Raw genomic sequence first — 115,343 nt, 5'->3', positions numbered from 1 at the left:
GCCAAGATGACCACCAGTTGGAATGGTATCACCCAGTGCGAAATAACGCTGCCAACGCATATCCCACCGCAAGGGACACAGAATTTACTGCTGCCTTGCCGGCCAATCGCCGCAGGGGAAAATCCGGAAACGGAAAACAGAAGCTGAACGGAAAAAGACTGATGAAATTAACGACCACACATTTATTAACCGCTGGTGCCTTGCTGCTGGCCATCCTTACCTCACAGGCCAATGCGGCGATTGCCCTGGATCGTACCCGGGTGATTTATAACGCTTCCAGCAAGTCTGTCAGCATGAACGTCAGCAATGAAAACAAACACCTGCCTTATCTGGCTCAGGGGTGGATTGAGGATGAGCAGGGCAACAAGATCACCAGCCCGCTGATCGTTTTGCCTCCGGTGCAGCGTATTGAGTCTGGTGCCAAAAGCCAGGTGAAAGTGCAGGGGCTGCCTGCTTTGCAGCAATTGCCGCAGGATCGTGAATCGCTGTTCTATTTCAACCTGCGTGAAATTCCACCGCGCAGCGACAAGCCGAATACGCTGCAAATTGCGCTGCAAACACGCATTAAACTGTTCTACCGCCCGCAGTCGATTGAACCGACCAAGGAACAGATGAGTACGCCGTGGCAGGAAAAAATGACGCTGACGCGCCAAGGCGATCGCTATGTGATCAACAACCCAACGCCGTATTACATCACTATCGTTGAGGCGAGCACCACTAAAGGTGGCCAGAGCGCCAAAGGGTTTGTTCCGTTAATGGTGCCTCCTAAATCCAATGCAACGCTAAGTGCCAGCGTCAGCGCTTTAGGTAGCGCGCCAGTGTTGACCTATGTGAATGACTTCGGTGGCCGCCCAGAACTTATTTTCCGCTGTGCGGGTGATACCTGCCAGGCAGCACCTGGCAAACGTAACTCATAGCCTAAGCGCAACAGAGGTGAACTATGCCGTGGAAAACGTCGACGGGATTTGCAGGTTTGATACTGGTATTGGGCATGTCAGCGGCCGTTGCCGAGACGTCCCAGCTGACTATCTCGGGCAATATTATACTGCCGCCGCCCTGCGTGATTAACGGGGATCAAACCATCATAGTGGATTTTACCAACGAGGTGTTGACGACCCGGGTTGATGGTATCAACTACCGCCAGCCGGTGCCTTACACGTTGCAGTGCTCGGCAGGCAATACCAACGCGTTAAAAATGCAGATCAAGGGCACGGACGCCAATTTTGCTGGCGCTCTGCAAACTTCGAAGGGCGATCTGGGGATCGCTTTATCAAGTGACGGCCAGGCAATGCCGGTCAATAGCTGGCTGAATTTCACGTTGCCGGATCAGCCAAAGCTGTTTGCCACCTTAGTGAAGCGCCCAGGGGGGACTCTCACCGCTGGCTACTTTACCTCGGTAGCCACGATGGTGGTCGACTACCAGTGAAACGGGAGAAAGGAATGAGATCGGTTGCAGGGATGTCGCTATTGCTATCGTTTGCTCTGCTGGCCACCAGCCCATTGCAAGCGGCAGAAAATATGGGCTTTAGCGGAACGTTGATTGAGCCACCTCCTTGCCAGGTGAACAACGGCAAAGACCTCGACGTGCCTTTTGACCGCATCGGCGTCAATAGCGTGGATGGGGTGAAGCACCGCAGGCAGGTTGATTATGTGTTGGACTGTTCGGCGGGCTCTGCCTGGAGCATGGTGCTGACGTTGATCGGCCCAAGTGCCGCTTTTGAGCCGGCAACGCTACAGACCAATATTGCCAATCTGGGCATCAAAATTTACCAGAACGGCGAGCCGTTTGAGCTCGGTACGCCTATCTCTATTGACCCGAAAAATCCACCGATGTTGGAAGCCGTGCCGGTTAAAAAACCGGGCACCGAGCTGACAGAAGGGGCATTTGAAGTCACGGCGACGCTGCTTGCGGATTACCAATAAGGAGCTGATATGCGGCAAATACTGAGACCTCTCTGCGCCACCGTAGCTCTGCTAGCGCTGAGCCAGGGCGTGCAGGCGGCAAACATGCGCTTGCACGGCACGCTGGTGGCGGAACCTTGCATCATCCCCCCGGGTGAAGAAACCATTCCGCTGGGTTTTGGTACGGTGATCGACAAACAGTTGTATCACAATCAAAGAACCCGTAGTTGGGAGTTCAAACTGCACTTGAGCAACTGCGATCAGACGTTGAGCAAATCGGTGCAGATCACCTTCACCGGGGTGGAAAACCCCGCCTTGCCGGGATTACTGGCGCTTGATGCCTCCAGCCAGGCATCGGGCATTGGTATTGGCGTTGAGACAGAAAATGGCAATCCTGTGCCATTAAACCAGTTAGGCACTCATCGCTACCCGTTAGCGGCGGGGGACAACTATCTGCGCATGATGGCCTATGTGCAGGGCGAGCCAGACGCGATTACCAACCGAACCATTAACCGCGGCCCTTTCAGTGCCAGCATGACCTTTGCATTGACCTATGACTAGGGGCTGACGCCGCTTGGCCTAAGGCCTGATCCATAAAAGTGCAGAGCAATAAGGAACACAGATGAAGTTAATAGGGACAGTATGGCTGAAAAAAGCCGCCATAATCGTTGGCCTGTTGATGCCCGTATACGGTTATACCGCCGGGATCGATGTGAGCTGGACGGGACCAAAGCAATTGACCATTAGCGCCCAGCCTGATGGTATCGGTGGCTACACCACGCTGTGTAAAACCGGCAAGACGGTCAACTTTTACGCGATATTGAGTACCACCACGGGGATGTACCAACGCTTTGTGGTGTCAGCTCCGGGGGTAGCCAGCGGCAACTGTAGTGAGGTTTTGGCGAAAGTACTCCCTATCAGGTATACCTTGCAAGGCAATGAAACGAATTTCTTCGGGCTGGGTCAAGAAATTGGCAAACGTCCTGCTGATGGTCCGACCATGAACGTTTCTCTCGAACATAGCAGCGGAACCGGCGATGGTTGGAAACCCCAGCCACCGCCGGGCCCCGCCTGCTCACTGGTGGGCACTTCGGTAGACATCAGCTATGGGGATATTAAGGCCGCTAGCGTGCCAGGATTGAAAAAAAGTTCGGACTTGTACGTTAAATGCACTGCCAGCGCCACGGTTAAAGTCACGCTGATCGGCTACACCTCTAGCGGTATCAAGCTGCGTGCGGATGGTTCACTGACGGCGGATGTACTGGTGCGTGACCAGCCAGCCAATCTCGGCAGCCTTGAGAAGATCGCGGCGAACCAAACGATGAACATACCCATCTCTTCGGTGTTGAAAGTGAACGGTAATCTGGCGGGGGGCGTTTTTAGCGGTTCGGCAGTGATCAATGTGGAGATTCAGTAACGTTCTTTCCTGACAACCTCAGCCTGCGTTTGGCGGGCTGATGCCCTCAGCCGTTTCCGAGCTGTTCCACCCTCGCCAACCGGGCGGGTTATTATTCCCGATTCTCTGGCTTCCTTTTATCTGAGCTTGCCAATCAATAAGCAGGGTAAATGTAATTAGCTAATGTATTAGCGCTAAGGCTATGTGACATTCTGACCGGTTAAAAATAACATGATGAACAAATGATTAGCAAAATAGCGTGGCGGTATTTTCATCTTATTACAAAATTTAAAATTCAATTTAGCTAATTTTTGTCTAGCAGGGTGATTAGGAGAAACCTTGTTTAGGCTAGAAGTGGCAGGCCAGCTCTGGCCTTGTTCACAAAACGCACTTTTAATGAGATAAATCTTATGCTTGTAGGTGGCGGAAAATAACCCGTTAAATTTTTATGGTCTTGTTACTTTTTTAGTTTTAGCCAGCGGGTGGGTAAATCTATTTTTATTTGGTAATCCTTCATCACAATAGGCTATGCTTTAAACAATCTGTCAGCGGCAGATTTTATTAATTCTTGAGCGAGTAATATCCAGCCTAATTGCAATAGGAGTTTTTTGTGGCACAACGTAAATTTCTCACTCTCACCGAGGTTAACAACCTGATGAGTGCTGCCCGGAATAAACAGACCGGGGCACGGGATAGTTGCCTGATCCTGCTCGCTTTCCGCCACGGGTTTCGTATTAGCGAGTTGTTAAACTTGCGCTACCACGATCTTGAAATGGTGGAAGGACGGATAAATATTCGTCGGCTTAAGAATGGATTCTCCACCGTTCATCCCTTGATGAGCGATGAATGCAAGGCGATTATGGAGTGGAATCAGGTCAGGGCGCAGTGGAAGCCTGCGGTGGATCCGGACATTGTATTTATCTCCCAGCGGGGAACCCAACTCTCGCGCTGCCAGGCTTGGCGGATCATCCGGGAAGCGGGTCAGCTGGCAGGAACCTCCACCCATACGCATCCCCATATGTTACGCCATGCCTGCGGCTACGAACTGGCGGAAAGGGGCACTGATACCCGCTTGATTCAGGATTATCTGGGGCATCGCAACATCCGTCATACTGTACGTTATACCGCCAGTAATGCCGCACGCTTTGCAGGGATTTGGGAATGGAACAACTTGATTAGAAAGGATTTTATGATAAATAAACGACAAGAAGATGAAACATTTGGGGCTAAACTGTTGCTAATTCTTAAACGAACAGTAGGAATTTGCAATACCTCATATTAGAATAATCCTTATTTTTATATTATCGCCATGATAAATAAAGTTATTTTTTAGCCTCCTCGATTAGCTATCCCCCATCTCTGTTTGTTGCCCCTGGCACAGCCCTTGAACTGATAAATGTTAAATAACCAAAAATCACAATTAATTATTAATTGCAAGGTTTTTTGCTTTTTGTTTTGATTTTTATCCGTAAAATTCAGCTTATTTGTCCGTAATTATTTGATTAATCATTTTTTTATAGGGTGCAACAAAATAGCCCCAAATGTCTCATGTTGCTGGCGAAAACTGAACGGAATAGGGAGGTCCGGCCGTGAGTAGAAATGAAGTCTGTGCGGTTGCCCGCCAGGGGAATCGACCTCCACACTTTTTCATGGTTATGAAACATTATGTGTTCAAAGGAAAATAGTATGAAAATCAAATCACTGGTTGCTGGTATTGCCGCGGTTCTTTCTCTGGCTGGCGTCGCTAATGCGGCAACGGTTACTACCGTCAACGGTGGCCCTATCCATTTTAAAGGGGAAGTTGTTAATGCGGCTTGTGCCGTAGATGCCGGTTCTATTGGCCAAACAGTGCAATTAGGGCAGGTTAAAACGACTTCACTGGCTGCCGCTGGTGATGTCAGCTCCACTATCGGGTTCAACATCCAACTGAATGATTGTGATTCAACCGTTGCTACCCAGGCAGCTGTTGCTTTCACCGGCACAGCGGTTAACGCTACCTATCCTACCGCGCTGGCCCTGCAAGGTTCTGCGGCGGGTAACGCAACCAACGTCGGCGTTCAGATCCTTGATCGCACCGGTACTGCGTTAGCGGTTGATGGCGCTACCTTCAGTGCGGCTACTACGCTCTCTGATGGCACCGTTACTGTTCCATTCCAGGCTCGTTATATCGCTACCGGCGTAGCCACTGCTGGTATTGCCAACGCTGATGCGACCTTCAAGGTGCAGTATCAGTAAGCTGAATTAGCTTATCAAGGATGATGATGACAGGCCAGGGAGGCCTGATTTTCAGCTACCGGAGGCAAGGAGCGTGCGATGTGGAGAATGGGAGCGGGACTCCTGCTAACCCTGCTGTTGGTGGGGAAGGGCGTTGCTGACGATCGTTGGGAGGAACAACCTCTCGGTGGCCTGATGCGCTTTCAGGGTGAAGTGATCGCTGAAACCTGTTCGGTGGAAACCGGAGATCGCAACTTGACGGTATCGATGGGGAATATCACCACCGACCGGTTTCGTATGCCTGGCGATGAGGCCGATCCAGTCCCCTTTGATTTACATCTGCAGAACTGCACTACCGCGGTCAGCCGTAACGTGGGAGTGATGTTCCATGGCATGGCAGACAGCAATAATCCGCAGGTGCTTTCTGTTGGTGACGGGCCTGGTGTCGCCTCTGGCGTAGCCGTGGCGTTGTTCGACGACAGAGGCCGATTTATTCCACTCAATACCGCGCCGCGGTACTGGGTGCCGTTGCAAGAGGGGCCGGTGATCCTGCATTTCGTAGCGAAATACCGCGCCACCGGACAGCCGGTGAACAATGGTTTGGCTAACGCTCAGGCCTGGTTCGCACTGACTTATCAGTAGGCCTTGGCCGCAAGATGCAAAGTAATAGCGCTGTGAATGCTTGGCCCCTGGCCACGCAGTGTTATGGAAGTCAGATCCTGATGGACGAGGTAAATGTGAGAACAATTACGATGGTTGGAAAGGTGATGTCCGTGCTGCTGCTGTTGGCGGCGGGGCATGTGGGTATGGTAAACGCCGGAGTTGGCCTGGGTGCGACCCGGGTGATCTATCCTGCCGATCAGAAGCAGGTGACTTTGGGAGTCAGCAATAACGATGAGAAAAGTACCTATCTGATCCAATCCTGGGTAGAAAACGCCGATGGCCAAAAAGACGGTCGGCTGATTATTACGCCACCGTTATATTTGATGCAGGGAAAAAAAGAGAACACGCTGCGCATTATTGATGCGACTAATCAAAGCTTGCCGAAGGATCGGGAAAGCCTGTTCTGGGTTAACGTCAAAGCGATCCCCTCACTGGACAAATCACGCCAGGATGAGAACACCCTGCAATTGGCTATTACCAGCCGTATCAAACTGTTTTATCGCCCCAATGGGCTCAGTATTGCGCCAGACAAGGCACCGGAGCAGCTGCGCTTTAAACGTAGCGGCAAAGAGCTGACGATCGTCAATCCTACCCCCTATTTCATCACGCTGAGCGAGTTGAACGCCGGCACGCGGCAGTTGGCAAACACCATGGTGTCGCCTATGGGATCGACCAATGTAGCGCTCCCCGCCGATGCAGGCAGCACGATTTCCTATCGGACGATCAACGATTACGGTGCCCAAACGCCGGTATTCAAGGGTGTGATGCAGTAAGGCCTGGAGCCGCCATCCACTTCATCAAGCTATAACCAGATAAATCAGGCAGCCGGGCGACCTGTATCGAACCGGAGGGATCATGCTATACCTGAAAAACGGCACGGAAAGTCGCAGAGTGACAAACGATAACCACCAGGGTGCCCCCATCTTAAAGCTGACTTTAACGCCTTTGGCCTTGATGCTGTGGGCGCTATGTGGCGATGCATCGGCTCGAGCGGAAAATTACTTCAACCCTCGTTTTCTGGCTGACGATCCGGCGAAGGTAGCCGATCTGTCTGGGTTCGAAAAGGGGCTTGAGGCGCCTCCGGGTATCTACCGTGTCGACATTTATATGAATGACGGGTTTATGTCGACCCGGGATGTCTCTTTCCGGCCGGATGCCGACAACAAGGCCTTGGTGCCTTGCCTGACTCGCAGCCAACTGGCCACCATGGGCGTCAATACACGGGCGGTCCCTGGAATGGCCATCCTGGCATCGGAAGCCTGCGTACCATTAACCTCGCTGATCAAGGAAGCCTCCACTGATTTTGACGTCGGGCGGCAGCGCCTGTCTATCAGTGTTCCCCAGGCTTACATGGGCAACTCTGCCCGTGGTTATATCCCGCCTGACCAGTGGCAAAACGGCATCACTGCCGGGCTGCTCAATTACAGCTTCACCGGCAGTAATGTCCGTAACAGCCAGTCGAGCAACAGCAATTACGCCTTCCTTAACTTACAAAGCGGCGTGAATCTGGGAGCCTGGCGGCTGCGGGATAATACGACCTGGAGCTACACCAGCGGCGGCGGATCGAGCTCTAATCAAAACCGCTGGCAGCACGTTAATACCTATTTGCAGCGGGACATTGCGCTGTTGCGCAGTCGCCTGACGCTGGGTGACGGCTATACCTCAGGGGACGTTTTCGATGGCGCGAACTTCCGCGGCGTACAGGTGGCGACGGATGACAATATGTTGCCAGACAGCCAGCGAGGGTATGCTCCCGTGATCCGCGGAATTGCTCGCGGCACCGCCAGGGTTACGGTCAAGCAGAATGGGTTCGAGGTGTACCAAACCACGGTGCCGCCAGGCCCATTTACCATCGACGATCTGTCTGGATCTGGCAGCGGTGGTGATTTGCAGGTCAGCATTCAGGAAGCCGACGGCACGGCCCAGGTCTTTACCGTGCCCTATACGTCGGTTCCTGGGCTGCTGCGCCAAGGGCAGGTGAGATATACGGTGATGGTGGGCCAGTATCGCAGCGGCAACGATCAGCAAGAAAAACCCACCTTTGGCCAAGGCACCCTGATGTGGGGACTGGCCGACGGCTGGACGCTGTCTGGCGGTACTCAGCTTGCCGATCGCTATCGTGCGTTCAACCTTGGGGTGGCTAAAAACCTGGGCATTTTCGGCGCGGTGTCGTTTGACATCACCCAGGCTCGCGCCACTTTGCCGGATGACAGCACCCATCAGGGGCAGTCGCTGCGTTTCCTTTATAACAAGGCATTAAACGAGTGGGGCACCAATCTGCAACTGCTCGGTTACCGCTATTCCACCAGCGGCTATTACGCGCTGGGTGACACGACCTGGCGCCAGATGAGCGGTTATAAGGCGGCAACCGATGAAGGTATTGTCGAACTCATTCCGAAACTTACCGATTACTACAATTTGGCCTACAACAAGCGTGGGCGGTTGCAGATGACGGTGACGCAGCAGGTTGGGGACAATGGGACCTTTTATCTGACCGGTAGCCACCAGACTTATTGGGGGATCGGTAAGGCGGATGAACAACTGCAGGCCGGTTTCAGCGGTACGTTGGAGGATATCACTTATACCCTCAGCTACAGCCTGACCAAGAATGCCTGGCAGGACGGACGCGACAATATGCTGGCCTTCAACATCAGCATCCCGTTCAGCCATTGGCTGCGTTCCGACAGCCAGTCCGCTTTCAGCCGCTCCAGCGTCAGCTACAGCATGTCTGACGATCTGAGCGGCAGAATGACCAATCAGGCGGGGGTGTACGGCACGTTACTGGAGGATAATAACCTGAGTTACAACGTGCAGGCCGGTTACGCCGGAGGCGGAACGGGCACTTCAGGCGGGACGGGTAACACCTCGCTGAACTATCGAGGGGCTTCTGGCAACGCCAACGTGGGTTACAGCCGCAGCAGCGGTACCAGCCAACTGTATTACGGGCTGAGCGGCGGCGTGCTGGCGCATGAGAATGGCATCACCCTGAGTCAACCGTTGAACGACACCCTGATCCTGGTCAAAGCGCCGGGGGCGGGTAACGTGTCGGTGGAAAACCAGAGCGGAATACGTACCGACTGGCGGGGGTATGCCGTACTGCCGTTTGCCATGGATTACCGGGAAAACCGCGTGGCGCTGAACCCTAATACGCTGGCAAACAACGTCGAGCTGGATGAGGCGGTGGTCAGCGTAGTGCCGAATCATGGCGCGGTGGTGTTGGCCGATTTTAAAACCCACGTCGGGCTGAAGGTACTGATGACGCTGAGCTATAACGGACAACCGTTGCCATTCGGGTCGGTAGTGTCCTTCGATAATGGCCGCTCTGGCAGCATTGTTGCCGACGGCGGGCAGGTGTATCTGACCGGGCTGCCGCCAAGTGGCGAGGTGAAAGCCAAATGGGGCGAGGGTGCAGGCGAGCAATGCGTGGCGAGTTACCAACTGCCGCCGGAAAGTCAGCAGCGGGCACTCAGCTATCTAACGGCAGTATGCCGATGACGCCGGGCGGGAGAGGCGAGCAATGAGAATACAACTTTATAGCCTGTGTCTGCTGGCGCTGTTTAGCGCCAGGGTAACGCAGGCCGCGGACAGCACCATCTCCATTAACGGCTACGTTAAGGACAATGCCTGCTCCATAGCACCGGGTTCGCAAAGTTTTGTGGTGGACCTGATGAGTAATGCGGCCAAGCAGCTGCATCGGGTTGGGGCGACGACGCCGATGGTGCCGTTCAGCATCGTGCTCGATAGATGCGGTGGTTCAGCCATCGCGGTGAAAACGGGTTTCACCGGTGGGGCAGACAGCGACAATCTGACGTTGCTGAAAATCGACGGTGGGGCCGGTGCGGCAGCCGGCATGGGCATACAGATCCTCGATAACAGCGGCAATGCCATTGCTCTCAATGAGATCTCGAGCGGGTTGAACTGGTCAAACATCACCGCTGGGCAATCCAATACGCTGTATTTCTATGCGCGCCTGATGGCGACCCGCGCCCCGGTGACTGCCGGGCAGGTCAGAGCGACGGCAAACTTCACCCTGGAATTTCAGTAACCGGAGAAAAGGGCTATGAACATGAGCAAGCTGGTTCCGATCGCAGGGTGGTTACTGATGATGGTACTCCCCCTGGCGCATGCGGCAGATGTCAACATCACCATCAATGGCAAGGTGGTGGCAAAACCCTGCACGGTATCCACCGTGTCTACCACGGTAGAGCTGGGTGATTTGTATACCTTCAACCTGCTGGCGGCAGGTGCCACTTCGCCATGGCATGCGGTGACGTTGAACCTCACCAACTGCCCGGTAGGGACCTCAAAGGTGACCGCGACCTTTTCCGGCACGGCCGATAGCACCCGGAACTATTACGCCAATCAGGGCGCGGCCCGCAATATTGCGTTGCAACTGGCCGATAGCGGCGGGGTAAATCTGCCCAACGGCAGTACCAAAGTCGTGGCGGTGAATGACGCATCGCTGGCCGCCAGCCTGGTTTTGCAAGTGAGGGCCATCACGCCCAGCGGCAATGTGACGCAGGGTTCGATTCAATCCCTGATCAACGTGACTTACACCTACTCCTGATGATGAAGAACATATGAAAGACTTAATCCGCGTATTGCTGAAATATCTGGGTGCAGCTGCGCTCTTGATTGGCTATTCATCCAGTGCCCATGCCTTTGCTTGCCGAACGGCGGCCGGTGTGACCATTCCAATAGGCGGCGGCAGCGCCAACGTTTTTGTTACTTTGTCTCCGCAGATTGGGGTGGGCCAAAACCTGATTGTCGATTTGTCTACCCAGATATCTTGCCGAAATGATTATCCAGATACCCGAACAGACTATGTTTCTCTGCAAAGAGGTTCGGCCTATGGCGGCGTACTGGAACATTTCACCGGCAGCTTTGTTTATGACAGCTCGTCTTACCCATTCCCAACCACGTCTGAAACCAAGAGCGTGATTTATAAATCGACCACCATGGCACCATGGCCCGCCATACTTTATCTCACGCCTATCAGTACCGCTGGTGGCGTGGCAATAACCAATGGGTCGTTGATTGCAGTGTTAAACATGCATCAAACCAATAACGTGGGGGACTCCTACTCATTTATATGGAACATCTACGCCAATAATAGCGTGGTGATCCCCACCGGTGGCTGTGATGTCTCTTCCCGCGACGTTACCGTGAATCTGCCAGAATATCCGGGAACGGTGTCGATACCGCTGACGGTACGCTGCGCCCAGAACCAGAACCTGGCCTATTATCTGACCGGGCCAACCACGGATGCCGCATCCACGATTTTTGCCAACACCGCTTCTGCGCCGGTGGCTCAGGGAATTGGTATTCAGGTTGCTAACCGCAATGGCGCTATTCCGACCAACAGGAATGTCGCGCTGGGGACCGTCGGTAGTTCTGCAGTCAGTTTAGGCTTGACCGCCAACTATGCACGCACTACCGGTCAGGTCGTGGCGGGTAATGTCAAAGCCGTGGTGGGTGTGACCTTTTTGTATCCTTGAATGTGCGTTTGAACGAGGCCTCAAGCCTGGGGGAATGGCGCTAGACACGGTTATTTAGGAGGAAAAATGCAGCAGGCAAATCATCAGCAAGCCGAGCATGCGACAGCGGAAAGCCGCAAAAGAATTCTGGTTGTCGAGCCATCCAGGATCAATTGGATCGGGCTGCAACGGTTACTGGGTGACGTGGGCAGCACGGAGTTAAGTTTTTGCCGGGTCAGCAAACTGGCCGATGCCAAAAAGAAAGTTTATGAATTTAAACCTGATGTGATCTTGTTTAGCTCATTATCTCGTGGCACTGACTATCTGTCGTTATTATCCTTTTTGTCAGATATTGCCAGTTATCATCTTAAAACCAACTCGGTGATCTGGTTGCAGCATGATATGGCCTGGATGGTGCAACTTCTCCATGCTTTCGGCGTAGATACGGTATTGATCGATCCGGTTAACCTTTATCAAATCACCCAATGTTTAGGCAGCGATCAGACTGATAAAACGCCCAAAAATGCGGCTTTATTAGGCAAGCAGGAAAGATTGATTGCGCTGGCCTTACTGCGCGGACGTAGTGCCACGGCTATTGCCAATGTGACCGGTAAAGATGTACGCACCATCAGCACGCAAAAGAAATCGATCATTAGAAAGTTACAGATGACAACCAATGAGGAGCTCTACCTGCTGGCGGGTAAGCTGGTTTATTTAACCAAGATAAACGGACTGAGTGGTGAGACTCGATGAAAAAAATAATGATTATGCATCCCTGCATTGTTACCTGGCATGGTTTGCACCAGTTATTCAGGCGCAAACTGCCCGACGCTGAGATCGTCCCAGCGCACTCTATCTATGATTTGGTATTTGCTGATGATTTATCTGATGTTGATCTGATCGTCAGTGAGCTCTATGGCCTGAATGAAAATATCTCTATGGGGGCGAAGCTGTTGTCATTTGTTCAATCAGTCAGGCAGGACAAACCGCTACTGATTATGACCGATGTGCCGGGAAAACAGGTGTTGGATTGCCCAGGTTACCTGCCCGGGGTGTCTTATATTGCTCTATCTGAAGATATTCGTCAGCTAGTTAATCAGGTCGATCAGGTTCTGGCTGGCAAGATTGTTATCAGTCCATCTCTGCGAAGTGAACAGGGAGCCAGTCTGTCCAACGCCGATGCCAAACCTTTTTCCCGCTCGGAAATAAAGGTTTATAGCTTATTGCAGGAGGGCTTCAGTATCTCGCAGATAGCGAAGAAAATTTCCCGCAGCGTCAAGACCGTGAGTGCACATAAACGCAACATGATGGGCAAGCTTGGTATTGAGAGTGAAGTCGAGCTCTATGCCTGTTTTAATCAATAGCCCTATATGGGTTATTGCCAGATTTGGAGATCGCTGATGACAGCGATCTCCGGCGGTGGTAAGGCATAGTTTGCTGGATATTGCACTTAAAGTAAGGTTGTTCCGGCGGGTTCAGCCGTTTTTTCGTTTACCCGCTTCCCATATGCCTGCGAATCGTGCCGCATTACTGGCGGTATAGCGGACGGTATGGCGGATATTTCGGTGCCCCAGATAATCCTGGATCAAGCGGGTATCGGCACCTCTTTCCGCCAGCTCATAACCGCAGGCATGGCGTAGCATATGGGGATGCGTATTGATGACCGTGCCTGCCAGTTCGCCAGCCTGGCGGATGATGCGCCAGGCTTGAGCACGCGATAGCTGAGTTCCTCGCTGAGAAATAAAGATAATGTCCGGGTCTGCACCGGGTTTCCATTGGGCCCTGAGCTGCTTCCATTCCCTAATTGCCTCGCATTCGTCATTCATCAGAGGATGAACGGTAGAGAATCCATTTTTAAGCCGGCGTATATTTATCCGTCCTTCGGCCATTTCAAGATCGCGAAAGCGCAGGCGCAGCAGTTCGCTGATACGGAATCCATGGCGGAAAGCCAGTAAGATCAGGCAGCTATCTCGTACTCCAGTTTGTGTATTTCTGGCAGCACTCATCAGTTTGCGGACTTCTGTTAGAGTGAGAAATTTACGCTGTACCAAAGAAAACTCCTATTTTTTTCGCTTAAAAAACGCCAGAGTTAGGATTAAATAGAATAAAATTCTTACCTACCGTTATTAAATCCAGAGAGTGCAATGTAATTCAGTTAGAGGTAATTACGTAGGATAATTCCTACTCAGTGTTTATTGAGATGTTACAGGTGACGACCGACAATATCCAGTATTTACGGGGGAGGGTATCTGCACTGTTTAAATAGCATTGACAATACAGTCTATAAGTTGACTGTTTCCCGCTTATATAACGAATATTGGGTTTCTTAATAGAGTAAAATGTAATAAATTTCACGTTTGTCGGAATAAAAATTTGATGTATGGCGTGGTGAGTCGGTACTAGCCAAAAATTGTACATTGAGCCTATCATGTTAAGGATAATCCCACGCCCATAGCTAGAGGCTACCAAATGAATATTCAAATAAAAGTTGATAACAATCTGTTCGACAACCTGTCTGAGAAAGCCCGTGAGGCGTTGCTGGACGAACTGCAAACTCGCGTCCATGAGGTCTACCCGGCTAGTCATCTCACGGTGATTGCCGGGCTGAATGATAAGACTGAGATCGTGACCAGCGATTTTTTTAACGACGTTGAGGCAAAATTGACCGTGCAGGAAATTGTCGACGATGTCATCCTGCATGGCCATTGGCGTAACACATAGCCCTCACCCCAACCCTCTCCCACAGGGAGAGGGAGCTGTTAGCCCCTGCTCGTTTGGTAGTAAAGCGATAAACTCAGCAAACTCTTCCACAGGGAGAGGAGGCTTGTTAGTCCCTACTCTTTGGAAGTAAAGAAGTCATCTCAGTAAACTTGAACGCCCCCTATCCAAGATATATCACCGCATTTTCAGCCCACTCGATCGGTTCCCTGGAGAGGGGAGCTGTCAGTTGGAAGTAAAGAAGTCATCTCAGTAAACTTGAACGACCCCTATCCAAGATATATCACCGCATTTTCAGCCCACTCGATCGGTTCCCTGGAGAGGGGAGCTGTCAGTTGGAAGTAAAGAAGTCATCTCAGTAAACTTGAACGCCCCCTACCCAAGATGTATTACCGCATTTTCAGCCCACTCGATCGGTTCCCTGGAGAGGGGAGCTGTCAGTTGGAAGTAAAGAAGTCATCTCAGTAAACTTGAACGCCCCCTACCCAAGATGTATCACCACATTTTCAGCCCACTCGATCGGTTCCCTCTCCCTGTGGGAGAGGGTTAGGGTGAGGGCCCGTACTTTACCCATCCAGCAGCCCTCCCTGCGCCGTCTTTTTCCCGCCCAACATGGAAAAAATGAAAGTTCGACATATACTTATGGTGCTAAACATCAATCTGTTATTGCAGGCCGTTTTATCCTGGTTTTGCTAAACCATAAGGAGCGCTAATGACCTATCACCTACTTACCCTGTGGGATATTCTGGTTACCACGTTTTCATTTTTCTTTTTCATCGCCTACCTGTTTATCCTGTTCCAGGTCGTCTCCGACCTGTTCCGCGATCACCAACTGAGCGGCTTTTATAAGGCAGTATGGATTGTGTTCCTGCTGTTCATCCCGCTGTTAACGTCCCTGGTCTATCTGATTGCCCGTGGCAAAGGCATGGCCGAGCGGCATCGTGCGCAGGTGCAGAAATCCGTCTCTGCCACCAACGAGTATATCCGCGGCGTCGCGGGTAAATCGCCAGCCGAGCAGATTGCAGACGCCAAAAAACTGTTGGATGACGGCGTGATCACCGAAAGTGAATACCAGCAGCTTAAGGCTAAAGCACTGGCCTGAGGCTGAAGTTGGCAGGAAACATGACATGGGAGAGAAGGGGGGCCGCAAGCTCCCCTAATAACCAATATTCGGCAGTGGACCCACCTTGAGATCTCTTGCAACCTATTGCTCAACCAAGCGCTACCGTTGGTCGTTATATGGCTGAACCGCTATTGGCTCCCCGCTGGTCGTAGGCCGGCAAGAGGGTCGTGTTGATTATCGATTTGAAATCGTGAGGAGCATCTCAGATCGCCTTGCGCAGTAGTATCGCAAAATAATACCAGCGTGCTGTGGTTTGCAGGGGTTCGGGTAATGTAGACAAACTCATCCGGATTACAGACTACATTGTTAACGGTTAAATACTCCTTGTAGCCAGCCACATTGGTTTGCAGATCGTCCCTATCTATATAGACAGAACATTGATTGATCGTGGCCGCTTTATTGTGGCTGTTAAAAAAACGTGCGCTCTGCGACTGATTGCTGGCCAGCAGGATCAGTATAGACAGGATGAATGCTGTAAATAAGCCATAGCGCAATAGCTTGTTGCGCTTTAACTCTGTGCGTTTTGGCGGTGGTACTTCGGCCTGTGGAGTTTCGACGGGGAGTGGCTCTGGTTTATTGCTTTGCTGCGCAACGACGTTGGCGCTCTCTTCTTGCTGTATTTCAACGGTACCGGAAAAAACCACCCCGACTTTAGGAACCGTTCTGATGATATTTTTACTCAACCCGGCTTCCCGCATCCCTTTTCTTACCAACGAGATGTTCTGGTAGAGGGTATTGGCAGTGACATACTGGCCATGTTTTTGCCATACCTCGTTAAAAAAGTCGCTTTGGCTGATCACCTCGCCGGGGTGTTGCAACATTAATTGCAGGCAACGGCTGGCAGGAACGTTCAAAATGGTTTCTTTGCCCCGAGCGCGCAGTGGGCACAGGCGGTGCTCTTCGGGAAGGTACAGTACGGTATCGTTAATAATTATTTTTTTGTTCATTTTCAATCTATTAAGTTTTGGTTGTCTGAATACCCAGCTTGATTAAAGTATAGTTTAGCAGTTTTTGCCAGGGTAAAAAATCAGTAACATTTCATATTCATTTAAAAAACAAATTGTTAATAATAAATCTTAAATGAGAAATCATGTCATTTAAGAACGATTGAGAATCTGCTGTTCTGATTTAATATTATCTTTTAACTCATTGAATTTAATGTTTATTTTTTATTTTCATTAAGAATAAAACTACTTCACTCAGAAAAATCCCATTCACGCATTAGTATTTATCTCATCAGCAAGGGGGGAGCGAAGTAAAGCGGCCTCATCTTACTGAGGTAAAGGATAGCTTCACCGGTAAAGGCTTTAATATACCGGTGTAACAGATAAATCCTAATCGTGAGTTTGTAGGTAATGGATTGAATATCAATGAGTAAAAATTAATGGCCAGCTATAAATGTTGTAAGGTAAAAATCTTTGACATATATGACTACTAAAAAGAGGTGAAGTAATGAGATGTGAAAAACACCAGGATGATTCGCGTCAACTAGCGGTAAGTTCTGATTGGTTTGTATTGTTCAGCATTTAACGCTGTTATGAGACTTTTAGAGATGGCAATGTGATCATCTTGGCGCGGTTGCCATAGTGTAAATTGCTCTTATAATGTCTCACCTAAGGGAGGTTTGTTATTTTAGTTATAAAACCAAAATAATAATCCGAGATATATATGGAAAATAGACTTTATGGATTCCTAATTGATGATGACATTCAATTCGATATTGCCAATCGTAGGCTCCTTTATTACTCTGATGGAGCTTCGGAGCGCACCCTGTTTTTCAAGGTTATCTCTCTAAACGAGATCCAGACCAGATTACTGATTTATTTGCTGGCGAATGGCCGGGATGCCGTCATCTATAAAAATGACATAATGAAAAACGTTTGGGAGGAGATTAATTTATCTTCGTCTAGCCAACGTTTATGGCATGCAATAAATGAATTACGTAAGAAGTTGGCGTCACTTGGGCTCCCTGAAGATTTTATAGCGAACGTTCATGGTATTGGCTACTCCGTCGATAACCACCGAGTCTCTTCGCTATTTATTAAGTAAGTTGTTGTTAATGTAAATGCTGGAGTCATCTAGCTATATCCACCCCCATGGGGATTAACCAGGCCATTTTAATGGATATTAAAATGGTATTCATAATACAAGGTAAGTAGGAATATATATGAAAAAGTTAGCAATCGCTGCATCCCTGATCGCCGTTTTCGGTACTGTTGGCCTGGCTCAGGCAGCTTCTACCGGTACTATCACTTTTAACGGCGAACTGACTGCAAATACCTGTGACGTCGTGGTTGATGGCCAGGATGCGGACGCGACCGTTATTCTGCCAACCGTAAGCACCAACCAACTGGAAGCCGCCACTCGCACAGCAGGTGATACCGGCTTCGTGATGGCTCTGAGCAACTGTTCTGGCACACTGGAGACTGCCTCAGCTTTCTTCCAGGCGGGTGCCTCGGTTGATGCAGTGACTGGCCGCTTGCTTAACACGACCGGTACTGCTACCAACGTCAGCCTGCAATTGCTTGACGCTTCGAGCCCGTCTCAGGCCGTGATCAAAGCCGGTAGCCAAGATCAGACCACCGCGATGACTTATCAAAACGTTACCAGTGGTAGCACCACGCTGCCGTACATCGTTCGCTACTACGCAGAGGATGAAACCACTGCGGGTACCGTAGTCAGCAACGTTGTTTATTCTATTCAGTACCAGTAATGGACTGTGGGAGGGGTACGCCCCTCCCAATCTGTCAGTTCCCGGAGTTTATGATGAAATTACTCTCTACTAATGTGCTAAAAGTTGGCACTTTTGCCGCCGCAGCCCTGTTCAGCGTCAGTAGCCTGGCCAGCGTAGTGATTAGCGGTACGCGGGTGATTTACCCCTCTGATGCCAAAGAAGTCAGCGTCAAAATCAGTAACGGCGGCCCATCACCGGTGTTGTTGCAAAGCTGGATCGATAACGGTGACGCCGATGCCAAACCGGCGGCGATCAAGGTGCCGTTTGTCCTCACGCCCCCGATGAACCGTGTGGAACCAAGCAAGGGCCAGACGTTACGTATCAGCTACGCCGGTGGTTCGCTGCCGATGGATAAAGAATCGGTGTTCTGGCTGAACGTGCTGGAAGTCCCGGCCAAAACCCAGGCTAAAGTGACTGAAAACCGCTTGCAGATGGCTTTCCGTTCGCGCATCAAGCTTTTCTATCGCCCTGCGGGCCTGGAAGGTAACGCCAATGAAGCGGCTAAAGCGCTAACCTGGAACAGCCAGGGTAACCGGGTGCAGGCCAGCAACCCAACGCCTTATTATGTCTCGTTGGTCAACCTGTCGGTTAATGGTAAAAAACTTGACCATGCGATGGTGGCTCCTCGTAGCACCATGACATTGGATTTGGCGGGCAGTGCAGGTAGTAAGGTTACAGGGAGTTTCGTAAATGATTACGGTGCGGTTAATACTTTTGATGCAGTGATAAAATAACGCCCTCGCTATATAACACACTCTCGCATTAATCGGTTGATCGCTATTCAGGAATCAGTTCTTGAAGGGATATCTATGTCAAAATATTTTCAATATGGCCTTCGTGCTCAGTTATCGCCACTGGCCATAGCTATTTTATCAACTTTTTTTGCGGCTAACGTTAATGCTGAGAACGCGGTTTCTACACCACAAGACATTGCCAAAAATCTTGAGTTCGATGCGTCATTCCTGAATGTGGATGATGAGAAGTCGGTTGATCTTAGCCGTTTTGCCAATGGCTCATCGGGCTTGCCTGGGGTCTATAAAACGGCTTTATATATTAATAATCAACCGGTCAGCAATACCAACATTGAATTCAAAGCGCGGGCAGATAAAAGCGTTTATCCCTGCCTGACCCGCGAACTGATTAAAAACATTGCGTTTGATTACGCCAAGCTGCCGGCGGACTTTTTAACTTCGCTGGACAAAGGGGATGTCTGCTTCGATCTCCAGAGCAAGTTGCCGGAAGCTCAGGTGAATTACGACAGTAATGAGCAACGCCTGGATATTATGGTTCCGCAGGTTTACATGCTCACCACCGCCCGTGGCACCGTTAGCCCGGAACTGTGGGACAGCGGCGTACCGGCACTCTTGATGGGCTACAACGTCAACGGTTACACCAGCGAATCGCACGGCAATAGCTTTAATTCGCTGTTTGCCGGGGTGAACGCCGGGCTGAACGTCGGTGCCTGGTATCTACGTCACAACGGGTCTTATACCCGGATGGACAATGGGCCAAACCAGTACAACAGCCTCAACACTTATTTGCAGCGCGATATTCCAGTGCTCAAGGCGCGCGTGTTGATGGGCCAATCGAATACCACCGGGCAACTGTTCGATACGCTGCCGTTTACCGGTATTCAACTGGCCAGTGACGAGCGGATGTTGCCGGAGTCCCTGCGCGGTTATGCGCCGGATATCCGTGGCATTGCCCGCACCAACGCCCGCGTTACCGTACGCCAGGGCGGTCAGGTGTTGTATGAAACTACGGTCACGCCGGGCGAGTTTCTGATTAACGATCTGTACCCGACCGGCTACGGTGGGGATCTACAGGTGACGGTACGTGAGTCAGACGGCACCGAGCAGAACTTCAGCGTGCCTTATGCCTCGGTGGCCCAACTGCTGAGGCCTGGGTCATCACGTTATTCGATCACCGCGGGTGAAGTACGCAGCGATAACCTGCGTGAGAAACCGGCGCTGTACCAGGGCACCTATCAGCTGGGGCTGACTAACGCCATTACCGGCTATGGCGGCCTGCAGGCCAGCCAGGATTACTACGCACTGCAGTTGGGTGCGGCGCTAGGTACACCGATTGGTGCCTGGGCATTTGATGTTACGCAGGCGCGTACCCATTTGGGGAACGGCACCGATGCCAATGGCCGACATGAGGCCGCTAATAGCCTGAGTGGGCAAAGTTATAAGGTGAGCTACAGCAAGCTGATCAGCGAAACCAACAGCAACCTGTCGCTGGCGGCGTACCGTTTCTCAACCGATGGCTTTATGGACTTTATGACCGCGATGCAGACTCGTGACGCGGTAGCACAAGGGTTCTCGCCGGATTCGATCTCGCGAGCCAAAAATCGCCTGACGGTGACCGCGGGACAAGGTCTGCCGGAGAACTGGGGCCAGTTGTATATCAGCGGCTCCTTGCAGAATTACTGGAACCAAGACGGCAGCGAGAAGCAGTACCAGATGGGTTACAACAACCGTTACAAGAACCTGTCTTACGGCCTGAGTGTGAACCGCAGTTTCTCCAACCTGGGTACGGCGCAAACCAACTATCTGTTGAGTTTCAGTCTGCCGCTGGGAAGCAACGACAACACGCATACGCCTCAGCTACGTATGGATCTGTCGCATGACAGCAGCGGCCGTTATGGTCAACAGGCTACGGTATCCGGTACGGCTGGGATGGATAATCAGTTCGGCTACGGCGTGACGGCGATGAATGCCAATCAGGGCCAGGGCAGCAGCGGATCGCTGAATGGTAACTATCGTACCCCGGCCACGGCGTTGAGCGGTACTTACAGCACCGGTAAAGGCTATCAAAGCGCCTCTGCGGGGATGAACGGCACGGTGATCGCCCATTCTGGCGGGGTGACCTTTACGCCGTACACGTCGGACACCTTCGCGTTGGTGGAGGCCAAGGGTGCAGAGGGAGCGAAAGTTTCTTCCTATCCGGGCGTGAGCATCGATTCACGGGGTTACGCGATAGTGCCTTACCTGAACCCGTATCAGATGAACGAGATCAGTCTCGATCCGAAAGGGACGGCGGCTGGCGTGGAATTGGATAACACCAGCCAGAAAGTGGCGCCATATTCCGGTGCGGTGGTGAAGGTGAAATATACTACTAAGCAGGGGACGCCAATTCTGGTGAACGCGACCTATCAAGGGGAGCCGGTACCGTTCGGGGCCGATATCTTTGATAGCAAAGGCAACAGCGTAGGCTCAGTGGGCCAGGGCGGGCAACTGTATGCACGTGTGGCGCAAGACAAGGGCCAGTTGCAAGTGAAATGGGGCGAGGGCGGTGAGATGCAATGCACCGTCAGCTATATGCTGATGCCTATGGCCAAGGGCCAGGCGCAGATACAACAGTTCAATTCGCCTTGTACGACGACGGCACCCGCCAGTTCCCCGCGCTCGAAACTGGCGAAAAATAACACGACATCGGCTGTTAACCCCGGTTAACAGCCAGGCATGACAATTGTTTTCCTTTCTGGCATCACCTGCCAGAAAGAGGGTTAATGATAGATGAAATTATCGATAAATAAAGTATCGTGTTTGTTCGGCGGTATTTTGTTAAGTGTTATCAGCGCCAATAGTTGGGCGGTGGCGAACTGTTCGTTTGATGCTGGTGCAACCCAAACGGAAACGGTGCCGCTGAGCCCGCCGGTGATTTCTGCCGGGGCCGATATTCCCGTGGGGACCGTGCTTTATCAAGGCAGTTGGTTGATGAAAAACACCAAGATGGGGTGCCAATGGGCACAGGCCGACGTAGGTAAATCATTTTGGTTCAGCAGCTCAACGCTGATTAGCAATGCTCCGCTGCCTCTGAGCGGCTTGATGACCGGCCCGTTTGCTGGTGCAGTCTATCAGACGAATATTCCTGGGATTGGCGTGGTGATTTCACGTGCCCCTGATGGCAATCCGGTAATAACCAATAGGCCAGCAGTGATCACCGATACTGAGAACCCGATGAGGCAGGTTGGCAATGAATTAGGCGGAGCCTTGGATTTTGCTGGTTCAACACGTTATGTCTCACTAATTAAAACAGGGCCGATCACCCCCGGCAGCTTTACATTGAGCGGAGCAAATCTCCCGAGTATCAAGACAACGCTTGAACAGCCGGTGAATAGCCATCCTGGCTCCGTCGCCGTCACCGGGCTGCCGTTTACTTTTTATAATATCAATTTCCAGGGAACCCTGCAGATCTCTTCACAAACCTGCACGACGCCGGATGTGTCTGTGACATTGGGTTCTTTCGATATAAGAGAATACTTTACCCGGATTGGTGCAACCAGCCCCTGGGTTGATGCGTCTGTCAATCTGACCAGCTGCCCGACATTTTACGGTTTTTATAATGCGACCAATACCACGACACTGATGAATTACAACACGGGAACAGCGACGGTTTCTACCCCAGTGAGTAACAGTGTTGGCGTGAGATTGGCTCCGACAACGTCGGTGATCGACGCTGCCAATGGGGTGATGGCTATCGACTCGACGATATCTGGCGCGGCCACAGGCGTAGGCATCCAGATCGGCTGGGGCGACAGCAGCCAAGCGCCGACGCTGTTTAACTTGGCATCAGAACAAACGTTAGTGTTGCCAAAGGACGGTAGTCCGACCATTCGTGTCCCGCTGGCCGCCCGCTATATTCAAACGGCTGCGAGCCCTACGCCGGGTCTGGCGAATGGCAAAGTGACATTTACCATTAATTATTATTGAGTTGCGACTCTTGGATTGCGTAACTCATGATTATAAAAACGTTCCACTCGGTCATCTTTGAACCTCGTTTGACTGGGACATTGATGGGATGGAGATTCAATTTTGATAAAGGAGCGCCATGGATATGCCTGGAAACATTAATATTATCACCGATAACAATTATTTTTTTGTCGGGCTAAAGGCATATTTACATGCTGAGGGGCGAGTGATAAACCAAATGTCACTCTGTGAATTGAAAAACACCAACACCACTAGTTTTGGCAAGGAAGATGTGTTGGTTTTTCATATGTTGAATTCAATCAGTGAAATGTCGTTCTTGATCGCCGTTGCCAAGTTTCCGGGGAAAATAATTTTTTTCCCAAGTGAAATGAAAATAAAATTGAACCTGGATTTTGGGCGGCATATTGCCTTTGCTGAGGATGCTGATGTAGACACGGTATTTAATGAGTTAGTCAAAATAGTCGGTGGGGAGCTTCCTGTTGCTACTTCTCTCCAGGATAGCTTAACCCGCAGAGAGAAGGCCGTGCTGCTGTCTATGATCGATGGCATGAATATGCAGGCCATCGGCCACAGTTTACGTATCTCAACCAAAACCGTGTATACCCACCGGCGTAATGCCTTGCAAAAGCTGGGGGTGCGTAACCTGTTTCAGGCATGCCCAATTAAACCCAACGTGCTCAATTCGGCTATTTTTTCCGGTTGAAACCACGGCCAGTACCGATTGGGCACTGGCCGTGGTTAACCTACCTTATTTCGCTGGTGCCGGGCCGATGTTGTCATGCGAGAAGCAGGATCAACTGGACTACAATAACTAGTACAACAGCCTGTCTTATGGCCCGAGTCAAGCCGCAGTTTCTCCAGCCTGGGCACGGCGCTGACCAACTATCTGCTGAGTTTCAGCCTGCCGCTGGGAAGCAACGACAACACGCATACGCCACAGCTACGTATGGATCTGTCGTACGACAGCAGCGGCGGTTATGGTCAACAGGCTACGGTATCCGGCACGGCTGGGATGGAGAATCAGTTCAGCTACGGCGTGACGGCGATGAATGCCAATCAGGATCAGGATAGCAGCGGCTCGCTGAGCGGTAACCTCACCCTCGAGACTGGCGAGTAACGATGCCATATCGTCCGTGAACAATAGCTAGATATAACAACGCGCCCTGTAGCTCAGGCCTGCAAGGCATTACGGAAATAGAGGGAAATAACCGATGCGTCATTCGCGAAATAAGATTTTTGGCTTGTTTGCTGGTTTGGTGTTTACCATGATCAGCCACCCTGGACTGGCGGCGGTGAACTTGACGTTAGGGGCGGGCTTGACTCCGCAAAACGTCAACGTACCGATAAATGCCCCCACGATTTCCGCCGGTGCAGACATTCCGGTGGGTTCTGTGATCTACCAGGCAAGCCTGATTATGACGGATTCATTTATTGAAGGTAAATGGCCCGCCGCTGACGTGGGGAAAACGAATTATTATACCATGACCACTGTGCTGATAAATGCGCCATATCCTCTCGCGGATCTGGCGTCCGGTCCCTTTGCTGGCGGGGTTTATCAGACGGGTATTCCAGGTATCGGTGTCGCCATTATTTATACCAATGGCCGGTTGATCACCACAGCCAAGCGTTACGTGGAGAACCAGAACGTTCTGGGATCCGAATTAGGTATTCGGTATACCATGAGTGGGGAAGCCAGTGCGCGTTATGTCGTGTTGATAAAAACCGGCCCTATTACGCCAGGGAGTTACAACATCAGCGCAGCCAATTTCCCCACGGTCCAGTCGGCGATGGATTTTACCCAAACCAACAATGCAAATGCTGCGGCCGTCACCGGATTGCCAATCAAATATTGGACTTTCGGTTTTCAGGGGAGTTTGACGGTAACGTCGCAGACCTGTACTACGCCCGATGTGAATGTGCCCATGGGCTCTTACGAGATACATGAGTATTTCACCGCGCTCAATTCGGTTACCCCTTGGGTTGACGCCTCGATTGATCTGAAAAACTGCCCGACGTTCCACGGCTTTTATAATCAGACTAATGCCCCATTATTAATGAATTACAATACCGGAGCAACGACGACCACCACCTCAATCAATAACAGTATTGGCCTACGATTGACGCCGACCAGCAGCGTGATTGATGCCGCCAATGGTGTGATGGATATTGACACTTCGGCCTCCGGTGCGGCATCGGGGGTAGGGATCCAGATCGGCTGGGGGAGCAGTAGCGCAATGCCAACGCCGTTTGATTTTGCGGCAGAAAAATTGGTGACATTGCCGAAAGACGGTAGCCAGACGCTACGTATTCCGCTGGCAGCGAGGTATATCCAAACCGCTGAGCGCCCTAAGCCGGGCAAGGCGAATGGCAAGGTGACATTTACCATTAACTATTATTGAGTTGCGGCCCTTGGAAAGCGTAACTCATGATTGTAAAACGTTCCACTCGGCCATCTTTGAACCTTGCTTTACTGGGGCATTGATGGGATGGAGATTCAATTTTGATAAAGGAGCGCCATGGATATTCCTGGAAATATTAATATTACTACCGATAACAGTTATTTTTTTGTCGGGCTAAAGGCGTATTTACATGCCGAGGGCGAGTGATTAACAAAATGTCACTCAATGAACTGAAAAACTCCATGCATTACATAAGTTGGGGGTGCGAAACCTGTTTCAGGCGTGCCCAATCAAACCCAACGTGCTCAACTCGGCTATTTTTTCCGGTTGAAACCACGGCCAGTACCGATTGGGCACTGGCCGTGGTTGATCTACCTTATTTTGCTGGGGCCGGGCCGATGTTGTCATCGATACGCTTGAGCATATAAGGGAAGAACGGGTTAGAGGACAGACGCATCAGTGAGTCCAGCCCGACCACCAGCACCGCCCGCTCGCCACGTGCGGCAAAGGTCCCCAGGCTGATGCCGTACTGATTGCGTGGTTCCGGGTAACGCCCGTACAGGGAATCACTCAGTGGGAACGGCAAGGCCACGTGCGACAGCGAGAAGATATCCGGCAAGTAGGTGATACCGAGCAGATCCGTGGTCTCTGCCGTTTGCCCTGCGACGATGGTGCGCGCTTCGGTATCGGTAGTTTCCGGTGTCACGTTGGTGACGATGGTGGCCGTATAGTTACGCGGTGCCGGTGGCAGCAGCCGCGGCAGCGCGGTATAGGATGAACTTCTGAGTAACGGCCCAAACGCCACCGCCTGGTTTAAATCAAATAACACCACCTCACTGCCGTTGGCTGGCAGGTGGTTATACAGGGCGGTGATCACCGCGCGGGTACTGACCGTAGAATCCATCACCGATTGGAACGTCAGGATCGGCGGCAATTCGCCCATTTTTCCGTTGCGTGAATCGGCGGCAATCTGCTTTTGCAATGCCTGGGTTAGCTGGAAGGACTGGCGTGCCGCATTCACCGGGAACGAATTGTATTTGAACGGGTTAAACTCCGGCACAATCCCCAACCAGGCCGCCTTGGCAAACGCCGGGAAGATGGCTGGCCAACCGGCAATACCGGCAAAACGAGCAAAGCTGGTGACGCCGATCATCGGCGAAATCAGCACCACACGCTGGGGTTTCGTCAGCCGGGGGTCATCCAACGCATCTAACGTGTATTTCATCGCCAACGCGCCGCCGTTTGAGAAGCCAACGATATGCAGCGGTACATCGTCCCCCGCCAGGCGTTTGGCTTCACGGATCGCCAAACGGGTGGCTGCCATCCAGTCCTGCCAGTCTACGTCGGTCAACGCACCCGGTACGGTGCCGTGCGCCGGTAAACGAATACCGACCGCCACATAACCATATTCACGATAATTATCCGCAATATGCCGCAGGCTGTAAGGGGTGTCGGTCAAACCATGCAACAGCACCACGGCGCCTTTCGGTTTGCCTTCCGGCATCATGATGTAGGAGCGGTTCCAGTCGGTGGGAAACTTTTCGGGATAGATTGGGCTCTCGGCATAGTAGCGGTTCAACGAGGTCTGCTGGCTACTGTCCAGCTTGTCGGTCACATTCTGGCGGACCTCTTTGAAAATGGCGTCCTCGGCGGTCAGATAATCCGCCCAACTGGCCTTGTCAATCTCATCGGCGTGCATTTCATCAGGGACAAAGGTATGCCAAAGCTGCAGCGATGGCCCACGCTGGGTGTCATAAATCCGCGCTCCCAGCGCACCGATGATCAACACCACCAGCAGCAGGACAATGCGTTTAATCCATTTGATAAACATCAGGTTTAACTCCGTTTTTTATTGTAATGGCCGAGCCGGAAAACTCGCTATCATCCCGCAAGGGGAGTTCGTCCCTGAATTCTGTATCCTGTCAGCAAGGGGGCCATGTTGCGGCCTGACACCTAAACCGTGAAGCAACTTGTTCCCTTTAGCGTGGTGATACGGTGGTGGTGCTGCCATTGGTCACCAGTGCGACGCGCTGCCCGTTATGGAACTGGGTTGAGCCCTGTGCCTGAACGACCACGATATTCACGCCATCATCCCGGCGTACTTCCAGTTCCACCCCGGCGCTGCGGTTCATGGCGCTTTGGATACCTGAGCCAGCAGCTGCGCCACCCACGGCACCCGCCGCCGTTGCCAGGCTGCGTCCTGAGCCGCCACCCACGGTATTACCCAGGAAGCCACCGACTACCGCCCCGCCAATAGCTCCAGCGGCGTTGGTGCCATCACCACCCTGGATGGTTACCGGGCGCACGGAGACCAGCGTGCCATAAGTGACGAAGTTGGCCTGCCTGGCCTGCGCTGCAGTAAAGGTATCGCCGGAAGCGGTGCGATTAGCGTTACATCCGCTGAGAACGGCAGCAGCAAGAGCGACAACAATGATGGTTTTATTCATAAGAAAACTCCGAACAGGTTAAGTACGCAAAGAGACAGTCGCTGTCTCATGCAAATAAGTATGGCAGGAACTTGATTTTATTCAGGTGGTACGACAAAAAATTATATTCGGGCGTAAGAATAAGGATTAAGAATTTTAGTTTGTTGTTTTATGTCAATTAACCAAGAATATTCTCATTCATCAGCATGATTAATTATTCTGAAGGGGGTAAATGAATAGCGGGTGGCAGCCTGAACGATCCTGGAATGTGAAGAATTGGCGGGAGAAACCAGAACAGGTCTGGTGTTCTCCCGATTTTATCTGGGGGTAATGTTAGGACTTAACGGCAGCCACGTCCGCTGTGCATCCCCGCTCCGCCCATCCTGTGGCCCATCATCGGTACGCCAGCCTTGGCCAGATCGGTATCCAGCGCCACACGTTGTTGGTAAAGGTTGTCACGCAATGCGGTAATTTCTTTGCTCACGGCCAAGACCTTCTGCTCATCTAAAGGTTTGCCGGTTAGCAGTGCCTGATATTCGTATTGCTTGGACATCAACTGTTGGCGTAGATCGGCAGTTTTAAGCTGGAACTCATCAAAGGCTTTCTGGCTGACGGCTTGCTGTTCAGGCGTCAAGTTCGCGCGGTTACCGTGCTGATAACCCATCCCCTGATGAGTTCCCTGTGTATTGGCCATGTTTGCGTGGTAACCATTTTGCGCCAGCGTGCTAGTGCTAACACCGGCCAGCATGGCAACGGAGATAATGGCGGCAAGGGTGGTTTTAGTTAGCGTCATGATTGATTTCCTTTGGTTTAGGGTTCATGGATTCCATTTCTTTAATTGCAACCGCCGTGCCAGCTTCAGGCTGGCATGGGAATTGTATGGATCCAGGATCGCCGTTAGAGCTTGGCTATCTCAGCCAACGGGCGCCAGCCAAGGAACTCCAGCATGCAGCGCGTTAAGTTTATGACAGTAATAAAAATAACTGAGGGTGGAGGATGGCCGTTTGCTGGTCGCAATCCAGGGATAAAGTGGGTTATTTTTACTCGCCATACTGTTAGTGTGGGTAATAATTACCCGCATGCTGGCGTGCCGGTTGCAGAGGAAGCCAATGGAATTTAAAACCAAATCGACGCTCTTACCTGCCTGGATAGCGATCGCCGCGGTCGCGTTACTGCTTGGCATTATCATCACGCTGGCCATTAAAGACCTGCAGCGTGGGCGTGAGGTGGAGATCCAAACGCTACGAGAAAAAAGCGCGGTGTTGATGAGCTCGTTTGAATCCGGTGCTCGTACCGGTATGGGCATGCGCTGGCGTCACGATCAGCGTCAAACGTTGCTGGAGGAGATGGCCTATCAGCCGAACGTGCTGTACATCGCCATTACCGATCGCTCTGGCCGTATCCTGGCGCACAGCGATCCGCAACGCGTTGGTCAGCAGTTGTATAGCCCGCAACAGATGGCTGAGCTGAAGGTCTCCAGCGATGCACAGTGGCATATGACGGCCTTTGATGAGCCGCAGGCTCAGCAGCAGAATGCTTTCGAAGCCTACCGCTGGTTTAAGCCGCTCAAGCGCGACAGTGGCCATTCCGGCCATATGATGAACCGATCGCGTATGCAGGAGGCTGCCGAGCCTCAGGATGATGAGCAGGCCGTTATTTTTGCGGCGTTAGACACCGTCGCGCTGGATGCCGCCCAGGCAAAGGATATGCGCAACACCTCCATTTTGCTCTCCATCCTGCTGTTGCTGGCGTTAGCCAGTTTGTTTATCTTTCGCGATATGCGGAAAATTCGCCAACTGCAAGCGGAGGTCCGCCGCAAAGAAAAGCTGGCGGCTATCGGCGATTTAGCGGCTGGCGTGGCCCATGAGATCCGCAACCCGCTTTCCTCCATCAAAGGCTTCGCCAAGTATTTTGCCGACCGCTCGCCTGCGGGTAGCGAACAGCATGAACTGGCCAAGGTGATGGCGAAAGAGGTCGATCGCCTCAATCGAGTGATCACCGAGTTGCTGGCGCTGGTACGCCCTGCCGATCTTCGTTTTCAGCGGGTGGCGATTAACGAGGTGATCAAACATTCGCTGCACCTGATCCGTCAGGATGCTGAGAGTAACAATATCGCCCTCCGTTCCCGTTGTGATGAAGCTTTGCCGCTGGTGGAGATCGACCCCGATCGCCTCACTCAGGTGTTGTTGAATCTGTATCTCAATGCCATCCAGGCGATTGGCTCGGATGGCGTACTCGAGGTTGACGTTGAAGCGACCAAGGATGGGGCGATGCGCATTACCGTCAGCGACTCGGGGGCTGGTATCCCACCTGACGACCTGGGAAAAATCTTTAACCCTTACTTCACCACCAAGGCGGCGGGCACCGGCCTGGGGCTGACCATGGTGCAGAAAGTGATCGAGGAGCACCAGGGGACGATCGCCGTTACCCGTGGCCAACCTACGGGCACCCGCTTTGCAATGGTGATCCCGCTCAGGCACAACAATCAACAAGGGGAGGTTCATGCAGACATCTAACGCACATATTTTGCTGGTTGAGGACGATCTCAGCCACTGCACCATCCTCCAGGCGCTGATAAACGGCTGGGGTTACCGGGTCAGCGTGGCGCATAACGGCCGACAAGCGTTGGAACAGGTCAGGACACAGCCGTTCGATCTGATCCTCAGCGACGTGCGGATGGCGGAAATGGACGGCATCGCGGCGCTAAAGGCCATCAAAAGCTATAACCCGGCGATCCCGATCCTGATCATGACCGCCTACTCCAACGTGGAGTCAGCCGTAGAAGCGATAAAAGCGGGGGCTTATGACTATCTGACCAAGCCTCTCGATTTCGATACGTTGCAGCTCACGCTGGCACGCGCGCTGGAGCATACCTCGTTAAAGAGCGAGAACCAGGATCTGAAGCAGCGTTTGCGGTTCGATCAGCAAAATTTTATTGGCCGCAGTGAGCCGATGCGCAAGCTGCTGGAAATGATCGCCATGATCGCCCCTTCCGAAGCGACGGTGTTGATCAGCGGTGAATCCGGCACCGGCAAGGAGCTGATAGCCCGGGCCGTACACGCCAACAGCCTGCGCAAGGAGCGGCCATTGGTGAGCATCAACTGCGCGGCCTTGAGCGAATCTCTGCTGGAGTCGGAGCTGTTCGGCCATGAGAAAGGGGCATTTACCGGTGCCGATAAACGCCGGGAAGGGCGATTTATGGAGGCCGATCAGGGCACGCTGTTCCTGGACGAGATTGGCGAAGTCTCGCCGTTGATGCAGGCGAAATTACTGCGGGCGATCCAGGAGCGGGAGATCCAGCGGGTGGGCAGTAATCAGACCCTGTCGGTGGATGTACGCCTGATCGCAGCGACTAACCGGGATCTGTTGGCAGACGTGGAGGCTGGCAGGTTCCGCCAGGATCTCTACTATCGGCTGAACGTGGTGACGGTGGACAGCCCGCCGCTGAGGGCGCGCAGCGAAGACATTCCCCTGTTGGCGATGCACTTTCTGGCCAAATTTGCCGAGCGTAACCGTAAGCCGGTCAAGGGATTCACCCCGTTGGCAATGGATTTGTTGCTGAAATACCCCTGGCCGGGAAACGTGCGTGAGCTGGAAAACAGCGTTGAGCGCGGGGTGATCCTGCTGAGTGGGGACTTTATCAGTGAAAAAGAGCTGCCGCTGAGTATCAGCCAGTGTGTTGATGTGCAGCCGGATCGCCAATGTGGCCAAGCGATCCAGCCGTTGGAGCAGGTAGAGAAACAGGCGATTTTGGCGGCGCTGGAACAAACTGCCGGTAACAAGACCGAGGCGGCCAAACGGCTCGGCATTACCCGTAAAACGCTGTTGGCCAAGTTACAGAAGTAGCTTCTGGACCCCTCACCCTAACCCTCTCCCACAGGGAGAGGGGACAGATCGAGCCATCACTGAAGTACAGTAATTTGTCTTTATATTAATTAGTTACAGAATTATTTTGCACCCTGCCACACGCTCCGTTCAGCTCCCTCTCCCTGTGGGAGTGAACAGAGTGAGGGTTGTGGTCGATCTCCGGCTGACCATTGATTATCCAACAGGTGTTACAGATCGCCTCCCAAACCTAACCATAACGCCGTACTAGCTCCCTCTCCCTGTGGGAGAGGGTTGGGGTGAGGGGTCAGTCTCCGCCCGCAGTTCAGCCACTCGCTGCTGCACATCAGGCCACGGTTTCTGCTTGGTAAAGTCCTGCCGTAGATACTGCAGCAGCGCAGCGATTTGCTCGTCGTTGAGGTTATAGCGGAACGCAGGCATATAGCCTAACTCGCCTTTGGCCGGATGCTGGATACCGGAAAGCACCACGCGGATGGCATTATCCGGGCTGCTGCTATACAGGTTGCTGTTCAGGGCCAGGGAAGGGCGTACGCCCTGCATCTGCGCGCCTTTCTCCTGAGAGTGGCAAGCCATACAGGCACCGGAGAAAATCCGTGCTCCCTGCGAAGACAGTGGCTCTACCGTTTGCTCTGCCAACCGGTTGATCTCTGCGGCCTTACCCGGGAGGCTTTCATCCTGAGGATGGAAAGAGCGTAAATAGGTGGCAATCGCCTGCAAATCCTCTGGCGGCAACTGAGAAAGACCTTCCTCGATCACCGGTGCCATCGGCCCAGCAGCCACACCGTGGTTAGCGGAGTAGCCGGTTTGCATAAAGGTCAGCAGATCCTGCTGGCTCCAGGCCAGCGGTAACTGAGGGGTGGCGGTCAGGGCCGGAGCGGTCCAGCCCTCTGCGACACCACCGCTCAAATGTTTGCTGCCCCCTTGCTCCCCAAACAGGAAGTTTCGTGGCGAATGGCAGGCGCTGCAATGGCCCAGCCCCTCCGTCAGATAGGCCCCCCGGTTCCACTCTTTACTCTGGCTGGCGTCTGGCTGCATGGCTCCAGGCGTCAGATAGAGCCAGTTCCAGGTCACGATCCCCTGACGGATATTGAACGGGAAATGTAATGAGGTTTTCGGTGGCTGGTAGTGTACCGCTGGCTGCGTCATCAGGTAGGCGTACAGTGCCTTGAGATCTTCGTCGCTGGTGCGAGTAAATGCGGTATAAGGGAAAGCCGGGTAGAGGTAATTCCCCCGGCGATCGACCCCGTGGCGCATGGCGCGCTCAAAGGCGGGATAGGACCATCCGCCAATCCCCGTTTTCAGGTCAGGCGTAATATTGCTGGTATAGATGGTACCGAACGGGATCTCCATCGCCAGCCCGCCGGTATTGCGTTCGCCACCGGGGCGCGTGTGGCAAACCGCGCAATCGCCTAGTGCGGCCAGGCGCTCACCTTTTTCAATCTGCGCCTGGCTGAAAGTATGGGTATCCAGGCGATCGATTTGCACCATTTCTGGCTGCCAGGTGGCAATCGCCCCCACGGCGACGATGATGGCAACGGCCAGCGCGCCCAGCCCGGCGATTTTCTTTATCTTGTGCATAATGTGTTACCCGTTTGCATGGCTGGAAGAGGTGGCAGTAGCTAAAGCCTTCAGGATCCGTTCCGGGGTGAAGGGGACTTCGCGCAGCCTGACGCCCAGCGCATCAAATAACGCATTGGCGATGGCGGCAGCGCTCGGTACGGAAGCGGATTCACCGGCCCCCATCGGTGGCTCATGCGGGTTATCCAGCAGTTGGATATCCACCTCTGGCAGTTCGTCAAACCGCAGCAAGGGGTAACCGCCCCAATCCAGTGAGGTCACTCCGCTGCTGTCAAAGGTGGCAAACTCTTTCAGGACCCGGCTGGCAGACTGGATGATGTTGCCATGCACCTGATGGCGCACCCCGGCCGGATTGACGATTTGCCCGCAGTCGTGGGCAACGTAGATCTTGTTCAGTGTGATCTGCCCGTTGCGGCGATTAACGCTGAGATCGCAGACCCAGGCCGCCCAGGCGGCACCAAACCCGGGGAATTTGCTGTGGAAGTAACGGGCATAGGCGAAACCTCGGCCAGTGACCACCTCTTGATCCTCGGCCACCGGATTACGGTGGGCTGGCCCATCCTGCCAGTTGGCCTGTTTTTTCAGCGCGTGGATCAACGTAATGGCGCGCGGATCGGTTAAATATTGCAGCCGATAGGCGATCGGATCCTGTTTGGCGAGGTAGGCCAACTCGTCGATCCAACTTTCATGGGCAAACACGTTCGGCAGCGCCGACACGCCACGCATCCAGGAAGCCCGCACGATGGGGGCCGCATCTTCCGCAATCACCCGCATATGCGGATATTCATACTGCGGCACGGCGGTACGGTCACCCATTTGCTGCACATCTGCCCGATTGGCAACCTTGCCGGTTAATACCAGTGGCAGGGTGACGGCGTTGTTGGAGGGATAGCTGGTTCTCAGCTCGTAGGCGGCGACCTGATGATTGGCATCCAACCCACCACGTACGCGGATCAATTGCCCGGTACCTTTTGGCTCCCAACCCGCTTCCTGCTCACGCATCAACTGCACCCGTACCGGCTTGCCGGTGGCATGTGACAGTAAGGCCGCATCTGCCGAAACGTCGTCGGCGCAGTTACGACCATAGCAGCCGGAAGCTTCCATGCGGTTGATATGCACCTGCTCCGGCTCACGGCCAAGCAATTTGGCAATGTCTTTGCGCAGGTCGTGGGGGTTTTGCGTACCAGACCAGATTTCCACCTGATGCGCGTTTACCTCGGCCACTGCGCAGGAAGGGCCGATAGAGGCATGCAGGTGATAAGGCCAGACGTAGTCGGCATTGACCTGGGTTGCGACTGCGGCAAGGGCGTCGGTGGTGCCAGGATCGTCGCGCAGAATTCGCTCAGCTTTCGGTATGGCTTCCAGCGTAGCGTGCAGCTTATCCAAAGACAGATCCGGTAATCCGGCCCAGGGCTGCCATTGCACCTTTAGTTGGCGCATGGCTGCGATCGCCTGTTCCTCACGCTCGGCGACGATGCCGATAAAGTCATTGATGACCACCAGTTTGACAATACCGGGCAGGTGGGCAATGGATCCCCGATCGACGGAAATCATCGCTTTTCCCAATGGCGCGCTGCTGTCTGCTCCGGCATAAGGCGGACGTACCACCCGGCCATGTAACATGCCTGGTAGGCGCATATCGTGCACATAGGTCAGTTGGCCGCGAACCTTGGCCGGAATATCGACGCGCGCCACCGGTTTGCCCACATACTGGCCGCTTTGCGGGCTTTTCAGCACCACATTGCTGTCCAGCGGCAGATGCAGATCCTGCCCACGCGCCAGTTCGGCGTAGCTCAGGCGGGCTGAGGGGGCATCTGGAGCAAACACGAAGCCATTGGCGGTTGTCAGCTGTGTGGCCGGGCGCTTGAAGACAATAGCGGCCAGTTCCACCAGCAATTGCCGCACCTGCGCAGCCGCCTGACGCAGGGGAACCGAGGTTACCTGAATGGTGGCGCTGGCGATGGTTGGGCCTTGATCGGGCGTGCGATTAGTATCGCCCAGGATCAGCGTGACATCGTCGAAAGCCACGTCCAGTTCATCGGCGACAATCTGCGCCAGTGAGGTGCGTATGCCGGTGCCGAGATCGACGTGGCCGTTAAACGCGGTCACTTTGCCATCGGCACTGAGGGCAATAAAGCTGCTGATACGGTCCAGGGGGATCGCTTTACCTGTGGTGGCAGGGCTGCCCGCCAGCGCGTTGAAGTTGAAGGGTAACAGGCTGCTGACCATCACTACGCCACCCGCCTGCAGCAGGCGGCGACGGGTTATTTGCATCTCCATCATTGGGCACCGCGCTCGGCCAGAAGCCGCTTGGCCTGTTGCGCCGCAGCCAGAATTTCCAGATGGGTACCGCAACGGCACAGGTTGAAGGCTAATTCGTTTTTGATCTGTTGCTCGCTGGCTTGGGGATCGCGTTCAAACAGCGCCACCAGCGTCATAATCATGCCGTTGGTGCAGTAGCCACACTGTGCGGCCTGTTCGTCGATAAAGCCCTGTTGCACCGGATGTAAATGGCCTTCCTGGCTTAGCCCTTCCAGCGTGGTGATTGCTTTGCCCTGGGCAGCAGACAGCGGGGTGGAACAAGAGCGGGCCGCAACGCCGTCGATCAGTACGGTACAGGCACCGCATTCACCCAGGCCACAGCCATATTTGGGGCCGTTGAGTTGTAGATCGTTGCGTAGGACATACAGCAGGGGAGTCTCTGGTGGGATATTGCTCAGTGCGACCAAACGGCCATTAACCTTAATTTCCATGTAAAACCCTATCCTTGATGAGTTTAATTTTTTGTGAATTCTATGTTGATGGCTGGGGGCTTGTTTGATCAAAAGAGGGATTTTTAATAATTAGCAGAATAATTATTGAAACAAGATGTGATGTAATGCATTGATACTCAAGAAGAGTTATAAGCAGCGGCGAGCCAATGCCCACCGCTGTTGTGAGGGGTTACCTAAGGGTTAAGCGAGAAACTCAACCTTGCCGCCGTCCAGATGGTACATGCTGCCAACAATCTTGATTTTTCCTTCCTCTTCCAGCTTTTTCAGCACCGGGCTGTTTTTGCGGATATCGGCGATGGTCAGCTCGACGTTGGTTTTGGCAACGGCATCGACAAATTCATAGTTGCTACCGCTGCGCTCGCCTTTAAATTCGGTCTTGTCGATGGCCGGTTTGATCTTGTTGAGCAGCCCGGTCAGGTTACCCAGCTCGACATTTTCGATGGCTCCTTTTACCGCACCGCAGGCGGTATGCCCCATTACCAGCACCACTTTGGCTCCGGCAGCGGCGCAGGCAAACTCCATGCTGCCCAGAATGTCGTCATTCTGGATATTACCGGCAACGCGCGCGTTAAAGGTTTCACCAATGCCGACGTCAAACAGGAGCTCCGCCGGGGCGCGTGAGTCAATGCAGCTTAAAATGACTGCTGCCGGGAACTGCCCCTGAGCGCTGGCCTGCTTCTGGGCAACATAGTCATGCTGCTGCATTTTGCCTTCCCGAAAGCGCATATTGCCTTGTTTAAAGCTGGCGATGATGTCGTCCGGCGTCATTTTATCACGCTGTTCTTTGGTCATCGCGGCGGCAAAGGCCACCGTTGGGGCGGTGAAACCGGCAATGCCGGTCATGGCTAATACTGAAAGGGCTGCGGTACGTTTTAGCAGGGCACGGCGTGGTGGTTCTTGCTCGGGGAGCTTACTCATATACGTTTTTCCTCGTGTGCTGTTTGGAGAGAAAACTCGTTGATTACGCCAGTTCCCAGGGGCAATGAAACAACCTGGCGTAGTGGCGTTGAACGGGTATCGCCTTGATAAAGGTAAGCACTAGTAAGTGTATATCTGTCCTTGCTTTTCAGCTGGATATTTTGTGAACAAAATGAGGCCGCCGGGGACCAGATTCCTGTTTGTTCGCGCCAGACAATGGCTTAACATAGTGACAACTTTTTTGCCTGGCCTATATGGATATCCGATGCGTCATCTGGTTACGCTTTTCCCCCTGATCCCTTTGCTGGCTGCCTGTAGCAGTGAGCCTAAACCTACCGAGCAATTGGCCCCCCCAGATAGCCTGGTGCAGAGTGGCTTTGTGCTTGAACCGGAGCATGCCATTCATCCGCTGGGCGGCGACTTTGCCAATAATCCGGCAACGGCGCGCTTTATCGACAAGATGGTGCAGGAGCACGGCTTTGAGCGCCAGCAGTTGCATGACGTACTGGCCCAGGCCAAACAGCTGGACTGGGTGGTGGCTCTGATGGATAAGCAGGCACCCGCAGGTAAGCCAGCGACGTCGCCAAACGGCGCCTGGATCCGCTATCGCAACAAGTTCCTGACGCCGGACAACGTGCAGAACGGGGTGGTGTTCTGGAATAAATATGAGGCGGATCTCCAGCGCGCCTACCAGGTTTACGGTGTACCGCCAGAAATTATCGTGGGCATTATCGGGGTGGAAACCCGTTGGGGCCGGGTGATGGGCAAAACGCGCATTATCGATGCGTTGGCGACGCTGTCGTTTAACTACCCACGCCGTGCCGAGTACTTTAGCGGTGAGTTGGCTACCTTCCTGCTGATGGCGCGTGCCGAAGGTGACGATCCGCTTTCCCTGCGCGGCTCCTACGCCGGTGCGATGGGCTATGGCCAGTTTATGCCTTCGTCGTTCAAGAGCTATGCGGTTGACTTCAACGGCGACGGCCATATCAACCTGTGGGATCCGGTGGATGCCATCGGCAGCGTAGCCAACTACTTCAAAGCTCATGGCTGGACGCGTGGGGCAACGGTGGCGGTGCCAGCTAATGGCCAGGCTCCTGGTTTAGAGACCGGTTTTAAAACCAATTATTCGGTCGCTACGCTGGCTGCGGCTGGGTTGACGCCGCAAGGCTCATTGGAAGGTAATCAGCAGGTCAGCCTGCTGCGCCTGGATATGGGCAACCGTTATCAATATTGGTACGGCCTGCCAAACTTCTACGCCATCACCCGCTATAACCACAGCGTGCATTATTCGATGGCGGTGTGGCAGTTGGGTGAAGCGGTGGGCAGGGCTCGGCGCGGGCAGTGAGTTTTTCTGATTTTTGAGCGAGTTTCAGGCGTAAAAAAACCCGATGGTGAATCGGGTTTTTTTACTTTCCGGCCTGAGTTGGTGGCTCTAACCGGAGTGAAACAGCCAATATCTAACTCGATCAGTATACGCAGGATTTGATTGATTTTCAAACTACCGCGTAGCGGATATAATCAGAGGGTTAGCTCTGTTTGCTGTTGAACTCTGGTATGCGAGGGAACGTATTCAAGTCCTGGCTAGAGTTACGGGTGGTGCCGGTTCTGGTGCTCTAGCCGGAGTGAAGCAGCCAATATCTAACAATGAAGGGCAACTCCTATAACAGGCAATGTAAGGGCAAGTAGGGGGCTCTCACTCCTTTTTAAGGAGTAACGGATGAAAACTTTCATTGATAAAGTTCTCATCGTTCTGAAAGCGCTGGTTGCGCTGTTGGAACTGATCCGCAGATTCATCGACTGATGAAGGTGGAAACGTAAATAAGGCCAGGGAGGCTAACCACTCTCTGGCCCTTAATAATTACCGTTCCCGCAGTGACTCTTTCACCTTGTTCAGCGGCTTGATCAGGTAATCCAGCACGCTTTTCTGCCCGGTCTTGATCTCCACGCTGGCCACCATCCCCGGCACGATCGGGAACTTCTTACCCGCCTTATTCATCAGCTCCGCCTGCTTGGTACGCACGTAAACCCGGTAGTAATACTGGTCACGTTTGACCTCGTCCTGAATGGTATCCGGGGAAACGTTCTCCACCTCGCCATTCAGGTTGCCGTAGATCGACGAATCATAGGCGGTTACCTTGACGGTGGCGGGCAGGCCAGGGCGGATATAGGCGATATCCCGTGGGTTGATGCGGGTTTCGATCAGCAACTGATCTTCCAACGGCACAATCTCCATCAGCTTGCCGCCTGGCTGCAACACGCCGCCCACGGTGGTCACCTGAATATCCTTCACGATCCCACGCACTGGCGAGACCATGGTGGCGCGATCCAACTGATCTTCCTTACCGTTCACCAGCTCTAACTGGGCGTCGAGGTCGGCGTTGTTTTTTACCTGCTCCTCACGCGCCCGCACGGCATACTGGTTATTTGCTTCGTCAATCTTGCCGCGCAGTTCGCTGACCTGCCGCCGCAGACGGATGACTTCAACCTGGCCGGCAGCTCCTTTGGCGACTAGCGGTTCGGTCATGCGTAACTCTTGCTGGACCAACTGCATCGACTGTTGCAGGTTGCTGACGGTCTCATCGCGGTTGCGCTTGCGGGACTCATACAGCTGGCGTTCACGGGCCACCAGACTTGGCTCCTTCAAGGTATCGGCGCTGAACTGAAGTGGCTCGCCGGTCAGCTCGGAACGCAGGCGTTCAGCGGAGGCGCGCAGGGTGCGTACACGGGAAAAGGCCTCGCCATAGTTGGACTGGAAGCGTTTCACATCCAACTGCGCCAGTTTCTGGCCCTTGTTGACGATATCCCCTTCGTGCACATACAGGTGATCGATAATCCCACCGTCCAGGCTCTCAATCAGCTGCGCCCGGCTTAAGGGCGTGACCTTGCCGGTGCCGACGGTGACCTCATCGAGCAGGGCAAAATAGGCCCAGACCACAAACAGGATCATCCCCAACAGCGTCAACCAAAGTACCGAGGAATGCCGCCGCCCCTGGCGTGCCAGATCGTCTTGCATGGTGATATTGCTCATTGCCTGCTCCTCATGCTACGCCCTGTTCTTTATTGATCGGCTTATTGGCTGCCTGCAGGATCTGATCCTTTGGCCCATCGGCCACCACGCGACCGTTATCCAGCACCACAATGCGATCCACCAGCTTCAACAGCGCTGGCCGATGGGTGACCAGTACCAGCGTGCGGCCGCTGAGCCAGCCGTGCATCTGGCGGATCACGTATTCTTCCAGCTGTTCATCCATGGAGGCGGTAGGTTCATCCAGCAGCACGATTTGCGGGTTGCGCAGGATCATACGGCTCAACAGCACCATCTGGCGCTGGCCGCCGGACAGGCCGCGGCCTCCTTCATGAATAATGCGATCCAGGCTGGCGGCATCTTGTTGCACCAGGCTCAGTGCCCCCGAGATCCGCAGCGCCTGGAGCATTTCCGATTCGGTAGCATGGGGGTGGCCGAGCATCAGGTTCTGGCGCAGGCTGCCGAAGAACAGCCGCGACTCCTGCGAGAGAAAGCCCAGTTGGCGGCGCACATCGCTGGGATCGATATGGCTGATGTCGACCCCGTCGATGATCACCTTGCCCCGGGTGGCGCTGGCCTGGCCGGAAAGCAGCTTCAGCAGCGTCGATTTCCCCGCGCCGACCTTGCCGAGGATCGCTACCCGTTCACCGGGTTTGATCTCCAGATTATTGACGGTGATCGAGTTATCCCCTTTCTCCACGTCGTAGCTGTATTGCAGATTGCGCAGTTGGAAATGGCCGCTGAGCACCGGACAGTGGGCCATCTTGCCCTCTTCCGGTTTATCGAGCGGTTTCTTCAACAGATCGTCAAGGCCGGTCATGGCGGTTTTGGCGTGCTGCCAGCGTGAGAACACCATGGTCAACTGCATCAGCGGGGCGATGGTGCGTGAGGAAAGCAGGCTACAGGCCACCATGGTACCGGTAGTGATATCGCCGGCGAGCACCAGATAGCTGCCAAACACCAGCATCCCGGCATAGGTCAACTGCTGCACCGTTGAGGCCCAACCGCTGAGCCGCGCGCCCCACAGCCGCTGCTGCATACCGATGTTGGCACTGACCGCGTGGGTCTGCTCCCATTGGCGCTGGAAGTAGGGCTCGGCTTGCAGTGCCTTGATATCCTCAACCCCTTCGATCGACTCAACCAGCACCGCGTTGCGCAGAGCGCTTTCCCGCATGCCTTCCTTCGCCAGTTTGGCCATCGGCCATTGCAGCAAGATGCCAGGAATGACGATCAGCGGGATCGCCAGCATCGGGATAAACACCAGCGGGCCGCCTACCAGCGCCATAATGGCCAGGAACAGCAGCACGAACGGCATATCCGCCGCCGCACCCACGGTGGTGGAGGTCAGCAATTCCCGTACCTGATCGATCTCCCGCAGCTGCGAGATAAACGAGCCGGTCGATTTTGGCCGCGCTTCGTTTTTGATCGCCAGGGCGCGGGCAAACAGCATGCCGGAGATCTTCAGGTCGATTTTCTTACCCATCAGATCGGAGATCACGGTGCGCGACAGGCGGATGGCATACTCCAGCGCCGCCGCGATCAGCACCCCAAAGAACAGCACCCACAAGGTGGAGTAAGACTGGGCCGGAATAACCCGGTCATAGACCTGCATCGAAAACAGAATACCGGCCAGTGCCAGTACGTTGCTGATGATCGATGCCAGCGAGATCTCGCCGATTTGCCGTTTGGCCCCGCGAAAATGTTGCCAGAACCAGTGTTTGCGATAGGGCTGCACGAAGTCGTCGATGCGCGCATCCTGCCCGCGCTTCGCCGCTCCCAGCAGCACAATGGTGCCTTGCCCTTTCAGCAGCAGCTCCACCAGTTCGGCCTCTCGTTGCACGTCGCCGCTGTCGTTGAGCCAATACAGCGCCTTGCCCTCGCTATCGAGGGATTCGATCACCATCAGGCCGCCGTCGTCGATCTCGATCAGCGCGGGCAGGATCTCGTTGCGCCAGCGGACTTTCTCCCGTGGCTGCAAGCTGACGCTAAGCCCCATCAGGTGGCCCAGGCGTTCCAGGCGGCGCGGAGCTGGCAGTTGTTCATACCAGCGCATTTGCTGGCGGACGGATTTGATATCGACAGCCAGACCGTAGCCGTTGGCCGCTCGGGCCATGGCTGCGATCCAGGCTTCGAGTGAAGCAGGTTGTGACATAAGCGCTCCTGGCAAAATCATTCAGACTACAGCGACGGTAAGCTGTCGCCACTGGCTCGTTGGCGCTCGATACCCAACATATCCAATAAGTTGTCGACCGCGGAGGCGTAGCGCACCGCCGCGTCCCATCCGTCGTACAGGGCGATGACGCGTGAGCTTTCTGCCTGTAGCACGTCTTGTTCCACGCTGAGCAGGTCGTTCAGGCTGCGCTTGCTGAGCTTGTACTCGTCCTGGTAGACGCTGCGGGTGTAGTCCGCACTGCTCAACTGCTGTGCTCCGGCCAGCTCTCGCTGCTGCGCACCGATCAGGTCCGCATAGGCGGTGGAGGCTTTCTGGTTCATATCCAGCTTGGCGGCCTCGACCTGAGCCTGTGCCGCCTGGCGATCGCCCTCGGCGGCATCGACCTTGGCATTGACCGCGCCGCCCTGATAGATCGGTGCCTGCACTACGAGCTGCAGCTGATCGTTCCAATAGGATTGGGCATCGTTGCCATCGCTCTCATAGCGGGTGCGGCCTGCCTGAACCGAGATGGTAGGCCAGTGCTGGGCTTCGGCCTGGCGGATGCGCTGGGTCGCGGCTTCCTGCTTGGCCTGGGCGCTGAGCACCGCATTGCTTTTTTGATAGGGCAGCGACTTGAGGGTGATTTTCTGTTGCAACAGTTGCTGCGGCAGGTCGGGCAATTTATCCGGCACGACGCCGGTCAGTACGGAAAGCTGCGCCAGGGCCGAACGGTGTTGGGCGCGATACTGTTCCAGCGTGGCGTTCATCCCGGCGATGCGGGTTTGTGCCTGTAACACGTCGGATTGTGAACTAAGGCCAGCATTGGCCCGCAGCTCGGCAATTTCCTTGACCCGGTTCAGTGACACCAGGTTGCGCTCTGCCGCTGTGCCCAAGTCCTGATAGCGCTTGACCTGTAGGTAAGCCTGCAGCGTTTGTTGGCCCACCTCGGTCATGGTTTGGTACAGCGTGTAGCGATAGGCGTCGGAGAGGTTATTTTGTTCCTCAATGCTGCCGCTGGTTTTGCCGAAGTCATACAGCAACTGGTTCAGGGTCACGCCTGCCGAGGCGTTGTTGTTCAAGGTGCCAGAGGAGTCGGTCTGGCTGGATTTGCCAAAATTGCTGTTGAGGGCAATTTGCGGGAACCAGGCGCTTTGTGCCAGCGCCAGGTCGGCTTTACCCACGTTAATCTGCGCCGAAGCCTGGGCGATCTGCGGGTTACGAGCAAAGGCTCGCAGGATCGCATCCTGTAACGTCAGCGTCATTACCGAACGTTCTGTCGGCGCAGCTTGCCAGTTAAATTCGACCTGCGGTGCGGCGAGAGTCTGACCTGTCAGCCCGCCTAATCCGCCCAAAAACAGTCCGATTGTGGCCGCACGCCGTAGCGTGAGCCGAGTTCCATCCATGCCATAAAGGTGTCTTTTCATTATCGCTACCACATCTATGCCGATAACTGCGCTGGGTTGCCGTTTCGGCTTTGTTATTGTGACGATCGTTAATTTCGGCGGCCCGTCTCCCGAACGGAACCGCCGCACTGCCTTGGCCTGAACCCTGTCATTCCCATGCCACTGGCTCGCTGTGTACCTGCCAGTGGCTGACGGATGGGCCGGGTACTACACCAGATTGACGTGCAGGCCTTGCTGCACCAGGACATCTCCCAGGGTGTTGCCGCTTTCAAGGGCGGAGTTGTGGTAAACGTCGAACACTTGGCCATCGACCGTCCGTTGGCCCACCGAGCTCCAGGTGCCGCCTTCGGCCTGGGTCAGATTGACCTGGTCACCGACGCTGCCCTTGATCAGCAGGTTGTCACTGGCAGCATCCTTGACGTTCAGCGCCTCGTGCAGATCCAGCGTGATGCTGTTAGTACCGCTGGTGCCCAAATCGAAGATATCGATGTGTTGCACCTTCAGGCCCAGCGCCGTCAGATCCAGGTTGAGGTTTTTGCCATCCAGCTCCAGGGTGTCGATACCCGCGCCGCCGTCGATCGACAGGAAGTCGAGGGCGTTGACGTGGATCACATCGTTACCGCTGCTGCCGTGGATGGTGTCGCCGCTGGCAGTAGTGCCATCCGCCAGATTGATGGTGACGCCGCCAATGCTGAAGGTGGTGTCCTCAACCGTGGTAACACCAGCGGTATCAACCGGCAGCGTTGGGTTCACCACCAGCGTGCTGGTGACTGGCTCGTTGGTCTCCGTGGTGGTCTGGGCACTGCTGACCTCGCTGGTTGGCGTGCTGCTATCGGTGGTGGTGTGCTGCACGGCGGCTACCTGAGCATGCTGTACCGCAGTGTGATCGGTGGTGCTGTCGGTGCTGGTATTTTCGGAACCCGACGTATCCAGCGACAGCGTTTCGACCGCCGCGTTAGCCGTCAACAGCAGTGGCAGTTCGATACCGGATGTCAGCCCCGCAGAGACGCTGACCCCGTTACCCGCCAGATCGGTGACCGAAGCTGCCACCACGGTGCCCAACAGAGTCGGGATCAGGTTGAACACAGTCAGACCCTTGAGGGCATTGGTGGTGTCGAATTTCACCGTCCAATGTCCGGTGGCGTCCACGGTGCCTTGCAAGGTGCTGCCCAGCAAGGTCACGCTAACCTTCGCGCCTTGCTGCACGTTCAGGCTGGTACCGCTGATGGACAGGCCGTTGGTCAGAATGCCCAGCGCACCAGTCAGGGTCCCTAGAGCATCGATGCCCAACAACGGCAGCGCGTGGATTTTCACCGTGGCGTTGGCGTTGGCCGAGCTGGTGTTACCGTAGCGGTCGGTGACGGTAACGCCGACCGACAATGGCCCATCTGCCAGATTGACCAGATTCAGGGTAGGAACGCTAACGCTCCATTTCCCGTCGTTGCCTACGGCGGCGCTCAATACCAGCCCCCCCACATTAACGCTGACGCTACCGCCGATGGCGTTGGTGGTGGTGCCTCCAATCAGCTGGTTCAGGTTGGCTTCGCTCAGGTTGAGGAAACCATCGCCAAACAGGCTGCCCAGGTTAACGGTCGGCAGGTTGTGGATCCCTACGCCCAGATCGGCGCTGATGCTGCCGGTTTTCCCTGCGGAGTTGGTCACCGAAACGCCCAGTGAAATATTGCCGTCCAGCAGGCTGGACAGGTTGAGCGGCGTCAGGCTGAGTGACCAACTGCCATCGGCTTTTACCTGGGTGGTGAAGGTATTGCTGCCCAGATGAACCTGAATGGTAGAGCCCGGTGCGTTGGTGGCATGACCGCTGATGATCTGGTTGCCAGTCGCTTCCAGCGCATTCAGCAGGCCATCGCCGCCGAACAGCGGATCCAGCGTCAGGGTTGGCAGGGCGTTGATCAGCACGTTGAGCGGGCTGACCTTGCTCACGGTGTTACCTGCCGCATCGGTGAGGCTGGCGGTGACGTTGGTCACGCCGTCCAACAGCCCTTGCAGATCCAGAGTTGGGATCGGCAACTGCCATTTGCCGGTGGCATCGACGCTGGTGGTGTAGGTGTGGCTGCCCAGCGTCAGGGTGATGGTGGTCCCGGCCGACACGTTACCTGCGTTACCGCTCAGGATCTGCGGTGACAACAGATCGCTCAGATCCAGCGTGCCGTTACCAAACAGTGGGTTCAGCGTCAGCGTTGGCAAGATGGTCGCTACGTTGAGGCCTACGCTGGCACCGCTGGTGTTACCTGCCGGATCGGTGACCGTGGCGCTGACGATCAGATTGCCCGCCGCCAGATCCGCCAACTGCAGCGGATTGATGGTGGCGCTCCAGCCACCGTCAGCACCGACGACGGCGTTCAGTTGCAGCGTGCCGACCTTGATCACCACCTGGGAACCGGCCGCCGCATTGGTGGTGGTCCCGCTGATGGTCTGGGTCAGCAGCGCTTCGGCCGCATTGAGGAAGCCGTCGCCGCCAAACAGCGGGTTCAGCGCCAGCGTTGGCAGCTTGTTGACGATCACATCGACCACGGTATTGAGCACACCGGTGTTGCCGGAGCCATCCAGCACCGAAACGCCAACGTTGATATTGCCGTCCAGCAGGGTGTGCAGATCGGCAGGTTGCAGCACCAGGCTGAACTTGCCGTCGGTACCGACGGTGGTCAGGAAGTCCTTACCACCAAGAGAAACCCGCACCTGTGCACCGGCGCTGGCGAAGGCCACGGTACCGCTGACGGTTTGTGCCACCAATGCTTCGGCCGCATTGAGGAAGCCATCGCCGCCAAACAGTGGATCGAGCGTGATCACCGGCAGTTTCACATCCAGCTGTAGCCCGGCGGTGGCGCTGGTGGTGTTACCCACTGCATCGGTCGCCGAGGCGGTGACGGTAAAGTTGCCGTTGCCCAGCCCTTGCAAGATACCGAGGATATCCGGCGTGACGGTGGCGCTCCATTTGCCGCCGTCGCCCACGATAGCCGTCAGCGTTTGCGAACCGGCAATATCCAGATTGATGGTGGCGCCCTTCGCCAGATTGGTGACGGTGCCGCCGATGGTCTGGTTCAGCAACAGGTCTGCCACGTTGAGGATGCCGTCGCCGAAGATCGGATCCAGCACGATGTGCGGCAGATTGTGGATGATGGCGGTGATATCGATGTTTTTGCTTACCACGTTGCCGGCAGAGTCGGTCACCGATACACCGAGCGCCAGATTGCCGTCGCTCAGAGCAGCCAGATCCAGCGGTGGGATCGACAGGCTCCAGGCGCCGCCCGCGCCGACGCTGGCGGTATAGGTTTTGGTACCCAGGCTGACGCTAACGCTGCCACCGCCGATACCGAGACCGTTAATCACCCCGCTGATGGTCTGAGACACACCGGCTTCTACCGCATTCAGCAGGCCATCGCCAAAGGCAACGACCGGGCCGATCACCGGCAGGTTGTGGGTCAGCACGTCGATATCGATCAGATCGTTGACCACGTTGCCGTGGGAGTCGACGATCTGCACGTTGACCTGCGCCAGACCATCACCCAACAGGTTGAGCTGGCTAGGCAGCAGTGACACGCTCCACTGGCCATTACCGCCAACCAGCGCATCCAGCGTAATGCCAGCGATGGTGACGTGAACAACCGCACCGTTGTAATCGCCGGTGGCGTTACCGCTGATCACCTGAGTCAGCAGCGATTCGGCCAGGTTCAGCACGCCATCACCGCCAAACAGGGCATTAACCCCCGCACCGAGCGTTTTGTTCAACGCCACGTTCAGCGTTACGTCGGTATGGCTGCTGTTGCCAGCGGTGTCGGTCAGCGTGACGCCGATGATCTGCGGCCCATCGGTCAGGCTTTGCAGATCGAGCGACGGCAGCGGAATGCTCCATTTACCATCCGGGCCAATCACCACGCTGGCGGTCAACGGCCCAAGCGTAACGGTGACGGTTTCGCCAATGCCGCCGGTCCCGGTTAATGCCTGGCCGAGCAGGGCTTCTGCCAGCGTCAGGATATTGTCCCCGGTCAGCAGATCGACCGACAGCAGCGGTGCCGTGGTATCGGTAGTAATGACGTGTGTTGCCGGCGTGGTGTTACCTGCGGCGTCGCTCAAGGTCGCATTGATGGTGCTGCTACCCTGCGGCAGGTTAACCAGATCTGCCGGTGGCACGTTGACCGACCAGGTGCCGGTGCCACTGACCTGCGCACTGTAGGTTTTGCCATTCAGCGTGACGGTGACAATGCGACCCGCTTCCGAGACCGAGGCGGTACCGGAGATTGCCTGGGCGACGGCGCTTTCACTGGCGTTCAACACGTCGTTACCCGCGAAGGTATTGATGGTGAGCGTCGGCGGAATGCGGTCTACCAAGACGGTTTCGCTGGCGGTAAATACCGTTGGCAGCGGTGACAGCAGCGTAGTACTGGCCGTAACCACGATGTTGCCGTCAACCGGGAAGGTCACCACGGTGCTGAAGGTACCATCTGCCAGTGTTGTGACCGGAATACCCAGTGGTAAGCCACCCACGGTAATGGTGACTACCTGCCCAAGGCCGATGCCACCGACCACTTTACCGGTCAGGTTGATGATCAAGCCCACTTCACTGGCGTTAACGATGTTATCGCCGGTGATCGGATCAACAGTAATAATCTGGTTCGGAGGCGTCAGGTTAACGGTGAAGTTGTGGTTGTCGACAGCGACGTTCCCGGCCTGATCGCTGACCTGAGCCGTGATATTTGGCGTCCCGCTCAGGGCTTTCAGATCGGCTGGTGGCACCGATACGCTCCAACTGCCATTCGCCAACACTACCCCGGTATAGGTTTTGCTGTTGAGCGTAACGGTCACTTGTTGCCCCACCGCGATGTTGGTGGAGGTACCGGTTATCAGCTGTACCGTTTGGCTCTCGGCATAGTTGATGATGTTATCCGTCGTAAAGTTACTGATGGTGACGGACGGCAGCGTGTTGACCGAAATATGTACCGAAGAACCGGCCGTGCCCTGGTTGCCTGCGGCATCCGTGGCGGTCACGGTGATGGTGTTATCGCCCTCGGCCAGCGCTTTTAGCTGTGGCGAAGTTAGCGCCAGGCTCCAGTTGCCGCCACTGACCTGTGCGGTAAAGGTTTGGCTACCGATCTTCACACTAACGGCTGTCGCGTCACCGGCGCTACCAGTGAGGACTTGCCCCAGGTTGGCCTCGGCCAGGTTGAGGAAGCCGTCACCGAACGGTGTGTTGATGCTTGGCACCGGCGCGGTGAGATCGCTGGTGAAGTTCAGTGCGCTGCTGTTGGTGTTGCCCGCGGCGTCGGTCGCCGTGACGGTCAGCACGTGTGGCCCATCCAGCAAGGTGCTCAGGGTGGCCGCAGGCAGCGGTAACGACCAGTTGCCGTTGATATCAACCTGCGCGTTGTAGCTGACGCCATTGACATCGATCACCACTTTCACCGCCTGGCCTGCGCCATTCACCCCGGTGGTGCCGGTGATCGTCAGCGCACCGGCGGCTTCGCTGATGCTCAGCACACCGTCAACGCCAAACGGCGGAACGATGGTTGGCAGCGGCAAGGTGAGAGAAGCGGTCACGTCCAGCGGTGCGGTGGTAGCCGTATTGCCAGCACGATCCTCGACGGTGACCTCAACGGTATGCTGCCCGTTGGTGAACACGGCAAGCTGTGCTGCGCTGAGTTGCAGAGACCAGCCACCCAGCCCATCGGCCTGAGCGGTAAAGATCTGCTGATTTGGCAGACCTTCGTCCACCGTCACCGTGACGATCTGGCCGCTGCCGATCAGACCGGTTTTGCCGGTCAGAGTTTGCGTCAGCGCGGCTTCGGCAATATTCAGCAGGCCATCGCCAAACGGCAGGTCCAGGGTTGGCAACGGCAGCTTGTTGACCAGGATCTCCAGCGAGCCGGTAGTGCTGTTGGTGTTACCCACCGCGTCGGTAACCGTCACCGTGACCGGCCAGTTGCCGTCCGGCAGGCCGAGCAGGGTGGCACTGTCGAGTGGCAGCGTCCAACTGCCGTCGGCATTTACCGTAGCGTTCAGGTTCAGGCCGTTGACGTTCACCTTCACGGTCTGGCCCAGATTGCTGGCGATGCCGGTGGTACCGGTGAGGGCTCCGCCCAGCAAGGCTTCGGCATGGTTGACAATGCCATCGATAAACGGCGTGTCAAACCCGGCCACCGGTAGCCCGGTGAGGATGCTGTCAAAGTCCAGCGTCGCGCCGTGGCTGTTGCCGCCTTTATCGGTAGCAACCACGCTGATGGTGTGTGGGCCATCCAGCAGCCCAAGCAGATCGGTGGTTGGCAGGGTGACACTCCACTGCCCGTTGTTGGCAACCGTGGCGTTGTAGTCTTTACCGTTGAGGCTGACCACCACCGTTTGACCGTTGCCGATAATACCGGTGGTACCGGTCAGCAACTGATTGACCCCGGCTTCCACCAGGTTCAGTGCGCCGTCGCCAAACGGCAGGTTAATGGTTGGATTCGGCAGGATATGCGACAGGATCTCCAGTGAACCACCGGCGCTGGCAGGGTTACCGGCTGCATCCACGGCGGAGACCACCACCTGCACGGTGCCGTCTGCCAGCAAGGCCAGGGCGTTGGCTGGGATTAGCGCGCTCCAGGTGCCATCGTTATTCACGATACCGTTCACCACGTAGGTGCCAATCTTGACCAATACCGGGGTGTTCACCAGCAGGTTAGCCGCTGCACCGCCAATTGGCGTTGCGATCCCCAGTTCGGCAATATTAAGGATATTGTCACCGAACAGCGGGTTCAGCGTCAGCGATGGCAGCGTATGGGTGTTGACCGCCACCGTGATGGAGTCTTCAACGCCGTTACCTGCGGCGTCGGTGACGCTCACGCCGATGGTCACGCTACCATCCAATAGCCCTTGCAGGATATTGCTTGGGATATTGACGCTCCATGCACCGGTCGTTGGATCCGCCAGGGCGGTGTAAACGTTGGCACCCAGCGTGACGGTAACGGTCAGGCCCGGATCGGTATGCCCGCTCAACACTTGTCCCAGTAGCGCTTCCGCCAGGTTCAGGATGCCGTCACCAGCGAAGATATCGATCTCCAGTAATGGTGGCACGGTGTCAACAGTGACGTTATGGGTGGCGCTGGCCGGGTTCTCGGCGACATCGGTCACCGAGGCAATCACGGTCTGCGAGCCTTGTGGCAATGCCTGCACGTCGGCTGATGGAACCGTTGCGCTCCAACTGCCGTCTGCTTGTACCACGGCGGTGTAGGTTTTGCCGTTAAGCAGCACGCTGACCACTTGGCCAGGCTGCACGTGGCTGGATCCTCCGCTGATGATGATGGCAGCTTTCGCCTCATTGGCGTTGATGATGTCATCACCGGCAATCACGTTGACCGACAGTTGCGGCAGATTGCCCGCATCGGTGATCACGGTGAGGTTGTGGTTGGCGGTGGCCTGGTTGCCAGAGGTATCGCTAACCGTGGCGGTGATGGTGTCTTTACCGTCTGGCAAGGCCCCCACATCCACCGCCGGAACCTGCAGGCTCCAACTGCCGTCCGCGCCAACGATGGCGGTGTAGGTTTTGCCATTGAGCGTTACGGTGACCTGTTGCCCCTGCTCGACGCGCTGGCTACCCCCGCTGATGGTCAGCGGCAGGTTGGATTCCGCCAGGCTGAGGTAGTCATCGCCGGACAGGGTGTTGATGGTCAACAGCGGCGCCTGGGCCGGGTCGGTATCCAGGGTGATGCCGTGGCTGACGCTGCCGGTGTTGCCAGCGGCGTCGGTCAAGGTGGCGGTGATGGAAGAGGCACCGTTCGGCAGGTTAGCCAGATCGCCAGCCGGAATGGTGACGCTCCAACTGCCGTCCGCCAGCACCAGCCCGTTATAGGTCAAGCCGTTGATGGTGACTTTCACCACCACAGGCTGGCCGCTGTCGTTGATCGGTGCAGTACCGGTGATTTGCAGCGCTTGCTGGCTTTCGGCGATGTTGATGATGTCATCACCGCTGATGGTGTTGATGGTCAGCACCGGCACGGTCAGATCGACCGTGGCGCTGGAGTTGATGCTGGAGGTGTTGCCAGCGATATCACCGACGGTGACCCCAATGCTGGTTGGGCCGTCAGGCAGGGCCGCCAGATCGGCACTTGGCACGCTCACGCTCCAGTTGCCGTTGTTATCGACGATGCCGGTATAGGTTTTCCCTCCCAGCACCACGCTGACGGTTTGCCCACTGCCGCTCACCCCGGTGGTGCCGCTCAGCGTTTGATCGCTGGTGGACTCCGCCTTGTTGAGGTAGCCATCACCGAACGGTGTGTTCAGGGTGGCAACCGGCAGGCTGTTGATCAGTACGCCCAACTGCTGCGAACCGGTGACCAGATTGCCCGCTTCGTCGGTGGCACTGACGGTGACGGTCAGTTTGCCATCGCCCAGGATTGTCAGGTCGGCTGAAGGAACGGTCGTCGTCCAACTGCCATCGGCCTGCACTGTCGCCTCGTAGAACTTACCGTTCAGCGCAATGGTGACGGTCGCACCGGTGGCAACGTTGGTGGAACTCCCGCTGATGCTGATCCCTGCGGCGGCTTCGATGGCGTTCAACTGGTTATCGCCGGTGATTGGAGCAATCGCCAGGGCGCTCTGGGTGAGATCGACCGTAACGTCATGAGTGGCGCTGGCCGGGTTACCGGCTTTATCGGTGACGTCGGCGGTGATCGTTAAGCTACCGTTGGTCAGCAGAGCCAGATCGGCCGCCGGTACGCTGGTGCTCCAGGAACCGTCTGCCTGCACGGTGGCGTTATAGATTTTGCCATTGAGGGTGATGGAAACGATCTGCCCGGCTTCAACATTCAGGCTGCTGCCGCTCAGGGTTTGCGTTGCCTGCACCTCGGCACCGTCAATAATATTGTTGCCCGCAAAGGTGCCGATCGTCAGCACCGGTGCGTTCAGCGCGCTGGCATCAACCCCGATGGCGTGGGTGACGCTGGTGCTGTTACCGGCGCTATCGGTCAGGGTGGCGACCAGGTTGTAGCTGCCATCGGACAGTGCGGTGAGATCGGCGGTTGGCAGCGAAGTGCTCCACGAACCGTCCGGCTGAACCACCGCAGTGTAGGTTTTACCGTTCAACGTCAGCGTCACGGTACGACCTGCATCCCCGATGGAGGCGGTGCCTGAGACGGTCTGGTTAAGCAGCACTTCTGCGCTGTTAAGCACGTCATCCCCGGCAATGACGCCGACGGTGAGGGTCGGAGCGACCTTATCGACCACTACGGTGCTACTCAGGGTGTTGCTGTTGCCCGCAGGATCGGTGACCACTACGTTGAGCAATGGCGTCCCGTCCGGCAATGCCTGCAGATCGCCAACCGGAACGGTGACGCTCCAGTTGCCGCTACCGTCCACCGTGGCGGTGTAGGTTTTGTCCCCAAGGGTCACTGTCACGATTTGCCCCGACGTGGTGATGCCGGTGGAGCCGGTAATGGTCTGCGGCTGGCCCGCTTCCGCGCTGTTCAAGATGCCATCGCCAAACGGCGTATTGAGGGTGGCGTCTGGCAGGTTATGGATAAATACGCCCAAGGTATGGCTGCTGCTGACCGGGTTACCGGCCTGGTCGACAGCGGAAACGCTCAGGTTGATATTGCCGTCTGCCAACAGCGCCAGATCGGCCGGTGGTACCAGCACGCTCCAGGAACCGTCCGCCAGCGTAATACCGGTGTAGGTTTTGCCGTTCAGCGTTACGGTCACGCTTGCGCCGGTGGCCAGATTGAGGCTGCTGCCGCTGATGGCTAATGGCAACAGGCTTTCGGCCAGGTTCAGCTTATCGTCACCGGCAATCACGTCGATGGCGATGCCGCTCAGGGCCGTGTTGACCAGCACGTTGTGCGTTGCTGTGGCCGGGTTACCGGAGGTATCGCTAACGGTGACGCTAATGGTGCTGTTGCCCTGAGCCAGTTGGCCCAGATCGGCGGCGGATACGCTGGTGCTCCAGGTACCGTCTGCCAGCACGGTGGCGGTGTAGGTTTTGCCATTCAGCGTGATGGTCACCAACTGGCCCGCTTCCACGTGGGTGGTGGTACCGCTCAGCGTCTGGCTGGTTTTCACCTCTGCGCCGTCGATAATATCGTTACCGGCAAACACATTGATGCTCAGGGTTGGCAGATCCAGCGGATTGGCGTCGACCGTCACGGTATGGGTGACGGTGGTGGTGTTGCCCGCCGCATCGCTCAGGGTAGTGGTTAATGGATAACTGCCATCGCCAATTGCTTGCAGATCGGCGCTTGGGATGGTGGCACTCCAGGTGCCGTCGTTGGCGACTACCCCGGTATAGGTCTTACCGTTGAGGGTTATCGTGACGGTCCGCCCGGCATCGCCGATGGAAGCGGTGCCGGAAACTACCTGGTCGCTGAGGCTTTCCAGGGCGTTAACCTTGTCATCCCCGGCAAACGGCTTGACCGCCAGAGTTGGTGGCACCAGATCGACCTGTGCCGTAGTGCTGCCAGGTACGCTGTTACCCGCGGAGTCCGTAGCGGATACGCTGATGGTATTGCTGCCCGCTGGCAGGTTTTGCAGATCGGCCGATGGGATGGAAACGCTCCAGTTACCGCTGCCATCCACGGTTGCGGTATAGGTTTTTCCACCCAGAGTGACGATCACGCTTTGTCCCGCACCAGGGATGCCGGTGCTGCCGCTCAGCAGTTGTGCCGTGGCGGCTTCAGCTTGATTGAGGAAACCATCGCCAAACGGCAGATTGATGGTTGGCTCTGGCAGGGTATGGATATGCACATCCAGCGAATGACTGTTGCTGACCGGATCGACTCCTGGGTTGGAGACGCTGGCGGTGACCGTGGTCAAGCCGTCTTGCAGTGCCAGCAGATCGGCGCTGTTCACCGATACGCTCCAACTGCCGTTGGCCAGAACGACGCCGGTGTAGGTTTTACCGTTCAAGGTTACGGTAACGGTTTGGCCAGCGTTCACATTGACCGTGGTCCCGCTGATGGTCAGCGGCTGTGAGGCTTCGGTCAGGTTCAGCTTATCGTCACCGGCAATCAGGTTAATGGCGATGCTTTCCACCGCCGTATCAACGCTGATGGTATGGCTGCCGGTGGCCGGGTTGCCTGCCCGATCGCTGACGCTGGCGGTGATGGTGGCCTGGCCGTTGGCCAGCAACGCCATATCCGCCGCCGGAACGTTAACGCTCCAGGCGCCGCCCAGCTGCACGGTGGCGAAGTAGGTTTTGCCGTTCAAGGTCAGGGTAACGGTCTGGCCCACCTCGACATTGGTGGTGGTACCGGACAGGGCCTGAGTGACCAGCGCTTCGGCCCCGTTAACGATATCGTCCCCGGCGAATGCGCCAATGCTCACCGTTGGCAGATTGGCCGGGTTGGCATCGATATTGAGGCTGTGGGTGACGCTGGTGCTGTTGCCAGCCGCATCGGTGAGGGTGGCGACCAGGTTATGGTTGCCATCGGTGAGCGCCTGCAGATCGGCGGCAGGCACGCTGGTGTTCCACGAGCCATCCGGTTGCACCACAGCGGTGTAGGTTTTGCCGTTCAAGGTCAGGGTGACGGTGCGGCCTGCATCCGCGACCGAGGCGGTGCCGGACACGGTTTGTGCCACCAGCACTTCGGCGGCGTTCAGCACATCATCCCCAGCAACCAGACCCACGGTGAGGGTAGGCGCAGTTGCATCAACGGTGACGGTGGTGTTCAGCGTATTGCTGTTACCGGCGGCATCGGAGACCACTACGGACAAGGCTGGTGTGCCGTCTGGCAACGCTTGCAGATCGGCAGAAGGGACGCTGACGCTCCAGTTGCCGCTGCCGTCCACGGTGCCGGTGTAGGTTTTACCGCCCAGGGTGACCGTGACGGTCTGGCCTGGCGTGGTGATGCCGGTGGACCCCGTGATGGTTTGCGGCTGGCCCGCTTCGGTACCGTTCAGAATGCCGTCGCCAAACGGTGTATTCAGCGTGGCGTCTGGCAGGCTATGGATAAATACGCCCAGGTTGTGGCTGTCGCTGACCGGGTTACCGGCCTGATCGGTGGCAGTGACGGTCACGGTAGCGGTGCCATCGGCCAGCAAGGCCAGATCGGCCGCAGGCACGGAGACGCTCCATGAGCCATCTGCCAGCGTGGTGCCGGTGTAGGTTTTGCCGTTCAAGGTCACGGTAACCGTGGCGCCGACGGCCAGATTGGTGCTGCTACCGCTGATTGCCAACGGCAGTTGGCTTTCCGCCAGGTTGAGTTTGTCATCACCCGCGATCACGGCAATCGACAGCCCGCTGAGGTCGGTATCTACGGTCACGTCATGACTGCCGCTGGCCGGGTTGCCTGCGGTGTCGTTGACGCTGGCGGTGATGGTGGTCTGGCCGTTGGTCAACAGCGCCAGGTCGGCAGCCGGTACGCTGGTGCTCCAGGAACCATCGGCCAGCACGGTAGCGGTGTAGGTTTTACCATTCAGCGTAATGGTCACGATCTGGCCTGCTTCCACATGAGTGGAGGTGCCGGACAGGGTCTGGGCGGTTTTAACTTCCGCGCCGTCGACAATGTCGTTACCAGCAAATACACCGATGCTGACGGTTGGCAGGTTGGCCGGGTTGGCGTCGACGTTGATGCTGTGGGTGACGCTGGTGCTGTTGCCTGCGGCATCGATGAGGATTGCCACCAGATTGTGGCTACCGTCGCTGAGCGCCTGCAGATCGGCAGCGGGCACGCTGGTGCTCCACGAACCATCCGGTTGCACCACGGCGGTGTAGGTTTTGCCGTTCAAGGTCAGGGTGACGGTGCGACCCGCATCCGCGATCGAGGCGCTGCCGGAGACGCTCTGTGCCACCAGCACTTCGGCGGCGTTCAGCACATCATCGCCAGCAATCAGGCCCACGGTGAGGGTAGGCGCGGTTGCATCGACGGTGACGGTGGTATTCAGCGTATTGCTGTTACCTGCGCTGTCAGTAACCGTGACGGTCAAAGCTGGCGTGCCGTCTGGCAGCGCTTGCAGATCGGCAGAAGGAACGCTGACGCTCCAGTTGCCGCTGCCATCCACGGTGCCGGTGTAGGTTTTACCGCCCAGGGTGACCGTGACGGTCTGGCCTGGTGTGGTGATGCCGGTGGACCCCGTGATGGTTTGCGGCTGACCTGCTTCTGCGCCATTCAGAATGCCATCGCCAAACGGCGTGTTCAGCGTGGCGTCTGGCAGGCTATGGATAAACACGCCCAGATCGTGGCTGCCGCTGACCGGGTTACCAGCCTGATCGACGGCGGTCACGCTGAGAGTGGCGGTGCCATCGGCCAGCAAGGCCAGATCGGCCGCAGGCACGGTGACGCTCCAGCTACCGTCTGCCAGCGTGGTGCCGGTGTAGGTTTTACCGTTGAGCGTGACGGTCACGGTTGTCCCCGTGGCCAGGTTGGCACTGCCGCCGTTGATGGTGAGTGGCAGCAGGCTTTCGGCCAGATTCAGCTTGTCGTCACCGGCAATTACGGCAATCGACAGGCCGCTCAGGTTGGTGTCGATGGTCACGTCATGGCTGGCACTGGCCGGGTTCCCGGCGCTGTCGCTGACGGTGGCGGTAATGGTGGTCTGGCCGTTGGCCAGCAGTGCCAGATCGGCAGCCGGTACGCTGGTGCTCCAGGACCCATCGGCCAGCACGGTGGCGGTGTAGGTTTTGCCGTTCAGCGTGATGGTGACGGTCTGGCCCGCTTCCACATGGGCAGTGGTGCCAGACAGGGTCTGAGCGGTTTTCACCTCTGCGCCGTCGATAATGTCATTACCAGCAAATACACCGACGCTGATGGTCGGCAGGTTGGCCGGGTTGGCATCGACGTTGATGCTGTGGGTCACGCTGGTGCTGTTGCCCGCAGTATCGGTGAGAGTGGCGACCAGGTTATGGCTACCGTCGCTGAGCGCTTGCAGATCGGCGGCGGGCAGTGACGCACTCCACGAACCATCCGGTTGCACCACGGCGGTGTAGGTTTTGCCGTTCAAGGTCAGGGTGACGGTGCGGCCAGCATCACCAATCGAGGCGGTGCCGGATACGGTTTGTGCCACCAGTACTTCGGCGGCGTTCAACACATCGTCGCCAGCAATCAGGCCCACGGTCAGGGTTGGTGCGGTTGCATCAACGGTGACGGTGGTGTTCAACGTATTGCTGTTACCGGCGGCATCGGTGACCACTACAGACAAGGCCGGTGTGCCGTCTGGCAGCGTTTGTAGGTCGGCAGAAGGTATGCTGACGCTCCAGTTGCCGTTGGCATCCACGGTGCCGGTATAGGTTTTACCGCCCAGGGTGACCGTGACGGTCTGGCCAGGCGTGGTGATGCCGGTAGAGCCCGTGATGGTCTGCGGTTGGCCCGCTTCCGTGCCGTTCAGGATGCCATCGCCAAACGGCGTGTTCAGCGTGGCGTCCGGCAGAGTGTGGATAAACACGCCCAGATTATGGCTGTTGCTGACCAGGTTGCCGCCCTGATCGACGGCGTTGACGCTGACGGTGGCGGTGCCATCAGCCAGCAGTGCCAAATCGGCGGCCGGGACCTGAACGCTCCAGGAACCGTCTGGCAGGGTCAGGCCGATGTAAATCTTGCCATTCAACGTCACAGTGACGATGGCTCCGAGCGGCAGATTGGCGCTGTCGCCGGAGATCGTCAGCGGCTGCAGACTTTCGGCCAGATTCAGTTTGTCATCTCCTGCGATCACGGAGATGGACAGCCCACTGAGATTGGTATCGACGGTCACGTCATGGCTGGCGTTGGCCGGGTTCCCGGCGCTGTCGCTGACGGTGGCGGTGATGGTGGTCTGGCCGTTGGCCAACAGTGCCAGATCGGCAGCCGGTACGCTGGTGCTCCAAGTGCCATCTACTAGCACGGTGGCGGTGTAGGTTTTGCCGTTCAGCGTGATGGTGACGGTCTGGCCCGCTTCCACATGGGTGGTGGTACCGGTCAGGGTCTGGGCGGTTTTCACCTCTGCGCCGTCGACAATGTCGTTACCGGCGAACACGTTGATGCCGAGTGTCGGCAGGTTGGCCGAGTTGGCATCCACACCGAGGACATGGGTAGTGCTGGTGCTGTTACCCGCGGCATCGGTGAGGGTGGCGACCAGGTTATGGTTGCCATCGGCGAGTGCCTGCAGATCGGCGGTGGGTAGGCTGGTGCTCCACGATCCATCCGGTTGCACCACAGCGGTGTAAATCTTGCCGTTCAATGTCAGGGTCACGGTGCGCCCTGCATCGGCAACGGACGCAGTGCCGGACACGGTCTGCGCCACCTGTACTTCCGCGGCATTCAATACATCATCCCCAGCCACCACGTTAACGGTGAGGGTTGGCGCAGTCGCATCAACGGTGACGATGGTATTCAGCGTATTGCTGTTGCCCGCGGCATCCGTAACGGTTACGGACAGGGTAGGCGTGCCGTCCGGCAGCGCTTGCAGATCGGCCGCAGGAATGGTGGCGCTCCAGTTGCCGCTGCCGTCCACGGTGCCGGTATAGGTTTTACCGCCTAGGGTGACCGTGACGGTCTGGCCAGGCGTGGTGATGCCGGTAGAGCCCGTGATGGTTTGCGGCTGACCCGCTTCCGTGCCATTCAGGATGCCATCGCCAAACGGCGTGTTCAGCGTGGCTGCTGGCAGACTATGGATAAACACACCCAGATCGTGGCTGCCGCTGACCGGGTTACCGGCCTGATCGACGGCGGTGACGGTCACGGTGGTGGTGCCATCGGCCAGCAATGCCAAGTCGGCGGCAGGTACGGAGACGCTCCAGGAGCCGTCTGCCAATGTGGTGCCGGTGTAGGTTTTACCGTTCAAGGTGACGGTAACCGTTGCTCCCACGGCCAGGTTCTGACTGCTGCCATGGATTGCCAGCGGCAGTTGGCTTTCTGCCAGGCTGAGTCTGTCATCGCCCGCGATCGCGGCGATGGATAGCCCGCTGAGATCGGTATCGACGGTCACCTCATGGCTGGTGTTGGCCGGGTTCCCGGCGCTGTCGCTGACGGTGGCGGTAATGGTGGTCTGGCCGTTGGCCAGCAGCGCCAGATCGGCAGCCGGTACGCTGGTGCTCCAGGATCCATCCGCCAAGACGGTCGCCGTGTAGGTTTTGCCGTTCAAGGTAATAGTGACAGTCTGACCGGCTTCCACATGGGTGGTGGTGCCGGACAGGGTTTGAGCGGTCTTCACCTCCGCGCCGTCGACAATGTCGTTACCGGCAAATATGCCGATGCTGACGGTTGGCAGGTTGGCCGGGTTGGCGTCGACATTGATGCTGTGGGTGACGCTGGTGCTGTTGCCCGCCGCATCGGTGAGGGTGGCGACCAGATTGTGGCTGCCGTCGGCCAGGGCGGCGAGGTCGGCCGCAGGCAGGCTAGTGCTCCACGAACCATCTGGCTGCACCACGGCGGTGTAGGTTTTGCCGTTCAAGGTCAGGGTGACGGTGCGGCTCGCATCGGCAACGGACGCGGTGCCGGACACGGTCTGTGCCACCAACACTTCGGCAGCATTCAGCACATCATCCCCGGCAATCAGACCCACGGTGAGGGTAGGCGCGGTTGCATCGACGGTAACGGTGGTATTCAGCGTATTGCTGTTCCCTGCGGCATCCGTGACCGTGACGGTCAAGGCTGGCGTGCCGTCAGGCAGCGCTTGCAGATCGGCAGAAGGGACGCTAACGCTCCAGTTGCCGTTAGCATCCACGGTGCCGGTATAGGTTTTACCGCCCAGGGTGACGGTGACGGTCTGGCCTGGCGTGGTGATACCTGTGGTGCCGGTGAGGGTCTGCGGTTGACCCGCTTCTGCGCCATTCAGGATGCCATCGCCAAACGGTGTATTCAGCGTGGCTTCTGGCAGGGTGTGGGTAAAGACGCCCAGGTTGTGGCTGTCGCTGACCGGATTACCGGCCTGATCGACGGCGGTGACGGTCACGGTGGCGGTGCCATCGGCCAGCAACGCCAGATCGGCCGCAGGCACGGTGACGCTCCAGGAGCCGTCTGCCAGCGTGGTGCCAGTGTAGGTTTTACCATTGAGCGTGACAGTCACTGTCGTGCCCGTGGCCAGGTTAGCACTGCTGCCATTGATGACCAGTGGCAGTTGGCTTTCTGCCAGGCTGAGTTTGTCGTCACCCGCGATCACGGCGATAGACAGCCCGCTGAGATCGGTGTCGACGGTCACGTCATGACTGCCGTTGGCCGGGTTCCCGGCGCTGTCGCTGACGGTGGCGGTGATGGTGGTCTGGCCGTTGGCCAGCAGCGCCAGATCCGCAGCCGGTACGCTGGTGCTCCAGGAGCCATCTGCCAAGACGGTGGCGGTGTAGGTTTTACCGTTCAGGGTGATAGTGACGGTCTGGCCCGCTTCCACATGGGTGGTGGTGCCGGACAGGGTTTGAGCGGTCTTCACCTCTGCGCCATCGACAATGTCGTTACCGGCAAATATGCCGATGCTGAGCGTTGGCAGATTGGCCGGGTTGGCGTCGACGTTGATGCTGTGGGTGACGCTGGTGCTGTTACCTGCCGCATCGGTGAGGGTGGTGACCAGATTGTGGCTGCCGTCGGCCAGGGCGGCGAGGTCGGCCGCAGGCAGGCTGGTGCTCCATGAACCATCTGGCTGCACCACGGCGGTGTAGGTTTTGCCGTTCAAGGTCAGGGTGACGGTGCGGCCCGCATCGGCAACGGAAGCGGTGCCAGACACGGTCTGTGCCACCAGCACTTCGGCGGCGTTCAGCACATCATCCCCGGCAATCAGGCCCACTGTCAGAGCTGGTGCCGTCGTATCGACGGTAACGGTGGTGTTCAAGGTGTTGCTGTTCCCGGCGGCATCGGTCACCGTGACGGTCAAGGCTGGCGTGCCGTCAGGCAGCGCTTGCAGATCGGCAGAAGGGACGCTAACGCTCCAGTTGCCGTTAGCATCCACGGTGCCGGTATATGTTTTACCGCCCAGTGAGACGGTGACGGTCTGGCCTGGCGTGGTGATACCTGTGGTGCCGGTGAGGGTCTGCGGTTGACCCGCTTCTGCGCCATTCAGGATGCCATCGCCAAACGGTGTATTCAACGTGGCTTCTGGCAGGGTGTGGGTAAAGACGCCCAGGTTGTGGCTGTCGCTGACCGGATTACCGGCCTGATCGACGGCGGTGACGATCACGGTGGTGGTGCCATCGGCCAGCAAGGCCAAGTCGGCGGCAGGCACGGAGACGCTCCAGGAGCCGTCTGCCAGCGTGGTGCCAGTGTAGGTTTTACCGTTCAGGGTGACGGTAACCGTAGTCCCGACGGCCAGATTGGCGCTGCTGCCGTTAATGGCCAGCGGCAGTTGGCTTTCTGCCAGGCTGAGTTTGTCATCGCCCGCGATAATGGCGATAGACAGGCCGCTGAGATCGGTGTCGACGGTTACGTCATGGTTGGCGCTGGCTGGGTTCCCTGCGCTGTCGTTGACGGTGGCAGTGATGGTGGTCTGGCCGTTGGCCAGCAGCGCCAGATCCGCAGCCGGTACGCTGGTGCTCCAGGAACCGTCTGCCAGCACGGTGGCGGTGTAGGTTTTGCCGTTTAGTGTGATGGTGACGGTCTGGCCCGCTTCCACATGAGTGGTGGTACCGGTCAGGGTCTGAGCGGTTTTCACCTCTGCGCCGTCGACAATATCGTTACCGGCAAATACGCCGATGCTCAGAGATGGCAGAGTGGCCGGGTCGGCATCGACGTTGATGCTGTGGGTGACGCTGGTGCTGTTGCCCGCCGCATCGGTGAGGGTGGCGACCAGATTGTGGCTGCCGTCGGCCAGGGCGGCGAGGTCGGCCGTAGGCAGGCTGGTGCTCCATGAACCATCTGGCTGCACCACGGCGGTGTAAGTCTTGCCGTTCAAGGTCAGGGTCACGATGCGGCCCGCATCGGCGACCGAGGCAGTACCAGACACGGTTTGTGCTACCAGCACTTCGGCGGCGTTCAGCACATCATCGCCAGCAATCAGCCCCACGGTCAAGGTTGGCGCGGTCTCATCGATGGTGACGGTGGTGTTCAGCGTATTGCTGTTCCCGGCGGCATCGGTCACCGTGACGGTCAAGGCTGGCGTGCCGTCTGGTAGCGCTTGCAGGTCGGCGCTTGGCAGCGTGACGCTCCAGTTGCCGTTGGCATCCACGGTACCGGTATAGGTTTTACCGCCCAGGATGACGGTGACGGTCTGCCCTGGCGTGGTGATGCCGGTGGAGCCGGTGAGGGTCTGTGGCTGACCCGCTTCTGCGCCGTTCAGAATGCCATCGCCAAACGGCGTGTTCAGGGTGACGTCCGGCAAACCATGGATAAATACGCCCAGGTTGTGGCTGTCGCTGACCGGGTTACCGGCCTGATCGACGGCGGTGACGGTCACGGTGGCGGAGCCATCGGCCAGCAACGCCAAGTCAGCGGCAGGTACGGAGACGCTCCAAGAGCCGTCTGCCAGCGTGGTGCCAGTGTAGGTTTTACCGTTCAGGGTGACGGTAACCGTAGTCCCGATGGCCAGATTGGCGCTGCTGCCGTTAATGGCCAGCGGCAGTTGGCTTTCCGCCAGGCTGAGTTTGTCATCACCAGCAATGACGGCGATAGACAGCCCGCTCAGGCTGGTGTCGACTGTCACGTCATGGCTGGCACTGGCCGGGTTCCCGGCGCTGTCGCTGACGGTGGCGGTAATGGTGGTCTGGCCGTTGGCCAACAGCGCCAGATCGGCAGCCGGTACGCTGGTGCTCCAGGAACCATCGGCCAGCACGGTGGCGGTGTAGGTTTTACCGTTCAGGGTGATGGTGACGGTCTGTCCGGCTTGCACATGGGTGGTGCTCCCCGAGATCGTCTGAGCAGTTTTCACCTCTGCGCCGTCGACAATATCGTTACCGGCAAATACGCCGATGCTCAAGGATGGCAGATTGGCCGGGTCGGCATCGACGCTGACGCCGTGGGTGATGCTGGTGCTGTTGCCTGCGGCATCGGTGAGGGTGGCGACCAGATTGTGACTGCCGTCGGCCAGGGCGGCGAGGTCGGCCGCAGGCAGACTGGTGCTCCACGAACCATCAGGTTGTACCACGGCAGTATAAGTCTTGCCGTTCAAGGTTAGGGTCACCGTGCGGCCCGCATCCGCGACCGAGGCGGTACCAGATACGGTCTGCGCTACCTGCACCTCAGCAGCGTTGAGGATATCGTCGCTCGCGATAGTGTTGATGGTGAGGGTTGGCGCGGTCTCATCGACGGTGACGGTGGTGTTCAGCGTATTGCTGTTGCCCGCCGCATCGGTAACCGTGACGCTCAGTGCTGGCGTACCGTCTGGCAATGCTTGCAGATCGGCCGCAGGAATGGTGACGCTCCAGTTGCCGTTGGCATCCACGGTGCCGGTATAGGTTTTACCGCCCAGGGTGACCGTAACGGTTTGCCCAGGCGTGGTGATACCTGTGGTGCCGGTGAGGGTCTGCGGTTGGCCCGCCTCTGCGCCGTTCAGGATGCCGTCGCCAAACGGCGTGTTCAGGGTCACGTCCGGCAGGCCATGGATAAATACGCCCAGGTTGTGGCTGTCGCTAACCGGGTTACCGGCCTGATCGACGGCGCTCACGGTCACGGAGGCGGTACCATCGGCCAGCAACGCCAGATCGGCGGCAGGCACGGTGACGCTCCAGGAGCCGTCCGCCAGGGTAGTGCCGGTGTAAGTTTTACCGTTCAGGGTCAGGGTGACCGTAGTTCCGACGGCCAGGTTGGCACTGCTGCCGCTGATGACCAATGGCGACTGGCTTTCTGCCAGGCTGAGTTTGTCATCACCGGCAATGATGGCGATAGACAGCCCGCTCAGGCTGGTGTCGACGGTCACGTCATGGCTGGCGCTGGCCGGGTTCCCGGCGCTGTCGCTGACGGTGGCGGTAATGGTAGTCTGACCGTTGGCCAGCAGCGCCAGATCGGCAGCGGGTACGCTGGTGCTCCAGGAACCATCGGCCAGCACGGTGGCGGTGTAGGTTTTACCGTTCAGGGTGATGGTGACGGTCTGTCCGGCTTGCACATGGGTGGTGCTCCCCGAGATCGTCTGAGCGGTTTTCACCTCTGCGCCGTCGACAATATCGTTACCGGCAAATACGCCGATGCTCAGAGATGGCAGAGTGGCCGGGTCGGCATCGACGTTGACGCCGTGGGTGACGCTGGTGCTGTTACCCGCGGCATCGGTGAGGGTGGCGACCAGATTATGGCTGCCGTCGGCCAGAGCGGCGAGGTCAACTGCTGGCAGTGAAGCGCTCCAGGTGCCGTCCGCTTGTACCACAGCAGTGTAGGTCTTGCCGTTCAAGGTCAGGGTGACGGTGCGGCCCGCATCGGCAACGGACGCAGTGCCGGACACGGTCTGCGCCACCTGCACCTCGGCAGCGTTGAGGATATCGTCGCCCGCGATGGTGTTGATGGTGAGGGTTGGCGCGGTCTCATCGATGGTGACGGTGGTGTTCAGTGTATTGCTGTTGCCCGCCGCATCGGTAACCGTGATGGTCAAGGCCGGTGTGCCGTCTGGCAACGCTTGCAGATCGGCGGCAGGGATGGTGACGCTCCAATGGCCGCTGCCATCCACGGTGCCGGTATAGGTTTTACCGCCCAGGGTGATGGTGATGGTCTGGCCCGGGCTGGTGATGCCGGTGGTGCCGGTAAGCGTCTGTGGCTGACCCGCTTCTGCGCCGTTCAGGATGCCGTCACCAAACGGCGTGTCCAGAGTCACCGCAGGCAAATCATGAGTGTAAACGTCCAGATTATGCGTGGTGGTCACGGTAGAACCATCGTTACCTGTCACGCTGGCAGAAATACTGTTGCTGCCTTCGGCCAGCAGTTGCAGATCGGCGCTAGGCACCTGCAATGTCCAACTGCCGTCCGCCAATACCAGTGCGGTATAGGTTTTGCCATTTAGCGTGACGGTAACGGTAGCCCCGGCAGCGACGTTGGCCGTGGTACCACTGATGGCGAGCGGAAGTCCGGCTTCGACGGCGTTGAGCTTATCGTCGGAAGAGACAATACCGATATTGATTGCCGAAGCATTGCTGTCTACGGTGATCGCTTGTGGGGCGGTAGTGGTGGTATTGCCTGCCTGATCGCTGAGCGTGGCGATCATCTCATAGCTACCGTTGATCAACGCGGCCATATCCGCGGCTGGCACGCTGATGCTCCATTTGCCATCGGCACCTACGATGCCGGTATAGGTTTTGCCATTGAAGGAAACGCTGACCACCTGCCCAGCTTCGCTGACGGAAGCGGTGCCGGTGATGTTTTGCGCCGATTTTTGCTCGTCGACGGTGATCAAATCGTCGCCGGTAAATTTATCCAACGTCAGCACCGGTGGCACGGTATCTACCTGCAAGTGCTCCGTCACGGTAGTGCTGTTGCCTGCGGCGTCGGTAGCCGTCACGGTGAGGGTATTATCCCCTTGAGCCAACGCCTGCAGGTCTGCGGCAGGCAGTACCAGGCTCCACTTGCCATCCCCGCCAGTGACTGTCGTGTAGGTTTTACCATTCAGGGTAACGACAATGGTCTGGCCCGGATTGCTGGTGCCGCTCAGGGTCTGTGATGTTTGCGCCTCGGCGGCGTTGAGTACGTCGTCTCCGGCCAGTTTGTTGACGGTCAGCACCGGGGCGGTCAAATCGACGATGATGTTCTCATGCGCATTGGCGCTTTGGCCTGCTTTGTCGGTGACGGTGGCATTAAGCGTGATCGAGCCATTGGCCAGCGCGGCCAGATCGGCGGCAGGCAGTGAAAGCGACCAACTGCCATCGCCTTGAACCACGGCGCTATAGGTTTTGCCGTTCAAGGTGATGGTAACGGTTTGCCCCGCTTGAACATTTTGCGTATGGCCGCTCAGCGTTTGGGGGCTTTTCGCTTCGTTGGCGTTGATTACGTTATCGCCGGTCAGGGCGTTAATCGTGATCTGCGGGTTAGGATTAACTACGGTGGTATCAACCGAGATCTGATGATCGACCGTGGTTTGGTTGCCCACTTTATCGACGGAGGTCACGATTAACTCGTAGTTACCGTTTTTCAGCAAAGCCAGATCTGCCGCAGGCAGTTGCAGGCTCCATTTGCCGTCGCTACCCACCGTGGTGGTGTAGGTTTTACCGTTCAAGGTAATCGTAATGGTCAGCCCGGCTTCGCCGGTACCGCTCAGCGCCTGTGCCGCTTTTAACTCTGCACCGGTCAGGTGGTCATCGCCGGTCAGCTTGTTGACGGTCAAGACAGGCGGGGTGGTATCGACCAGTACGCTGATCGTTTTTTCGACGCTGATCCCATCCTGGTTAGTCAGTTTAACCGTCAGTTGATAATTGCCGTCTTTCAGGCCAGCAAGCGCGGCGGAGCTAAAGTCAAAGTTCCACTTGCCATCGGCCCCGACGGTAGTGGTGTAACTTTTGCCGTTGAGCGTCAGCGTGATGGTCACGCCCGCGGCAACGCCGGTGGTCAGGCCGCTCAGTAACTGGGCAATTTTAACTTCACTGGCGTTGAGAACGTTGTCCTGGCCCAGCTTCCCGACGGTCAGGGTCGGTTGTTCTGGCGGTACGGACGGTTCGTCATTGTTGTGATCGTTTTTCCCCGTCCCGGTAGCGATGGCGACGCCAGCCCCAAGCGCCAGGCCAGCCAGAATGGCGGCGATGGCACCGTTGGACAATTCATGATTGTTAATCAGCAGAGGCGAAACGTCAGACAGTGATTCAAACTGCGGTGTGATCAGCATTGGTTCGGCGGTAGCGGCGGTTGCCGGGAATATCGCGTGCTGGATGGCACCATTGCCATCATCAAACACCAATTCGCTGTGTTTGCCGTCGGCGTCCACCTCAAAGAAGCTCTGATAACGCACCGTTGTGCCATCTTTCATGTGTACGATCAGATCGTTACCTTGGCGTTCATAGCTGCTCACCAAAGCCTGAGTGCCGTGGATACGCACAATGCTGCTTTGCGTCAGGCTGACGGAACTGGTACCGGTTGCTACGTCAGCGATTCTTGCGCCGCCATGACGAGCAATAATATCAACAGCCCCAAGGGTAAAATTGGATTGTGCCATGTGGTTAACCTCTGAACGCCTAAGTTAATTTGCATAGCGCGCCAAAGCCGGTTGTGTGGCTTTTGTAGGCGCGCTGGAATGCCCGATGGGTGTACCCTCGAGCTAAATTTAACCTGGTGTTTAGATGACTAATTAGTACAAAGGTAACACTAAACTCATCCCTGAAAGGGTTTTAAGATTAATCTTCCTAACTTATCTGTGAGGTAAGGTATAAGCGAGCTTTGATAAAAATGCCATACGTAGTAATGATTATTGTGTGAATTTGCTATTGATAAACATTCTTATTTGTCAAGATGGGTAAGTACCCATGGATAATTGATGGTTTCTTAATTCAGCGGGGTATTTTAATTTTAAATTAGATAATTTGTATTTGATTCACCATTTAAATTAGCCGTTATTATGATATTACTTGATTGTAATCAATCGCTTATGTTTTTTATTCTAAAGGTTTTACTTATTTTATAAGTGGTGCTACCGGGTAGGGTAAATAAGATAATTACATTACAAAACTAACGGTTGTTACAGATTTTAATGGCATATCTTTGCAGGCTAATAAAGAGATGTTTTTTGAAAGTGTGAGGCTAATACTTTTTATTTATTAGTTATGCTACTGATTTCTCTATGCGTCATAAGAAAATCTTCATATTGTGAGGTGGGGAGGCATGGCGGACCATGCCTGGCCAATTTATAGCATGGTGTAGGCTTTTTTCAGCCCGGTGTCGTCTTCAGGGTCTGCACCTTGAGGCTGGGCTGGCTCTTCTTCCGGCAGCGGTTCCGCCAATGGAGCTTCTGCTAGCGGATCGGGAGCGGCCTCCGGCGCTGGCATCGTATCTTGAATGGTCTGCTCATCGAACGTCGGGTTTAATGCCGGGGAAAGCGGGGAGCTGGAGAGGCTGTCTGGCATGGCGATATGGGGCACTGGCGCATCCTGTACAAACTGCGACTCATCCTGTTTGACCGTTCTGCTGCAGGCCATAATCAACAGGCCACACAGCGCGAAAAACACGTACAGGATATTCCCACCCAAAGGCTGGATCAGCGCACCGACGGCCAGCGGCCCGATGCTGGCCCCCACGCCAAATGCCATGAGCAAACAGGCTGCCAGGGAGACGCGGCGCTCTGGCTCAATCATGTCGTTGGCCAGCGCCACCGCCAGCGGATACAGGGTGAACTGCAACATGCTGACCATGAAGCCGACGATCAGTAACACCGGGAAATCGATATGGGGCAATAGGGCCAGCGGTAAGGCGGCAATCACCAGCAGCAGTGCGTTAACCCGCATCAGCAGCGTGCGGTTGTAACGGTCTGACAGCCAGCTCAGCGGAAACTGCGCCACCAGCCCGGCAAAGATAGCAATGGCCATAAACAGACCGGTTTGCTGAGTGGTTAATGCCTGCTGGCTGGCATATACCGGTGCCAGCCCGTAGAAAGAGCCTACCACCATGCCGATCACCAGCGTGGTGGCCAACACTTTAGGGATAGCGTGCACAAAATAGCGCAGCTCCATCGGGGCGGGCGACATATGCCGGGCATTGGTGCGGGTTGTCAGGGCGATCGGCACCAGGCAGAGGGAAAAACACAGCGCGATGAGCAGCAGCGTGCTGATGCCAAGGTTGGCTTGCAGCATCAATACGATCTGCCCCAGCGACATACCAAGGTAGGAGGCCGCCATATAAAAGCCGAATACCATGCCGCGCTGATTGGATTCGGACTGATCGTTCAGCCAGCTCTCCAGCACCATGTACTGGCACATCATACACAGGCCGATAATCAGCCGCAGCACCACCCAAACCGGGATGTATTCCGTCAGGCCGTGGCCCAGCACCGCGGCGGTAATGATCCCGGCGCAGGAGACATAGGCGCGGATATGCCCTACGCGGGCAATCAGAAAGTGGCCGACCTTGCCGCCGATCACCAGGCCGATATAGTTGGCGGCGATAATGGCCCCGATCAGGGCGCCACTGACGTTGATGGAGGTTAACCGCAGGGAAATGTAGGTGGTCAGTAACCCTGAACCCAGCAGCATCAGCAGGGTGGTGGTATACAGCGGAAAGAATACACCTAACGTTTTTTTCACTCGGCCTTCCTGTTTTGGTCGAAGATTGAGGCAAACGGGTTTGCCGCAACAAGCTGGACGTATCCCCGATACTAGCAGTTAGTACAACGGCTTAAAACCGCAGCACTGCGAAGCGCATGGCATTTCGGCCGGTAAAATGCCGTAGAGGCTTGATAAATGCTACCATCAGGCGCATATACCTTGATTGATTCAAAGGAGAGTCCATGAGTGAGAAGCGGTTGCGTGAGCTCAGTATTGCCGTCGGACAAAGGCTAAAGGCCAATGGGCGTTGGATCAGCTGCGCAGAGTCCTGTACGGGCGGCGGTATTGCCAAGGCAATTACCGATATCGCCGGCAGCTCGGCCTATTTCGATCGCGGCTTTGTCACTTATAGCAACGCGGCAAAGCACGAACTGTTAGGGGTGGCGGAAGCAACCTTGCAGGCTCATGGCGCGGTCAGTGAGGAAGTGGTGCGCGAGATGGCGCAGGGCGCGATGCACGCGGCCAAAGCCGATCTGGCGTTGTCGGTCAGCGGTATTGCTGGCCCAGACGGTGGCAGTGTGGAAAAACCGGTGGGTACCGTCTGGTTTGGTTTTGCCGAACGTTCCGGCCGGGTGCTGGCGCGCAAAATGCAATTTACCGGCGATCGCGATGCGGTGCGCCTGCAGGCAACCCTTTTTGCGCTGCAAACGGCGCTTGATGAATTTTTGTAAAATTAGGCTTGATACTGTATGACCATACAGTATAATTAGCGACAATTTCCTGCACAACATACATTCAGCGGCAATGTGAGTCACACTGACATTGCGCAACGAAGGAGCAAAAATGGCTATTGATGAGAACAAGCAAAAGGCGTTAGCTGCAGCACTGGGCCAGATTGAGAAACAGTTCGGCAAAGGCTCCATCATGCGTCTGGGTGAAGACCGCTCCATGGACGTAGAAACGATCTCCACCGGCTCGCTGTCACTCGATATCGCACTGGGCGCAGGCGGCTTGCCAATGGGCCGTATCGTCGAGATTTATGGCCCGGAATCCTCCGGTAAAACCACCCTGACTCTGCAAGTTATTGCCGCCGCGCAGCGCGAAGGTAAAACCTGTGCGTTTATCGATGCCGAGCATGCGCTGGATCCTATCTACGCCAAGAAACTGGGCGTGGATATCGACAACCTGCTGTGTTCTCAGCCGGATACCGGTGAGCAGGCGCTGGAAATCTGTGATGCGCTGACCCGTTCCGGCGCGGTTGACGTCATCATCGTCGACTCCGTAGCGGCGCTGACGCCGAAAGCGGAAATCGAAGGCGAAATTGGTGACTCACATATGGGGCTGGCGGCACGTATGATGAGCCAGGCCATGCGTAAATTGGCCGGTAACCTGAAGAACGCCAACACCTTGCTGATCTTCATCAACCAGATCCGTATGAAAATTGGCGTGATGTTCGGTAACCCGGAAACCACCACCGGGGGGAACGCCCTGAAGTTCTACGCTTCTGTCCGTCTGGATATCCGCCGTATCGGTGCGATCAAAGAAGGTGATGAAGTGATCGGCAGCGAAACCCGCGTAAAAGTGGTGAAGAACAAAATCGCTGCGCCGTTCAAACAGGCAGAGTTCCAGATCCTGTATGGCGAAGGGATCAACAGCCGTGGCGAACTGGTCGATCTGGGTGTGAAACACAAGATGATCGAGAAGGCCGGTGCCTGGTACAGCTACAACGGTGAGAAGATCGGTCAGGGTAAGTCCAATGCCTGTAACTTCCTGAAAGAAAACCCGGCCATTGCTGCGGAACTGGATAAAAAACTGCGTGACCTGTTGCTGCACAGCAATGGTGAAGCGGCTGCTGCCAGTGCCGAGAAGGCCGATGACAACGAAGCAGAAACCAGCGAAGAGTTTTAATCTTTGCCGGTGGGTATACGCCCCTTAGGGCGTATACCGATCACCAAGGCTTGCAGATATGAATGATGTAGGTTCCCCATCTGCTGGTAATCAGCAAAATACGTTGATTAGCCGTGCGATGCGGCTATTGTCCCAACGCGATCATAGTGAAGCCGAACTGCGCCGCAAACTTGCGGCGCCGCCATTTATGGCGAACGCCAGATTCGCTAGCAAATCCCCTGCAGCCCCCCCCGAAGAACCCGTCGATCCCGCCATCATTGAACAGGTGATTAGCTATTGCTACCAGCATAACTGGCTGGACGATCGGCGTTTCGCCAATAGCTTTATCGCCAGCCGCAGCCGCAAGGGATATGGCGCGCAACGCATTCGCTCAGAACTGATGCAAAAGGGTGTGGATAAAGAGATGGTGCAGGACGCCCTGGCAGAATGCGAAATCGACTGGTGTGAGCAAGCCAGGGAGATCGCGCTGCGCAAATTTGGCGATCCGTTACCGGTAGAATGGAAAGAAAAAGCCAAGGTGTTGCGCTATCTGCTCTATCGCGGCTTCTTCCAGGAAGAAATTCAGTCGATTTACCGTGATTTTGCGCAATGAATGCACACGGCGTTTTACTTCCCCCCGAAGAAAATTTATCTTATCCCCACATTTAGTTCGTGAGCCAGAGGATATCGTCAGGATGTCGAGCCTCTTTCACGCATCGTTATTCTAGTCTTTCCGGGAAAATTATGAGCAAGAGCACCGCTGAGATCCGTCAAGCGTTTCTCGATTTCTTTCATAGTAAAGGCCACCAGGTTGTAGCAAGCAGCTCCCTGGTACCTAACAATGATCCGACATTGCTGTTTACCAATGCCGGCATGAACCAATTTAAAGACGTTTTCCTGGGGCTGGACAAGCGCGCCTACTCGCGTGCCACCACTTCACAGCGTTGCGTGCGTGCCGGTGGCAAGCACAACGATCTGGAAAACGTCGGCTATACCGCCCGTCACCATACTTTCTTTGAAATGTTGGGCAACTTCAGCTTCGGTGACTATTTCAAGCACGATGCCATCAGCTACGCGTGGGAACTACTGACCGGTGAAAACTGGTTCAACCTGCCGAAAGAAAAGCTGTGGGTCACCGTTTATGAGACCGATGACGAAGCCTTCGACATCTGGCAGCAGCAGATTGGCGTGCCTGCGGAACGTATCATCCGCATCGGCGATAACAAAGGCGCGGCCTTTGCTTCCGATAACTTCTGGCAGATGGGTGACACCGGCCCATGCGGCCCGTGCACCGAGATCTTCTTCGATCACGGCGACCATATCTGGGGTGGCCCTCCGGGTAGCCCGGAAGAAGATGGCGACCGCTATATCGAGATCTGGAACATCGTGTTTATGCAGTTCAACCGTCAGTCGGATGGCACCATGCTGCCGCTACCGAAGCCTTCGGTGGATACCGGCATGGGCCTCGAGCGTATAGCGGCGGTGCTGCAACATGTCAATTCCAACTACGAAATCGATCTGTTCACCACCCTGATTGCCGCCGTCGCCAAACTGACTGGCGCAACCGATATGGGTAACAAGTCGCTGCGCGTGATTGCGGACCATATCCGTTCTTGTGCCTTCCTGATCGCCGATGGCGTGATCCCGTCGAATGAAAACCGTGGCTACGTGCTGCGCCGTATCATTCGCCGCGCGATCCGTCATGGCAATATGTTGGGCGCGAAGGATACCTTCTTCTACAAGCTGGTTGCTCCGTTGATCGAAGTGATGGGCCCGGCTGCCGACGAACTGAAGCGCCAGCAGGCCCAGGTTGAGCAGGTACTGAAATCCGAAGAAGAACAGTTTGCCCGTACGCTGGAGCGCGGTTTGGCGCTGCTGGATGACGAACTGGCCAAGCTGCAGGGCGATACCCTGGATGGCGAAACGGCATTCCGTTTGTATGATACCTACGGTTTCCCGGTGGATCTGACCGCCGACGTCTGCCGTGAGCGTGGTCTTAAGGTTGATGAACAAGGTTTTGAGCAGGCCATGGAGGCTCAACGCCGCCGTGCGCGTGAGTCCAGCGGTTTTGGCGCGGACTACAACAGCCTGATCCGTGTTGACGGCGCAAGCCAGTTCAATGGTTACGATCGCGAAGAGCAACAGGCGAAAGTGACAGCTTTGTTCCGTGATGGTCAGCCGGTGGATGAGATCCATGCGGGTGAAGAGGCCGTGGTGGTGCTGGACGAAACGCCATTCTATGGCGAATCGGGTGGCCAGGTCGGCGATAAAGGCGTGCTTAAAGCGGCCGGCATCGAGTTCGTGGTGAGTGATGCGCAGAAATATGGCCAGGCTATCGGTCACCTGGGCAAGCTGGCAAGCGGCTCGCTGAAGCTGAATGACCGCGTTGATGCGGTGATCGACAGCGAACGCCGTAACCGTATCCGCCTGAACCACTCCGCCACTCACCTGTTGCATGCGGCATTGCGCCAGATCCTGGGTGAGCACGTAGCGCAAAAAGGCTCGTTGGTTAACGACAAGTACCTGCGTTTTGACTTCTCGCACTCCGAAGCGATGAAGCCAGAACAAATCCGCGCGGTAGAAGATTTGGTTAACCAGCAGATCCGTCGTAACCTGTCGGTGCAGACCGAAGTGATGGCGCTGGATGATGCCAAAGAGAAGGGCGCGATGGCACTGTTTGGCGAGAAGTATGATGACCACGTGCGTGTGCTGACGATGGGCGATTTCTCTACCGAGCTGTGTGGCGGCACGCATGCCAACCGTACCGGTGACATCGGCCTGTTCCGCATCCAGAGTGAGTCTGGTACCGCAGCCGGTATCCGTCGTATTGAAGCTGTGACGGGTGAAGGGGCGATAGCGACCTTGCATCAACAGAGTGACTTGTTACAGGATGTTGCTCACCTGGTGAAGGGTGACAGCAATAACCTGAGTGATAAGGTGCGTGCGGTGCTCGATCGCACTCGCGCGCTGGAAAAAGAGCTGCAACAGCTGAAAGATCAGCAAGCTGCTCAGGAAAGTGCTTCACTGTCGAGTCAAGCCAAGCTGGTCAATGGGGTGAAGCTGCTGGTCAGCCAGCTGGATAACGTTGAGCCGAAGATCATGCGTACCATGGTTGACGATCTTAAAAATCAACTGGGTTCTGCGATCATCGTGTTGGCCACGGTGGAAGAAGGCAAAGTCAGCCTGATTGCGGGTGTTACCAAAGATCTGACCGACCGGGTTAAGGCCGGCGAGCTGATCGGCAACATCGCACAGCAGGTTGGCGGCAAGGGCGGTGGACGCCCTGATATGGCAATGGCTGGGGGCAGTGATGCCAACGCCTTGCCTGCGGCATTAAACAGCGTAGAGGCCTGGGTGGCCGCGAAACTGTGAATATAAATAAATAGGCGCGTTACTGACGCCGTAAGCCACTGTGGCTTATGGCGTTTTTAGACTGTGCTAACACAATGTAGTGACAATTGCGGGAACAAAGTTTTCCAGGTCGGCTAAACTTATTCTTAATCTGGAGTGACACCAAGTCTGCTTACATTTATTGTGGGTTCTTGACTTACGTTTTCACTGCATATAATGGATAATGGCGGGGAAACTGAGAGACCCGACTCTTTTAATCTTTCAAGGAGCAAAGAATGTTAATTCTGACTCGTCGAGTTGGTGAAACCCTCATGATTGGCGATGAGGTTACGGTCACAGTGCTAGGGGTTAAAGGCAACCAAGTTCGTATTGGTGTGAATGCCCCCAAAGAGGTGTCTGTTCACCGCGAAGAAATCTACCAGCGCATCCAGGCCGAGAAGTCTCAACAGACGACTTACTGATTTCTAAGTAGCGTCTCGTTCTATAACGAGACGCTTCTTGCTTTTCTTGACCCGCTTTCCCCTTCTTTTCACACTTGCTGTTATCTCCCCCCACTTTTTTGCCAATAATCTTTCTCCTGCGATCAGACTCTTATCCGCGGTAGCACGGCATTTTCTTGTTGATAAAGCACTCTTTTTGCCGCGAAATCACTCATGTTGCCTGTGATTTGTGCAAACGCGCGAGAGTTGGGAAAAATTGTTTGACTTATAAACCCACGAAAGTAATATGTGCGCCACGCAGTGCCGATGAGCTTCTCTAAAGCAAGTTAGGCACGATTCGCAAGAAGCGTACTGGTGAGGTGGCCGAGAGGCTGAAGGCGCTCCCCTGCTAAGGGAGTATGCGGTCAAAAGCTGCATCCGGGGTTCGAATCCCCGCCTCACCGCCATTTGCATCCATAGCTCAGCTGGATAGAGTACTCGGCTACGAACCGAGCGGTCGGAGGTTCGAATCCTCCTGGATGCACCATATTACTAAGTGTTTGTCTGAGAGTGTTCAGCTCACAGATGAATGCGAGCTGAAAGGTAGCACAAAGGGGGATAACGTTGCTTTAGCAACGGCCCTGCGGGCGAAGCGGTTACGCTGAGTAATCCTCCTGGATGCACCATATTTTGCAGTATGGTGGGGTAGTAACGACATACCATACGGTATCAAAAAAGAATTCCTGTGCATCCATAGCTCAGCTGGATAGAGTACTCGGCTACGAACCGAGCGGTCGGAGGTTCGAATCCTCCTGGATGCACCATTCTTCAGTGACGTTTCACGGAACGAAACAAATTCGCTAAAAAAATTAGATTGCATCCATAGCTCAGCTGGATAGAGTACTCGGCTACGAACCGAGCGGTCGGAGGTTCGAATCCTCCTGGATGCACCATATTATAATGTGCCTATCGCGAACGCTAACTCGTAGATAGATACAATATGGAAGGTAGCACTAGGGAGGATAACGTTGCACTGCAACGGCCCAACGGGTGAAGCGCTTGCGCTGAATAATCCTCCTGGATGCACCATCTATAGAAAAACCCGCTTCGGCGGGTTTTTCGCTTTCTGATATCCTGCTTCTGTCTTCTTAATCCTTCTATCGACACCGCATTTTCCGTCATGCTCTGGCAGCGACAACCTTTCGGCTTTACGCTAAAGTAGCTTTCTTTGCTCAATGGTCATGGAGTCACGATGTACGATCGCTATCAGGGGCTGATCTTCGACATGGACGGTACCATTCTGGACACCGAGCCAACGCACCTCAAGGCGTGGCACGAGGTGTTGGCACGTTACGGAATGAAGTTTGATGCGGCCGCCATGACAGGGCTGAACGGTTCACCTACCTGGCGCATTGCTCAGGCGGTGATTGCCGCACATCAGGCCGATCTCGATCCTCATCAGCTGGCCGCCGAGAAAACCCGCGCGGTAGAAAGCATGCTATTAGACACGGTGCGCCCCTTACCGCTGATTGAGGTGGTGAAGTCTTATCATGGCCGTCGTCCCATGGCGGTAGGGACGGGCAGTGAGCACCGGATGGCGGAGATGTTGCTGCGTCATTTAGGGCTGTTCGACTGCTTTGATGCCATCGTCGGGGCTGATGATGTTCAACGCCACAAGCCGGAGCCGGAGACTTTCCTGCGCTGTGCGGAGTTGATCGGTGTGCCTCCAGAGCACTGCGTGGTGTTTGAAGATGCCGATTTCGGCATTCAGGCCGCCAGAAGCGCCAATATGGCCGTGGTGGACGTTCGCACGTTGTGAGTAGTACGCTGGCGGTCATGTCGCTGTTTGGCAGCAGCTTCCTTAGTGCGACGCTGTTGCCTGGCAATTCAGAGATCGTGTTGGTTGCGTTGTTGACCAACAGCAGCGCTTCACCAGGTTTACTGGTGCTGGCTGCAACGTTGGGAAATACCCTGGGTGGGTTGACCAACGTCATTATCGGGCGCCTGTTACCGGCGTTGAAACCACAACGCGGGCTGGAAACGGCTCTTGGTTGGTTACAACGCTTTGGCCCGGCTGCGCTGTTGCTCAGTTGGGTGCCGGTTGTGGGCGATTTATTGTGCGTGTTGGCAGGCTGGCTGCGCATGCCATGGGGCTTTGTCACGCTGTTTCTGTGTATCGGAAAAGCGTTGCGTTACATCATCTTGACGATGATCACGCTGCAGGGTATCGCCTGGTGGCATTAACCAAGTGAATATAACTCAATATTCTCTAGGGAGCAGATTCAGTATGCTTACAGCTATCGTTTTTAGAAGCGGGAGGTCAATTTGATCCCGGACGTATCACAGGCGCTTTCTTGGTTGGAAGCCCACCCTCATGCATTAAAAGGGATCCGGCGCGGTATTGAGCGTGAAACACTGCGGGTAACCGCAGACGGCACGCTTGCCAGCACGGGTCATCCAGAACAACTGGGGGCGGCATTAACGCACCATTGGATCACTACGGACTTTGCCGAGGCGCTGTTAGAATTTATTACACCGGTTGATGATGACCTCGATCACTTGCTGACGTTCCTGCGCGATATCCATCGTCACGTGGCGCGCAATCTGGGTGATGAGCGCATGTGGCCGCTGAGCATGCCGTGCTTTATCAACGCCGAGCAGGATATCGAACTGGCGCAATTTGGCACCTCCAACGTTGGCCGGATGAAAACGCTGTACCGGGAAGGGTTGAAGAACCGCTACGGCGCGTTGATGCAAACCATTTCCGGTGTGCACTACAACTTCTCCCTGCCGCTGGAGTTTTGGCAGGCGTGGGCCGGTGTTGAGGATGAAGAGAGTGGTAAAGAGCAGATCTCTGCGGGATATTTCCGCCTGATCCGCAATTACTACCGCTTTGGTTGGGTGATCCCGTATCTGTTCGGGGCATCGCCAGCCATCTGTTCCTCGTTCCTCAAAGGTCGTGAAACCGATTTGCCGTTTGAGCGTAATGAACGGGGCATGTGCTATTTGCCTTATGCCACCTCGCTGCGCCTGAGCGATCTGGGCTATACCAATAAGTCGCAGAGCAATCTGGGCATTACCTTTAACGATCTGCAAACCTATGTGCAAGGTCTGAAACGCGCTATTGCGACGCCTTCAGAAGACTATGCCAAGCTGGGAGTGAAAGAGGGCGATCGCTATCTGCAACTGAACAGCAACGTGTTGCAGATCGAAAACGAACTCTATGCCCCAATCCGGCCAAAACGCGTCACCCACAGCGGTGAGACACCGTCAGATGCGCTGTTACGCGGCGGTATCGAATATATTGAGGTGCGCTCGCTGGACATCAACCCATTCTCGCCAATCGGTGTGGATGCGGTGCAGGCGCGTTTCCTGGATCTGTTCCTGGTGTGGTGCGTATTGGCGGATGCGCCAGAAATGAGCAGCGATGAGTTGCTGTGCACCCGTAAAAACTGGAACAGGGTGATCCTGGAAGGGCGTAAACCAGGCCAGACCATTGGCATCGGCTGTAACGATACCCGTGAACCGTTGGATAAGGTTGGCAAGGCGTTGTTTGACGATCTGAAGCGCGTGGCTGAAGTGTTGGATAGCGAAGCGGGCGATCGACAATATCAGCAGGTGTGTGAACAACTGGTGGCGGCGTTTGACGATCCGGAGCTGACGTTCTCGGCCCGTATCCTCAAGAAAATGAAAGCGCAGGGCACCGGGAACGTTGGCCTGGAACTGGCGGAAAAATATCGCAAAATGCTGATAGAGGAGCCGTTGGAACTGCTGACCGAAGAGCAACTCGCTCAGGAGCAGCAAGCCTCGTGGCAACGCCAGCGCGACATAGAAGCCAGTGATACGCTAAGCTTTGAACAGTTCCTGAAGGAAAACGGCGGGGGCTGAAAAAGAAAAAGGCCACATCACTGTGGCCAAATACACATCTCTGAAAACAGTGATGATGATAACAAATGCGCGTCTTTCATAGATTAAGACCCGCAGGGTTGGAAAAGGTTTCATCGGTACGAAAAAAGTTTCGAAATAAATTCATTTTACCAAGAGGTGATGACATGCCACTGCTGGATAGCTTTACCGTAGATCATACTCGCATGGCGGCTCCGGCTGTCCGCGTTGCTAAAACCATGCAAACTCCTCATGGGGATACCATCACCGTATTCGATCTGCGCTTCTGTCGCCCGAATCTGGAAGTGATGCCAGAGCGTGGGATCCATACCTTGGAACATCTGTTCGCTGGCTTCATGCGCGACCATCTGAACGGTAACGGCGTGGAGATCATCGATATCTCGCCAATGGGCTGCCGTACCGGCTTTTATATGAGCCTGATTGGCGTACCGGAAGAGCAGCGCGTGGCCGATGCCTGGCAAGCCGCGATGGCCGACGTCTTGAAGGTGACTGATCAGCGCAAGATCCCTGAACTCAATGAGTTCCAGTGTGGTACCTACCATATGCACTCGCTGGAAGAAGCGCAGGAAATCGCCAAGCATATTCTCGAGCACGGCGTGGTTGTGAACCATAACGAAGAGTTGGCATTGCCGAAAGATAAGCTGCAAGAACTGCACATCTAGGCCCTCACCCCAACCCTCTCCCATAGGGAGAGGGAGCTGATAGTCCCTGCTCTTTTGGAAGTAAAGAGGTTATCTCAACAAATCACTCGCCCCTTCAACCTTCGGTGTTCATGAACAATCACCATACTTTCAGCCTAACTCGATTACCCTTTCATTCACCGGTGCTTAGGGAGAATCACCATACTTTCAGCAAACTCGATTACCCTTTCATTCACCGGTGCTTAGGGAGAATCACCATACTTTCAGCCTAACTCGATCGGTTCCCTCTCCCTGTGGGAGAGGGTTAGGGTGAGGGGACTAGTGGTTCTGTACGCTGGCCTGTAAGGATTTAATCGGCGTGACGCGCACCTGCTTGATCATATTGTCCTGCACGTCGAGGATATCGATATCATAGTGGCTGATGCGCACCCTGGTCCCGATGCTGGGGATCTCCTCCAGCTCTTCAAGCAGCATGCCGTTGATGGTTCTGGCCTCGGTAGCTGGTAGCGTCCAGTTGAAGGCCTTGTTCAGCTCACGCACGTTGGCACTGCCGTCGATCAATACCGAGCCATCGCTCTGTGGATTCACTTCCTCCGCCAGCGTAGGTGACATTGAGGTGGTGAAGTCGCCGACGATTTCTTCGAGAATATCCTCAACCGTCACCAGCCCCTGGATATCACCATATTCATCGACCACGATGCCGACCTTCTCTTTGTTGCGCTGGAATTTCACCAGTTGCACATTGAGTGGCGTGCCCTCTGGCACGTAGTAGATCTCATCGGCTGCCCGTAGCAGGTTCTCTTTGTTGAATTCTTTTTTCTCGGTCATCAGCCGGTAGGCTTCGCGTACGCGCAGCATGCTGATGGAGTCGTCCAATGAATCGCGGTACAACACGATGCGCCGTGTGGGGAGTGTGTCAGCTGGCGCATGATCGATTTCCAGTCGTCGTTGATATCAATCCCGACGATCTCATTGCGCGGCACCATGATGTCTTCCACCGTCACCTTCTCCAGATCCAGCACAGAAATCAGCATGTCCTGATTACGGCGCGAAATCTTCGACTGGGACTCGTTCACGATGGTGCGCAACTCCTCTTTACTCAACGCGCCGCTGATACGTACGTTGGTGCGGATGCCGAAAATCCGCAGCACCAGGGTGGTAATGCCATTGAGCAGCCACACCAGTGGGAACATGACTTTTTGCAGCGGGGCCAGCAGGAAGCTGCTAGGGAAGGCAATTCGTTCAGGATAGAGGGCGGCAAAGGTTTTGGGTAACACTTCGGCGAACAGCAGTACGACAAAGGTCAGCACCCCGGTGGCGATTGCCACGCCAATATCGCCATACAGGCGCATCCCGACGATGGTTCCCAGCGCAGAGGCCAGGATATTGACCAGGTTGTTGCCAATCAGCACCAGGCCAATCAGGCGGTCAGGCTTTTGCAGCAGCTTCTCTACCCGGCGTGCGGCACGGTTGCCCTGTTTGGACAGGTGGCGCAGACGATAGCGGTTGAGCGTCATCATGCCGGTTTCGGATGCTGAAAAATAAGCGGAGACCGCGACCATAATCACCAAAATGAAAATGAGGGTCTCTGTCGAAACGTGCTCCAACGCGGTATTCCTTATGTTGGGTGAGAAGGGTGCCTAGGCGGGGCGATGGAGCGCCAGGCCAGACTTAGCGCACCATCATCAGCTCCTGGAGCAGGCGGCTCCCGAAGTAGGCCATGGTAAGCAGAAAAGAACCGGCAAAGCTGAACCAGACCACGCGGCGGCCACGCCAGCCTTCGTGATAATGGCCCCACAGCAGCACGATATAGACAAACCACGCCATGATGGACAGCACGGCCTTGTGTACGTTCTCTTTGCTAAACAGGTTGTCCATATACAGCAGGCCGGTACACAGCGTCAGCGTCAGCAGCACCACACCGATCTGGGTGATATGAAACATCTTACGCTCAATACTCATCAGCGGCGGCATATCGGCACTGAAACTGAGTTTTTTATGTTTCAGCAGGTAATCAAGCCAGGCGAGTTGCAGGGCGTACAGCGTGGCGATAATCAGGGTGGAGTAGGAGAACAGCGCCAGGCCGATATGCACCATCAGCTCCGGGCTGGCTTCCAGATGGGTGATAAACTCCCCAGGCAGAAAGCTGGCAAACGCCAGGTTGATCATGGCAAAGCTGTAGACGATCGGCAGCAGGAACCAGCCGCGATCGCGGGAGGCGACGTAGGTCATCACCGAACAGATAATCAGGCCAACGATGGAACCGATGTTCAGCAGGCTGAGATTTTGCCCGGCGCTGACGTCAAAAATGCGCTGCTGGAGGGCAATGGCATGGCAAACCAGCGCCACTACGGCCGAGACCAGTGCCAGCCGACGGTATGCGCTATTCTTCCGCAACAAACTGGGAATGATCAGTCCAAGGCTGAGCAGGTAGGCCATCAAAGCCACAAGAGAGAATACTGGCATAGCGTTATTTAGCATCGGCATGGTTAATTGGAATGCCAGTATAACGTTGAGCGGCCCCTACTCCAACCAATCTCCAACGCTGAGGCAGAGATCGTTGTAGCAACGTGTTATAATCGCCGCAATTGTGTCGCCACTGCGGCCTGACTCTTACGTTGAGCATGAGACGATGTTTGAAAATTTAACCGATCGATTGTCGCGCACCCTGCGCAATATCAGCGGCCGCGGGCGGCTGACCGAAGAGAACATTAAAGAAACCCTGCGTGAAGTGCGTATGGCATTGCTGGAAGCGGACGTTGCGCTGCCGGTAGTGCGTGACTTCATCAACCGTGTAAAAGAGAGCGCGGTTGGGCATGAAGTTAATAAAAGCCTGACGCCGGGCCAGGAATTCGTCAAAATCGTCAAGAGCGAGCTGATTGCCGCGATGGGCGAAGTAAACACCGAGCTGAACCTGGCGGCGCAGCCACCGGCGGTGGTGCTGATGGCCGGCCTGCAAGGTGCGGGTAAAACCACCAGCGTGGCCAAGCTCGGCAAATTCCTGAAAGAAAAGCAGAAGAAAAAAGTCTTGGTGGTTTCTGCCGACGTGTATCGCCCTGCGGCGATCCGGCAGTTGGAAACCCTGGCGGAAGGCGTCGGCATCGACTTCTTCCCGTCAGACGTTAAAGAAAAACCGATCGACATCGTTAACCGTGCGCTGCAACAGGCCAAGCTGAAGTTCTACGACGTACTCATCGTCGATACCGCGGGCCGCTTGCACGTAGATGAAGCGATGATGGACGAAATCAAACAGGTACATGCGGCGATCAAGCCGGTGGAAACCCTGTTTGTGGTCGACGCCATGACCGGCCAGGATGCGGCCAACACCGCCAAGGCCTTTAACGAAGCGCTGCCGTTGACCGGCGTAGTGCTGACCAAGGTCGATGGTGATGCGCGCGGCGGTGCGGCGTTGTCTATTCGCCACATTACCGGCAAGCCGATCAAATTCCTCGGCGTGGGCGAGAAAACCGACGCGCTGGAGCCATTCCATCCAGATCGCGTGGCCTCACGTATTCTCGGCATGGGCGACGTGCTGTCGCTGATCGAAGATATCGAAAGCAAGGTTGACCGCGCACAGGCGGAAAAACTGGCTAGCAAGCTGAAGAAGGGCGACGGTTTCGATCTGACCGACTTCCTCGACCAGCTTAAGCAGATGCGTAATATGGGCGGCATGGCCAGCATGCTGAGCAAACTGCCGGGCGCTGGCCAACTGCCAGACAACGTCAAATCGCAGATGGATGACAAAGTGCTGGTACGCATGGAGGCGATCATTAACTCAATGACGCTGAAAGAGCGTGCCAAGCCGGAAATTATCAAGGGTTCACGCAAACGTCGTATTGCGATGGGCTCCGGCATGCAGGTGCAGGATGTTAATCGGTTGTTAAAACAATTCGACGATATGCAGCGCATGATGAAAAAGATGAAAAAAGGCGGAATGGCGAAGATGATGCGTGGCATGAAAGGTATGATGCCGCCGGGCTTCCCAGGCCGTTAAAACCACGCCGCAGCAAGGCTGTGGCGGGTTTGCCGATTTACCGATCACGGTAAAACCTGTCCGAGAGCGTGATGGTGCAAAAACGAATTACCGGCAATCTACGCTTTAGATTGCTTTTTGCGCCAAAATGAGTAAAATTTTCGGGCTTTTTATATTGCAACCGGGCCCCGTCCCTCAATGGGGCCCGGCTGTTTTATTAACTAAAGAGGATGTTATGGTAACAATTCGTTTGGCACGTGGCGGCGCTAAAAAGCGTCCGTTCTATCAAGTAGTAGTGACCGACAGCCGCAATGCTCGTGATGGTCGTTTCATCGAGCGTGTAGGTTTCTTCAACCCAATCGCATCTGGTCAGGCTGAAGCACTGCGTCTGGACCTGGATCGCATTGAGCACTGGGTTGGTCTGGGTGCTACCGTTTCTGATCGCGTTCACGCGCTGATCAAAGACGCTAAGAAAGCAGCTTAATCTGTCGCGGTGGTGGCAATGAGCAAGCAACTCAAACCGGTAGCACCTAAGCAGCCGATTGTACTCGGTAAGATGGGGTCTACTTACGGCATCCGTGGTTGGCTCAGAGTGTTTTCATCCACCGAGAACGCCGAAAGCATATTTGACTATCAGCCCTGGTTAATCCAGCGCTCTGGTCAGTGGCAGTTTGTCGAGTTGGAAGACTGGAAACGCCACAGTCAGGATCTGATCATCAAGGTCAAAGGCATTGACGATCGGGATGCAGCGAATTTACTGACCAATTGCGAAATTGTCGTAGATTCCGAGCAGTTGCCTCCGCTGGAAGGCGATGATTACTACTGGAAAGACCTTATGGGCTGCCAGGTAGTCACCACTTCCGGATACGAACTGGGTAAAGTCATCGATATGATGGAAACCGGTTCTAACGACGTCATGGTCGTGCGGGCAAACCTGAAAGATGCATTCGGTATGAAGGAGCGGTTGGTCCCGTTTCTTCATGGGCAGGTTATCAAGAAAGTCGATCTCGCCGCCAAGATTATCGAGGCTGAGTGGGATCCTGGTTTTTGACCTCCGGATTTAATGGTCGAAGCAAGTGGAATAACAAAATGGGGATTGGCTGGTGTTCATTGGTATCGTAAGCCTGTTTCCTGAGATGTTTCGCGCAATCACCGATTACGGGGTAACTAGCCGGGCAGTAAAAAATGGCCTGCTGAGCGTGCAGTGTTGGAGTCCGCGTGACTTCACCTACGACCGGCATCGTACCGTGGACGATCGCCCTTACGGCGGCGGCCCGGGAATGCTGATGATGGTGCAACCCTTGCGGGAAGCTATTCATGCAGCAAAAGCAGCGGCAGGCGAGGGAGCAAAGGTGATTTATCTGTCACCTCAGGGGCGCAAGCTGGATCAAACCGGTGTGCGCGAACTGGCGGCTAACCAGAAGATGATTCTGGTGTGTGGCCGTTACGAAGGGATAGACGAGCGCGTGATCCAAACCGAAATTGACGAAGAATGGTCAATCGGCGATTACGTTCTCAGCGGCGGTGAACTACCGGCAATGACCCTGATCGATTCGGTCGCCCGCTTTATACCGGGTGTTCTGGGCCATCAGGCTTCGGCAGAAGAAGATTCTTTCGCTGAGGGATTGCTGGACTGCCCGCACTATACCCGCCCGGAGGTGTTAGAAGGGATGGAGGTTCCGCCAGTTCTGCTGTCGGGCAACCATGCCGAGATACGTCGCTGGCGCTTAAAGCAGTCGCTGGGCCGTACCTGGCTTAGAAGACCTGAACTTCTAGAAAGCCTAGCTCTGACTGACGAGCAAGAGGTGTTGCTGGCCGAGTTCCAACGGGAACATCGAGCTAAGTAACAGGACTATGAAGGGAACGTCTGAGCGTTGTCTCGACGAGACCGATATATCAGTTTACCTAGGGTAAGAGACATATTATGAGCAACATTATTAAGCAAATTGAACAAGAGCAGATGAAGCAAGACGTACCTGCATTCCGTCCGGGTGATTCCGTGGAAGTGAAGGTATGGGTCGTTGAAGGTACCAAAAAACGTCTGCAGGCATTCGAGGGCGTGGTTATCGCTATTCGTAACCGCGGTCTGCACTCTGCATTCACTGTTCGTAAGATTTCCAACGGCGAAGGTGTTGAGCGTGTATTCCAGACTCACTCCCCAGTAATCGACAGCATTACTGTTAAACGTCGTGGTGCCGTTCGTCAAGCCAAACTGTACTACCTGCGTGAACGTACTGGTAAGTCTGCTCGTATCAAAGAGCGTCTGAACCGCGTTAACTAACGCTGCATCCAAAAGTTAATAGTTATAAGGGGATTACCGTCATGGTAATCCCCTTTTTTCATTACATCGCAGCGGCGCGTTGTTTGCTTTCTTGCGGGTGCGGCTGCGCCGGAATGATGTCGCCGGGTGAAACGATGACCCGGGCCACGGATTCATGGGTGGCAAAGGTACAGCTGCAGTTAATGTTACGGCATTGATGATAGCGTTCTTTGGTCGACTCGCTCAGATAGCGGCTGGAGCGAGTGTGTGCCACGCTACCGCACAGTGGACAATGCATCATAGAGACCCCCTCTTGATAAAACGGTGAAAAACTATTCGTCAGCAATGCTCGAAAAGTTACTGAGCGAGCTGTTCTTTCCCTGGGAAACTGGTGGTATTCGGCGTACTGAGCCCTTTTAGGCACAGCTCACGTTCGGCGGCCCGGCGGCGTTCCAGCCCGCGGTTTTTGACGCCATTGACATAAATCCAGCGCGGTAACTGATCGCAAGCCTGCTGCCATTGGCCATGGTTAAGGAAATAAACCAGGGTAGAGCGACAGGCGGCTCCCGTACCAACGTTAAAGGCAAACGCCATGACGGCATCATAAGTGGCCTGGGGCATCTGCTGTGGCAGACAGGCCGCCATGCGGCTCTCTACCCGACGGATATCTTCCAGCAGGTTTTCCGCCGCCTGCACTGGCGTGATGGACTTACCTGGAATAACGCCGGCCGTATGGCCGACACCTTGCGTCCAAACTCCTGCTGCGCATTGATACGGGGTTAACTGGCACCCCTCAAAATCGGCAATCAGGTACAGCCCTTGTTCGGACGTTTTAATTTGATTGGCCTGCGGCAGCAGCATGGCGATCGCAAGAATGGCCAGGGCACTGCAACGCTTAACGATTGAGTTCATCAAAAAGTCTCCGTGCTGCCGCATCGCGTTCGATGCTTTTGAGGATCTCCAGACTCTTGCGTCTGTAGTACCAATTAACCAGGAAGGTGCCGATCCCGACGGCCGCGCCGATCAGAAACGCAACATCCTGCGGCGAAAGCTTGCCAAGCCAGGCGAGAAACAGCGCCGCGGAGTAGGTAATGAATGAAGTTAATCTCTCCATCCTATTAACCCCGCATCTGCTTTCGCAGCGGGTTGTTTTGTAGGATAACGCGACTGTCGGCCACGAGAAGCGGGTCGATACTGGCCTCATTTGCCGGGTTTATCATGGTTTTTACCTTAGTAATAATTACTGTATATACATACAGTATTAATCAAAATGCTAAAGTCGTCAAGCGGGGATAGGACTATTTTTAGCAAAATGGTCAATCTGAGGATGGGCATAAAAAAAGCCCATTAATTATGGGCTTAGAGAAGGACTGCGCGGAGCGGTAAGACGAGATTACAAACCGTACACCAGCGTTACTGACGTCGTGGTATCGGTATTTTTCGGTGCTGAGGCCGGTGGTTTGGTGTTGTAGACCACCGTGTAGGCCAGACGTAGGGCGAAGTCGTTATTGATGGCGACGTTTAACGCGGTTTCGGAGTTAACGGTGGTTTCGTCGTTCGCCAAAGCGGATAGACCTTCGGATAGGCGGGCCGTGTCTGTCAGCCTGTAGGAATAGTTGGCTGCGCCATAGGCCAGGGCGCGGGTGGTGCGGCCACCGCCGTGGTATTCATCATGGCGAACACCTGGGCCGAATTCGACACGCAGGTCCTGGCGTGGATCGCTAAAGATCTGGCGCCCGTAACCCCCGGTCAGCGTAGAACGTGAATCGTAACCGTTGTAACGATCGTTCAACCAGCCAACCTGGCCAAACATATAATTACGAGCTGTCAGATTATAACGGGTACGGCCACCGGCCTGGTATTTCTCCGAGGAGCGTACGTTGGAGGAGGTGGTGTTGTTCGCCGAACCCCACAGGCTGTAAGCCGTATCGCTGTTAAACCAGGTCATGGTGGTGTTGGCCAGCAGGGTCGAGTTCTGTGTGTTGCCCGACTGGGCGTTATAACCAGCCTGAACGTTACCATCGAACGGCTTCTTGGCGGTGGCCGGATCGTCCATCGCGGTGAAGAGGGTATTGTCGGCGAATACGGAAACACTGGTGAAGGCGGTCAAGCAGCTAAAGAACAGCGGAATGGCGCGACAAGCGCGTAAAGAGTGCATTTTGGATCCAGTAGTTAAGTGTGATTATAAGTGATAGCGGTCACATTATATCGATTCGCCGAGGGGACAAAAATAGGCCTGGTTAGCTTATGTTTTTAGTTTAAACAGGGGACTTATGCACTTTTCGTCTAGTGATACCGTTGGCTTTTTGCGGCGGTATTAGCAGCGGCAACGGGGATCGCCCGTTGCCGGCAGAAACGCGATTAAAGGAAGGTCATCACCAGCAGATAACCGGTGATGCAGGAGCACAGCACGCCGATCAGGCCAGGGATAATGAAGCTGTGGTTGATGATAAATTTACCGATGCGAGTGGTGCCAGAGCGGTCAAAACCGATGCAGGCCAGATCGCTTGGGTAGGTAGGCAACACGAAGTAGCCATAAGCCGCCGGGAAGAAGGCCAGCAACATTTTAGGCTCGACGCCTAACTGCAAGGCCATTGGAGCAACGGCGGCCAGAGCAGCGGCCTGGCTGTTAACCAGTTTGGAAACCAGGAACAAGACGATGGCGTAAGTCCAGGGCTGGCTTTTCACCACGTCTTCCAGCACCACCTTTAACTCCCCCATATGTGCCTGGAAGAAGGTATCACTCATCCATGCCACACCGAATACCGAGAAGATGGCGACCATACCCGCTTTGAATACGGCACCGTTGGCGATATCGCTGGGTTTGACTTTACAGCCCATCAGGATCACGGCACCGGCAATCAGCATCATCATCTGGATCACCAGATTCATCGACAGCGGTTTCAGCACGCCCTTGGCATCGGCAAAGGAAGGACGCAGATCGGCAAAGGCACCGAGCATAACCACGATAGCGATAGCGCCGAAGAAGATCAGCGTTGACCAGTAAGCCTGCTTGGGAAATGTTTGATTGAGCAGGGTTTCGGTGCCGCCATAAATATAGGCGCGCTGCTCCGGATCCTGGATCCTGGCCTGGAAATCTGCATCCTTATCCAGATCTTTGCCGCGGCGCAGGCTCCACAATGCAGCCATCAATACGCCGACCAGCGAAGCCGGAATCGAAACGGCCAGGATCTCCAGCAGCGAGTAGGCTTTGCCGATCCCATGACCGGCAGCGATGATCGAAACCAGTGATACCACGGCCACGGAAACCGGGGATGCGGTGATAGCCATCTGTGAGGCGACAGAGGCGACGGCCATAGGGCGTTCTGGGCGGATCCCTTTTTTGATGGCGATATCAGAAATGATCGGGAACATGGTGTAGACCACGTGGCCGGTACCGCACAGGAAGGTCAGCGTCCAGGTGGTAAAAGGAGCGAGTAAGGTGATGTGTTGTGGGTGGCGGCGCAGTAGCCGCTCGGCATATTGCATCATGACATTCAGACCGCCAGCGGTTTGTAACACCGAGGCACAGCCGATCACCGCCAAAATGGTGAGCATGACATCTACTGGAGGTTTGCCTGGTTCCAAACCGAATATAAAGCACAGCAGAAATAAGCCAATACCACTTATTAAGCCTAACCCCATACCGCCAAATCGGGTGCCGACTAATAGGCAGATAATAATAATTGCGAATTGCAATGTGATCATGAGAGTCCCTTGTCAGAAAGAAATAACTGCTAACGCCCATCGCTCCTCAATGCAGGCAGTACGGGCTCTGTCTTCGCAGAGTAACCCTAAAGAGGTGTGAGCGATTTATGCCATAGTTATTTATTTGGCGAGGGATAACTGTGAGATCCCGCAATATTTATTCAATAGAGTGACTATTATTTCTGATATAGATTCAAATGAATAAAGAATGAAAATCAATTGCCAGTTAAATGTGTGACAATTGTTTTATAGTTGTTTAATTTAGCGATGGATGCGGCCGGCTTGCCAAGGAGCTTGTTGGCTATGCGGGCGTGGCATGCAGTGCCACTACACGCCGAAGAGGTGTTTTTTTGATCGCACCAGGACCAATGAGTAATCTATTTTTGTGTTCATTTTTGTTTACGGATTGTGTTTTTTAGGGAGGCTGATGTTGGTTGGGCTTCGCTGTGTTTTACTGGTGTATTTGTTTTTTATTTAAATAAAACAGTTTGTTAGTGTGTATTTTGTTTTCTGTGGTTGATGATTTCCTTCGCTGTTTATGGTGGTAATTTTTTATTTACAGCAAATGGATTGAAAACTTTACAAGGAGTGGTTAAGGTAGCACCTGTAACGCTCAATGTTTTCACTACGCACACGCATAACGGCAAACGACAGGAATAGGATCATGCAAAAAGACGCGCTCAACAACGTACATATCAGTGCAGAACAGGTTCTGATCACCCCGGAAGAGCTGAAGAACCAGTTCCCACTCAGTGCCAACGATGAAACGGAAATCGCTACGGCCCGCCAAACCATTGCCAATATCCTTAAAGGGCAAGATCACCGTCTGCTGGTGGTCTGTGGGCCATGTTCGATCCACGATCCCGATGCCGCGCTGGATTACGCGCGCCGTCTGAAAACCCTGTCGGCTGAATTGAGCGATCAGCTGTATATCGTTATGCGCGTCTATTTTGAAAAACCAAGAACCACCGTCGGCTGGAAAGGCCTGATCAACGATCCGTATATGGATGGATCCTTTGATGTAGAAGCGGGTTTGCACATTGCGCGTCGCCTGCTGCTGGATCTGGTCGGTATGGGCCTGCCGTTGGCGACCGAAGCGTTGGATCCGAACAGCCCGCAATACCTGGGCGATCTGTTCAGCTGGTCGGCGATCGGTGCGCGTACTACAGAATCTCAGACGCACCGTGAAATGGCTTCCGGCCTCTCAATGCCAGTGGGCTTCAAAAACGGTACGGACGGTAGCCTGGGCACGGCCATCAACGCGATGCGCGCTGCCTCCATGGCGCACCGTTTTGTCGGTATCAATCAGGCTGGCCAGGTTTGTCTGTTGCAAACCCAGGGTAACCCAGACGGCCATGTGATCCTGCGCGGTGGTAAATCGCCTAACTACAGCGCTGAGCACGTTGCCGCCTGCGAAAAACAGATGCAGGATGCGGGACTCCACCCGTCCTTGATGATAGATTGCAGCCATGGCAACTCAAATAAAGACTATCGCCGTCAGCCAGCGGTTGCCGAATCCGTCGTTGAGCAGATCAGAGCGGGTAACCGTTCGATTACCGGCATCATGCTGGAAAGCAATCTGCACGAGGGCAGTCAGTCTTCTGAACAGCCGCGTGTGGATATGCGCTACGGCGTATCGGTGACCGATGCCTGCATCAACTGGGAAAGCACGGAGACGCTGCTGCGCCAAATGCATCAGGATCTCGGCGCTGCGCTGATGGCACGCACTGGAGAGTAGTGAGTTATGGTGGCTGAACTGACCGCATTGCGCGATCAAATTGACGAAGTGGATAAAGCGCTGCTGGCCCTGTTGGCGAAACGCCTGGAGCTGGTGGCGGAAGTAGGGGAAGTCAAAAGCCACTACGGTTTACCGGTTTACGTACCTGAGCGGGAGGCGGCAATGCTGGCCTCTCGCCGCCAGGAAGCGGAAAGCCTCGGCGTTCCGCCAGATTTGATCGAAGACGTGCTGCGCCGCGTGATGCGCGAATCCTACACCAGTGAGAACGATAAAGGCTTCAAAACGCTGTGCCCACAGCTGCGCCCTATCGTCATTATTGGCGGTAATGGCCAGATGGGCCGTCTGTTTAACCGGCTGCTGACGCTGTCGGGTTATCAGGTCAAGGTGTTGGATCAAGAGGATTGGCCGCAGGCGGATAGCCTGCTGGCAGATGCCGGGATGGTGATTGTCAGCGTGCCGATCCATATTACCGAGCAGGTGATCGCCCAACTGCCGCCGCTGCCGCAGGACTGTATTCTGGTCGATCTGGCTTCGGTGAAGAACCGGCCGTTACAGGCGATGCTGGCCGTACACGGCGGCCCGGTACTGGGATTGCACCCAATGTTTGGCCCGGATGTTGGCAGCGTGGCCAAACAGGTGGTGGTGTACTGCGATGGTCGTCAGCCAGAGGCCTACCAGTGGCTGCTGGAGCAGTTGCAGGTTTGGGGCGCGCGTTTGCATCGTATCAGCGCCGTCGAACACGATCAGAACATGGCCTTTATCCAGGCGCTGCGCCACTTTGCTACTTTTGCTTACGGCCTGCATCTGGCCGAAGAAAACGTACAGCTGGAGCAGCTGCTGGCGCTCTCTTCGCCGATCTATCGGCTGGAGCTGGCGATGGTGGGGCGGCTATTTGCTCAGGATCCGCAGCTGTACGCAGATATCATCATGTCTTCTGAAGACAACATTCATCTGATCAAACGCTACTATCAGCGCTTTGGTGAGGCAATCAAGCTACTGGAACAGGGCGACAAGCAGGCCTTTATTCAAAGTTTCCAGAAGGTGGAGCACTGGTTTGGTGATTATGCCCAGCGCTTCCTGGTTGAGAGCCGTTCTTTGCTGCGCCAGGCGAACGATAGCCGTCAATAGAGGGAAAAGGGTTCGGCTTAGCCGAACCCTTTTTGCTACTTAAGACGGATTGACCGGCACCACGTTTTCGCTTGGATAGCAGCCCAGCACTTTCAGCGAGCGGGTGATCGGTGTCAGCCCTTTCAACGCTTTCTCCATCGCCACAGAACGCAGGTTAGCCTGCACATCAATGTAAAACATCTCTTCCCAAGGGTTACCGTTGATCGGGCGTGATTCCAGCTTGGTCATGATGATGCCATTGTCACGTAGCACCAACAGAGCTTCCACCAGAGCACCGGATTGTTGACCGGTGGCCATGATCAGCGTGGTTTTGGCCGGAACCTGCTCGGAAACCTCAATCGCCTTACGCGCCAGAATAATGAAGCGAGTGATGTTTTGCTGCTGATTAGCCAGGTTGTGTTCCAGTACCTGCAGGTTGTACAGCGCACCACCAGCCTCGCTGCCCAACGCCGCAGCTTTTGGCGAGTTCAGCTTGGCGACCTTCTCCATAGCGGCGGCGGTGCTTTCGCAATACTCGATCTTCCAGTGTGGATAGCGGTTCAAATACTGGCTGCACTGCTGGAAAGGTTGCGGATGGCTATAGACAGTTTCGATCTGCTGCAGATCGGTGTCGCTGGCTACCAGCACGCAGTGATCGATCGGCAAGGTTAACTCACCCACGATCGACAGGCTGGTATGTTGCAGCAGGTCGTACACATCGTTGATAGAGCCGGAGCTGGTGTTCTCGATGGGCAAAATGGCGTAATCCGCCTGGCCGGTCTCCACCTGGGTAAAGATGTCCTGGAATTTCTGACAGCCGCATTCGATGAGCTGATCGAAATGGCGGGCGGCGTACTGGCGGGCGGCCAGATGTGAGTAAGAGCCTTTTGGCCCCAGGAAGGCAATGCGCGCGGAATGCTGGCTAGTCTGGTTAAGCTGGTGCTGCAACAGGGCCTGCTGGGTCAGCACAGAGTCTTCGATAATCAGCTGGAACAGGCGAGTGACGTAAAAACCATCGAGGTCATAAGGTTTGGCCGCGCTAATCAAGGCGTCCAACAGATCGCGCTCACGCTCTTTATCGCGGATCGGGCGGTGCGAATGCAGTTTGGTTTTGCCCACTTCCACCGCCAGTTCACGGCGCTCTGCCAGCAGGGCCAGCAATTTCATATCCAGTGCGCTGATGCGTTCGCGCAGCACGAGTAACGGGTTATCAGTCATAATCAGCTTTGCCTTGTATTCTTCTAATCCCGTCGTCTTGCAAGCCGCAGCTTGAAGCCCAGCGGGGCGGGTTGTCAAATAGCCATAAAAAAAGCCCCCTGCTTGAGGAGGCTTGGTTGTTCGTCTTCGCATTCTTTCTCACACGACGAAACGCCTCCCAATCAGGGGAAGGTAAAAAAGAATGCGAAGAAAAACGGTTTACGGCTCATGGCGTTCCAAAATGTGTGTAAATCAGGGTTTAAAGTAACCGCTGGCTTTTCATTGTGTCAATAGAAACCGGCAGACAAAAAACGCGCCCTCGGGCGCGTTTGATGTGAAACAATCACTTGCAGAGTTATTCCTCTTCTTCCTGCGTGATTACTGGAGCCAGGTCTTTCACGCTGGCATAAGCGCGGCGTGCCTCGCTTTTGTGTTGTACCTTGTTCAGCTGACGCTCAAGTTTGGCAATCAGGTCATTAACGGCGGTATACATGTCTTCATGTTTGGCGCTGGCAACCAGCGGACCGTTAGGCGTGGTAATGGTAGCGTCGACGGCAAACCCTTTAGGTTCTTTAGATAAGACAATGTGTGGGTTGATCAGCTGCGCCTGCCACTTTTCCAGTTTACTGAGACGGTCTTCGACATGATTACGGATTGCGGGGGTGATATCCATTTGTTTGCTGGTAATGTTGAGTGTCATATAACTTACCTCTCTGTCTTTCCGTCTTGGATAGATTCAGCATACCGCTCTTTTTGCCGAAATGCGTGATGGAAAACACAAATTTTTGTCACTTTTTGCAAAGTTAGTTCAATCTGTGATTTAGCGTCTGAAACTGCCATCTAACGCTTGAGTCTTGGCAGCAGAACGCGCATTATCGATAGGTTAACCGGTGGTGCAGCCTTGCTAACACCGTGTTTTTGCTTGTGTATTTATCCTGGAAATGGACGAATTTGCAGCAAATGAAAACGGCAGCCGAAGCTGCCGTTTTTTTTTGTGCCCATCTCAAAGACTCAAGACGCGTTGGCGGCGATGATTTTCGCTACCTTGTCGGCCTGAGCATTCAATTGCAACTGGCGATAGGCGTTTTCCATCAGCGGCAGCGCATCGCGGGTCGCTTTGGTATCCGGGAATTCACGCATCATCTGCTCAACGCGATTAACTACCGCGACGTAAGCGCCACGTTTAGTGTAGTATTCCGCCACTGAGAGCTCGTACTTGGATAGACGGTCCTTCAGGAATACCAGACGCTTGTAGGCATCGGTCGCGTATTGGCTGTTCGGATACTGCTGGATCAGCTGGCTGAAGTCGCGGAATGCGGCGCGGGCATGCTGTGGATCGCGGTCAGAACGGTCAACCCCGAAGAAGCCTTGCAGTGCACTGTCATCCAATGCCATATCTGTCAGACCGCGCATGTACATGACGTAGTCGATGTTCGGATGCGTTGGGTTCAGACGCATAAAGCGATCGATAGAGGCCTGTGCCAAAGGTAAATCGGCAGATTTATAGTAGGCATAAATCAGATCCAATTGGACCTGCTGAGAGTACGGCCCGAATGGATAGCGGTTATCTAACGCTTCGAGTTGCGTAATCGCGCCCTTAAAGTTACCGTCCTGCAGTTTTTGCTGGGCAGTAGCATAGATTTCCGAAGGCGGGCTGTCGGGAACCGTATCCTTGGATGTGGAGCAACCTGCCAGCGCCAGGCTCAACGTGGCTGCCGCCACCAGATATTTCATACGCGTCATGACGTTTAGATTATCCTCAGGGTGTTATTTTGGGAGACTGTCCGTTAAGCTCCCGACAAAAGACCAGTTACAATAGCACATTATATTAAACGGCATCGCCGTGAAAACCCAACGTTAACGAAGAAGCTGCATATGGCACAACAAGTACAACTCACCGCAACGGTGGCCGAAACTCAACTCGGACAACGTTTAGATCAGGCTTTGGCCGAATTGTTCCCTGATTATTCAAGATCTCGCATAAAAGAATGGATCCTGGAAGACAGGGTACAGGTCAATGGCAAAACGATAAACAAGCCGAAAGAGAAGGTACTGGGGGGAGAGACGGTCGCCATTGATGCACAAATTGAAGAAGATGCCCGTTGGGAACCGCAAGACATCCCGCTGGATATCGTCTATGAAGACGCCGATATTCTGGTGATTAACAAGCCTCGCGGCCTGGTGGTGCACCCAGGTGCGGGTAATCCGGATGGGACTGTGCTTAATGCATTGTTACATTATTTCCCGGAGATTGCCGACGTACCGCGTGCCGGTATCGTTCACCGTTTGGACAAAGATACCACCGGCCTGATGGTTGTCGCCAAAACCGTTCCGGCGCAAACCCGCCTGGTTGAGGCATTGCAGGAGCGTGAGATCACCCGTGAGTATGAAGCGGTAGCGATTGGTACCATGACCGCGGGTGGCACGGTGGAGCAACCTATTGCCCGCCACTCCACCAAACGTACTCACATGGCCGTGCACCCAATGGGCAAACCTGCGGTGACCCATTACCGCATTATGGAACATTTCCGCGCCCATACCCGTTTGCGTTTGCGCCTGGAAACCGGCCGTACGCACCAGATCCGTGTGCATATGGCGTATATCGACCATCCGCTGGTGGGCGATCAACTCTACGGTGGCCGTCCACGTCCGCCCAAAGGGGCATCAGAGGCCTTCATCAACACGTTGCGCGGCTTTGACCGTCAGGCACTGCACGCAACCATGTTGCGCCTGTATCATCCGATCAGCGGTATCCAGATGGAATGGCATGCGCCAATCCCACAGGATATGGTCGATCTGATCAACGCACTGAAGCTCGATACCGAAGAATTCAAAGATCAGATGGAATGGTAATGAGTTCGCTGATGGTACCCGATTGGCCGCTGCCTGCAGGGGTAACAGCCTGCAGCTCCACTCGTCATGGCGGTGTCAGCCTTCCTCCCTACGACTCGCTGAACCTCGGTGAGCATGTTGGTGATGATGCACAGGCCGTGGCGCGTAACCGCCAATGTCTGGTAACGGCGGCTGGTTTACCACAGATGCCACTGTGGCTGGAGCAGGTACATGGCACTCGTGTGCTGACGCTGGATGGCCAAACGCCTGAAGATTTGCGCGCCGATGCGGTTTACAGCAATGTGGCCGGGTTGGTCTGCGCGGTGATGACGGCGGATTGCCTGCCGGTGCTGTTTGCTTCACAAGCGGGTGATGAAGTTGCTGCCGCGCATGCCGGTTGGCGTGGCTTATGTCATGGCGTGCTGGAAAATACCGTGGCGCGCTTTGCTGCGGCACCAGAAAACATCACTGCCTGGCTCGGCCCGGCGATCGGCCCAAGCCGGTTCGAAGTTGGGGCTGAAGTGCGTGCGGCATTTATGGATATTGATAGCGCCGCCGCTGCCGCTTTTACTCCCCACGGTGAAAAATTCCTCGCAGACCTCTATCTTTTGGCTCGCCAGCGCCTGCAGCGTGCTGGAATTTTCGCCATTTATGGCGGTAATCGTTGCACAATGAACGAAATGAGTCATTTTTTCTCCTATCGGCGCGACGGAACAACCGGACGTATGGCAAGTTTGATCTGGGTGAGATAACCTACTGCCCTAGGACGATCCACTGATGCATGACGTTGTACTCATAATATAGTGTCGAGATAACCTTGAAAATTTGAGGGATGACCTCATTTAATCTCCAGTAGCAATTTTGACCTACATTGGAGGTGTTATGCGTCTGGATCGTCTTACTAACAAATTCCAGCTTGCCCTCGCCGATGCCCAGTCTTTGGCCCTTGGGCGCGACAATCAATTTATTGAACCGTTACATCTGATGAGCGCCCTGCTCAATCAGGATGGGGGCACGGTTCGTCCATTACTGACTTCTGCCGGGATTGATGCTGCGCGAGTGCGTACCGACATCGATCAGGCATTGTCTCGTCTGCCGCAGGTTGAAGGTACCGGTGGGGATGTTCAACCCTCACACGAACTGGTACGCGTCCTCAACCTTTGCGACAAGCTGGCGCAAAAGCGGGCAGACAAGTTTATTTCATCCGAGCTGTTTGTGCTGGCGGTGCTTGAAGATCGCGGTAACTTGACCGATCTGCTTAAGGCAGCCGGTGCTACATCGGACAAAATAGCCAAAGCCATTGAACAAATGCGGGGGGGAGACAGCGTGGATGACCAAGGTGCTGAAGATCAGCGTCAGGCTCTGAAAAAATACACTATCGATCTCACTGAGCGTGCGGAACAGGGCAAGCTTGACCCGGTGATTGGCCGTGATGAAGAGATCCGCCGCACCATTCAGGTGCTGCAACGCCGTACCAAAAACAACCCGGTACTGATTGGTGAGCCTGGTGTCGGCAAAACCGCCATCGTTGAAGGCTTGGCACAGCGTATTATCAACGGCGAAGTTCCCGAAGGGCTGAAGCATAAGCGCGTGCTTTCCCTGGATATGGGCGCGTTGATTGCCGGTGCGAAATACCGGGGCGAATTTGAAGAACGCCTGAAGGCGGTGCTGAGCGATCTTTCCAAACAGGAAGGCAGCGTCATTCTGTTCATCGATGAGCTGCATACCATGGTGGGTGCCGGTAAAGCCGACGGCGCGATGGATGCAGGCAACATGCTCAAACCCGCGCTTGCCCGTGGGGAACTGCACTGCGTAGGGGCGACCACGCTAAACGAGTATCGCCAATATATAGAGAAGGATGCTGCGCTGGAGCGCCGCTTCCAGAAAGTCTATGTCGCGGAACCGAGCGTGGAAGACACCATCGCCATCCTGCGTGGCCTGAAAGAACGCTATGAGCTGCATCACCATGTGCAGATCACTGACCCGGCGATCGTAGCAGCGGCGACATTGTCGCACCGCTATGTCTCCGACCGTCAGTTGCCGGATAAGGCCATCGACCTGATCGATGAGGCCGCCTCCAGCATTCGTATGCAGATGGACTCTAAACCGGAATCGCTCGATCGCCTGGAGCGCCGCATCATCCAGTTAAAACTGGAAGAGCAGGCACTGAACAAGGAATCGGATGACGCCAGCAAGAAACGTCTGGAAATGCTGAGTGGCGAGCTGGAGCAGAAAGAGCGCGAATACTCAGAACTGGAAGAAGAGTGGAAAGCGGAAAAGGCTTCGCTGTCTGGTACCCAGAATATCAAGGCGGAACTGGAGCAGGCCAAGATCACGCTGGAGCAGGCGCGTCGCGTAGGTGACCTTGGGCGCATGTCTGAACTGCAGTATGGCAAAATCCCTGAGCTGGAAAAACAGCTTGAGGCGGCCACGCAGGCAGAAGGCAAGACCATGAAGCTGCTGCGTAACCGCGTTACCGACGCCGAAATCGCCGAAGTGTTGGCGAAAGCGACCGGTATCCCGGTGGCCAGAATGCTGGAAGGTGAGCGCGACAAACTGCTGCGCCTCGAGCAGGAACTGCACTCACGTGTGATTGGCCAGGATGAAGCGGTGAACGCGGTGTCCAATGCCATTCGCCGTAGCCGTGCCGGTCTTTCTGATCCAAATCGGCCGATCGGTTCATTCCTGTTCCTTGGTCCTACCGGGGTGGGTAAAACCGAACTGTGTAAGGCGTTGGCTGGGTTCCTGTTCGACAGTGATGACGCGATGGTGCGTATCGACATGTCCGAGTTTATGGAGAAACACTCCGTATCGCGGCTGGTGGGTGCACCTCCAGGTTATGTCGGTTATGAAGAGGGCGGTTATCTGACAGAAGCGGTGCGCCGTCGTCCGTATTCAGTGATCCTGCTGGACGAAGTGGAAAAAGCGCACCCAGACGTGTTCAACATCCTGTTACAGGTGTTGGATGACGGACGTCTTACAGACGGACAAGGTCGTACCGTTGATTTCCGTAATACCGTGGTGATCATGACCTCTAACCTGGGTTCCGATCTGATCCAGGAGCATTTCGGTCAGATGAGCTATCCACAGATGAAGGAATCGGTCATGGAAATGGTGAGCCAACATTTCCGTCCGGAATTCATCAACCGTATCGACGAAGTGGTGGTGTTCCATCCGCTCGGCCAGAAACATATCGCGCAGATTGCCAAGATCCAGTTGGCACGTCTGTACCAGCGTCTGGAAGAGCGCGGCTACGAAGTCAGTATTACGGAGCCAGCCTTGGAGCTGTTGGGCAAAACCGGTTACGACCCTGTGTATGGTGCGCGGCCGTTGAAACGCGCTATCCAGCAGGAAATCGAAAACCCGCTGGCACAGCAAATCTTGTCTGGCAAGTTGATCCCAGGCAAACCGGTGACGCTGGACGTGGAAAACGACCATATCGTTGCCAAGCAATAAAAGTAGTTGTTGGTAGCTATATAGAAGGGGGCGGTTTTTACCGCCCCCTTTTCTTTGGGTTTAGCCTGGTTGACGGGTTTTCTTCGAGCAAAACTCTTAAAACCTTCCTTTTTTGCTTAATAAATACCCATAAATGACGTTTTGGCTTGTTTTTTGAACGCTTGAAAAGTTTTTTGAATTTAGGGGTTGCGCCCTTCTGAGAACTCCCTATAATGCGCCTCCACTGACCGGGAACAACGAACTCTTTATAGCAAAGAATGTCGCCTAGCCAGGAAGAAGCAACCCGGTGAAAACACCGCGTCTCGTAAGAGAAAAAGGTTGACTCTTCAGCGGGAAAGCGTAATATGCACCTCCCGCGTTACCGAGAAACTTATCGGTAACGAACGCTCTTTAACAATTTATCAGACAATCTGTGTGGGCACTCACAAGACGATATCCAGCTACTTCGGTAGCAAAAAAATATCAAGTCTTGAAGAGTGACCAAGCAGTAATTCATGCGAATGAATTATTACGAAAGTTAATTTTCGAGCATCGCTGCACGAGTTGCAGCAAATCAAGCTTTTAATTGAAGAGTTTGATCATGGCTCAGATTGAACGCTGGCGGCAGGCCTAACACATGCAAGTCGAGCGGTAGCACAAGGAGCTTGCTCCTGGGTGACGAGCGGCGGACGGGTGAGTAATGTCTGGGAAACTGCCCGATGGAGGGGGATAACTACTGGAAACGGTAGCTAATACCGCATAACGTCTTCGGACCAAAGTGGGGGACCTTCGGGCCTCACACCATCGGATGTGCCCAGATGGGATTAGCTAGTAGGTGAGGTAATGGCTCACCTAGGCGACGATCCCTAGCTGGTCTGAGAGGATGACCAGCCACACTGGAACTGAGACACGGTCCAGACTCCTACGGGAGGCAGCAGTGGGGAATATTGCACAATGGGCGCAAGCCTGATGCAGCCATGCCGCGTGTGTGAAGAAGGCCTTCGGGTTGTAAAGCACTTTCAGCGAGGAGGAAGGCCAATAGCTTAATACGCTGTTGGATTGACGTTACTCGCAGAAGAAGCACCGGCTAACTCCGTGCCAGCAGCCGCGGTAATACGGAGGGTGCAAGCGTTAATCGGAATTACTGGGCGTAAAGCGCACGCAGGCGGTTTGTTAAGTCAGATGTGAAATCCCCGAGCTTAACTTGGGAACTGCATTTGAAACTGGCAAGCTAGAGTCTTGTAGAGGGGGGTAGAATTCCAGGTGTAGCGGTGAAATGCGTAGAGATCTGGAGGAATACCGGTGGCGAAGGCGGCCCCCTGGACAAAGACTGACGCTCAGGTGCGAAAGCGTGGGGAGCAAACAGGATTAGATACCCTGGTAGTCCACGCTGTAAACGATGTCGACTTGGAGGTTGTGCCCTTGAGGCGTGGCTTCCGGAGCTAACGCGTTAAGTCGACCGCCTGGGGAGTACGGCCGCAAGGTTAAAACTCAAATGAATTGACGGGGGCCCGCACAAGCGGTGGAGCATGTGGTTTAATTCGATGCAACGCGAAGAACCTTACCTACTCTTGACATCCACAGAACTTTCCAGAGATGGATTGGTGCCTTCGGGAACTGTGAGACAGGTGCTGCATGGCTGTCGTCAGCTCGTGTTGTGAAATGTTGGGTTAAGTCCCGCAACGAGCGCAACCCTTATCCTTTGTTGCCAGCGCGTAATGGCGGGAACTCAAAGGAGACTGCCGGTGATAAACCGGAGGAAGGTGGGGATGACGTCAAGTCATCATGGCCCTTACGAGTAGGGCTACACACGTGCTACAATGGCATATACAAAGAGAAGCGAACTCGCGAGAGCAAGCGGACCTCATAAAGTATGTCGTAGTCCGGATCGGAGTCTGCAACTCGACTCCGTGAAGTCGGAATCGCTAGTAATCGTAGATCAGAATGCTACGGTGAATACGTTCCCGGGCCTTGTACACACCGCCCGTCACACCATGGGAGTGGGTTGCAAAAGAAGTAGGTAGCTTAACCTTCGGGAGGGCGCTTACCACTTTGTGATTCATGACTGGGGTGAAGTCGTAACAAGGTAACCGTAGGGGAACCTGCGGTTGGATCACCTCCTTACCTAAAGATATGCAGTTGAGTGCAGTGTCCACACAGATTGTCTGATGAAAAGTAATGAGCAAAGCGCTACCTGTTGATGTAATGAGTCTTCTGGACTCATGCTGATACGAGAAACGATTAAACCCTGGGTTTAATCGGATTTTGTGTCCCCATCGTCTAGAGGCCTAGGACACTGCCCTTTCACGGCTGTAACAGGGGTTCGAATCCCCTTGGGGACGCCATCCGATAATGAGTGAAAGACATTATCACCGGTCATTCGTGACTGATTATCTTAAAGATGACTCTTGCGAGTCGTGTTTAAGATATTGCTCTTTAACAATCTGGAACAAGCTGAAAATTGAAACATGACAGCTGAAACTTATCCCTCCGTAGATGTATTGGGGTAAGGATTAACCTGTCATAGAGTCTCTCAAATAAACAGCACGACAGTGTCTCTGTTTACAGAAACACCTTCGGGTTGTGAGGTTAAGTGACTAAGCGTACACGGTGGATGCCTAGGCAGTCAGAGGCGATGAAGGGCGTGCTAATCTGCGAAAAGTGTCGGTAAGGTGATATGAACCGTTATAACCGGCAATACCCGAATGGGGAAACCCAGTGTGTTTCGACACACTATCGTATGGTGAATACATAGCCATACGAGGCGAACCGGGGGAACTGAAACATCTAAGTACCCCGAGGAAAAGAAATCAACCGAGATTCCCCCAGTAGCGGCGAGCGAACGGGGAACAGCCCAGAACCTGAATCAGTTCTTGTGTTAGTGGAAGCGTCTGGAAAGTCGCGCAGCAAAGGGTGATAGCCCCGTACACTAAAATGCATTAATTGTGAGTTCGATGAGTAGGGCGGGACACGTGACATCCTGTCTGAATATGGGGGGACCATCCTCCAAGGCTAAATACTCCTGACTGACCGATAGTGAACCAGTACCGTGAGGGAAAGGCGAAAAGAACCCCGGCGAGGGGAGTGAAATAGAACCTGAAACCGTGTACGTACAAGCAGTGGGAGCACCTTCATGGTGTGACTGCGTACCTTTTGTATAATGGGTCAGCGACTTATATTTTGTAGCAAGGTTAACCGTATAGGGGAGCCGTAGGGAAACCGAGTCTTAACTGGGCGAATAGTTGCAAGGTATAGACCCGAAACCCGGTGATCTAGCCATGGGCAGGTTGAAGGTTGGGTAACACTAACTGGAGGACCGAACCGACTAATGTTGAAAAATTAGCGGATGACTTGTGGCTGGGGGTGAAAGGCCAATCAAACCGGGAGATAGCTGGTTCTCCCCGAAAGCTATTTAGGTAGCGCCTCGTGAACTCATCTTCGGGGGTAGAGCACTGTTTCGGCTAGGGGGCCATCCCGGCTTACCAAACCGATGCAAACTCCGAATACCGAAGAATGTTATCACGGGAGACACACGGCGGGTGCTAACGTCCGTCGTGAAGAGGGAAACAACCCAGACCGCCAGCTAAGGTCCCAAAGTCATGGTTAAGTGGGAAACGATGTGGGAAGGCATAGACAGCCAGGATGTTGGCTTAGAAGCAGCCATCATTTAAAGAAAGCGTAATAGCTCACTGGTCGAGTCGGCCTGCGCGGAAGATGTAACGGGGCTAAACCATGCACCGAAGCTGCGGCAGCGACGCTTAGGCGTTGTTGGGTAGGGGAGCGTTCTGTAAGCCGTTGAAGGTGAACTGTGAGGTTTGCTGGAGGTATCAGAAGTGCGAATGCTGACATAAGTAACGATAAAGCGGGTGAAAAACCCGCTCGCCGGAAGACCAAGGGTTCCTGTCCAACGTTAATCGGGGCAGGGTGAGTCGACCCCTAAGGCGAGGCCGAAAGGCGTAGTCGATGGGAAACAGGTTAATATTCCTGTACTCGGTGTTACTGCGAAGGGGGGACGGAGAAGGCTAGGCTAGCCGGGCGACGGTTGTCCCGGTTTAAGCGTGTAGGGGGAGTGACCTGGTAAATCCGGTTGCTTATCAACCCTGAGGCGTGATGACGATGCACTACGGTGCAGAAGTAGTTGATGCCCTGCTTCCAGGAAAAGCCTCTAAGCATCAGGTAACATCAAATCGTACCCCAAACCGACACAGGTGGTCAGGTAGAGAATACCCAGGCGCTTGAGAGAACTCGGGTGAAGGAACTAGGCAAAATGGTGCCGTAACTTCGGGAGAAGGCACGCTGGCGCGTAGGTGAAGAGACTTGCTCTCGGAGCTGAAGCCAGTCGCAGATACCAGCTGGCTGCAACTGTTTAATAAAAACACAGCACTGTGCAAACACGAAAGTGGACGTATACGGTGTGACGCCTGCCCGGTGCTGGAAGGTTAATTGATGGGGTCAGCCGCAAGGCGAAGCTCTTGATCGAAGCCCCAGTAAACGGCGGCCGTAACTATAACGGTCCTAAGGTAGCGAAATTCCTTGTCGGGTAAGTTCCGACCTGCACGAATGGCGTAATGATGGCCAGGCTGTCTCCACCCGAGACTCAGTGAAATTGAACTCGCTGTGAAGATGCAGTGTACCCGCGGCAAGACGGAAAGACCCCGTGAACCTTTACTATAGCTTGACACTGAACATTGAGCCTTGATGTGTAGGATAGGTGGGAGGCTTTGAAGTGTGGACGCCAGTCTGCATGGAGCCAACCTTGAAATACCACCCTTTAATGTTTGATGTTCTAACTCGGCCCCGTAATCCGGGGTGAGGACAGTGTCTGGTGGGTAGTTTGACTGGGGCGGTCTCCTCCCAAAGAGTAACGGAGGAGCACGAAGGTTAGCTAATCACGGTCGGACATCGTGAGGTTAGTGCAAAGGCATAAGCTAGCTTGACTGCGAGAGTGACGGCTCGAGCAGGTACGAAAGTAGGTCTTAGTGATCCGGTGGTTCTGAATGGAAGGGCCATCGCTCAACGGATAAAAGGTACTCCGGGGATAACAGGCTGATACCGCCCAAGAGTTCATATCGACGGCGGTGTTTGGCACCTCGATGTCGGCTCATCACATCCTGGGGCTGAAGTAGGTCCCAAGGGTATGGCTGTTCGCCATTTAAAGTGGTACGCGAGCTGGGTTTAGAACGTCGTGAGACAGTTCGGTCCCTATCTGCCGTGGGCGTTGGAAGATTGAGAGGGGTTGCTCCTAGTACGAGAGGACCGGAGTGAACGCACCACTGGTGTTCGGGTTGTCATGCCAATGGCACTGCCCGGTAGCTAAGTGCGGAAAAGATAAGCGCTGAAAGCATCTAAGCGCGAAACTTGCCTCGAGATGAGTCTTCCCTGGGCCTTTAAGGCCCCTGAAGGAACGTTTAAGACTAAGACGTTGATAGGCTGGGTGTGTAAGTGCAGCGATGCATTGAGCTAACCAGTACTAATGATCCGTGAGGCTTAACCTTACAACACCAAAGGTGTTTTGGAGACAAAATCGTCGGGAACGATTTTGAACGTCGCTTGCGACGGCCCCGTAGGGGTGAGTATCAGGACGATACGAATAACTCTAGATTTTCAGCGAAGTTCCGAGATTGGTTTCGATGGCGACACGAAAGTGAAGCGGTTGGAATAAAACAGATTTGCCTGGCGGCAATAGCGCGGTGGTCCCACCTGACCCCATGCCGAACTCAGAAGTGAAACGCCGTAGCGCCGATGGTAGTGTGGGGTCTCCCCATGCGAGAGTAGGACACTGCCAGGCATCAAATAAACGTTATCAGTATGACATCTGGTAATGCGCAGAACCATCAAGATGGTTTTGCCAGCATCGAAAGATGCGACGTAGAAGAATCGGTGGAGCGGTAGTTCAGTTGGTTAGAATACCTGCCTGTCACGCAGGGGGTCGCGGGTTCGAGCCCCGTCCGTTCCGCCACTTAATTGATAAGCCCTGAGTCTATGACTCAGGGCTTTTTCATTTGCTAAATTCCCTGCTGAATCAAGGTCTATTGTTGCCCAATAGTCAAAAGTCTTATGCACAATAGGGCGTTTTTGATCAACAAAACTGCTGCCATAATCCTCTCAAGCTGTTTTGATAAACAAACGAGAGAATACAATTATGAGCATCCCTGCATTTGGCTTAGGTACCTTCCGTCTACAAGATCAAGTGGTGATCGATTCCGTGAGCACCGCTCTGGAACTGGGCTATCGTGCCATTGATACCGCACAAATCTATGAGAACGAAGCGGCCGTCGGCCAAGCTATCGCAGCCAGTGGCGTGAAACGTGAAGAGCTATTTATCACCACTAAAATCTGGATCGCCAACCTGGGCAAAGACCAACTGATCCCAAGCCTGCAAGAAAGCCTGAAAAAGCTGCAAACCTCCTATGTGGATCTGACCCTGATCCACTGGCCGTCACCGAACGATGAAGTCTCGGTTGCCGAGTCTATGGCCGAGTTGCTTAAGGCGAAAGAGTTGGGGCTGACGCGCCAGATTGGTATTTCCAACTTCACCGTTGAACTGATGCAGCGTGCCATTGATGCGGTGGGTGCTGATGCGATTGCCACCAACCAAATCGAACTCTCACCGTATCTGCAAAACCGTCAGGTGGTTGAATTTGCGCAACAGCATGGCATTGCCATCACCTCCTATATGACGTTGGCTTATGGCAAGGCGTTGCAGGATGAAGTCATCACCAATATCGCCAAGCGCCGTGATGTGACCGCGGCTCAGGTGATCCTGGCTTGGGCTATGCAACTGGGTTATGCGGTGATCCCGTCCTCGACCAAGCGTGAAAACCTGGCGAGCAACCTGTTGGCTCAGCAACTGACGCTGTCTGATGATGAAATGGCCGAGATTGCTGCATTAGAATGCAATGGCCGCCTGGTTAGTCCGGCAGGCCTGGCACCAAACTGGGATTGATAGGTTGGCCGTCTGTGGTTTGAAGGCACAAACGGCCTGGCTGGTCTTAACGAGCGATTTTTTGGTGTAGGGCGATAATCTCACGGCCCATTTCCATCAGCATAATTGCGTTCATCAAATGGTCCTGTGCATGGACCATCACCAGATGAACCGGGATTTTACCGCTGCCTTCGTCCATTTCGATCAGTTTGGTCTGCACGTGGTGAGCGCCAGAGAGTGCCTCTTGCGCTTGTTGCATATACTGTTCGGCCTGCACGAAATCTTCTTCTTCGCGCGCACAGCGCATGGCTTGAAACACCAGACTGCGGGCGTAACCCGCATTGGCAATCAGCTCCATCACTTCGTTTTCCAAATCCATTTCAGGCCTCCTCAATCAGCGCCAGAGCTTGATCCAATACCTTGTCACCCTTCATGGTGCCGTAGGCCATCATATCGATGCAGGCGACTTTTTTATGGTGCTCGTGGGCAATCTTTTCGCACTCGGCCAGCTTATAGCGGATCTGCGGCCCCAGCAGCGCGACGTCAAATTCGGTTACCACCGTTTTGTATTCACGAATCGACTTGGCGCAGATCTCGGCGTCAATACCGCGAGCAATGGCGGCTTCCTGCATCTTTTTCACCAGCAGACTGGTGGACATACCCAAGTCACACACTAACAGGATCTTTTTCATGTTATTTCTCCAGGCGTTCCAGCAAATGCTGGATTAAAAGTGGGATCGGTCGGCCAGAGGCCACGCTACGGCCATTTTCGCGCCACAGCGCGGTACCGCTGATATCAAGGTGCGCCCAGGGAATATCCGCCGGGCTGAAACGACTTAGGAAGTAGGCGGCAGAGGTACTGATTGCCGCATTGTTGGTCGGCGTGTTGCACAGATCGGCAATATGGCTCTCGACCTGTTTGCTGAAGCGATCATCCAAAGGCAGCGACCACAGAGGATCTCCACTACGCAAGCCTGCCTGAGTGAGATCGTGACGCAGATTCTCATCCTCGGTCATCAGGCCGCTAAGATCGTAACCCAGGGCTTTGACCACCGCGCCGGTGAGCGTAGCCAGATCGATCACGTATTCAGGCGGCTGCTGATTATGGGTCAACCTGCTGGCGTAGGCGATGCCATCGGCCAGCACCAGCCGCCCCTCGGCATCGGTGTTATTGATTTCCACGGTTAAGCCGCTGTAGCTGGTTGCGACATCGCCAGGGCGCATCGCTGCCGGGCCAATCATATTTTCGGCCAGCGCCAGTACGCCAACCAGATGTACCGGCAGCTTGAGTTCTGCCACGGCCAGCATCAGGCCAAAGACGTTGGCGGCGCCACACATGTCATATTTCATGGTGTACATGCCATCGCCGCCCTTTAACCACAGGCCGCCGGTATCGAAGGTGATACCTTTGCCCACGTAGGCGCTGAAGGGGCCAGTGTCGCTCCCCTGGTAACGGATCACCACCAGACGCGGAGGATTATCGGCACCTTTACCTACCGCCTGTAGCAAGCCAAGACCCTGTTCAGCGATCTGCTGTTCATCCAACACTTCGCAGCTCAGGCTGGGATAGGGTGCAATCTGGCGGGCGATCTCGCTGGCGAAAAATGCCGGGGTGCAACGATCGCTTGGCATGTCGGCAATGCGTCGTGCTGCCTTCATCCCCATGGCGGTGGCAGCCGCTTGAGGCAGCTGTTGTTCGAGAGTGGCTCGTTGCTCCGGCTGGCAATAGAACACCAACTCCTGGATACGCGGTGTGGGCGACGCTTCTGCCTTTTTCAGCCCGAGATCGCTCAGTTGGTAATCCAGGTTGAACAGGAAGTGCAGCAGAGGGGTCAGTGCCGGCAGGCTGCGGCGATCAAACACCGTGCAGTCGACGATCAACTGCGTACCAGTACCGCTGCGTAGTAGAGGACGCAGTGCGGTGACCAGCCTGCTGGTTTGCCCATCGAGCCAGAACGTTTTTGGCAACAGCGTGACGCGGCCTACCGGAGCGCAGCCATAGGCGCAGTCGGCGGTTTGCTGCTGGGCGGTAGCCTGCAGTTCCTGTAACAGGGGCGCATTGCAGGGTAATGGCAATGGGCTGCCGGGATAGCTAATCACATGGCTGTTAACTCCCCACGCGGGGATTTCACTCAGAAACCGATAATTAATCAAAATGGATCTCCTCAATCGGCGCACGAATGCGCTCGGCATAGTCGGTTAGCCATTGCTCGCTGGCTGGAGTGTAGTGGGTATGCTCGGCACGGCGTTCTGCCAGGTACACCGTCGGTGGCAGGATGGCGCTGGCGACCACAAACGAGAAGGTTTTGATATTGGTAGAGATGCCGAACTCCCCCTGCCGATTCATACAGACTACGGAGAGATCGCCCACCCGGCCAAAGCGGGCTATCAGTCTGTCTTCCAGCTCGAAGACGACCGAATCGGCCGCCTGTTGTGGCGTCATACCTTGCTGCATACGGCGCACGATCTCATAGCTGGTGCAGCCTTTCATCAGGTCTTCACCCACGCCCGTGGCGGTTGCGGCACCGATCTGGCTGTCACAGTAGAAACCGGAGCCAATCACAGGTGAATCACCCAGGCGGCCACGGCGTTTCATAAACAAGCCGCTGGTAGACGTGGCCACGCTCATTGAGCCATGCAGATCGAGGCCGATAATGCCGACGGTATCGTGACCATCGTAGGGGCTAAGGCCCTTATCGATGGTTTCGCGGCAGCGTTTACGATAGTGCTGGGTTGCTCGCTCAGTGAGCATGGTCTTGTCGGCAAAACCCTGGCTAAGGGCCCACTCACGTGCGCCAGCTCCCACCAGGACGCTGTTGAAGCGTTCGCGGCTCAGTGCCTGGGCAACCTTCACCGGGTTGGCGATATCCACCAGGTTACCAACGGCACCAAAGGCCAGCGTATCGCCATCCATAAAGGCCGCATCCAGTTCTACCTCACCATTTTCGGTCGGCAGGCCGCCGAAACCGACAGATTTATAAAACGGAAAGTCCTCCACTTCCGCCACCGCACTAACCACGCTTTGTGCGGCGCTTGCCCCGGCTTTCAGCGTTTCGCTGGCCTGGGTGACGCCTTCCAGTGCCATACGCCAGGTTGCAATCATTCCCCACATATCAAACTCCTGATGTTTCGGCTGCGCGATACTGTTTGTCCAGAATGCGCAGGAAAGGCAGATAAAGCATGGCGCCGATCAGCAGGTTAACGATCTGCATCAGGCTGCCACTCAAATGGCCGGTCACGATAAAACCACTGATCACCGGTGGCAGCGTCCAAGGGATAAATACCCCGGTGGTGACGGCGACGGCCCCCACCTTCATCGCCACGTATTGCACGGTAACCAACACCACCGGGACCAGGTTGAAAGGGATCAACATGATCGGGTTCATGATCACCGGCAGGCCAAACAGGATCGGTTCATTAATGTTGAAGATTGAAGCCGCAGCCCCCATGCGACCTACTTCGCGGATGCTGTTGCTACGGGCAAAGAACAGAATGGCGATCACCAGCGACAGGGTGGCACCAGCGCCGCCCATCCAGATCATATCGAAGAACTGTTCGGTAACGATGTGCGGTGGCGTGACCCCGGCCTGGATAGCGGCGATGTTGTCGGTCTGGTTTTCCATCCACAGCGGGCGAATGATGCCGTTGACCATCGAACCGGAGTTGATCCCCACCGACCAGAGGATGGTGATACTCAATACCGTCAGCAGCGCACCGATATAGGAAGTGCCAAAGTGGCGTACCGGCGTGGCGACTACGTTATAAATAAACTGATGAATGGTTTGGTAGCTGGTGTGTTCGAACAGAATACGGATCGCCAGTACCAGGATAATCACGAACAACGCAGGCAGCAGAGCGGCGAAGGATTCCTGTACCGCCGGTGGCACGCCTTCGGGCATTTTGATGATCAGCTTGCGGCGCTTGAGGTAGCAGAACAGCTCAGTCCACAGCAGTGAGCCGATCATCGCTACAAACAGCCCCTTGCTGCCGATCCACTCGGTCGGGATCACATTGATATTGCCCAAGGCTTCTACCTTGATAAACGGCGTGAGGATCAGGAAGCACACCAGCGACAGAATACCGCTGGAGACGCGATCCTCGTCATAATGTTCCGCCAGGCGGTAAGCGGTAAGGAAACTGACAAACAGCGACATGGTGGAGAACACCGCGTTGAACGGGATCTCGATGATATTGCTCCAGCTGGCGCCAAACAGGCCTGCCATAAACTGCTGGTAACCCTGATTGGGGAATGACGAGATCACCAGCAGGATCGAGCCGACGATAATGAACGGCATAAAGGAAACATAGGCACCGCGGATGGCACACAAATGCCGCTGCTGTGCGGCCTTGGCCGCCAGAGGCATCAGCTTGGCTTCAAGAAATCCCAGAACGTTGTTCATGCTAAACCCCGTAGGTATGCTTATTGGAGAAAAACAGGTAAGGGTGGCGACTTATTGGCTGGGATTATCAGTGAATGGATTTTAAAGAAAGGTGAATCAGTTCACAGTGTGAGGTGAATTTATAAAATATCTCACAAGATTAGTTATGATAGGGCATCAATTTTAGTGTGGAGTCCACGATGGAAATCAAGCTGCATGCCAATGCGACCACCACCCCACGAGTGCGGCGTTATATCCAGCAATCGGATAAAAGTGACCGCGTATTGGCGCAGGAGCTGGGCATTTCCGTGGCGACGGTACGCCGTTGGCGGCAGCGCCAGGATGTCGCCGATCGCCATACGGTGCCCAAGACCCTTCGCAAGGCGCTGACGGACGAGCAGAGTTTGCTTATCAACTGGCTGAGACAAAAATTACAGCTGCCGCTGGATGAGCTGCTGGTGGTGGTGAATCAGGGCATGCAACAGCCGATCTCCCGTGCGGGCTTGGATCGCTATCTGCGCGGCGTGGGTCAGCGCGGTGAGGAACAGAGCAGGGCGCTACGAGGTAAAAAGGCGGTGAAGGCTGGCGAATTGCCGGGAACCCTCGCCCTTTTTTATCAACGAATTAGCCTATCGGCCGAAGATGGTGGTGAGCAACACCTCTTGTGGGGCGAAGAGAAGGTCAGCGGCTGGCTGAGCGCACGAGCCTTTGCGGGCGCTTCGCCGATGCTGGTGGTCAACTGGCTGAAGGAACGGTTACCGCACTGTCCTGGCGATATACAATCTATTGAGACTGAAAATAAAAAGCTGTTCGGCAATAGCGAGTCTCAGACCCATCCCTTACAGCTATGGTGCCGGGAGCAGGGGATAACGTTGCAACAACCCGCGTTACCGCAAATGGAAATTGTGTTGCGGCTCGAAAGCCAACTGGCGCAGTTGCTACCGGCGGCGGAGAGCTCATCGCTGGATAACGTGTTGCAGGCGCTCTGTGCCAGCTATAACCAACACTGGCCGCAGAAGAAGCTGGGTGGCCTGACGCCCACCGCATTCTGGTTACAGCATCGGCCAGGTTAGTGGGGTGTCAGGCTTTCGCTGAGAAAGTCGATAAAGCTGCGCAGGCGGTTGCTTACGGCGCTGTCGCTGTAATAAACCGCGTTCACCGGTACGGCAACCGGCAGCGTCTCCTCGATCAGGATCTGCACTAAATCCCCACGCTGAATATCCTCATCGATCATAAAGTTCGACAGACAGGCGATGCCGTTGCCATGCAGGCAAAGGTGGCGTTGCGTTTCTCCGCTGTTGGTAGTCAGCCCCGGTGTAATCTCCAACTGCCGGCCATCGGCGCAGGCTAATGGCCAGCGGTTCAGGTTGGGTAGATCGTTGAAGCCGATGCAACAGTGTTGCGCCAGCTCCTCCACGCTTTGCGGAGTACCGAACTGCTGCAGATAGGCCGGTGACGTCACAATTTTTCGATAGCTGGTCATCAGTTTGCGCGCCTTCAAACTTGAGTCTGTCAGTTCCCCCACGCGGATGGCAATGTCGACCTTGCGCTCAATCAGGTTGATAAAGGTTTCTGAAGAGACCAGCGAGAGCGACATTTCCGGGTAGCGGGCACGAAACTCGCCAACCAACGGGGTCAGCACGTGCAACACGACCGGCGTTGCGGCATCCACGCGCAACAGGCCCTGGGGCCGCTGGCGGCTCTCCATCAGCGCATTTTCCGCCGCGGCCATATCGCTCAGGACTTTCTGCACCTGGCGGAAATAGTTTTCTCCCTCCTGCGTCAGGCTTATCTGGCGGGTGGTGCGATTGAGCAGGGTGACCCCCAGCTTGCTCTCCAGCTTTTTTACCGTGCGGCTGACCACCGAGTTTGCCTGTTCCAAGCGCTCCGCTGCGCGGCTGAAGCTACCGCATTCCACCACGGTGACAAAAGTGATCAGTTCATCCGAATTTGCCTTCATTGTTGCTCCATCAGCAAAATTTATTTGAAATTTTGAGCATTTTTATCATTTAAGCACAGGCAGATAATCACCGCTATCAACCGAACGCTATTTTGGAGTTAGCAATGCCTCTCGCTTTACTTGCCTTGACCATCAGTGCCTATGCCATCGGCACCACGGAGTTTGTGATTGTCGGCTTGATCCCGACCATCGCCGAGCAGTTAAACGTCACCGTGCCGTCCGCAGGGCTGCTGGTGACCCTGTACGCCATTGGGGTGGCGATCGGTGCGCCGGTACTGACCGCTTTAACCGGCCGCGTGCCGCGCAAGATGCTGTTGGTGGGCCTGATGGTGCTGTTCACCCTTGGCAACCTGCTGGCCTGGCAGTCACCGAGCTATGAGTCACTGGTAGTTGCTCGTTTACTGACTGGCCTGGCGCACGGGGTGTTTTTCTCGGTGGGTTCGACGATTGCCACTAGCCTGGTAGCCAAAGAGAAGGCGGCAATGGCGATCGCCATCATGTTTGGTGGCTTGACCGTTGCGCTGGTGACAGGCGTGCCGTTAGGCACCTTTATCGGCCAGCACTTCGGCTGGCGTGAGACCTTCCTGGCGGTGTCGTTGATTGGCATGGTGGCGATTATTGCCAGCCTGATCCTGATCCCGAACAACATCAAGAACCAGGCCAGTGCCAGCATCCGCGATCAGCTGCAAGTGCTGACACACCCGCGCCTGCTGCTGATTTACGCCGTTACCGCGCTGGGCTACGGCGGGGTATTCACGACCTTCACCTTCCTGGCGCCGATGATGCAGGAGCTGGCTGGCTTTTCGGCTCCGGCCGTCAGTTGGATTTTGCTGGCCTATGGCATAGCGGTAGCCATCGGTAACATCTGGGGCGGCAAACTGGCCGACCGTCATGGCGCGGTGCGGGCACTGAGCTTTATCTTTGCCGCGTTAGCCGCCTTGCTGTTGGTGTTTCAGTTTACCGCCAGCCACAGCGCCGCCGCGCTGCTGACGGTGGTGGTGATGGGGGTATTTGCCTTTGGCAATGTCCCGGGCTTGCAGGTTTATGTGGTGCAGAAGGCCGAGCAGTACACGCCGAACGCGGTGGACGTTGCTTCAGGCCTGAATATCGCGGCTTTCAACGTAGGGATCGCATTGGGCTCCGTGATTGGCGGGCAGACCGTGGCTTCGCTAGGGTTGGCGCAAACGCCTTGGATCGGCGCGCTGATTGTAGTGGGGGCGTTGTTGTTGATCTGCCTTAGCGGCCGTTTGGATAAACAACACCAACGGCAGTTCGCCTGATCCCATCTTGCACCTTTCTTCTTGGCCCACATTGGTGGGCCTTTTTGCATTCAGCGCGAACCTTTACAGACACATACACGGCATTGATTGAAATCGGCCCGCCTTGCCCCTATAACTGGGTCTCTAAAAGCCATGTTGGCAGAGCCGCTCAGGCGTATACTGAATTGAGTCTTGGTAGCCAGGTTGCTATCAACGTGATTTTCATCCGAACGGGAAATAGGCGAATAACGTGCCGAAACGAACTTATGCAATGAGGTATGTTGCGGGCCAGCCAGTTGAACGGATTTTCCCTGGTGCCATCAATCAGCCGCTACCGCCCGGGGCCGCGTTGCCTACGTCTGGTGCGCTGCGGGTGATGGTATGGAATATTTTCAAACAGCAGCGTGCCGATTGGCTTTCGGTGTTGAAAGACTTCGGTAAAGATGCGCAGCTGGTGCTATTGCAGGAGGCGCAGACCACGCCGGAATTGGTCAGCTTTGCCACCTCTAACTATCTGGCGGCCGATCAGGTGCCCGCCTTTGTGTTGCCGCAACACCCTTCTGGCGTGATGACGCTGGCGGCAGCACATCCGGTGTATTGCTGCCCGTTGCGCGAACGGGAGCCGCTGCTGCGTTTGGCCAAGTCGGCGTTGATCACCGTCTACCCTTTATTAGATGGTCAGCTGTTGATGGTCGTGAATATCCACGCGGTGAACTTTAGCCTGGGAGTGGATGTTTACAGCAAGCAGCTTGGCCCGATTGGTGAGCAGATCGCCCTCCATCGGGGGCCGGTGATCATGGCGGGGGATTTTAACGCCTGGAGCCGCAAGCGCATCAACGCGCTGTATCAATTTGCCAGCGATATGGCGTTGCACGAGGTCAACTTCGCCGACGATCATCGCCGTAAAGCCTTTGGCCGCCCGTTGGATTTT

Annotated in this window: 84 protein-coding genes, 6 tRNA genes, 3 rRNA genes, 1 pseudogene and 1 other annotated feature (2 of these 95 cut by a window edge); of the genes and pseudogenes, 63 read left to right on the top strand and 31 right to left on the bottom strand. The window is 55.2% G+C overall.

Going from position 1 to position 115,343, the window contains the following annotated elements; all coding sequences use genetic code 11:
• The 16 genes from ACX9GU_RS22165 to ACX9GU_RS22090 form a co-directional block, all read left to right on the top strand.
• Window positions 1–147, top strand: partial view of an outer membrane usher protein gene (locus ACX9GU_RS22165; protein ID WP_473192934.1) — the end only. It extends 2,388 nt beyond the left edge of the window; the window shows 147 of its 2,535 coding nt (coding positions 2,389–2,535); the start codon falls outside the window, past its left edge; the stop codon is at window positions 145–147.
• 14 nt (window positions 148–161) lie between these two features.
• Window positions 162–917 carry a fimbria/pilus periplasmic chaperone gene (locus ACX9GU_RS22160; protein ID WP_473192933.1) on the top strand — a complete coding sequence of 252 codons (756 nt, stop codon included), beginning with the start codon at window positions 162–164 and terminating at the stop codon, window positions 915–917.
• 74 nt (window positions 918–991) lie between these two features.
• Window positions 992–1,426, top strand: a complete 435-nt coding sequence (locus ACX9GU_RS22155) for a fimbrial protein (RefSeq protein WP_473192932.1) — start codon at window positions 992–994, stop codon at window positions 1,424–1,426.
• 14 nt (window positions 1,427–1,440) lie between these two features.
• Window positions 1,441–1,923, top strand: a complete 483-nt coding sequence (locus tag ACX9GU_RS22150; RefSeq protein WP_473192931.1) for a fimbrial protein — start codon at window positions 1,441–1,443, stop codon at window positions 1,921–1,923.
• A 9-nt stretch (window positions 1,924–1,932) separates the two neighbouring features.
• The gene (locus ACX9GU_RS22145; protein ID WP_473192930.1) at window positions 1,933–2,463 is read left to right on the top strand and encodes a fimbrial protein; all 531 of its coding nucleotides are present in this window, start codon (window positions 1,933–1,935) and stop codon (window positions 2,461–2,463) included.
• Between the two features lie 61 nt (window positions 2,464–2,524).
• A complete protein-coding gene (locus ACX9GU_RS22140; protein ID WP_473192929.1) occupies window positions 2,525–3,319 on the top strand; it encodes an MrpH family fimbial adhesin in 795 nt (264 codons plus the stop codon).
• 589 nt (window positions 3,320–3,908) lie between these two features.
• The gene (locus ACX9GU_RS22135) at window positions 3,909–4,580 is read left to right on the top strand and encodes a tyrosine-type DNA invertase (RefSeq protein WP_473192928.1); all 672 of its coding nucleotides are present in this window, start codon (window positions 3,909–3,911) and stop codon (window positions 4,578–4,580) included.
• Window positions 4,581–4,984: 404 nt separating this feature from the next.
• Window positions 4,985–5,533 carry a type 1 fimbrial major subunit FimA gene (gene fimA / locus ACX9GU_RS22130; RefSeq protein WP_368444224.1) on the top strand — a complete coding sequence of 183 codons (549 nt, stop codon included), beginning with the start codon at window positions 4,985–4,987 and terminating at the stop codon, window positions 5,531–5,533.
• A 78-nt stretch (window positions 5,534–5,611) separates the two neighbouring features.
• Window positions 5,612–6,154, top strand: a complete 543-nt coding sequence (locus ACX9GU_RS22125) for a fimbrial protein (RefSeq protein WP_368444223.1) — start codon at window positions 5,612–5,614, stop codon at window positions 6,152–6,154.
• Window positions 6,155–6,264: 110 nt separating this feature from the next.
• Window positions 6,265–6,948: a fimbria/pilus periplasmic chaperone gene (locus ACX9GU_RS22120; protein ID WP_438272631.1), complete on the top strand. Its 684-nt coding sequence runs from the start codon at window positions 6,265–6,267 to the stop codon at window positions 6,946–6,948.
• An 82-nt stretch (window positions 6,949–7,030) separates the two neighbouring features.
• Window positions 7,031–9,670, top strand: a complete 2,640-nt coding sequence (locus tag ACX9GU_RS22115; protein ID WP_473192927.1) for a fimbrial biogenesis usher protein — start codon at window positions 7,031–7,033, stop codon at window positions 9,668–9,670.
• A gap of 22 nt (window positions 9,671–9,692) precedes the next feature.
• Window positions 9,693–10,220: a type 1 fimbrial adaptor subunit FimF gene (gene fimF / locus ACX9GU_RS22110; RefSeq protein WP_473192926.1), complete on the top strand. Its 528-nt coding sequence runs from the start codon at window positions 9,693–9,695 to the stop codon at window positions 10,218–10,220.
• Between the two features lie 15 nt (window positions 10,221–10,235).
• On the top strand, window positions 10,236–10,742 hold the full coding sequence (fimG, locus tag ACX9GU_RS22105; protein WP_438272704.1) for a type 1 fimbrial minor subunit FimG: 507 nt from the start codon (window positions 10,236–10,238) through the stop codon (window positions 10,740–10,742).
• Window positions 10,743–10,755: 13 nt separating this feature from the next.
• Window positions 10,756–11,673: a fimbrial protein gene (locus ACX9GU_RS22100; RefSeq protein ID WP_473192925.1), complete on the top strand. Its 918-nt coding sequence runs from the start codon at window positions 10,756–10,758 to the stop codon at window positions 11,671–11,673.
• 66 nt (window positions 11,674–11,739) lie between these two features.
• The gene (locus ACX9GU_RS22095) at window positions 11,740–12,405 is read left to right on the top strand and encodes a hypothetical protein (RefSeq protein ID WP_473192924.1); all 666 of its coding nucleotides are present in this window, start codon (window positions 11,740–11,742) and stop codon (window positions 12,403–12,405) included.
• Window positions 12,402–13,016, top strand: a complete 615-nt coding sequence (locus tag ACX9GU_RS22090; protein WP_473192923.1) for a helix-turn-helix domain-containing protein — start codon at window positions 12,402–12,404, stop codon at window positions 13,014–13,016. Before ACX9GU_RS22095 ends, ACX9GU_RS22090 begins: the two co-directional genes overlap by 4 nt.
• Before the next feature lie 111 nt (window positions 13,017–13,127).
• Here ACX9GU_RS22090 and ACX9GU_RS22085 read toward each other — a convergent pair whose 3' ends face one another.
• The gene (locus ACX9GU_RS22085) at window positions 13,128–13,703 is read right to left on the bottom strand and encodes a tyrosine-type DNA invertase (protein WP_473192922.1); all 576 of its coding nucleotides are present in this window, start codon (window positions 13,701–13,703) and stop codon (window positions 13,128–13,130) included.
• Between the two features lie 418 nt (window positions 13,704–14,121).
• Between ACX9GU_RS22085 and ACX9GU_RS22080 the strand changes: the two genes are divergently transcribed.
• Window positions 14,122–14,373, top strand: coding sequence for a hypothetical protein (locus ACX9GU_RS22080; RefSeq protein WP_473192921.1), 252 nt, complete (start codon window positions 14,122–14,124; stop codon window positions 14,371–14,373).
• 709 nt (window positions 14,374–15,082) lie between these two features.
• Window positions 15,083–15,472 carry an SHOCT domain-containing protein gene (locus ACX9GU_RS22075; RefSeq protein ID WP_021179454.1) on the top strand — a complete coding sequence of 130 codons (390 nt, stop codon included), beginning with the start codon at window positions 15,083–15,085 and terminating at the stop codon, window positions 15,470–15,472.
• A gap of 149 nt (window positions 15,473–15,621) precedes the next feature.
• On the opposite strand, the gene ACX9GU_RS22070 is transcribed toward ACX9GU_RS22075, so the two are convergent.
• Window positions 15,622–16,440: a winged helix-turn-helix domain-containing protein gene (locus ACX9GU_RS22070; RefSeq protein WP_473192920.1), complete on the bottom strand. Its 819-nt coding sequence runs from the start codon at window positions 16,438–16,440 to the stop codon at window positions 15,622–15,624.
• A gap of 721 nt (window positions 16,441–17,161) precedes the next feature.
• On the opposite strand from ACX9GU_RS22070, the gene ACX9GU_RS22065 reads away from it, so the two are divergent.
• The 8 genes from ACX9GU_RS22065 (at window position 17,162) to ACX9GU_RS22030 (ending at window position 25,344) form a co-directional block, all read left to right on the top strand.
• Window positions 17,162–17,542, top strand: a complete 381-nt coding sequence (locus tag ACX9GU_RS22065; protein WP_473192919.1) for a winged helix-turn-helix domain-containing protein — start codon at window positions 17,162–17,164, stop codon at window positions 17,540–17,542.
• A gap of 118 nt (window positions 17,543–17,660) precedes the next feature.
• Window positions 17,661–18,206 (top strand): fimbrial protein, encoded by a 546-nt coding sequence (locus ACX9GU_RS22060; RefSeq protein WP_473192918.1) that lies wholly within the window; start codon window positions 17,661–17,663, stop codon window positions 18,204–18,206.
• 53 nt (window positions 18,207–18,259) lie between these two features.
• Complete coding sequence (locus ACX9GU_RS22055) at window positions 18,260–18,961, top strand: fimbria/pilus periplasmic chaperone (protein WP_473195231.1); 702 nt, start codon at window positions 18,260–18,262, stop codon at window positions 18,959–18,961.
• 75 nt (window positions 18,962–19,036) lie between these two features.
• Window positions 19,037–21,685 carry a fimbria/pilus outer membrane usher protein gene (locus tag ACX9GU_RS22050; protein ID WP_473192917.1) on the top strand — a complete coding sequence of 883 codons (2,649 nt, stop codon included), beginning with the start codon at window positions 19,037–19,039 and terminating at the stop codon, window positions 21,683–21,685.
• A gap of 63 nt (window positions 21,686–21,748) precedes the next feature.
• Complete coding sequence (locus ACX9GU_RS22045) at window positions 21,749–22,945, top strand: fimbrial protein (RefSeq protein WP_473192916.1); 1,197 nt, start codon at window positions 21,749–21,751, stop codon at window positions 22,943–22,945.
• A gap of 118 nt (window positions 22,946–23,063) precedes the next feature.
• Window positions 23,064–23,648, top strand: a complete 585-nt coding sequence (locus ACX9GU_RS22040) for a helix-turn-helix transcriptional regulator (RefSeq protein ID WP_473192915.1) — start codon at window positions 23,064–23,066, stop codon at window positions 23,646–23,648.
• Between the two features lie 243 nt (window positions 23,649–23,891).
• Window positions 23,892–24,062: a hypothetical protein gene (locus tag ACX9GU_RS22035; protein ID WP_473192914.1), complete on the top strand. Its 171-nt coding sequence runs from the start codon at window positions 23,892–23,894 to the stop codon at window positions 24,060–24,062.
• 94 nt (window positions 24,063–24,156) lie between these two features.
• Window positions 24,157–25,344 carry a fimbrial protein gene (locus tag ACX9GU_RS22030; protein ID WP_473192913.1) on the top strand — a complete coding sequence of 396 codons (1,188 nt, stop codon included), beginning with the start codon at window positions 24,157–24,159 and terminating at the stop codon, window positions 25,342–25,344.
• A gap of 376 nt (window positions 25,345–25,720) precedes the next feature.
• Here ACX9GU_RS22030 and ACX9GU_RS22025 read toward each other — a convergent pair whose 3' ends face one another.
• The 3 genes from ACX9GU_RS22025 to ACX9GU_RS22015 all read right to left on the bottom strand — a co-directional run bounded on the left by ACX9GU_RS22025 (window position 25,721) and on the right by ACX9GU_RS22015 (window position 28,563).
• On the bottom strand, window positions 25,721–27,175 hold the full coding sequence (locus ACX9GU_RS22025; protein WP_473192912.1) for an alpha/beta hydrolase: 1,455 nt from the start codon (window positions 27,173–27,175) through the stop codon (window positions 25,721–25,723).
• Window positions 27,176–27,323: 148 nt separating this feature from the next.
• The gene (locus ACX9GU_RS22020) at window positions 27,324–27,791 is read right to left on the bottom strand and encodes an outer membrane lipoprotein (RefSeq protein ID WP_024484153.1); all 468 of its coding nucleotides are present in this window, start codon (window positions 27,789–27,791) and stop codon (window positions 27,324–27,326) included.
• 319 nt (window positions 27,792–28,110) lie between these two features.
• The gene (locus tag ACX9GU_RS22015; protein WP_473192911.1) at window positions 28,111–28,563 is read right to left on the bottom strand and encodes a periplasmic heavy metal sensor; all 453 of its coding nucleotides are present in this window, start codon (window positions 28,561–28,563) and stop codon (window positions 28,111–28,113) included.
• A gap of 153 nt (window positions 28,564–28,716) precedes the next feature.
• On the opposite strand from ACX9GU_RS22015, the gene ACX9GU_RS22010 reads away from it, so the two are divergent.
• Genes ACX9GU_RS22010 through ACX9GU_RS22000 form a run of 3 tightly spaced genes read left to right on the top strand, consistent with a single transcriptional unit; the run spans window position 28,717 to window position 31,616 of the window.
• Window positions 28,717–28,890, top strand: coding sequence for a hypothetical protein (locus ACX9GU_RS22010; RefSeq protein ID WP_473192910.1), 174 nt, complete (start codon window positions 28,717–28,719; stop codon window positions 28,888–28,890).
• The gene (zraS, locus tag ACX9GU_RS22005; protein ID WP_473192909.1) at window positions 28,880–30,286 is read left to right on the top strand and encodes a two-component system sensor histidine kinase ZraS; all 1,407 of its coding nucleotides are present in this window, start codon (window positions 28,880–28,882) and stop codon (window positions 30,284–30,286) included. The genes ACX9GU_RS22010 and zraS overlap by 11 nt, the downstream gene beginning before the upstream one ends.
• Window positions 30,273–31,616, top strand: a complete 1,344-nt coding sequence (locus ACX9GU_RS22000; protein WP_473192908.1) for a sigma 54-interacting transcriptional regulator — start codon at window positions 30,273–30,275, stop codon at window positions 31,614–31,616. The genes zraS and ACX9GU_RS22000 overlap by 14 nt, the downstream gene beginning before the upstream one ends.
• Before the next feature lie 246 nt (window positions 31,617–31,862).
• Here the strand turns inward: ACX9GU_RS22000 and ACX9GU_RS21995 are convergent, their stop codons facing one another.
• From ACX9GU_RS21995 to ACX9GU_RS21980, 4 genes are all read right to left on the bottom strand, one after another.
• Window positions 31,863–33,194, bottom strand: coding sequence for a c-type cytochrome (locus ACX9GU_RS21995; RefSeq protein WP_473192907.1), 1,332 nt, complete (start codon window positions 33,192–33,194; stop codon window positions 31,863–31,865).
• Between the two features lie 6 nt (window positions 33,195–33,200).
• On the bottom strand, window positions 33,201–35,477 hold the full coding sequence (locus ACX9GU_RS21990; protein WP_473192906.1) for a xanthine dehydrogenase family protein molybdopterin-binding subunit: 2,277 nt from the start codon (window positions 35,475–35,477) through the stop codon (window positions 33,201–33,203).
• Window positions 35,474–35,947, bottom strand: a complete 474-nt coding sequence (locus ACX9GU_RS21985) for a (2Fe-2S)-binding protein (protein WP_473192905.1) — start codon at window positions 35,945–35,947, stop codon at window positions 35,474–35,476. The genes ACX9GU_RS21990 and ACX9GU_RS21985 overlap by 4 nt, the downstream gene beginning before the upstream one ends.
• A gap of 201 nt (window positions 35,948–36,148) precedes the next feature.
• A complete protein-coding gene (locus ACX9GU_RS21980) occupies window positions 36,149–36,886 on the bottom strand; it encodes a carbonic anhydrase (RefSeq protein WP_473192904.1) in 738 nt (245 codons plus the stop codon).
• Between the two features lie 265 nt (window positions 36,887–37,151).
• Between ACX9GU_RS21980 and mltB the strand changes: the two genes are divergently transcribed.
• Together mltB and dinQ are read left to right on the top strand one after the other, a co-directional pair.
• Complete coding sequence (gene mltB, locus ACX9GU_RS21975; protein ID WP_418354724.1) at window positions 37,152–38,231, top strand: lytic murein transglycosylase B; 1,080 nt, start codon at window positions 37,152–37,154, stop codon at window positions 38,229–38,231.
• 372 nt (window positions 38,232–38,603) lie between these two features.
• Window positions 38,604–38,687, top strand: coding sequence for a damage-inducible type I toxin DinQ (gene dinQ, locus ACX9GU_RS21970; protein WP_363135933.1), 84 nt, complete (start codon window positions 38,604–38,606; stop codon window positions 38,685–38,687).
• Window positions 38,688–38,744: 57 nt separating this feature from the next.
• On the opposite strand, the gene ACX9GU_RS21965 is transcribed toward dinQ, so the two are convergent.
• The 5 genes from ACX9GU_RS21965 to ACX9GU_RS21945 all read right to left on the bottom strand — a co-directional run bounded on the left by ACX9GU_RS21965 (window position 38,745) and on the right by ACX9GU_RS21945 (window position 69,474).
• Window positions 38,745–39,914: an HlyD family type I secretion periplasmic adaptor subunit gene (locus tag ACX9GU_RS21965; protein ID WP_473192903.1), complete on the bottom strand. Its 1,170-nt coding sequence runs from the start codon at window positions 39,912–39,914 to the stop codon at window positions 38,745–38,747.
• A 10-nt stretch (window positions 39,915–39,924) separates the two neighbouring features.
• Window positions 39,925–42,063 (bottom strand): type I secretion system permease/ATPase, encoded by a 2,139-nt coding sequence (locus tag ACX9GU_RS21960; protein ID WP_179248832.1) that lies wholly within the window; start codon window positions 42,061–42,063, stop codon window positions 39,925–39,927.
• Window positions 42,064–42,089: 26 nt separating this feature from the next.
• Window positions 42,090–43,487, bottom strand: coding sequence for a TolC family outer membrane protein (locus tag ACX9GU_RS21955; protein ID WP_258557417.1), 1,398 nt, complete (start codon window positions 43,485–43,487; stop codon window positions 42,090–42,092).
• Window positions 43,488–43,673: 186 nt separating this feature from the next.
• Complete coding sequence (locus ACX9GU_RS21950; protein ID WP_473192902.1) at window positions 43,674–67,397, bottom strand: Ig-like domain-containing protein; 23,724 nt, start codon at window positions 67,395–67,397, stop codon at window positions 43,674–43,676.
• Window positions 67,398–68,082: 685 nt separating this feature from the next.
• Complete coding sequence (locus tag ACX9GU_RS21945) at window positions 68,083–69,474, bottom strand: MFS transporter (RefSeq protein ID WP_202671586.1); 1,392 nt, start codon at window positions 69,472–69,474, stop codon at window positions 68,083–68,085.
• A 203-nt stretch (window positions 69,475–69,677) separates the two neighbouring features.
• Here ACX9GU_RS21945 and pncC point away from each other — a divergent pair, with 203 nt between their 5' ends.
• The 13 genes from pncC (at window position 69,678) to luxS (ending at window position 79,660) form a co-directional block, all read left to right on the top strand.
• Window positions 69,678–70,166: a nicotinamide-nucleotide amidase gene (pncC, locus tag ACX9GU_RS21940; protein WP_059199884.1), complete on the top strand. Its 489-nt coding sequence runs from the start codon at window positions 69,678–69,680 to the stop codon at window positions 70,164–70,166.
• 112 nt (window positions 70,167–70,278) lie between these two features.
• A complete protein-coding gene (gene recA / locus ACX9GU_RS21935; protein ID WP_024485175.1) occupies window positions 70,279–71,343 on the top strand; it encodes a recombinase RecA in 1,065 nt (354 codons plus the stop codon).
• Between the two features lie 58 nt (window positions 71,344–71,401).
• Window positions 71,402–71,935 carry a recombination regulator RecX gene (gene recX, locus ACX9GU_RS21930; protein WP_473192901.1) on the top strand — a complete coding sequence of 178 codons (534 nt, stop codon included), beginning with the start codon at window positions 71,402–71,404 and terminating at the stop codon, window positions 71,933–71,935.
• A gap of 131 nt (window positions 71,936–72,066) precedes the next feature.
• Window positions 72,067–74,694 (top strand): alanine--tRNA ligase, encoded by a 2,628-nt coding sequence (gene alaS, locus ACX9GU_RS21925; protein ID WP_473192900.1) that lies wholly within the window; start codon window positions 72,067–72,069, stop codon window positions 74,692–74,694.
• 254 nt (window positions 74,695–74,948) lie between these two features.
• The gene (gene csrA / locus ACX9GU_RS21920; protein ID WP_004091602.1) at window positions 74,949–75,134 is read left to right on the top strand and encodes a carbon storage regulator CsrA; all 186 of its coding nucleotides are present in this window, start codon (window positions 74,949–74,951) and stop codon (window positions 75,132–75,134) included.
• Window positions 75,135–75,466: 332 nt separating this feature from the next.
• Window positions 75,467–75,559 (top strand) — tRNA-Ser (locus tag ACX9GU_RS21915).
• Window positions 75,560–75,562: 3 nt separating this feature from the next.
• A tRNA-Arg gene (locus tag ACX9GU_RS21910) sits at window positions 75,563–75,639 on the top strand.
• Between the two features lie 200 nt (window positions 75,640–75,839).
• Window positions 75,840–75,916: transfer RNA gene (locus tag ACX9GU_RS21905), tRNA-Arg, on the top strand.
• Window positions 75,917–75,968: 52 nt separating this feature from the next.
• A tRNA-Arg gene (locus ACX9GU_RS21900) sits at window positions 75,969–76,045 on the top strand.
• Between the two features lie 299 nt (window positions 76,046–76,344).
• Window positions 76,345–76,911, top strand: coding sequence for a fructose-1-phosphate/6-phosphogluconate phosphatase (yqaB, locus tag ACX9GU_RS21895; protein WP_071682369.1), 567 nt, complete (start codon window positions 76,345–76,347; stop codon window positions 76,909–76,911).
• The gene (locus tag ACX9GU_RS21890) at window positions 76,908–77,336 is read left to right on the top strand and encodes a YqaA family protein (RefSeq protein ID WP_039996317.1); all 429 of its coding nucleotides are present in this window, start codon (window positions 76,908–76,910) and stop codon (window positions 77,334–77,336) included. Before yqaB ends, ACX9GU_RS21890 begins: the two co-directional genes overlap by 4 nt.
• Window positions 77,337–77,417: 81 nt before the next feature.
• Entirely contained in the window at window positions 77,418–78,980 is a 1,563-nt protein-coding gene (gene gshA / locus ACX9GU_RS21885) for a glutamate--cysteine ligase (protein WP_059199887.1), read from the top strand.
• Between the two features lie 164 nt (window positions 78,981–79,144).
• On the top strand, window positions 79,145–79,660 hold the full coding sequence (gene luxS / locus ACX9GU_RS21880) for an S-ribosylhomocysteine lyase (protein WP_021182180.1): 516 nt from the start codon (window positions 79,145–79,147) through the stop codon (window positions 79,658–79,660).
• A 297-nt stretch (window positions 79,661–79,957) separates the two neighbouring features.
• Here the strand turns inward: luxS and ACX9GU_RS21875 are convergent.
• Together ACX9GU_RS21875 and ACX9GU_RS21870 are read right to left on the bottom strand one after the other, a co-directional pair.
• A pseudogene (locus ACX9GU_RS21875) lies at window positions 79,958–81,246 on the bottom strand (HlyC/CorC family transporter).
• Window positions 81,247–81,310: 64 nt separating this feature from the next.
• Complete coding sequence (locus ACX9GU_RS21870; RefSeq protein ID WP_024530732.1) at window positions 81,311–82,105, bottom strand: cytochrome C assembly family protein; 795 nt, start codon at window positions 82,103–82,105, stop codon at window positions 81,311–81,313.
• 166 nt (window positions 82,106–82,271) lie between these two features.
• Between ACX9GU_RS21870 and ffh the strand changes: the two genes are divergently transcribed.
• From ffh to rplS, 5 genes are all read left to right on the top strand, one after another.
• The gene (ffh, locus tag ACX9GU_RS21865; RefSeq protein ID WP_021182183.1) at window positions 82,272–83,633 is read left to right on the top strand and encodes a signal recognition particle protein; all 1,362 of its coding nucleotides are present in this window, start codon (window positions 82,272–82,274) and stop codon (window positions 83,631–83,633) included.
• Window positions 83,634–83,847: 214 nt separating this feature from the next.
• The gene (rpsP, locus tag ACX9GU_RS21860) at window positions 83,848–84,096 is read left to right on the top strand and encodes a 30S ribosomal protein S16 (protein ID WP_004932501.1); all 249 of its coding nucleotides are present in this window, start codon (window positions 83,848–83,850) and stop codon (window positions 84,094–84,096) included.
• An 18-nt stretch (window positions 84,097–84,114) separates the two neighbouring features.
• Window positions 84,115–84,663: a ribosome maturation factor RimM gene (gene rimM, locus ACX9GU_RS21855; protein WP_021182184.1), complete on the top strand. Its 549-nt coding sequence runs from the start codon at window positions 84,115–84,117 to the stop codon at window positions 84,661–84,663.
• Window positions 84,664–84,715: 52 nt separating this feature from the next.
• Window positions 84,716–85,459: a tRNA (guanosine(37)-N1)-methyltransferase TrmD gene (gene trmD / locus ACX9GU_RS21850; RefSeq protein ID WP_021182185.1), complete on the top strand. Its 744-nt coding sequence runs from the start codon at window positions 84,716–84,718 to the stop codon at window positions 85,457–85,459.
• 77 nt (window positions 85,460–85,536) lie between these two features.
• Window positions 85,537–85,893 (top strand): 50S ribosomal protein L19, encoded by a 357-nt coding sequence (gene rplS / locus ACX9GU_RS21845; RefSeq protein WP_024485183.1) that lies wholly within the window; start codon window positions 85,537–85,539, stop codon window positions 85,891–85,893.
• Window positions 85,894–85,954: 61 nt separating this feature from the next.
• Here the strand turns inward: rplS and ACX9GU_RS21840 are convergent, their stop codons facing one another.
• The 5 genes from ACX9GU_RS21840 to ACX9GU_RS21820 all read right to left on the bottom strand — a co-directional run bounded on the left by ACX9GU_RS21840 (window position 85,955) and on the right by ACX9GU_RS21820 (window position 89,580).
• Entirely contained in the window at window positions 85,955–86,173 is a 219-nt protein-coding gene (locus ACX9GU_RS21840; RefSeq protein WP_021182189.1) for a DNA-binding transcriptional regulator, read from the bottom strand.
• Window positions 86,174–86,229: 56 nt separating this feature from the next.
• Window positions 86,230–86,784, bottom strand: coding sequence for a lysozyme (locus tag ACX9GU_RS21835; protein ID WP_261147927.1), 555 nt, complete (start codon window positions 86,782–86,784; stop codon window positions 86,230–86,232).
• Window positions 86,768–86,986: an HP1 family phage holin gene (locus tag ACX9GU_RS21830; protein WP_021808134.1), complete on the bottom strand. Its 219-nt coding sequence runs from the start codon at window positions 86,984–86,986 to the stop codon at window positions 86,768–86,770. The genes ACX9GU_RS21835 and ACX9GU_RS21830 overlap by 17 nt, the downstream gene beginning before the upstream one ends.
• A 279-nt stretch (window positions 86,987–87,265) precedes the next feature.
• The gene (locus ACX9GU_RS21825) at window positions 87,266–88,030 is read right to left on the bottom strand and encodes a DUF481 domain-containing protein (RefSeq protein WP_473192899.1); all 765 of its coding nucleotides are present in this window, start codon (window positions 88,028–88,030) and stop codon (window positions 87,266–87,268) included.
• A gap of 203 nt (window positions 88,031–88,233) precedes the next feature.
• Window positions 88,234–89,580, bottom strand: a complete 1,347-nt coding sequence (locus ACX9GU_RS21820) for an anaerobic C4-dicarboxylate transporter (protein ID WP_021182193.1) — start codon at window positions 89,578–89,580, stop codon at window positions 88,234–88,236.
• A 664-nt stretch (window positions 89,581–90,244) separates the two neighbouring features.
• Here ACX9GU_RS21820 and ACX9GU_RS21815 point away from each other — a divergent pair.
• Entirely contained in the window at window positions 90,245–91,318 is a 1,074-nt protein-coding gene (locus tag ACX9GU_RS21815) for a 3-deoxy-7-phosphoheptulonate synthase (protein WP_473192898.1), read from the top strand.
• 6 nt (window positions 91,319–91,324) lie between these two features.
• On the top strand, window positions 91,325–92,446 hold the full coding sequence (gene tyrA / locus ACX9GU_RS21810) for a bifunctional chorismate mutase/prephenate dehydrogenase (protein ID WP_021182195.1): 1,122 nt from the start codon (window positions 91,325–91,327) through the stop codon (window positions 92,444–92,446).
• Window positions 92,447–92,485: 39 nt separating this feature from the next.
• On the opposite strand, the gene pheA is transcribed toward tyrA, so the two are convergent.
• The 4 genes from pheA to bamD all read right to left on the bottom strand — a co-directional run bounded on the left by pheA (window position 92,486) and on the right by bamD (window position 95,365).
• Window positions 92,486–93,643 (bottom strand): bifunctional chorismate mutase/prephenate dehydratase, encoded by a 1,158-nt coding sequence (gene pheA / locus ACX9GU_RS21805; RefSeq protein ID WP_021182196.1) that lies wholly within the window; start codon window positions 93,641–93,643, stop codon window positions 92,486–92,488.
• 84 nt (window positions 93,644–93,727) lie between these two features.
• Window positions 93,728–93,853 (bottom strand) — a sequence feature (Phe leader region).
• Window positions 93,805–93,852: a pheA operon leader peptide PheL gene (pheL, locus tag ACX9GU_RS21800; RefSeq protein WP_192958309.1), complete on the bottom strand. Its 48-nt coding sequence runs from the start codon at window positions 93,850–93,852 to the stop codon at window positions 93,805–93,807. (Overlaps the previous feature by 48 nt.)
• Window positions 93,854–93,977: 124 nt before the next feature.
• Window positions 93,978–94,322 (bottom strand): ribosome-associated translation inhibitor RaiA, encoded by a 345-nt coding sequence (gene raiA, locus ACX9GU_RS21795; RefSeq protein WP_021182197.1) that lies wholly within the window; start codon window positions 94,320–94,322, stop codon window positions 93,978–93,980.
• A gap of 311 nt (window positions 94,323–94,633) precedes the next feature.
• Window positions 94,634–95,365, bottom strand: coding sequence for an outer membrane protein assembly factor BamD (gene bamD / locus ACX9GU_RS21790; protein ID WP_021808131.1), 732 nt, complete (start codon window positions 95,363–95,365; stop codon window positions 94,634–94,636).
• 132 nt (window positions 95,366–95,497) lie between these two features.
• On the opposite strand from bamD, the gene rluD reads away from it, so the two are divergent.
• From rluD to dkgB, 9 genes are all read left to right on the top strand, one after another.
• The gene (gene rluD, locus ACX9GU_RS21785) at window positions 95,498–96,475 is read left to right on the top strand and encodes a 23S rRNA pseudouridine(1911/1915/1917) synthase RluD (protein WP_473192897.1); all 978 of its coding nucleotides are present in this window, start codon (window positions 95,498–95,500) and stop codon (window positions 96,473–96,475) included.
• Window positions 96,475–97,206 carry a purine nucleoside phosphorylase YfiH gene (gene yfiH, locus ACX9GU_RS21780; protein WP_473192896.1) on the top strand — a complete coding sequence of 244 codons (732 nt, stop codon included), beginning with the start codon at window positions 96,475–96,477 and terminating at the stop codon, window positions 97,204–97,206. Before rluD ends, yfiH begins: the two co-directional genes overlap by 1 nt.
• A gap of 130 nt (window positions 97,207–97,336) precedes the next feature.
• Window positions 97,337–99,910, top strand: a complete 2,574-nt coding sequence (gene clpB / locus ACX9GU_RS21775) for an ATP-dependent chaperone ClpB (protein ID WP_473192895.1) — start codon at window positions 97,337–97,339, stop codon at window positions 99,908–99,910.
• 562 nt (window positions 99,911–100,472) lie between these two features.
• Window positions 100,473–102,013, top strand: a 16S ribosomal RNA gene (locus ACX9GU_RS21770).
• Between the two features lie 145 nt (window positions 102,014–102,158).
• Window positions 102,159–102,234, top strand: a tRNA-Glu gene (locus tag ACX9GU_RS21765).
• A gap of 242 nt (window positions 102,235–102,476) precedes the next feature.
• Window positions 102,477–105,384: ribosomal RNA gene (locus ACX9GU_RS21760) — 23S ribosomal RNA — on the top strand.
• Window positions 105,385–105,561: 177 nt separating this feature from the next.
• A 5S ribosomal RNA gene (gene rrf, locus ACX9GU_RS21755) occupies window positions 105,562–105,677 on the top strand.
• Together the 16S, 23S and 5S rRNA genes with 2 tRNA genes alongside form the textbook arrangement of a ribosomal RNA operon.
• A 94-nt stretch (window positions 105,678–105,771) precedes the next feature.
• Window positions 105,772–105,848 (top strand) — tRNA-Asp (locus tag ACX9GU_RS21750).
• A 183-nt stretch (window positions 105,849–106,031) separates the two neighbouring features.
• Entirely contained in the window at window positions 106,032–106,835 is an 804-nt protein-coding gene (gene dkgB, locus ACX9GU_RS21745; RefSeq protein ID WP_473192894.1) for a 2,5-didehydrogluconate reductase DkgB, read from the top strand.
• A gap of 46 nt (window positions 106,836–106,881) precedes the next feature.
• Here the strand turns inward: dkgB and ACX9GU_RS21740 are convergent, their stop codons facing one another.
• The 5 genes from ACX9GU_RS21740 to ACX9GU_RS21720 are packed head-to-tail and all read right to left on the bottom strand — an operon-like array spanning window position 106,882 to window position 111,214.
• The gene (locus ACX9GU_RS21740; RefSeq protein ID WP_024483598.1) at window positions 106,882–107,193 is read right to left on the bottom strand and encodes a PTS lactose/cellobiose transporter subunit IIA; all 312 of its coding nucleotides are present in this window, start codon (window positions 107,191–107,193) and stop codon (window positions 106,882–106,884) included.
• 1 nt (window position 107,194) lies between these two features.
• Window positions 107,195–107,506, bottom strand: a complete 312-nt coding sequence (locus ACX9GU_RS21735; RefSeq protein WP_473192893.1) for a PTS sugar transporter subunit IIB — start codon at window positions 107,504–107,506, stop codon at window positions 107,195–107,197.
• A 1-nt stretch (window position 107,507) separates the two neighbouring features.
• Window positions 107,508–108,968: a leucyl aminopeptidase family protein gene (locus tag ACX9GU_RS21730; RefSeq protein WP_473192892.1), complete on the bottom strand. Its 1,461-nt coding sequence runs from the start codon at window positions 108,966–108,968 to the stop codon at window positions 107,508–107,510.
• Complete coding sequence (locus ACX9GU_RS21725) at window positions 108,961–109,926, bottom strand: glycosylasparaginase (RefSeq protein ID WP_473192891.1); 966 nt, start codon at window positions 109,924–109,926, stop codon at window positions 108,961–108,963. The genes ACX9GU_RS21730 and ACX9GU_RS21725 overlap by 8 nt, the downstream gene beginning before the upstream one ends.
• 1 nt (window position 109,927) lies before the next feature.
• Entirely contained in the window at window positions 109,928–111,214 is a 1,287-nt protein-coding gene (locus tag ACX9GU_RS21720) for a PTS sugar transporter subunit IIC (protein ID WP_024483602.1), read from the bottom strand.
• A gap of 179 nt (window positions 111,215–111,393) precedes the next feature.
• Between ACX9GU_RS21720 and ACX9GU_RS21715 the strand changes: the two genes are divergently transcribed.
• Complete coding sequence (locus ACX9GU_RS21715) at window positions 111,394–112,266, top strand: transposase family protein (RefSeq protein ID WP_473192890.1); 873 nt, start codon at window positions 111,394–111,396, stop codon at window positions 112,264–112,266.
• On the opposite strand, the gene yafC is transcribed toward ACX9GU_RS21715, so the two are convergent.
• Complete coding sequence (gene yafC / locus ACX9GU_RS21710) at window positions 112,263–113,153, bottom strand: DNA-binding transcriptional regulator YafC (RefSeq protein ID WP_473192889.1); 891 nt, start codon at window positions 113,151–113,153, stop codon at window positions 112,263–112,265. The two genes, ACX9GU_RS21715 and yafC, sit on opposite strands and share 4 nt — an antisense overlap.
• A gap of 104 nt (window positions 113,154–113,257) precedes the next feature.
• Here yafC and ACX9GU_RS21705 point away from each other — a divergent pair, with 104 nt between their 5' ends.
• A complete protein-coding gene (locus ACX9GU_RS21705) occupies window positions 113,258–114,433 on the top strand; it encodes an MFS transporter (protein WP_473192888.1) in 1,176 nt (391 codons plus the stop codon).
• Window positions 114,434–114,683: 250 nt separating this feature from the next.
• Window positions 114,684–115,343 carry the 5' portion of an endonuclease/exonuclease/phosphatase family protein gene (locus tag ACX9GU_RS21700; RefSeq protein WP_037411523.1) on the top strand. The gene runs 114 nt beyond the window's last position, so only the first 660 of its 774 coding nucleotides appear in the window; it begins with the start codon at window positions 114,684–114,686; the stop codon falls past the right edge of the window.

Source organism: Serratia sp. K1WW1, from assembly GCF_055790865.1.
This window is presented reverse-complemented; position numbering and strand designations above follow the sequence as displayed.

Excerpts from the sequence above, each read along its gene's own strand:
- ACX9GU_RS22160 (WP_473192933.1), top strand. The coding sequence starts at position 162 with ATGAAATTAACGACCACACATTTATTAACCGCTGGTGCCTTGCTGCTG.
- ACX9GU_RS22155 (WP_473192932.1), top strand. The coding sequence starts at position 992 with ATGTCAGCGGCCGTTGCCGAGACGTCCCAGCTGACTATCTCGGGCAAT.
- ACX9GU_RS22150 (WP_473192931.1), top strand. The coding sequence starts at position 1,441 with ATGAGATCGGTTGCAGGGATGTCGCTATTGCTATCGTTTGCTCTGCTG.
- ACX9GU_RS22145 (WP_473192930.1), top strand. The coding sequence starts at position 1,933 with ATGCGGCAAATACTGAGACCTCTCTGCGCCACCGTAGCTCTGCTAGCG.
- ACX9GU_RS22140 (WP_473192929.1), top strand. The coding sequence starts at position 2,525 with ATGAAGTTAATAGGGACAGTATGGCTGAAAAAAGCCGCCATAATCGTT.
- fimA (WP_368444224.1), top strand. The coding sequence starts at position 4,985 with ATGAAAATCAAATCACTGGTTGCTGGTATTGCCGCGGTTCTTTCTCTG.
- ACX9GU_RS22125 (WP_368444223.1), top strand. The coding sequence starts at position 5,612 with ATGTGGAGAATGGGAGCGGGACTCCTGCTAACCCTGCTGTTGGTGGGG.
- ACX9GU_RS22120 (WP_438272631.1), top strand. The coding sequence starts at position 6,265 with ATGGTTGGAAAGGTGATGTCCGTGCTGCTGCTGTTGGCGGCGGGGCAT.
- ACX9GU_RS22115 (WP_473192927.1), top strand. The coding sequence starts at position 7,031 with ATGCTATACCTGAAAAACGGCACGGAAAGTCGCAGAGTGACAAACGAT.
- fimF (WP_473192926.1), top strand. The coding sequence starts at position 9,693 with ATGAGAATACAACTTTATAGCCTGTGTCTGCTGGCGCTGTTTAGCGCC.
- fimG (WP_438272704.1), top strand. The coding sequence starts at position 10,236 with ATGAACATGAGCAAGCTGGTTCCGATCGCAGGGTGGTTACTGATGATG.
- ACX9GU_RS22100 (WP_473192925.1), top strand. The coding sequence starts at position 10,756 with ATGAAAGACTTAATCCGCGTATTGCTGAAATATCTGGGTGCAGCTGCG.
- ACX9GU_RS22095 (WP_473192924.1), top strand. The coding sequence starts at position 11,740 with ATGCAGCAGGCAAATCATCAGCAAGCCGAGCATGCGACAGCGGAAAGC.
- ACX9GU_RS22090 (WP_473192923.1), top strand. The coding sequence starts at position 12,402 with ATGAAAAAAATAATGATTATGCATCCCTGCATTGTTACCTGGCATGGT.
- ACX9GU_RS22080 (WP_473192921.1), top strand. The coding sequence starts at position 14,122 with ATGAATATTCAAATAAAAGTTGATAACAATCTGTTCGACAACCTGTCT.
- ACX9GU_RS22075 (WP_021179454.1), top strand. The coding sequence starts at position 15,083 with ATGACCTATCACCTACTTACCCTGTGGGATATTCTGGTTACCACGTTT.
- ACX9GU_RS22070 (WP_473192920.1), bottom strand. The coding sequence starts at position 16,440 with ATGAACAAAAAAATAATTATTAACGATACCGTACTGTACCTTCCCGAA.
- ACX9GU_RS22065 (WP_473192919.1), top strand. The coding sequence starts at position 17,162 with ATGGAAAATAGACTTTATGGATTCCTAATTGATGATGACATTCAATTC.
- ACX9GU_RS22060 (WP_473192918.1), top strand. The coding sequence starts at position 17,661 with ATGAAAAAGTTAGCAATCGCTGCATCCCTGATCGCCGTTTTCGGTACT.
- ACX9GU_RS22055 (WP_473195231.1), top strand. The coding sequence starts at position 18,260 with ATGAAATTACTCTCTACTAATGTGCTAAAAGTTGGCACTTTTGCCGCC.
- ACX9GU_RS22050 (WP_473192917.1), top strand. The coding sequence starts at position 19,037 with ATGTCAAAATATTTTCAATATGGCCTTCGTGCTCAGTTATCGCCACTG.
- ACX9GU_RS22045 (WP_473192916.1), top strand. The coding sequence starts at position 21,749 with ATGAAATTATCGATAAATAAAGTATCGTGTTTGTTCGGCGGTATTTTG.
- ACX9GU_RS22040 (WP_473192915.1), top strand. The coding sequence starts at position 23,064 with ATGGATATGCCTGGAAACATTAATATTATCACCGATAACAATTATTTT.
- ACX9GU_RS22035 (WP_473192914.1), top strand. The coding sequence starts at position 23,892 with ATGGATCTGTCGTACGACAGCAGCGGCGGTTATGGTCAACAGGCTACG.
- ACX9GU_RS22030 (WP_473192913.1), top strand. The coding sequence starts at position 24,157 with ATGCGTCATTCGCGAAATAAGATTTTTGGCTTGTTTGCTGGTTTGGTG.
- ACX9GU_RS22025 (WP_473192912.1), bottom strand. The coding sequence starts at position 27,175 with ATGTTTATCAAATGGATTAAACGCATTGTCCTGCTGCTGGTGGTGTTG.
- ACX9GU_RS22020 (WP_024484153.1), bottom strand. The coding sequence starts at position 27,791 with ATGAATAAAACCATCATTGTTGTCGCTCTTGCTGCTGCCGTTCTCAGC.
- ACX9GU_RS22015 (WP_473192911.1), bottom strand. The coding sequence starts at position 28,563 with ATGACGCTAACTAAAACCACCCTTGCCGCCATTATCTCCGTTGCCATG.
- ACX9GU_RS22010 (WP_473192910.1), top strand. The coding sequence starts at position 28,717 with ATGCAGCGCGTTAAGTTTATGACAGTAATAAAAATAACTGAGGGTGGA.
- zraS (WP_473192909.1), top strand. The coding sequence starts at position 28,880 with ATGGAATTTAAAACCAAATCGACGCTCTTACCTGCCTGGATAGCGATC.
- ACX9GU_RS22000 (WP_473192908.1), top strand. The coding sequence starts at position 30,273 with ATGCAGACATCTAACGCACATATTTTGCTGGTTGAGGACGATCTCAGC.
- ACX9GU_RS21995 (WP_473192907.1), bottom strand. The coding sequence starts at position 33,194 with ATGCACAAGATAAAGAAAATCGCCGGGCTGGGCGCGCTGGCCGTTGCC.
- ACX9GU_RS21990 (WP_473192906.1), bottom strand. The coding sequence starts at position 35,477 with ATGATGGAGATGCAAATAACCCGTCGCCGCCTGCTGCAGGCGGGTGGC.
- ACX9GU_RS21985 (WP_473192905.1), bottom strand. The coding sequence starts at position 35,947 with ATGGAAATTAAGGTTAATGGCCGTTTGGTCGCACTGAGCAATATCCCA.
- ACX9GU_RS21980 (WP_473192904.1), bottom strand. The coding sequence starts at position 36,886 with ATGAGTAAGCTCCCCGAGCAAGAACCACCACGCCGTGCCCTGCTAAAA.
- mltB (WP_418354724.1), top strand. The coding sequence starts at position 37,152 with ATGCGTCATCTGGTTACGCTTTTCCCCCTGATCCCTTTGCTGGCTGCC.
- dinQ (WP_363135933.1), top strand. The coding sequence starts at position 38,604 with ATGAAAACTTTCATTGATAAAGTTCTCATCGTTCTGAAAGCGCTGGTT.
- ACX9GU_RS21965 (WP_473192903.1), bottom strand. The coding sequence starts at position 39,914 with ATGAGCAATATCACCATGCAAGACGATCTGGCACGCCAGGGGCGGCGG.
- ACX9GU_RS21960 (WP_179248832.1), bottom strand. The coding sequence starts at position 42,063 with ATGTCACAACCTGCTTCACTCGAAGCCTGGATCGCAGCCATGGCCCGA.
- ACX9GU_RS21955 (WP_258557417.1), bottom strand. The coding sequence starts at position 43,487 with ATGAAAAGACACCTTTATGGCATGGATGGAACTCGGCTCACGCTACGG.
- ACX9GU_RS21950 (WP_473192902.1), bottom strand. The coding sequence starts at position 67,397 with ATGGCACAATCCAATTTTACCCTTGGGGCTGTTGATATTATTGCTCGT.
- pncC (WP_059199884.1), top strand. The coding sequence starts at position 69,678 with ATGAGTGAGAAGCGGTTGCGTGAGCTCAGTATTGCCGTCGGACAAAGG.
- recA (WP_024485175.1), top strand. The coding sequence starts at position 70,279 with ATGGCTATTGATGAGAACAAGCAAAAGGCGTTAGCTGCAGCACTGGGC.
- recX (WP_473192901.1), top strand. The coding sequence starts at position 71,402 with ATGAATGATGTAGGTTCCCCATCTGCTGGTAATCAGCAAAATACGTTG.
- alaS (WP_473192900.1), top strand. The coding sequence starts at position 72,067 with ATGAGCAAGAGCACCGCTGAGATCCGTCAAGCGTTTCTCGATTTCTTT.
- csrA (WP_004091602.1), top strand. The coding sequence starts at position 74,949 with ATGTTAATTCTGACTCGTCGAGTTGGTGAAACCCTCATGATTGGCGAT.
- yqaB (WP_071682369.1), top strand. The coding sequence starts at position 76,345 with ATGTACGATCGCTATCAGGGGCTGATCTTCGACATGGACGGTACCATT.
- luxS (WP_021182180.1), top strand. The coding sequence starts at position 79,145 with ATGCCACTGCTGGATAGCTTTACCGTAGATCATACTCGCATGGCGGCT.
- ACX9GU_RS21870 (WP_024530732.1), bottom strand. The coding sequence starts at position 82,105 with ATGCCAGTATTCTCTCTTGTGGCTTTGATGGCCTACCTGCTCAGCCTT.
- ffh (WP_021182183.1), top strand. The coding sequence starts at position 82,272 with ATGTTTGAAAATTTAACCGATCGATTGTCGCGCACCCTGCGCAATATC.
- rpsP (WP_004932501.1), top strand. The coding sequence starts at position 83,848 with ATGGTAACAATTCGTTTGGCACGTGGCGGCGCTAAAAAGCGTCCGTTC.
- rimM (WP_021182184.1), top strand. The coding sequence starts at position 84,115 with ATGAGCAAGCAACTCAAACCGGTAGCACCTAAGCAGCCGATTGTACTC.
- rplS (WP_024485183.1), top strand. The coding sequence starts at position 85,537 with ATGAGCAACATTATTAAGCAAATTGAACAAGAGCAGATGAAGCAAGAC.
- ACX9GU_RS21840 (WP_021182189.1), bottom strand. The coding sequence starts at position 86,173 with ATGATGCATTGTCCACTGTGCGGTAGCGTGGCACACACTCGCTCCAGC.
- ACX9GU_RS21835 (WP_261147927.1), bottom strand. The coding sequence starts at position 86,784 with ATGAACTCAATCGTTAAGCGTTGCAGTGCCCTGGCCATTCTTGCGATC.
- ACX9GU_RS21830 (WP_021808134.1), bottom strand. The coding sequence starts at position 86,986 with ATGGAGAGATTAACTTCATTCATTACCTACTCCGCGGCGCTGTTTCTC.
- ACX9GU_RS21825 (WP_473192899.1), bottom strand. The coding sequence starts at position 88,030 with ATGCACTCTTTACGCGCTTGTCGCGCCATTCCGCTGTTCTTTAGCTGC.
- ACX9GU_RS21820 (WP_021182193.1), bottom strand. The coding sequence starts at position 89,580 with ATGATCACATTGCAATTCGCAATTATTATTATCTGCCTATTAGTCGGC.
- ACX9GU_RS21815 (WP_473192898.1), top strand. The coding sequence starts at position 90,245 with ATGCAAAAAGACGCGCTCAACAACGTACATATCAGTGCAGAACAGGTT.
- tyrA (WP_021182195.1), top strand. The coding sequence starts at position 91,325 with ATGGTGGCTGAACTGACCGCATTGCGCGATCAAATTGACGAAGTGGAT.
- pheA (WP_021182196.1), bottom strand. The coding sequence starts at position 93,643 with ATGACTGATAACCCGTTACTCGTGCTGCGCGAACGCATCAGCGCACTG.
- raiA (WP_021182197.1), bottom strand. The coding sequence starts at position 94,322 with ATGACACTCAACATTACCAGCAAACAAATGGATATCACCCCCGCAATC.
- bamD (WP_021808131.1), bottom strand. The coding sequence starts at position 95,365 with ATGACGCGTATGAAATATCTGGTGGCGGCAGCCACGTTGAGCCTGGCG.
- rluD (WP_473192897.1), top strand. The coding sequence starts at position 95,498 with ATGGCACAACAAGTACAACTCACCGCAACGGTGGCCGAAACTCAACTC.
- yfiH (WP_473192896.1), top strand. The coding sequence starts at position 96,475 with ATGAGTTCGCTGATGGTACCCGATTGGCCGCTGCCTGCAGGGGTAACA.
- clpB (WP_473192895.1), top strand. The coding sequence starts at position 97,337 with ATGCGTCTGGATCGTCTTACTAACAAATTCCAGCTTGCCCTCGCCGAT.
- dkgB (WP_473192894.1), top strand. The coding sequence starts at position 106,032 with ATGAGCATCCCTGCATTTGGCTTAGGTACCTTCCGTCTACAAGATCAA.
- ACX9GU_RS21740 (WP_024483598.1), bottom strand. The coding sequence starts at position 107,193 with ATGGATTTGGAAAACGAAGTGATGGAGCTGATTGCCAATGCGGGTTAC.
- ACX9GU_RS21735 (WP_473192893.1), bottom strand. The coding sequence starts at position 107,506 with ATGAAAAAGATCCTGTTAGTGTGTGACTTGGGTATGTCCACCAGTCTG.
- ACX9GU_RS21725 (WP_473192891.1), bottom strand. The coding sequence starts at position 109,926 with ATGTGGGGAATGATTGCAACCTGGCGTATGGCACTGGAAGGCGTCACC.
- ACX9GU_RS21720 (WP_024483602.1), bottom strand. The coding sequence starts at position 111,214 with ATGAACAACGTTCTGGGATTTCTTGAAGCCAAGCTGATGCCTCTGGCG.
- ACX9GU_RS21715 (WP_473192890.1), top strand. The coding sequence starts at position 111,394 with ATGGAAATCAAGCTGCATGCCAATGCGACCACCACCCCACGAGTGCGG.
- yafC (WP_473192889.1), bottom strand. The coding sequence starts at position 113,153 with ATGAAGGCAAATTCGGATGAACTGATCACTTTTGTCACCGTGGTGGAA.
- ACX9GU_RS21705 (WP_473192888.1), top strand. The coding sequence starts at position 113,258 with ATGCCTCTCGCTTTACTTGCCTTGACCATCAGTGCCTATGCCATCGGC.